Annotated in this window: 99 protein-coding genes (1 of these 99 cut by a window edge); 38 read left to right on the top strand and 61 right to left on the bottom strand. The window is 71.4% G+C overall.

The features are described 5' to 3' along the window. Positions 1–820 carry the 5' portion of a LacI family DNA-binding transcriptional regulator gene (locus ACZ6WN_RS17770; RefSeq protein WP_465866376.1) on the bottom strand. The gene continues 197 nt to the left of window position 1, outside the view, so the window shows 820 of its 1017 coding nt (coding positions 1–820); it begins with the start codon at positions 818–820; its stop codon lies off the left edge, out of view. Positions 821–909: 89 nt separating this feature from the next. Between ACZ6WN_RS17770 and ACZ6WN_RS17765 the strand changes: the two genes are divergently transcribed. From ACZ6WN_RS17765 to ACZ6WN_RS17750, 4 genes are all read left to right on the top strand, one after another. Then, complete coding sequence (locus tag ACZ6WN_RS17765) at positions 910–1605, top strand: FadR/GntR family transcriptional regulator (RefSeq protein WP_465866374.1); 696 nt, start codon at positions 910–912, stop codon at positions 1603–1605. Then, complete coding sequence (locus ACZ6WN_RS17760) at positions 1602–2363, top strand: creatininase family protein (RefSeq protein ID WP_465866372.1); 762 nt, start codon at positions 1602–1604, stop codon at positions 2361–2363. Before ACZ6WN_RS17765 ends, ACZ6WN_RS17760 begins: the two co-directional genes overlap by 4 nt. 100 nt (positions 2364–2463) lie before the next feature. Then, positions 2464–3444, top strand: coding sequence for a CE1 family esterase (locus tag ACZ6WN_RS17755; protein ID WP_465866370.1), 981 nt, complete (start codon positions 2464–2466; stop codon positions 3442–3444). A gap of 5 nt (positions 3445–3449) precedes the next feature. After that, positions 3450–4991 carry an AbgT family transporter gene (locus tag ACZ6WN_RS17750; protein ID WP_465866368.1) on the top strand — a complete coding sequence of 514 codons (1542 nt, stop codon included), beginning with the start codon at positions 3450–3452 and terminating at the stop codon, positions 4989–4991. A gap of 56 nt (positions 4992–5047) precedes the next feature. On the opposite strand, the gene ACZ6WN_RS17745 is transcribed toward ACZ6WN_RS17750, so the two are convergent. From ACZ6WN_RS17745 to ACZ6WN_RS17725, 5 genes are all read right to left on the bottom strand, one after another. Then, on the bottom strand, positions 5048–5701 hold the full coding sequence (locus tag ACZ6WN_RS17745) for a GntR family transcriptional regulator (protein ID WP_465866367.1): 654 nt from the start codon (positions 5699–5701) through the stop codon (positions 5048–5050). 38 nt (positions 5702–5739) lie between these two features. Continuing rightward, positions 5740–6750 carry an isopenicillin N synthase family dioxygenase gene (locus tag ACZ6WN_RS17740; RefSeq protein WP_465866365.1) on the bottom strand — a complete coding sequence of 337 codons (1011 nt, stop codon included), beginning with the start codon at positions 6748–6750 and terminating at the stop codon, positions 5740–5742. Between the two features lie 87 nt (positions 6751–6837). Further along, a complete protein-coding gene (locus tag ACZ6WN_RS17735) occupies positions 6838–7917 on the bottom strand; it encodes an isopenicillin N synthase family dioxygenase (protein WP_465866363.1) in 1080 nt (359 codons plus the stop codon). A gap of 80 nt (positions 7918–7997) precedes the next feature. Further along, positions 7998–8858, bottom strand: coding sequence for an ABC transporter permease (locus ACZ6WN_RS17730; protein WP_465866361.1), 861 nt, complete (start codon positions 8856–8858; stop codon positions 7998–8000). Further along, on the bottom strand, positions 8855–9643 hold the full coding sequence (locus tag ACZ6WN_RS17725; protein WP_465866360.1) for an ABC transporter ATP-binding protein: 789 nt from the start codon (positions 9641–9643) through the stop codon (positions 8855–8857). The genes ACZ6WN_RS17730 and ACZ6WN_RS17725 overlap by 4 nt, the downstream gene beginning before the upstream one ends. 195 nt (positions 9644–9838) lie before the next feature. Here ACZ6WN_RS17725 and ACZ6WN_RS17720 point away from each other — a divergent pair, with 195 nt between their 5' ends. Further along, positions 9839–11047, top strand: a complete 1209-nt coding sequence (locus ACZ6WN_RS17720; RefSeq protein WP_465866358.1) for a substrate-binding domain-containing protein — start codon at positions 9839–9841, stop codon at positions 11045–11047. Continuing rightward, the gene (locus ACZ6WN_RS17715; protein ID WP_465866356.1) at positions 11044–12396 is read left to right on the top strand and encodes an amidohydrolase family protein; all 1353 of its coding nucleotides are present in this window, start codon (positions 11044–11046) and stop codon (positions 12394–12396) included. Before ACZ6WN_RS17720 ends, ACZ6WN_RS17715 begins: the two co-directional genes overlap by 4 nt. Here ACZ6WN_RS17715 and ACZ6WN_RS17710 read toward each other — a convergent pair whose 3' ends face one another. The 12 genes from ACZ6WN_RS17710 to ACZ6WN_RS17655 all read right to left on the bottom strand — a co-directional run bounded on the left by ACZ6WN_RS17710 (position 12397) and on the right by ACZ6WN_RS17655 (position 24035). After that, complete coding sequence (locus ACZ6WN_RS17710; RefSeq protein WP_465866355.1) at positions 12397–13434, bottom strand: Rieske 2Fe-2S domain-containing protein; 1038 nt, start codon at positions 13432–13434, stop codon at positions 12397–12399. A 3-nt stretch (positions 13435–13437) separates the two neighbouring features. Continuing rightward, on the bottom strand, positions 13438–13668 hold the full coding sequence (locus ACZ6WN_RS17705) for a recombinase-like helix-turn-helix domain-containing protein (RefSeq protein WP_465866354.1): 231 nt from the start codon (positions 13666–13668) through the stop codon (positions 13438–13440). Positions 13669–13705: 37 nt separating this feature from the next. Then, positions 13706–14668 carry a PDR/VanB family oxidoreductase gene (locus tag ACZ6WN_RS17700; protein WP_465866352.1) on the bottom strand — a complete coding sequence of 321 codons (963 nt, stop codon included), beginning with the start codon at positions 14666–14668 and terminating at the stop codon, positions 13706–13708. Next, positions 14665–16368, bottom strand: a complete 1704-nt coding sequence (locus tag ACZ6WN_RS17695) for a thiamine pyrophosphate-binding protein (protein ID WP_465866350.1) — start codon at positions 16366–16368, stop codon at positions 14665–14667. Before ACZ6WN_RS17695 ends, ACZ6WN_RS17700 begins: the two co-directional genes overlap by 4 nt. Positions 16369–16378: 10 nt before the next feature. After that, entirely contained in the window at positions 16379–17164 is a 786-nt protein-coding gene (locus ACZ6WN_RS17690; RefSeq protein WP_465866349.1) for an SDR family oxidoreductase, read from the bottom strand. Positions 17165–17179: 15 nt separating this feature from the next. Further along, a complete protein-coding gene (locus ACZ6WN_RS17685) occupies positions 17180–17920 on the bottom strand; it encodes a 3-oxoacyl-ACP reductase family protein (RefSeq protein ID WP_465866347.1) in 741 nt (246 codons plus the stop codon). A gap of 3 nt (positions 17921–17923) precedes the next feature. Further along, a complete protein-coding gene (locus ACZ6WN_RS17680; RefSeq protein WP_091047114.1) occupies positions 17924–18448 on the bottom strand; it encodes a cupin domain-containing protein in 525 nt (174 codons plus the stop codon). 51 nt (positions 18449–18499) lie between these two features. Beyond that, the gene (locus ACZ6WN_RS17675; RefSeq protein WP_465866345.1) at positions 18500–19303 is read right to left on the bottom strand and encodes an alpha/beta fold hydrolase; all 804 of its coding nucleotides are present in this window, start codon (positions 19301–19303) and stop codon (positions 18500–18502) included. A gap of 7 nt (positions 19304–19310) precedes the next feature. After that, the gene (locus ACZ6WN_RS17670; protein WP_465866344.1) at positions 19311–20105 is read right to left on the bottom strand and encodes an aspartate dehydrogenase domain-containing protein; all 795 of its coding nucleotides are present in this window, start codon (positions 20103–20105) and stop codon (positions 19311–19313) included. Continuing rightward, a complete protein-coding gene (locus ACZ6WN_RS17665) occupies positions 20102–21064 on the bottom strand; it encodes a VOC family protein (protein ID WP_465866342.1) in 963 nt (320 codons plus the stop codon). The genes ACZ6WN_RS17670 and ACZ6WN_RS17665 overlap by 4 nt, the downstream gene beginning before the upstream one ends. Before the next feature lie 107 nt (positions 21065–21171). Continuing rightward, a complete protein-coding gene (locus ACZ6WN_RS17660; RefSeq protein ID WP_465866341.1) occupies positions 21172–22662 on the bottom strand; it encodes an aldehyde dehydrogenase in 1491 nt (496 codons plus the stop codon). Next, entirely contained in the window at positions 22659–24035 is a 1377-nt protein-coding gene (locus ACZ6WN_RS17655; RefSeq protein ID WP_465866339.1) for an MFS transporter, read from the bottom strand. The genes ACZ6WN_RS17660 and ACZ6WN_RS17655 overlap by 4 nt, the downstream gene beginning before the upstream one ends. A 157-nt stretch (positions 24036–24192) precedes the next feature. On the opposite strand from ACZ6WN_RS17655, the gene ACZ6WN_RS17650 reads away from it, so the two are divergent. Beyond that, positions 24193–24756, top strand: a complete 564-nt coding sequence (locus tag ACZ6WN_RS17650; RefSeq protein ID WP_465866337.1) for a MarR family winged helix-turn-helix transcriptional regulator — start codon at positions 24193–24195, stop codon at positions 24754–24756. Positions 24757–24772: 16 nt separating this feature from the next. On the opposite strand, the gene ACZ6WN_RS17645 is transcribed toward ACZ6WN_RS17650, so the two are convergent. Next, positions 24773–25468 (bottom strand): type 1 glutamine amidotransferase domain-containing protein, encoded by a 696-nt coding sequence (locus ACZ6WN_RS17645; RefSeq protein ID WP_465866335.1) that lies wholly within the window; start codon positions 25466–25468, stop codon positions 24773–24775. A 94-nt stretch (positions 25469–25562) separates the two neighbouring features. Between ACZ6WN_RS17645 and ACZ6WN_RS17640 the strand changes: the two genes are divergently transcribed. Both ACZ6WN_RS17640 and ACZ6WN_RS17635 read left to right on the top strand, forming a co-directional pair. After that, positions 25563–26456 carry a LysR family transcriptional regulator gene (locus tag ACZ6WN_RS17640; protein ID WP_465866333.1) on the top strand — a complete coding sequence of 298 codons (894 nt, stop codon included), beginning with the start codon at positions 25563–25565 and terminating at the stop codon, positions 26454–26456. Positions 26457–26503: 47 nt separating this feature from the next. After that, positions 26504–27958: a SidA/IucD/PvdA family monooxygenase gene (locus ACZ6WN_RS17635; protein WP_465866332.1), complete on the top strand. Its 1455-nt coding sequence runs from the start codon at positions 26504–26506 to the stop codon at positions 27956–27958. Between the two features lie 6 nt (positions 27959–27964). Here ACZ6WN_RS17635 and ACZ6WN_RS17630 read toward each other — a convergent pair whose 3' ends face one another. From ACZ6WN_RS17630 to ACZ6WN_RS17560, 15 genes are read right to left on the bottom strand one after another with little or no spacing between them, the layout of a single operon-like run. Beyond that, on the bottom strand, positions 27965–29626 hold the full coding sequence (locus ACZ6WN_RS17630; RefSeq protein ID WP_465866331.1) for a dipeptide ABC transporter ATP-binding protein: 1662 nt from the start codon (positions 29624–29626) through the stop codon (positions 27965–27967). Beyond that, a complete protein-coding gene (locus tag ACZ6WN_RS17625) occupies positions 29623–30525 on the bottom strand; it encodes an ABC transporter permease (RefSeq protein WP_465866329.1) in 903 nt (300 codons plus the stop codon). Before ACZ6WN_RS17625 ends, ACZ6WN_RS17630 begins: the two co-directional genes overlap by 4 nt. 10 nt (positions 30526–30535) lie before the next feature. Next, the gene (locus tag ACZ6WN_RS17620) at positions 30536–31480 is read right to left on the bottom strand and encodes an ABC transporter permease (RefSeq protein ID WP_465866327.1); all 945 of its coding nucleotides are present in this window, start codon (positions 31478–31480) and stop codon (positions 30536–30538) included. A gap of 4 nt (positions 31481–31484) precedes the next feature. Next, a complete protein-coding gene (locus ACZ6WN_RS17615; RefSeq protein ID WP_465866325.1) occupies positions 31485–33200 on the bottom strand; it encodes an ABC transporter substrate-binding protein in 1716 nt (571 codons plus the stop codon). 38 nt (positions 33201–33238) lie between these two features. Beyond that, positions 33239–34579: an NtaA/DmoA family FMN-dependent monooxygenase gene (locus ACZ6WN_RS17610; RefSeq protein WP_465866324.1), complete on the bottom strand. Its 1341-nt coding sequence runs from the start codon at positions 34577–34579 to the stop codon at positions 33239–33241. Then, positions 34576–35688, bottom strand: coding sequence for an LLM class flavin-dependent oxidoreductase (locus ACZ6WN_RS17605; RefSeq protein WP_465866322.1), 1113 nt, complete (start codon positions 35686–35688; stop codon positions 34576–34578). Before ACZ6WN_RS17605 ends, ACZ6WN_RS17610 begins: the two co-directional genes overlap by 4 nt. A gap of 8 nt (positions 35689–35696) precedes the next feature. After that, the gene (locus ACZ6WN_RS17600) at positions 35697–36734 is read right to left on the bottom strand and encodes an aldo/keto reductase (protein ID WP_465866320.1); all 1038 of its coding nucleotides are present in this window, start codon (positions 36732–36734) and stop codon (positions 35697–35699) included. A gap of 41 nt (positions 36735–36775) precedes the next feature. Next, a complete protein-coding gene (locus ACZ6WN_RS17595; RefSeq protein ID WP_465866318.1) occupies positions 36776–37822 on the bottom strand; it encodes an aldo/keto reductase in 1047 nt (348 codons plus the stop codon). Between the two features lie 35 nt (positions 37823–37857). Beyond that, on the bottom strand, positions 37858–39090 hold the full coding sequence (locus ACZ6WN_RS17590) for an acyl-CoA dehydrogenase family protein (protein ID WP_465866317.1): 1233 nt from the start codon (positions 39088–39090) through the stop codon (positions 37858–37860). Beyond that, on the bottom strand, positions 39087–40121 hold the full coding sequence (locus tag ACZ6WN_RS17585) for an LLM class flavin-dependent oxidoreductase (RefSeq protein ID WP_465866316.1): 1035 nt from the start codon (positions 40119–40121) through the stop codon (positions 39087–39089). The genes ACZ6WN_RS17590 and ACZ6WN_RS17585 overlap by 4 nt, the downstream gene beginning before the upstream one ends. Positions 40122–40158: 37 nt before the next feature. Further along, positions 40159–41403, bottom strand: a complete 1245-nt coding sequence (locus ACZ6WN_RS17580; RefSeq protein ID WP_465866314.1) for an LLM class flavin-dependent oxidoreductase — start codon at positions 41401–41403, stop codon at positions 40159–40161. Then, the gene (locus tag ACZ6WN_RS17575) at positions 41400–43052 is read right to left on the bottom strand and encodes a dipeptide ABC transporter ATP-binding protein (RefSeq protein ID WP_465866312.1); all 1653 of its coding nucleotides are present in this window, start codon (positions 43050–43052) and stop codon (positions 41400–41402) included. Before ACZ6WN_RS17575 ends, ACZ6WN_RS17580 begins: the two co-directional genes overlap by 4 nt. Further along, on the bottom strand, positions 43049–43870 hold the full coding sequence (locus ACZ6WN_RS17570) for an ABC transporter permease (RefSeq protein ID WP_465866310.1): 822 nt from the start codon (positions 43868–43870) through the stop codon (positions 43049–43051). Before ACZ6WN_RS17570 ends, ACZ6WN_RS17575 begins: the two co-directional genes overlap by 4 nt. After that, positions 43867–44895: an ABC transporter permease gene (locus ACZ6WN_RS17565; RefSeq protein WP_465866308.1), complete on the bottom strand. Its 1029-nt coding sequence runs from the start codon at positions 44893–44895 to the stop codon at positions 43867–43869. The genes ACZ6WN_RS17570 and ACZ6WN_RS17565 overlap by 4 nt, the downstream gene beginning before the upstream one ends. Before the next feature lie 3 nt (positions 44896–44898). Beyond that, positions 44899–46533, bottom strand: a complete 1635-nt coding sequence (locus ACZ6WN_RS17560; protein ID WP_465866306.1) for an ABC transporter substrate-binding protein — start codon at positions 46531–46533, stop codon at positions 44899–44901. A gap of 133 nt (positions 46534–46666) precedes the next feature. Between ACZ6WN_RS17560 and ACZ6WN_RS17555 the strand changes: the two genes are divergently transcribed. From ACZ6WN_RS17555 to ACZ6WN_RS17540, 4 genes are read left to right on the top strand one after another with little or no spacing between them, the layout of a single operon-like run. After that, complete coding sequence (locus ACZ6WN_RS17555) at positions 46667–47773, top strand: hypothetical protein (protein WP_465866305.1); 1107 nt, start codon at positions 46667–46669, stop codon at positions 47771–47773. A gap of 28 nt (positions 47774–47801) precedes the next feature. Beyond that, positions 47802–48911: an LLM class flavin-dependent oxidoreductase gene (locus tag ACZ6WN_RS17550; RefSeq protein ID WP_465866303.1), complete on the top strand. Its 1110-nt coding sequence runs from the start codon at positions 47802–47804 to the stop codon at positions 48909–48911. Then, positions 48908–50134 carry an MFS transporter gene (locus ACZ6WN_RS17545; RefSeq protein WP_465866302.1) on the top strand — a complete coding sequence of 409 codons (1227 nt, stop codon included), beginning with the start codon at positions 48908–48910 and terminating at the stop codon, positions 50132–50134. The genes ACZ6WN_RS17550 and ACZ6WN_RS17545 overlap by 4 nt, the downstream gene beginning before the upstream one ends. A 22-nt stretch (positions 50135–50156) precedes the next feature. Beyond that, positions 50157–51434, top strand: a complete 1278-nt coding sequence (locus ACZ6WN_RS17540) for an NtaA/DmoA family FMN-dependent monooxygenase (protein WP_465866300.1) — start codon at positions 50157–50159, stop codon at positions 51432–51434. 7 nt (positions 51435–51441) lie between these two features. Here ACZ6WN_RS17540 and ACZ6WN_RS17535 read toward each other — a convergent pair whose 3' ends face one another. Next, on the bottom strand, positions 51442–52800 hold the full coding sequence (locus ACZ6WN_RS17535) for an FAD-binding oxidoreductase (protein WP_465866299.1): 1359 nt from the start codon (positions 52798–52800) through the stop codon (positions 51442–51444). Then, positions 52797–53528, bottom strand: coding sequence for an alpha/beta hydrolase (locus tag ACZ6WN_RS17530; RefSeq protein WP_465866298.1), 732 nt, complete (start codon positions 53526–53528; stop codon positions 52797–52799). Before ACZ6WN_RS17530 ends, ACZ6WN_RS17535 begins: the two co-directional genes overlap by 4 nt. Positions 53529–53655: 127 nt before the next feature. Here ACZ6WN_RS17530 and ACZ6WN_RS17525 point away from each other — a divergent pair, with 127 nt between their 5' ends. The 9 genes from ACZ6WN_RS17525 (at position 53656) to ACZ6WN_RS17485 (ending at position 65431) form a co-directional block, all read left to right on the top strand. After that, positions 53656–54531, top strand: coding sequence for a LysR family transcriptional regulator (locus tag ACZ6WN_RS17525; protein ID WP_465866296.1), 876 nt, complete (start codon positions 53656–53658; stop codon positions 54529–54531). 121 nt (positions 54532–54652) lie between these two features. Beyond that, complete coding sequence (locus tag ACZ6WN_RS17520; protein WP_465866294.1) at positions 54653–55885, top strand: LLM class flavin-dependent oxidoreductase; 1233 nt, start codon at positions 54653–54655, stop codon at positions 55883–55885. After that, positions 55882–57081, top strand: coding sequence for an acyl-CoA dehydrogenase family protein (locus ACZ6WN_RS17515; RefSeq protein ID WP_465866292.1), 1200 nt, complete (start codon positions 55882–55884; stop codon positions 57079–57081). The genes ACZ6WN_RS17520 and ACZ6WN_RS17515 overlap by 4 nt, the downstream gene beginning before the upstream one ends. Before the next feature lie 35 nt (positions 57082–57116). Further along, positions 57117–58760: an ABC transporter substrate-binding protein gene (locus ACZ6WN_RS17510; protein WP_465866291.1), complete on the top strand. Its 1644-nt coding sequence runs from the start codon at positions 57117–57119 to the stop codon at positions 58758–58760. Between the two features lie 5 nt (positions 58761–58765). Then, positions 58766–59794 carry an ABC transporter permease gene (locus ACZ6WN_RS17505; RefSeq protein ID WP_465866289.1) on the top strand — a complete coding sequence of 343 codons (1029 nt, stop codon included), beginning with the start codon at positions 58766–58768 and terminating at the stop codon, positions 59792–59794. A 2-nt stretch (positions 59795–59796) separates the two neighbouring features. After that, positions 59797–60642 carry an ABC transporter permease gene (locus ACZ6WN_RS17500; RefSeq protein ID WP_465866287.1) on the top strand — a complete coding sequence of 282 codons (846 nt, stop codon included), beginning with the start codon at positions 59797–59799 and terminating at the stop codon, positions 60640–60642. 14 nt (positions 60643–60656) lie between these two features. Continuing rightward, entirely contained in the window at positions 60657–62312 is a 1656-nt protein-coding gene (locus ACZ6WN_RS17495) for a dipeptide ABC transporter ATP-binding protein (RefSeq protein ID WP_465866286.1), read from the top strand. After that, complete coding sequence (locus ACZ6WN_RS17490; RefSeq protein WP_465866284.1) at positions 62309–64600, top strand: molybdopterin-dependent oxidoreductase; 2292 nt, start codon at positions 62309–62311, stop codon at positions 64598–64600. Before ACZ6WN_RS17495 ends, ACZ6WN_RS17490 begins: the two co-directional genes overlap by 4 nt. Before the next feature lie 12 nt (positions 64601–64612). Further along, entirely contained in the window at positions 64613–65431 is an 819-nt protein-coding gene (locus ACZ6WN_RS17485) for a sulfurtransferase (RefSeq protein WP_465866283.1), read from the top strand. A 31-nt stretch (positions 65432–65462) separates the two neighbouring features. Here ACZ6WN_RS17485 and ACZ6WN_RS17480 read toward each other — a convergent pair whose 3' ends face one another. The 4 genes from ACZ6WN_RS17480 to ACZ6WN_RS17465 all read right to left on the bottom strand — a co-directional run bounded on the left by ACZ6WN_RS17480 (position 65463) and on the right by ACZ6WN_RS17465 (position 68704). Further along, the gene (locus ACZ6WN_RS17480) at positions 65463–66677 is read right to left on the bottom strand and encodes a PrsW family intramembrane metalloprotease (RefSeq protein ID WP_465866281.1); all 1215 of its coding nucleotides are present in this window, start codon (positions 66675–66677) and stop codon (positions 65463–65465) included. Then, positions 66674–67270, bottom strand: a complete 597-nt coding sequence (locus ACZ6WN_RS17475; RefSeq protein ID WP_465866280.1) for a hypothetical protein — start codon at positions 67268–67270, stop codon at positions 66674–66676. The genes ACZ6WN_RS17480 and ACZ6WN_RS17475 overlap by 4 nt, the downstream gene beginning before the upstream one ends. A 244-nt stretch (positions 67271–67514) precedes the next feature. Beyond that, positions 67515–67940 carry a VOC family protein gene (locus ACZ6WN_RS17470; protein ID WP_465866278.1) on the bottom strand — a complete coding sequence of 142 codons (426 nt, stop codon included), beginning with the start codon at positions 67938–67940 and terminating at the stop codon, positions 67515–67517. A 50-nt stretch (positions 67941–67990) separates the two neighbouring features. Then, the gene (locus ACZ6WN_RS17465; protein WP_465866277.1) at positions 67991–68704 is read right to left on the bottom strand and encodes a TetR/AcrR family transcriptional regulator; all 714 of its coding nucleotides are present in this window, start codon (positions 68702–68704) and stop codon (positions 67991–67993) included. Positions 68705–69059: 355 nt separating this feature from the next. On the opposite strand from ACZ6WN_RS17465, the gene ACZ6WN_RS17460 reads away from it, so the two are divergent. From ACZ6WN_RS17460 to nhaA, 4 genes are all read left to right on the top strand, one after another. Then, positions 69060–70454 carry a hypothetical protein gene (locus tag ACZ6WN_RS17460; protein WP_465866276.1) on the top strand — a complete coding sequence of 465 codons (1395 nt, stop codon included), beginning with the start codon at positions 69060–69062 and terminating at the stop codon, positions 70452–70454. Positions 70455–70887: 433 nt separating this feature from the next. Beyond that, positions 70888–72945, top strand: a complete 2058-nt coding sequence (locus ACZ6WN_RS17455) for an adenylate/guanylate cyclase domain-containing protein (protein WP_465866274.1) — start codon at positions 70888–70890, stop codon at positions 72943–72945. After that, complete coding sequence (locus ACZ6WN_RS17450) at positions 72942–74363, top strand: mechanosensitive ion channel domain-containing protein (protein ID WP_465866273.1); 1422 nt, start codon at positions 72942–72944, stop codon at positions 74361–74363. Before ACZ6WN_RS17455 ends, ACZ6WN_RS17450 begins: the two co-directional genes overlap by 4 nt. Before the next feature lie 9 nt (positions 74364–74372). Continuing rightward, positions 74373–76259: a Na+/H+ antiporter NhaA gene (nhaA, locus tag ACZ6WN_RS17445; RefSeq protein ID WP_465866272.1), complete on the top strand. Its 1887-nt coding sequence runs from the start codon at positions 74373–74375 to the stop codon at positions 76257–76259. A 305-nt stretch (positions 76260–76564) separates the two neighbouring features. Here the strand turns inward: nhaA and ACZ6WN_RS17440 are convergent, their stop codons facing one another. Then, positions 76565–77083, bottom strand: a complete 519-nt coding sequence (locus ACZ6WN_RS17440) for a DoxX family protein (protein WP_465866270.1) — start codon at positions 77081–77083, stop codon at positions 76565–76567. A gap of 90 nt (positions 77084–77173) precedes the next feature. On the opposite strand from ACZ6WN_RS17440, the gene ACZ6WN_RS17435 reads away from it, so the two are divergent. Further along, positions 77174–78040: a hypothetical protein gene (locus ACZ6WN_RS17435; protein WP_465866268.1), complete on the top strand. Its 867-nt coding sequence runs from the start codon at positions 77174–77176 to the stop codon at positions 78038–78040. Positions 78041–78044: 4 nt separating this feature from the next. Here ACZ6WN_RS17435 and ACZ6WN_RS17430 read toward each other — a convergent pair whose 3' ends face one another. Genes ACZ6WN_RS17430 through ACZ6WN_RS17385 form a run of 10 tightly spaced genes read right to left on the bottom strand, consistent with a single transcriptional unit; the run spans position 78045 to position 90788 of the window. After that, on the bottom strand, positions 78045–79694 hold the full coding sequence (locus ACZ6WN_RS17430; protein ID WP_465866266.1) for a PucR family transcriptional regulator: 1650 nt from the start codon (positions 79692–79694) through the stop codon (positions 78045–78047). Then, complete coding sequence (menC, locus tag ACZ6WN_RS17425) at positions 79691–80818, bottom strand: o-succinylbenzoate synthase (protein ID WP_465866264.1); 1128 nt, start codon at positions 80816–80818, stop codon at positions 79691–79693. The genes ACZ6WN_RS17430 and menC overlap by 4 nt, the downstream gene beginning before the upstream one ends. Next, positions 80815–81624, bottom strand: a complete 810-nt coding sequence (locus tag ACZ6WN_RS17420; RefSeq protein ID WP_465866262.1) for a GNAT family N-acetyltransferase — start codon at positions 81622–81624, stop codon at positions 80815–80817. The genes menC and ACZ6WN_RS17420 overlap by 4 nt, the downstream gene beginning before the upstream one ends. Next, positions 81621–82730 (bottom strand): M20 family metallopeptidase, encoded by a 1110-nt coding sequence (locus tag ACZ6WN_RS17415; protein WP_465866261.1) that lies wholly within the window; start codon positions 82728–82730, stop codon positions 81621–81623. Before ACZ6WN_RS17415 ends, ACZ6WN_RS17420 begins: the two co-directional genes overlap by 4 nt. Beyond that, positions 82731–84116, bottom strand: a complete 1386-nt coding sequence (locus ACZ6WN_RS17410) for a serine hydrolase domain-containing protein (protein WP_465866259.1) — start codon at positions 84114–84116, stop codon at positions 82731–82733. Continuing rightward, the gene (locus tag ACZ6WN_RS17405; RefSeq protein WP_465866257.1) at positions 84113–84868 is read right to left on the bottom strand and encodes an ABC transporter ATP-binding protein; all 756 of its coding nucleotides are present in this window, start codon (positions 84866–84868) and stop codon (positions 84113–84115) included. Before ACZ6WN_RS17405 ends, ACZ6WN_RS17410 begins: the two co-directional genes overlap by 4 nt. Continuing rightward, a complete protein-coding gene (locus tag ACZ6WN_RS17400; RefSeq protein WP_465866256.1) occupies positions 84865–86715 on the bottom strand; it encodes a dipeptide/oligopeptide/nickel ABC transporter permease/ATP-binding protein in 1851 nt (616 codons plus the stop codon). Before ACZ6WN_RS17400 ends, ACZ6WN_RS17405 begins: the two co-directional genes overlap by 4 nt. Beyond that, on the bottom strand, positions 86715–87749 hold the full coding sequence (locus ACZ6WN_RS17395) for an ABC transporter permease (RefSeq protein ID WP_465866255.1): 1035 nt from the start codon (positions 87747–87749) through the stop codon (positions 86715–86717). The genes ACZ6WN_RS17400 and ACZ6WN_RS17395 overlap by 1 nt, the downstream gene beginning before the upstream one ends. Before the next feature lie 11 nt (positions 87750–87760). Beyond that, positions 87761–89371: an ABC transporter substrate-binding protein gene (locus tag ACZ6WN_RS17390; protein ID WP_465866253.1), complete on the bottom strand. Its 1611-nt coding sequence runs from the start codon at positions 89369–89371 to the stop codon at positions 87761–87763. A gap of 31 nt (positions 89372–89402) precedes the next feature. Next, the gene (locus tag ACZ6WN_RS17385; protein ID WP_465866251.1) at positions 89403–90788 is read right to left on the bottom strand and encodes a serine hydrolase domain-containing protein; all 1386 of its coding nucleotides are present in this window, start codon (positions 90786–90788) and stop codon (positions 89403–89405) included. A gap of 117 nt (positions 90789–90905) precedes the next feature. Here ACZ6WN_RS17385 and ACZ6WN_RS17380 point away from each other — a divergent pair, with 117 nt between their 5' ends. Continuing rightward, positions 90906–92366 (top strand): amidohydrolase family protein, encoded by a 1461-nt coding sequence (locus tag ACZ6WN_RS17380; protein ID WP_465866250.1) that lies wholly within the window; start codon positions 90906–90908, stop codon positions 92364–92366. A gap of 16 nt (positions 92367–92382) precedes the next feature. On the opposite strand, the gene ACZ6WN_RS17375 is transcribed toward ACZ6WN_RS17380, so the two are convergent. Beyond that, positions 92383–93015 (bottom strand): TetR/AcrR family transcriptional regulator, encoded by a 633-nt coding sequence (locus tag ACZ6WN_RS17375; RefSeq protein ID WP_465866249.1) that lies wholly within the window; start codon positions 93013–93015, stop codon positions 92383–92385. A gap of 161 nt (positions 93016–93176) precedes the next feature. Between ACZ6WN_RS17375 and ACZ6WN_RS17370 the strand changes: the two genes are divergently transcribed. From ACZ6WN_RS17370 to ACZ6WN_RS17360, 3 genes are read left to right on the top strand one after another with little or no spacing between them, the layout of a single operon-like run. Further along, on the top strand, positions 93177–93959 hold the full coding sequence (locus ACZ6WN_RS17370) for an SDR family NAD(P)-dependent oxidoreductase (RefSeq protein ID WP_465866247.1): 783 nt from the start codon (positions 93177–93179) through the stop codon (positions 93957–93959). A 2-nt stretch (positions 93960–93961) separates the two neighbouring features. Next, positions 93962–95095: a DUF5938 domain-containing protein gene (locus ACZ6WN_RS17365; RefSeq protein ID WP_465866245.1), complete on the top strand. Its 1134-nt coding sequence runs from the start codon at positions 93962–93964 to the stop codon at positions 95093–95095. 10 nt (positions 95096–95105) lie between these two features. Beyond that, complete coding sequence (locus ACZ6WN_RS17360) at positions 95106–96644, top strand: acyl-CoA synthetase (RefSeq protein WP_465866243.1); 1539 nt, start codon at positions 95106–95108, stop codon at positions 96642–96644. Between the two features lie 88 nt (positions 96645–96732). Here ACZ6WN_RS17360 and ACZ6WN_RS17355 read toward each other — a convergent pair whose 3' ends face one another. The 5 genes from ACZ6WN_RS17355 to ACZ6WN_RS17335 form a co-directional block, all read right to left on the bottom strand. Continuing rightward, positions 96733–96984, bottom strand: a complete 252-nt coding sequence (locus ACZ6WN_RS17355) for a hypothetical protein (protein ID WP_465866242.1) — start codon at positions 96982–96984, stop codon at positions 96733–96735. A gap of 101 nt (positions 96985–97085) precedes the next feature. Then, positions 97086–97622 (bottom strand): pyridoxamine 5'-phosphate oxidase family protein, encoded by a 537-nt coding sequence (locus ACZ6WN_RS17350; protein WP_465866241.1) that lies wholly within the window; start codon positions 97620–97622, stop codon positions 97086–97088. 52 nt (positions 97623–97674) lie between these two features. Then, positions 97675–98064, bottom strand: coding sequence for an acyl-CoA thioesterase (locus ACZ6WN_RS17345; protein ID WP_465866239.1), 390 nt, complete (start codon positions 98062–98064; stop codon positions 97675–97677). Beyond that, positions 98061–99248 (bottom strand): fumarylacetoacetase, encoded by a 1188-nt coding sequence (gene fahA, locus ACZ6WN_RS17340; RefSeq protein WP_465866237.1) that lies wholly within the window; start codon positions 99246–99248, stop codon positions 98061–98063. Before fahA ends, ACZ6WN_RS17345 begins: the two co-directional genes overlap by 4 nt. Beyond that, on the bottom strand, positions 99245–100444 hold the full coding sequence (locus ACZ6WN_RS17335) for a cupin domain-containing protein (RefSeq protein WP_465866235.1): 1200 nt from the start codon (positions 100442–100444) through the stop codon (positions 99245–99247). Before ACZ6WN_RS17335 ends, fahA begins: the two co-directional genes overlap by 4 nt. Positions 100445–100550: 106 nt before the next feature. On the opposite strand from ACZ6WN_RS17335, the gene ACZ6WN_RS17330 reads away from it, so the two are divergent. The 6 genes from ACZ6WN_RS17330 (at position 100551) to ACZ6WN_RS17305 (ending at position 107126) form a co-directional block, all read left to right on the top strand. Then, positions 100551–100946: a hypothetical protein gene (locus ACZ6WN_RS17330; RefSeq protein WP_465866234.1), complete on the top strand. Its 396-nt coding sequence runs from the start codon at positions 100551–100553 to the stop codon at positions 100944–100946. Positions 100947–101602: 656 nt separating this feature from the next. Then, positions 101603–102874 carry an HNH endonuclease signature motif containing protein gene (locus ACZ6WN_RS17325; RefSeq protein WP_465866233.1) on the top strand — a complete coding sequence of 424 codons (1272 nt, stop codon included), beginning with the start codon at positions 101603–101605 and terminating at the stop codon, positions 102872–102874. Positions 102875–103339: 465 nt separating this feature from the next. Next, entirely contained in the window at positions 103340–103909 is a 570-nt protein-coding gene (locus ACZ6WN_RS17320; protein ID WP_465866232.1) for a Uma2 family endonuclease, read from the top strand. A 130-nt stretch (positions 103910–104039) separates the two neighbouring features. Continuing rightward, positions 104040–104876, top strand: a complete 837-nt coding sequence (locus ACZ6WN_RS17315) for a phosphatidylinositol-specific phospholipase C/glycerophosphodiester phosphodiesterase family protein (RefSeq protein ID WP_465866231.1) — start codon at positions 104040–104042, stop codon at positions 104874–104876. A 64-nt stretch (positions 104877–104940) separates the two neighbouring features. Continuing rightward, positions 104941–106170, top strand: a complete 1230-nt coding sequence (locus ACZ6WN_RS17310) for an NAD(P)/FAD-dependent oxidoreductase (RefSeq protein ID WP_465866229.1) — start codon at positions 104941–104943, stop codon at positions 106168–106170. Between the two features lie 8 nt (positions 106171–106178). Continuing rightward, positions 106179–107126 (top strand): RNA polymerase sigma-70 factor, encoded by a 948-nt coding sequence (locus ACZ6WN_RS17305; protein ID WP_465866228.1) that lies wholly within the window; start codon positions 106179–106181, stop codon positions 107124–107126. A gap of 44 nt (positions 107127–107170) precedes the next feature. Here ACZ6WN_RS17305 and ACZ6WN_RS17300 read toward each other — a convergent pair whose 3' ends face one another. From ACZ6WN_RS17300 to ACZ6WN_RS17290, 3 genes are all read right to left on the bottom strand, one after another. After that, entirely contained in the window at positions 107171–108502 is a 1332-nt protein-coding gene (locus tag ACZ6WN_RS17300; protein WP_465866227.1) for an MFS transporter, read from the bottom strand. An 86-nt stretch (positions 108503–108588) separates the two neighbouring features. Continuing rightward, positions 108589–109449 (bottom strand): shikimate dehydrogenase, encoded by an 861-nt coding sequence (locus ACZ6WN_RS17295; protein ID WP_465866225.1) that lies wholly within the window; start codon positions 109447–109449, stop codon positions 108589–108591. A 270-nt stretch (positions 109450–109719) separates the two neighbouring features. After that, positions 109720–110340, bottom strand: coding sequence for a TetR/AcrR family transcriptional regulator (locus ACZ6WN_RS17290; RefSeq protein WP_465866223.1), 621 nt, complete (start codon positions 110338–110340; stop codon positions 109720–109722). Between the two features lie 82 nt (positions 110341–110422). Between ACZ6WN_RS17290 and ACZ6WN_RS17285 the strand changes: the two genes are divergently transcribed. Continuing rightward, on the top strand, positions 110423–112225 hold the full coding sequence (locus tag ACZ6WN_RS17285; RefSeq protein ID WP_465866222.1) for a bifunctional sugar phosphate isomerase/epimerase/4-hydroxyphenylpyruvate dioxygenase family protein: 1803 nt from the start codon (positions 110423–110425) through the stop codon (positions 112223–112225). 127 nt (positions 112226–112352) lie between these two features. Here the strand turns inward: ACZ6WN_RS17285 and hppD are convergent, their stop codons facing one another. After that, on the bottom strand, positions 112353–113558 hold the full coding sequence (gene hppD / locus ACZ6WN_RS17280) for a 4-hydroxyphenylpyruvate dioxygenase (RefSeq protein WP_465866221.1): 1206 nt from the start codon (positions 113556–113558) through the stop codon (positions 112353–112355). Between the last annotated feature and the right edge of the window lie 87 nt (positions 113559–113645).

Raw genomic sequence — 113645 nt, 5'->3', positions numbered from 1 at the left:
CGTCGAAGCCGATCACCGACACGTCCGCGGGCGTCGAGAGCCGCGCCCGCCGCACCGCCCGGACCGCACCCAGCGCGAGCGGGTCGCTGGCGCACACGATGCCGGTCGCGCCCTGCTCGATCAGCCGCGCCGCGGAGGCCTGTCCGCTCTGGAGCGAGTAGAGGCTGCGGACGACCAGCTCCTCGTCGAAGCGCACGCCGGTCCGCTCGCAGACCGCACGGAAGGCGGCCAGCTTGCGCTCGGAGGGGACGTGGTCGCGCGGGCCCAGCACCAGCCCGATCCGCTCGTGCCCCAGCGCGATCAGGTGCTCGGCAGCCTGCTCCATCGCATCGGCGTCGTCACAGACCACCCGCGGAAAGGGCAGGTCGATGGCCGCGTTGATGAGCACGACCGGGAGGTTGCGGCCGGCCAGCCGGTCGTAGTGGGCGTGGTCCGCATCCCGCTGGGCATAGGTGCCACCGGCGAAGACGACGCCGGCCACCTGCTGCTCCAGGAGCAGGTCGACGTACTCCGACTCGGTGACGCCGCCGGCGGTCTGCGTGCACAGCACCGGAGTCAGACCCTGCTGGGCGAGATGCGCGCCGAGGACCTCCGCGAGCGCCGGGAAGATCGGGTTCTGCAGCTCGGGCAGGACCAGGCCCACCAGCCTGGCGCGCTCCCCGCGAAGCTTCACCGGCCGCTCGTAGCCGAGCACGTCGAGCGCGGTCAGCACCCGCTCCCGGGTGGCCTCCGAGACCCCCGGCTTGCCGTTGAGCACCCGGCTCACGGTCGCCTCGGAGACCTGGGCACGGGCCGCTGCGTCGGCAAGACGTCTACTCATGGACGCAAGAATATAACTGCTTTACGCAAGCTGTCTGCAAGCGTCGGCGTCCTTGACGCGCAATTCAATAAGTGATTTAGTCACTTTCTGTGACCAGCAACACAACATCGCTCTCTGAACGCATCGCCGACGGGATCGTCGCCATGATCGAGGCCGCGGGCCTGGAGCCGGGCGACGCCCTGGCCTCCTCGCGCGAGCTGGCCAAGCGGTTCGAGGTGACCACACCGACGATCCGGGAGGCGCTGCGCCGCCTGGAGGCCACCGACGTGATCCGCTTCCGGCACGGGTCGGGCACCTACGTGAGCGGCGGGGTGAACCGGCGGCTGCTGGTCAACCCGCATGTCTCGGAGTCACGCAGCGAGTCGGTCCTCGAGCTCCTCGACGCCAGGATCGTGCTCGAGCCCCCGGTCGCGGCGGCCGCGGCCGCCGCGCGCACCGAGGACGACCTGGCCGCACTGACCCTCTCCGCCGACAACTCGCTGAAGCCGCAGTACGCCGACGAGCGGCCTGAGCTGCACTTCCACGTCGCGCTCGCCGGCGCCTCGGGCAACCTGCTGCTGCGCGAGACCGTCGAGGCGCTGCTCCAGGTCAGGGCCCGCGACCAGATCGAGATCCGGCACCGCTACACCGACCGCGACCGGGACCACGCCGACCACGTCCGCATCGTCGAGGCCGTACGCGACGGCGACCCCGACGCCGCAGCCGCCCTGACCCGCGAGCACCTGCTCGCGATCCGCGAGGCGATCGCGGCGACCCTCGGCACCGACCCGGAGCAGGCCCGATGACCGCGCGGCTGGCGGAGATGACGACCCTCGAGGCCGCCCGGGCGGCCGAGGACGGGACGGTGGTGGTGATCCCGGTCGGCGCCTTCGAGCAGCACGGCGCCGGGCTGCCCCTGGCCACCGACCAGATCCGCGCCGAGGCCCTCGCCGACGCCGTCGCCGAGGCGCTTCCGGGCAAGGTCGTCATCGGTCCCGGCGTACCGGTCGGCGTCTCGCCCCACCATCAGGCCTTCGCCGGCACGGTGAGCCTGCGCCCGGCGCTGTTCGCCGCCCTCGTGCGCGAGTACGTCGAGTCCCTGGCCGCCCACGGCTGGCGCCGCTTCCTCGTGGTGACCGGGCACGGCGGCAACAACGCGACCCTCGGCACGCTGGCCCAGGACCTGCTGCGCGACCGCCCCGACCTGGAGCTCGCCTGGACCCCGGTGACCGTGCTGGCCAAGGACAGCGTGGCGGGCATGGAGCTGAGCCAGGTCTCCGGTCACAGCGGCGAGGCCGAGACCGCCCAGATGCTGCACATCGCCCCCGATCTCGTACGCCGCGACCTGCTCGCCCCGGGAACCACCTCGCCCGACCAGCTCGACCCCTTCGCCCGGCTGGCCCGCTCGGTGAGCCACCCCGCGGTGGCCCTCCCCTACGACCGCCTCTCCCCCACCGGCGTGCTCGGCGACCCACGCCGCGCCACCGCCGAGGACGGCCGCGCCATCCTCGCCGAGGCCACCGACCGCATCGTCGCCTTCATCAAGGAGTGGCTCGACACCTAGGCCACCCGCCCCTCTGCTCGGGACCCGACCGGGACGCACACCGCGTCGCCGGGCGATCCAGCACACCCGAAAACGCACCGATCCGCCCCAAGGAGCACCCATGTCCCCACGACAATCCCGCCTCCTGGCTCCGGCCGTCGCGGTCGCGGCCGTGGCCGCGCTGTCCCTGGCACCGACCGCCACCTCCGCCCTGACCCGCGCCTCGGCCCAGGACCGAGCGGTCGCGGAGCGCCCCCCGGCGCCCTGCACCGAGCCCACCGAGCAGGAGCCCGACAGCAGCCAGAAGTACGAGCTGACCAGCGGCGACCTCGAGCGCAGCTACGTGCTCCGCCTGCCCGAGGGCTACGACCGGCGCGCGGACTGGCCGCTGGTCCTCGCCTACCACGGCCGCGGCAGCACCGGCGTCGAGGTCGAGGGCTTCTCCGAGCTCTCCGACCTGCCCGCCGTGGTCGCCTATCCCGACGGCGCGATCGGCACCGGGTCCGGCTACCGCAAGGCCTGGCAGGGCGCGCCCTATGAGGCCCCGGGCGTCGACGACGTCGCCTTCACCCGCGACCTGCTCGCCGCGATCGAGGCCGACCACTGCATCGACACGACCCGCGTCTATGCGACCGGCAAGTCCAACGGCGCCGGCCTGGCCGCCCTGCTCGCCTGCCGGCTCCCGAACACCTTCGCTGCCGTCGCCCCGGTCGCACCTGCGCTCTATCCCGGCGCCCGGACCGGCTGCGCCGAGGCGCCGCCGACGCCGATCCTGGAGATCCACGGCGTCGCCGACGCGACCATCCCCTACGCGGGCGACGCCGACCGCGACCTTCCCGCGATCCCTGAGTGGGTCCAGGGCTGGGCCGAGCACAACGGCTGCACCACCTCCACCACCCGCACCCGCCGCGACATCGCGACCACCCGGTGGACCGGGTGCGACCAGGACGCCGAGGTCCAGCACGTCGCCGTCGACGGCGGCGGCCACGTCTGGCCGGGCGGCGACATCTACTCCGGTGGCGGCCACGTCACCCACACCATCGAGTCCGCGACGGTGATCTGGGACTTCTTCTCCCGCCACCGCCTCACCAGCGAAGGGTGACTCCCATGACCAGCACCACGACTCCCACCAGCAGCGACAGGCTGCCGTGGATCATCCGCGCCATGGGCGTGATCGAGCGCGTCGGCAACGCCCTGCCGCACCCGTTCTGGCTCTTCTGGATCCTCGCCGCGATCCTCGCGGTGATCAGTGCGATCTGCGCCGCCGCCGGCGTCTCGGTCATCTCCCCCGGAGACGGGGAGGAGGTCGTCGTCCAGAGCCTGCTCAGCGGCGAGGGCCTGGCGATGGCGGTCTCCACGATGGTCTCCAACTTCGCCGAGTTCCCGCCGATGGCGACCATCGTCGTGGTCATCATGGGCGTCGCGGTCGCCGAGCGCACCGGGTTCCTCACCGCCGCGATGAAGACTGGCATCTCCCGGGTGCCCGTCGGCTGGGTGGTCTTCGCCGTCGCGTTCACCGGGACGGTCGCCCACGTGGCCTCGGCCGCGGCGTACATCATCCTGGTCCCGCTGGGCGGCCTCGCCTTCCGGGCCGTGGGCCGCTCCCCGATCCTCGGGATCGTGGTCGCCTACACCGCGATCGCCAGCGGGTACGACGCCAGCCCGATCCCGACGCCCAACGACGCGATCTTCGCCGGCATCACCACCGCCGCGGCCCAGATCGTCGACGAGAGCGCGTACGTCTCCCCCGTCAGCAACTGGTTCTTCAACATCGCCTCCTCGCTCCTGCTGGCCGCGGTGATCACCCTGATGACCAAGTTCGTCCTCTCCAAGCGGCCCGACCTGGACGCGGACGAGGACGCCGACGACGGCGACTTCGGCTCCCTCGAGCTCGACGGCCGTGAGCGCCGGGCGCTGCGCTGGTCGCTCCTCGCCCTGCTGGCCGCGATCGTGGTGGTCGCCGCCGTCGTGATCCCGCCGTCGTCTCCCCTGCGCGGCGAGGACGGGTCGCTGACCGAGTCGCCGTTCCTCACCGGCATCGCCGCGATCGTCGCGGTGCTCTTCGGCCTCGCCGGCACCGTGTACGGCACGATGTCCGGCGCGATCACCAAGGCCGGTGACGTGCCGGCGCTGATGGGCCAGGGGATCAAGCAGATGGCGCCGGTGCTGGTGCTGTTCTTCGCGATCGCCCAGTTCCTGGCGTACTTCGAGTGGTCCCACCTCGGCGACGTGCTCGCGGTCAACTCCGCCGAGGCCCTGGAGACCAGCAACATCCCGGTGTGGGTGGTCTTCCTGCTGGTCCTGGCGCTGCTCAGCGTCGTCAACATCATGGTCACCAGCGGCTCGGCGATGTGGTCCATCGCCGCACCGGTCCTGGTGCCGATGCTGATGCTGCTCGCGGTGCCGCCGGAGACCACCCAGGCGCTCTTCCGGATCGCCGACTCCGGATCGACCGCGATCACCCCGATGAGCCCCTACTTCGTGATGGCCCTGGGCTTCCTGCAGCGCTACCGCAAAGACGCCGGCATCGGCACCCTCGCCTCCTACACGCTGCCGCTGGCCATCGCGATGAGCCTGGCCTGGACCGCGCTGTTCTTCCTGTGGTGGGCGCTGGGGATCCCGCTCGGCCCGGGCGCTCCGGTCCGCTGACCGATCTCGGCCGGGCGACCGTTGCCCGGGTCAGCGACAGCTGACCCGGGCAGCAGTCACTGCCGACGGCGGTGGCGCCGCATGCGCACCAGGAGCGAGGCGACATGGGACGACGCCGCCTGCGCGGCGGCCGCGGCGTCGCCCACCTCGATGGCCTCCACGATGCGGCGATGCTCGGCGAAGGCGAGCTCGCGGTTGCGCAGGTCGGCCCAGAGCCCGGAGTTGTAGAGGTGGGCCTTGGTGTCGAGGCGGTGGAGCGCGTCGCTGAGGATCGGGTTCTGGGCGAGATCGCGTACGGCGGTGTGGAACTCCAGGTCGAGCCGGGCATCGGCCAGGTTGTCGCCGGGGTCGGTGAGGTTGGCCGCCTGCTTCTCGAGGAACGCCGTCAGCGCGGTCACGTCCGCCGCGGTGGCTCTCAGGGTCGCCTCCCGGGCGGCCAGGCCGTCGAGCTGCTCCCGCACCGTCATCACCTGCTCGATCGTCCGTTCGTCGACCTCGACGACCCGCGCCCCCGCGTGCGGCACGTTGACGGCGAGTCCCTCGGCGATCAGGCGTTGGACCGACTCCCGCACCGGGCTGCGGCTGACATCGAGCTGGGTGGCGAGGGCAGGCACGCTCAACGGAGCCCGCGGCGGCAGCTGGCCGGTGAAGATGAGGTCCACCAGACGGGCGTAGACCGCGTCGCCGAGCAGGCCGCTTCCTGACGTCATCTCACTCCTCACCGGTGCAGCGAGCACCACGGCATCGGTCACCGCTTCGGGCCAGCGTAGTTGGCCGCGACCCGCTGGCGGAGATACTCAGCCGCGGTGATCGAGGGGTACGTCCCGCCCGGCGGCGTGATCATCACCTCGCCGTTCGCCTGGGCGAAGAAGGGGATCGAATAACGCGACCCGGCGTACTCGCCCGCTCCCGGCACACGCACCCGGTGGAAGTTGGAGAGCAGCTGGTCATCGCTCCAGCGCATCAGCATGTCGCCGATGTTGCAGGTGATCGCGTCGTCGCCGGGAATCACCGGGGTCCACTCCTGGGCGTCGGCCTCACGGCCGGGGCAGACCTGGAGGCCGCCCTGGCCGTCCCGCTGGAAGAGCAGGGTGAGGCAGTCGAAGTCCGTGTGGGCACCGGCTCGCCACGTACCGGGCAGGCCGCGGAGCTCCTCGGCCAGCGGGAAGTAGTGGATGAGCCGGAGGGTCGAGGCGTAGGAGGCGCTGGTCGGGTCGTGCGCCTCGGCGAAGAAGTCGCGGTCGAAGCCGAGCTTGTCCGCGAAGCAGGAGAGCACCTCCATGGCCACGGCCCAGCAGCGCGACTCGAAGTCGAGGGCGAAGGCACGGAAGCCCGGCAGTGCCTCCTCGGCCGGCCACATGCCGTCCATCCGGGACCGGGTGATCTGGTAGGACTCCTTCTGGTCGGGGACTCCGACCGAGGGACGCACCTGGGTGGAGAACTCGTAGCCGACGTTGTCGGCCTTCTTCAACGGCAGCGACTCCTTCTCCTCGCGCGGCAGGTCGAAGAACCGGGCCGACCAGGCGAACGCCTCGTCGACCAGGTCCTGCGGGATGCCGTGGTCGACGAGCTGGAAGAAGCCGATCTCGGTCGCGGCGGTCCACAGCTCCTCGGTGACCTCCGCGCGGCGGGTGGCGAGATCGGCGAGGGAGATCCGCGGGATCGTCCTGTCGGTGCGCTCGACACCGAGGTCGCCCATCCGCGCCTCCTTCTGCAGCTCGGCGAGCTCATAGCTGGGTGAGCCAGGGGTGGTCGTCATCGTTCTCTCCTGTTGGGTTGGCCGCGCAGCTGCGCGGTGTGCCCCGGGACGCTGCTCGTCTGGGCAAGTCGATGGGTGGTGGCGGAGTCAGCTCGCGTCGGCGGCCGCGAGGAACCTCGCCGCCTCACGCTCGGCGCCGGCCGGCGAGGCACCGGTCTGCAGACCGGTCTTGAGCCCCGCGACCTTCGCCGCGATGTTCTCGGCGACGGTGATCGGCGGGTAGCCGCTCTCGCCCTCGGCGAGCATGCCGGGAAGCGGCTCGATGACGGCGTCGAAGTTGCCGTCGAAGAAGAACGCGGCCGAGCGGCGGCGGATGATCCGGCCGTCGACCACCGGCGGGTTCACCCGGTGCAGGGTGGACTTCCAGCGGTCGTTGGTCCACCTGGCCATCGCGTCGCCCAGGTTGATCAGGAAGGCGCCGTCGGCGGGCATCACGTCGTGCCAGGTCTCGCGACCGGTGCCGTCCTCGCCGAGGACCTGCAGCCCCGCGACCTGATCCGCCCAGAGCACCGTGAGGATGCCGAAGTCGGTGTGAGCCCCCATGCCCATCAGCTCGCCCGCGAGCTCGATCTCTCCCTCGGGCAGGATGTAGTTGTTCATCTTCAGCGCGTCGATCGAGTGATCGACCAGGGGGTCGAAGTGGTCGATCGGCAGGCCCAGGCTCTCCGAGCACGCCCGCAGGAGCACCCGGGACAGGTCGGTGATCGCGCCGAGGTAGGTCTCCACCGCGCCTCGGAAGCCTGCCGCGGCGTCCGGCCAGGTGTTGGCCGCATAGCTCTCCTCAGGCAGCTCGATGCCGGCGTACCAGTCACGTTCGGCGCCCACGGTGAAGGCCTCGTAGAAGTCGTTCATCATGTTCGCCGGCGCGACGCCGAGGCTGTTCGAGAGGGACTCCGACTTCGGCGGGGCGTACCCACGGTTGGCGCCCGGGTCGCGCCGGTACTCCTTCTTGGTGGCGAGGTCGAGCGCGAAGAGCTCGTCGAGCGCGCTCTTCAGGCCGGAGACCGCGGCGTCGTCCACCCCGTGACCGACGATCTGGAAGAACCCGACCTCGCGGCAGGCCCGGTCGATCTCCCCGGCCACGCGGGCACACGCGGGGTCGGTGCCGGCGCTCGCGCCGGGGAGGAGGTAGGGCGAGAGGTCGATCGTGGGGACGTGGAAGTTCATCGGTGGCTCCTCGGGACGGGGGCGGTCGGTCGGTCCGGTCGGTCGGTCCGGTCGGTGGGGAGGGGTGCGGAGCGGGCGGCTCAACGGCGCTCGCCCGAGCTGTGCCAGCGACCGACCGCCGCACTGCTCAGTGCGGTGAACACGGTGAACACGGCGATCCCGAAGAGCGAGGCCAGCAGGATCGCGGCGATGAGGTCGTAGCTGCGCAGCTGGGCGCGGAAGGCGTTGATCAAGGTCCCGATCCCCGCCTCGCCCTGGGCGAAGAACATGTCGCCGATGATGGCGCCGATGACGACCTGCCCCGAGGCGATGCGGAGGCCGGTGAGGATCGAGGGCAGCGCGGCGGGAAGCTCGAGCCGGACCAACCGCTGCCAGCCGGAGGACCTACCCAGGTCGAAGAGCTCGTGCAGGCCACGGTCGACCGAACGGAAGCCGAAGTGGGTGTTGGTGATGATCGGGAAGAGCGCGATCAGCACACACACCACGACACGGGACGCGGTGGAGTAGCCGAGCCAGAGCCCGATCAGCGGCACGATGGCGAGGATCGGCACGACCTGGAGCAGGACCGCGTACGGATAGATCCCCCGCTCCAGCCAGCGCGCCTGGTTCATCACCGCACCGACGGCGACCCCGATGACGGCTGCACAGACGAAGCCGAGGCCCGCGACCCTGGCGGTGACCGCCAGGCCCTCCAGCATCGGGTTCAGATGCGCCGGGTCGGCCAGCGACATGCTCCACACCTGGTGTGGCGGTGGCAGCAGGAACCGTCGCTCGGGGCTGAGCAGGAGATAGCTGACTCCGTACCACACCGCGACCCCCGCCAGGGCCGCGGCCGCGGGCACGATGCTCGCCCCGCCCAGCCGGAGCAGGCCACGCCGGAGGTCGCCCGGCATCGCCGAGGAGGCCCGCCGGACGGGGGTGGTCACGGTCGCGGTGGTCATCGGTCCCTCCGAAGGTGCTCGGCGATCGTTCGGACGCGGTCCACGTAGGCGGGCTCGAACCGGAGCTCGGGGCCTCGCGGGCGGGCCAGGTCGACGTCGACGACGGCGGCGATGCGGCCCGGCCGGGGCGACATGACCACGACCCGGTCGGCGAGGAGGACGGCCTCGTCGACCGAGTGCGTGACGAAGAGCGCCGTGAACCGCTCCCGGTCGTAGAGGCTCAGCAGCTGCATCTGCATCTCCTGGCGGGTCAGCTCGTCCAGCGCTCCGAACGGCTCGTCCAGCAGCAGCACCTCCGGTTCCAGGGCCATGGCGCGCGCCAGGGACACCCGCATGCGCATGCCGCCCGAGAGGCTCTTGGGCAGCTGGTCGGCGAACCCGTCCAGACCGACCGCCGCCAGCGCGGCGGCCACCCGCTCCTTGCGGAGCGCTGCGTCCATGCCCGCGAGCTCGGTCAGCAGCGCGGCGTTGCGGCGGACCGAGGCCCAGGGCAGCAGGTTCGGCTCCTGGAAGATGAAGCCGACCGACGGCGAGCCGACCACGACCGCCCCGCTCGTGGGTCGCTCCAGCCCGGCGGCCAGTCGCAGCAGGGTCGACTTGCCACAGCCCGACGGGCCGACGATCGCGACGAACTCGCCCCTCCGCACCGGCAGCGACACGTCCTGCAGGGCGACGGTTCCGGTGGCGTACGCCATCGACACCTGCTCGAACGACACCTGCTCGGCATCGCTCAGGTGGCTCGCACCCACGCCGCCGGTGGTGTCCACGACACGCGTTCTCGCCATTGCTCCTCGATCCGGTCATGGGAAGCCAGCTGGGCGCCCCGGTTGGCATCCATCGTCCGAGTTACATGTAATCCGTCGCAAGAGATCGCCTGTGAAGTTCTTGTTACATGCAGCGACGTGCTCTTGCGGCACCGTCGTCGCTCGGGTCAGCGTTACGCACATCCCGCTGTGCTCCGACGTCCGAAAGAGATCCCGATGACCCCCCATGCCTGGACCCGGCCCAACCCGCCCGACCTCCGCGCCCGACGTACGACCGCACGTCTGGGTCTCGTGGGACTGGCTGCCCTCGCGGCCATCTCGACCCTGACCGCATGCTCCTCCGACGCCGAGAACGTCGCCGGGGACGCTCTCGTGGCAGCCACCGGCGCCCAGCGGCTCGACGACGTCTGCGGCAAGAGCGTCGTGGTGCAGCTGCAGTGGCAGCCGCAGTCCGACATGGGCGCGCTCTTCCAGCTGCTCGGCCCCGACTACCAGGTCGACCCCGAGACCAAGTCGGTGAGCGGCACCCTGGTCGCGGACGGCAAGGACACCGGGGTCGACCTCACGCTGCGCGCCGGCGGGCCGGCGATCGGCTTCCAGTCCGTCACTTCCCAGATGTACGTCGACGACGGCATCGACCTCGGCCTGGTGCACTCCGACCAGCTGATCGCCGCGGCCGGCGAACAGCCGGTGGTGGGGGTGACGCCGCTGCTCACCCACTCCCCCGCCATCCTGATGTGGAACCCGGACACCTACGGCAAGGACTTCTCCCTGACCGAGCTGGCCGAGAGCGACGCCACCGTGGTGGTCTCCCCCGAGCAGGCGTTCCCCGCCTGGCTGGTCGCGAAGGGGTACGCCACGAAGGCCCAGGTCGACACCAGCTACGACGGCAACCCCGCCCGCTTCGTCGCCGAGCCCACGATCGTGCAGCAGGGTTTCGCCAACTCCGAGCCCTACACCTACGAGAACGACACCCCGGCGTGGAACAAGCCGGTCGGGTATCAGCTCCTCAAGGACGTCGGCTACGACCCGTACGCCTCCAACCTGTCGGTCCGGGCCGACCGGCTCGAGGAGAAGGCTCCCTGCCTGGAGCGGCTGGTGCCCCTCGTCCAGCAGGCGAGCGCCGACTACGTCACCGACCCGCAGGCCACCAACAAGGTGATCACCGACGTGGTCGCGGCGGACTCGACGTACTTCCCCTACAGCATCGGCGAGGCCGACTACAGCGCGAAGCTCCTCGCCGAGGAGGGGCTGATCGAGAACGAGAACGGGGTCCTGGGCGGCTACGACGCCGAGCGGACCAGCTCGTTCGTCGAGGAGGTCGCGCCGATCATCCGCGCCCAGGGCAACTCCGTGCCCGAGGACGTGAAGGCCGAGGCCCTCTTCACGGCCCGGTTCGTCGACGACAGCATCAAGCTGCCGTGAACCTCGACCTGCGCTCGGGCGCACCCACGACCCACCCGGCCGCCATCACCGACGTCAGCGTGTGGTCCGGGACGGCATGGGTCGCACATCGCGACGTCGTCCTCCGCGACGGAGCCGTCGATGCCGTACGCCCGCACGACCCGGGACGCAGCTGGACCGGGTCGAGGATCGACGGGTCCGGTGCCTACCTCGTGCCCGGCTTCACCAACACCCACACCCACCTCCAGCAGGCGCTGTGCCGCGGGGTCGGCGAGGGGCAGCCGCTCCTCGCCTGGCTGCTCGCGGTCGGCGAGTCCATGGCGGCGACCACGCCCGAGCGCGCCTACGCGGCCGCGGTCTCCGCCGCGCTCGAGGGTCTGCTCTCCGGGACGACGACGCTCGTCGAGCACGGCTGGCCGCACCGCGACCCGGAGATCCTCGAGGCCGTACGCCGCGGCCTCGAGGACGTCGGGGTCCGGGCCGTTCTCGGCGTCGGCGTCGCCGACCGGGCCGACCCCTCCCGCAGGTGGGGCATGGACCCGCGGTTGCTGAAGCCGCTGGAGGAGACCCTGGCGGACGTCGACGCGTTGCGCGCCCGGCTCGCCGGGTCGCGTCTGGCCCCGGCGCTGGCGGTGCCGAACGTACGGTGCCTGACCACCGAGGGCATGAAGCAGGTCCGCGCCTACGCCGACCAGCACGGCCTGACCACGATGATCCACCTGGCCGAGACGGGCATCGACGACGCCATGTGCCGTGAGCACGTGGGTGAGGAGGCCATCGACGTGCTCGCCGGTGGTGATCTCCTCAGCGAGCGGCTGCTCGCCGTGCACGGCGTCGAGCTGACCGACCGGGCCGTCTCGGCACTCGCCGCCGCCGGCGCCTGCGTGTCCTGGAACCCGGTCTCCAACATGCGGCTCGGGTCGGGGGTCGCGCCGGTCGAGCGGCTCCTCGATGCCGGAGTCGCCGTCGGCCTCGGCGTGGACGGTGCCGGCTCGAACGACCGCCAGGACATGCTCGAGACGATCCGTACGGGCGCCTATGTGCAACGAGCAACCCACCGGCGAGCCGACATGTTCGACTACGCCACCATGATGGGGCTGGCCGTCGACGGTGCCGCCACCGCGCTCGGCGGGACCGCACCGGTGGCGGCCGGCGGCGTGTACGAGGGACGTGCCGCGGACCTGGTGCTGATCCGCTTCGAGCGGGACTTCGCGTGCCTGCCCGTCACGGATCCGGGAGCCTCGCTGCTGACCACCGGCACCCCGCGCATCATCGACACGGTGCTCGTGGCCGGCGAGGTGCTGGTGGCCGGCGGACGCAGCACGCGGATCGACACCGCCGGCCTCACCCGAGCACTCCAGGAGGTCTGATCAGCTGACGCCCGCCGGCGCGAGCGCCGCCGCCTGCTCCTCGGCGAGCTTCTTGTAGAGCCGGCGGAGACGCACGACACCGAGGTCGTGCTGGTAGAGGTTCTCGGCCTGGTCGGCGTCCTCGGCCATCGCCTCCAGCATGACCCGGTCCTGCTCGAGCACGTGCCAGTGCCGGGCCTCGAGCTTGGTCCGGTAGAGGAAGCGCCACACGTCGCGCTCCCAGCCGCTGACCTTGCGGTAGCGCCAGAAGAAGACGGCGGTGGTGCCGGCGTCGATCGGGGTGCCCATGCCGACGATGCCGAAGGAGCCGCCGGGGCCGGCGGTCGGCGGGTACGGGATGGAGAGGTCGACCCAGTCGATGCCGGTGCGGCAGAACTCGACCCAGTCGAAGTTCACGCCGCGCTGGTCGGTCTTCTCGAAGAAGAAGCCGCGGTCGGTCTCGCGGATCCGGAACCTGGCCTCGACATCACCCCCGAACATCGAGTGCGACTCGCGGTGCAGGAAGGCGCCGTGCATCGGGTCGAGCAGGTTCTCCATGGCGTAGCGCCACGGGGTGTCCCACTCGGCGTAACAGAGGAACGAGGAGACCTCCTCGTCCACCAGCGGGTCCGGGAGCGCGACCGGAGCCGGGTCGGGGTGCTGCTCGTCGCCGATGTAGGCGAGGATCGCACCGCCCAGCTCCTGCAGCGGCGGGCTCGGCACCAGGGTCTTGCCCTCCAGGTTGCACCCGGGCAGCCCCGGCACCGAGACGACCTTGCCGGTGCCGTCGACCTGGACGCCGTGGTAGGCGCAGGCGATCTTGCTGCCGAGGTGCTGTCCCTGCGAGAGCGGGGCGCCCCGGTGAGGACAGCGGTCCTCGAGCATCCGCAGGGTGCCGTCGGACTCCCGGAACAGCACCCAGTCGATCCCGAGCCGGCGCACCTTGTGGACGCCGCCCTGCGGCACCATGTCGGAGGGGCAGATCGCGTACCACTGGTTGCGCAGGCCGGTCGCGAGGATCTGGTCCGCGCTCAGCTGTCGTTTGACCATCGGTCCCATGGCTCAGTCCTCCTGCTTCCCCGCCGCGGCGAGCTCGGCGATCGCTGTCGTGAATCCCTCGGCGGTCCACGGACCGCCGCCGGGAGCCGGGATGCCGAGCTCGTTGAGCCCGTCGACGAGACCCGGCAGGTCGTGCCGCCCGCCACCGAAGACCTCTTCGATGGCACCGGCGAGCTTGGTCTCCCACGGGGTCGTCTCGGCGACCGCCGCCTGGACCGGCGCTAGATAGCCCATTGCTGTGTTCTCCCTCGTGTGCAGTCGGTACGGCGCATCAGATGTCGAGCGCCAGCTCGGGGGTCCGCGCCCGGGAGACGCAGATCATCATGGTGGAACCGGTCGCCTGCTCGGTGTCGCTGAGCAGGGAGTCGCGGTGGTCGGGGGTGCCGGCGAGCACCTTGGTCTCGCAGGTGCCGCAGATCCCGTCGCGGCACGAGCTCGAGACCGTGATCCCGGCGCTTTCGAGGGCGTCGATGACCGGTACGTCGGCGGGCACCTGCACCACGCGACCGGAGCGCCGGCAGTCGACGGCGATCGGCTGCTCGCCGTCGGGGTCGACGTCGATCTGCTTGGCCTTGAAACGCTCGACCTGCAGGGTCCCCTCGGGCCAGCCGGCGGCGTGCTCCTCGACGGCGGCCAGCAGCCCCTCGGGTCCGCAGCAGTAGACCAGCGTGCCCGGCTCCGGCGTCGGCAGCGCGGCGGCCAGGTCGAGCCGGCCGTGGGTCTCCTCCGGGATGACCGTCACCCGGTCGCCGTACGCGGCCAGCTCGTCGAGGAACGCCATCGAGTCCTCGCGGCGGCCGCCGTACCACAGCTCCCAGTCGGTGCCCTGCCGCTCGGCCTCGGTGAGCATCGCGAGCAGCGGGGTGATCCCGATGCCGCCGGCGACGAAGACGTAGCGCTCGGCAGGGAGGAAGTCGAAGTTGTTGCGGGGGCCGACCACGCGCAGCCGGTGGCCGGGGCGCAGCCCTTCGTGGACGTACTCCGAGCCGCCGAGGGCGGCCTGCTCGCGCAGCACCGCGACCCGGTAGCTGTCCCGGTCGGCGGGGTCGCCGCACAGCGAGTACTGCCGCACCAGCGACCCCTTCAGGGTCAGGTCGACGTGGGCGCCCGGGCTCCACTCCGGCAGCGGGCCGCCGCCGGGGTGGACGAGCCGCAGCGAGAGCACGCCGTCGGCCTCCAGGGTCATCTGCTTGACCAGGAGCTCCAGCTCCTGCTCCTCGGTGGCGAGACTCATGACGACCTCCTCGTGGTCGGGTCGGGAACCTTGACCGGTGGCGTGAACGGCCGCGGCATCGGGCCGAACGAGGCCAGATCGACCTCGACGAGCACCGGTCCGCGCCGGGCGACGGCCCGCCCGAGCTCGGGCGCGGCCTCGGCGGCGGTGCCGATGCGCTGGTACGGCAGCCCGAGCGCGCCCGCGAGCGCGGCGAAGTCGGGGGTGGTCAGGTCGACGCCGGCGCGGTCGACGCCCCGAGCCTCCTGCATGTTGCGGAGCACGCCGTAGCCACCGTCGTTGAAGACCAGCAACACCAGCCACGGCCTCTCCTGGGCGAGCGTGAGCAGCTCACCCAGATGTACGGCCAGGCCACCGTCACCGGCGATGACCACGGTCGGCTCGTCGTGGCGCCCCATCGCCGCGCCGAGCCCCATGCCGAGGCCCTGGCCGATGCCACCGCCGCGGGGGAAGACGTTGTCGCGGGGGTCGTAGACCTCGAAGAGCCGGTTGCCCCACGACGAGGACGCGATGGTGACGTCCCGGGCGAGCACCGACCGGCGCGGCAGCGCGGAGCGCAGTGCGTCGGCGAGCACGGCGTGGTCGCCGAGCCCCTCGCGCTGGGTGGCACGTACGTCCTGGCGTGCCCGGGTCACCCGGGCCCGCCAGCTCTCCCCCACCCGCCCACGGCCGCGCTCGCGCACGGCGGCGGTGATCGCGGGAAGCACGTCGCGGGCGTCGGCGGCCACGCCGGCGGCGATCGGGAAGACCCGCCCGAGCGCGGCCGGGTCGAGGTCGACCTGGACGTGCACCGCGGGCAGGACGAGGTCGTAGTCGCGGGTCTCGTTGGAGCGGAAGTGGGTGCCGATGCTGAGCAGCAGGTCGGCCTCGGTGAGCAGCTCGCCGCCGCCGGGCGTGGCGCCGTAGTTGCCGACCACGAGCGGGTGGTCCTCGGGGACCGCGCCGCGGCCGGAGTTGGAGGTCAGCAGGCCGGCGCCCCAGGTCTCGACCAGCTCGGTCAGCTCCGCGCCGGCCTCGGCGACACCGCCGCCGGCCCAGATGACCGGCCGCTCCGCGGCGAGGATCAGCTCGGTCAGCGCGTCGAGCTCAATGGGCGATGCGACCGGCTCCTCGGTATCCTCCACGACCTCGACGACCTCGCGCTGCGGCAGGTACTGCAGGTCGATGGGCCACTCGACGCTCACGGGGCCGCCGGCACGCCCGCGCCCACCGAGCGCCCGGTCGACGGCGGCACGCAGGATGCCGGCCGACTCCTCGAGCGAGGGCACCGTGACGGCGTCGAGCGAGACAGCCCGGAGCATGCCGAGCTGGTCCTTGGTCTCGTGGATGAAGCCTCGCCCCGAGCCGAGGTGGGCCGACTCGACCTGGCCGGTGACGTGCAGCACCGAGGTGGCCGAGCTCAGCGACTCGATGAGCGAGCCAGCCGCGTTGCCGGCGCCCGTGCCGGTGCTGGTCAGCGCGCAGCCGAGGCCGCCGGTCGCCCGGGCGTAGCCGTCGGCCGCGTTGACGGCGCTCGCCTCGTGCCGGACCGGCACGAAGCGCAGCTCGCGCGAGACCGCCTCGACGAGCGGCAGGTTGTGGACGGAGATGACACCGAAGACGGTGTCGACGCCCACCTCGCGGAGCACCGCGACGAGCAGGTTGCCGCCGTCGGCGTAGGTCACCACATCGGGTGCGGGGGCGGTGGTCAGGTTGGTCATCTCGGTCTCCTCAGGCCACGTAGCGGGCAACGCCGCCACACACGTCGAGCGCCGCGCCGGTGACGTACGAGGCGCGCGGGGACAGCAGGGTCACGACCATCGCGGCGACCTCCTCGGCCCGGCCGAACCGGCCGAGCGGGATGCCGCGGTCGGCGGCGAGGTCGCGCTCGAAGGCTTCGTACGAGGTCGCGTTCTCGTCGGCCTCGAAGCGCCGGCGCCACTGGCCGGTGTCGATCAGCCCGAGGCAGACGCTGTTGACGCGGATGTCGGGTGCGTACTCGGCGGCCATCGACTTGGTCAGGTTGAGCAGGCCGGCCCGCGCGGCCGAGGTGGTGACCAGCCGCGGCTCCGGCTGGCGGGCGAGCACCGCGTTGATCGTGACGATCGCGGCGGCGTCGGAGGCCCGCAGGTGCGGAAGCGTCGCGCCGGTGACGTTCAGGACACCGCCGAACTTGAGGTCGAGCTCGTCGCGGAAGTCCGCGACGGTCGCCTTGTCCAGCCCGAGCATCCGGGACTGGCCGGCGTTGTTGACCAGCCCGTCGATCCCGCCGAACCGGGCCACCCCGGCCTCGACCAGTGCGGCGACCTGGTCGGCGTCGCGTACGTCGCAGCTCATCGCGAGCACCCGGTCGGCGGGGGCGCCGAGGTCGGCGAGCGCCTTCTCGAGCACGTCGAGACGGCGGGCGCAGGTGATGAGGTTCGCGCCCTCCTCCAGGAGGGCGGCGACGGTCGCGAGACCGACGCCGGAACTGCCGCCCGTGACGAGCACGGTGCGATCGGCGAGATGGAGATCCATGGTCTGTTGGTCCTGTCAGTGGAAGACGAAGCCGCCGTCGACGACGAGCTGCTGGCCGGTGATGTAGGCGGCCTCGGGGCCGAGCAGGAAGGCCGCGGCTCCGACGACGTCGGCGGGTTCCTGGTCCCGGGTCAGCGCCCGGTTGTCGCGGTAGAGCTGGTGGCGGTGCTCGGGGATCTGCTGCGCGGCCTCGGTGGTGGTGAGGCCGGCCGCCAGGGTGTTGACGGTGATCCCGTGCGGGCCGAGGTCGCGCGCCATCGCCCGGGTCAGCGCCGCGAGACCGCCCTTGGAGGCGATGTAGTGGGCGAGGTTCGCCGAGCCGTAGAGCGCCGAGTCCGAACCGATGTTGAGCACCCGGCCGCCGCCCGCCTCGATCATCCCGGGGACGACCTCGCGGCTGACCAGCCACGGGCCGCGCAGGTTGACCGCCATCAGCGAGTCCCACTCGGCGGGGTCGATCTCGTGGACCGGCTTGCCGCCGACCCCGTCGGCGCGGGCGGCGTTGTTGACCAGACCGTAGACCGGCCCGGTCTCCTTCACCATCGCCCGCACCGAGGCGTGGTCGGTGACGTCGACCGGGACGGTCGAGACGTCGTGGCCCTCCTCGCGGAGGGTGGCCCCGGCCGCCTCCAGCCAGTCCTCACGGATGTCGGCGAGCCAGACCCGGGCACCGGCCCGGGCCAGGCGCCGGGAGATCGCCAGCCCGAGGCCGCGACCCGCGCCCGTGACCAGAACCGGTGCACCGTCGAGACTCATCGGTCAGTCCCGGGTGACGCCGTGCATCGCGGAGGTCTCCGGGTAGGTCGGGACCTGCGGCTTCTGGGCGCCGATGATCACGCAGAAGAGCGCGTCGGTGTCGCCGTTGTTCTTCAGGCTCCGCGGCACGCCGGCCGGCACCACGATCATGTCGCGGTAGCCGAGGGTGCGCTTGACGACCTGCCCGTCACGGTGCACGCCGACCTCGACCTCGCCCTCGAGCACGAAGAAGGCCTCCTCGGCGTCGTGGTGGGTGTGCTCGGGGCCCTCGCCGCCCGGGGGCAGCAGCATGTTGGAGAAGGTGAAGCCCTGCGACTTGATGGTGCGGTTGTCGTTCTCGTGGTTGCCGGTCGCGCCGGAGCCGACGTAGCGGACCTGGGCGCGCTTGAACTGGTCGCCGGCCTTGGCCTGGAAGCCGAGGGTGTCCCAGTCCTCGTGGCGGGAGGCGCGGGTCAGGATGATGGAGTCGGTGAACTCCTCCAGGCTCTCGGCCGTCTCGTAGGTGAGGGGCTGCTGGGTGATCGACATGGGTGGTTCCTTTCGTGCGGTGTTTCGTTCTCGGGTGGATTCAGGGGAACGTCAGCCGTAGAGGCGCTCGACGATCCCGACGAAGGAGGAGAGCCAGGCGTTGAACGCCTCGGGCGACTCCTGGTTGGCCAGATGGCCGGCCCCGCGCAGGGTCACCAGGACGGCGTCGGGGATGCCGCCGGCGAGCGCCTGCGACTCGGTGATCCCGGTGATCTGGTCCTGGTCACCGCAGAGCACGAGCGTCGGGGTGTCGATGGCGGCGAGCTCGGGGGTCAGGTCGGTGGCGGCCATCGACTCGGCGGCCAGGCCGTAGCCAGGCAGCCGGATCGAGTCGCGCATCGTGGCGACGACGCGGTCGACGAGCTCGTCCGGGGCCGCCGCGCTCACCAGCCGGGGGCCGCGGCCGCCCCCGAAGGTGGCGCTCCCGGCGGCCTCCAGCTCGGCGGCGCGTCCACGCATCGCCGCAGCCTTCTCCGGGGTCGTGCCGGAGCCGCGGCTCGCGTCGGCGAGCACGAGGCTGCGGACCAGCTCGGGGTGGCGCGACGCCAGCCGGACCGCGATGACCCCGCCCCAGGAGACGCCCAGGACGTGGACCGGGCCGGCCGCGGCGTACTCCTCGATGACGGCGGCCGCCGCGTCGGCGAAGCCGTCGAGGTCGAGCGAGGTGTCGGGGTCGGCGGAGCGGGCATAGCCGGGCGCGTCCCAGGCCAGGAGCCGGAACTCGCCGGCGAGCGCGGCGATCTGGGGCGCGAACGAGGCCGAGCTCGAGCCGATCCCGTGCAGGCACAGGATGGTCGGGCCGCTGCCGGTGTCCTCGACATGGACCCCGGTCGTACGGAGCGTGGTGGTCGTCATCGCGGCCTCAGATGATGCTGACCGCGCCGACCGGGCGGCCGACGAGCATGGACAGGGACCGGACCACGGCGCGCGAGACCACACCGCTCGTACGCGGATTGGCGGCCGAGGGGTGGTTGCGGATCTCGAAGCGGTAGCTGCCCGCGTCCGCGTCCGCCTCGATGACGTGGCTCGTCAGCGAAGCGGCCGGGTCGGCGACCAGACGCACCTCGACCAGCTCCAGGTCGCCCACCGCGAGCCCGACGGTGGCGGCGACGTTGAGCGAGCGCGGGAAGTAGCGCGCCGCCTCCGCGGCGGAGCCCTCGAAGATCGTGGTCGGCTCGGTCGCGGCGCGGACCCGCTCCTGGGTCTCGTCGTCCATCCACGGCTGCAACAGGGTCGCGGGCAGCTTGGTGGTGGTCACCGACGCGCGGTGCACGGCACCGTGGCTGGCCGCACTGACCAGCAGGTCGATGCCGCCGATGGCACCGGAGGTGATGAACATCCGCCCCGGACCGGCAGCCTGGAGCCTGGCGACCAGATCGGGATCGGCCAGGGCGCCCGCCGAGGTGATCAGCAGGTCGCGGCCGGCCTCGAGGATCTCAGCCCCGTGAACGGAGACGACCGCCTGCCCCGCGCACTCGACGATCACGTCGCTGCTCTCGATCGCCTTGGCGAGCCGGATCTGCGGCACCGGGCACTCGCCGACCGGGGTGTCGTTGACGACGCCCACGACCTCGACGTCCTCGACCGCTCCGGCCACCAGCGCCTCGATCACGGGGCGGCCGATGGCTCCGGCGCCGATGATGCTGACCTTCGTCATCGGGCCACCTCCGCGAGCTCGCGAGCCGCCGGAGCGTACGAGGCGGCCAGGTCGGGACGATCGGCGAAGACGCCCGCGTCCTGGATGCCGGCCATGTGGCTGCGTACGTCCTTGGACGGCGGGCCCGCCGTCCCCCACAGGTCGGAGAGCTCGGGGACGCGGCGCCACACCTTGCACAGCCACTGGTCCTCGACGACCTGGGCGACGTCGGAGGTGTACTCGCACACCAGCCCGGCAGGGTCGGCGAAGTAGGAGAAGGTGTTGTTGCCCGGGCCGTGGCGGCCGGGGCCCCACAGCGGGGTGACGCCCTGCTGCTTGAGCGAGCCGATGCCCCGCATGAAGTGGTCCATGCTCGGCATCTCGTAGGCGACGTGGTTGACCGAGGTCCAGGCCGCCTGGTTGAAGGCGATGCTGTGGTGGTCGGTGTTGCAGCGCAGGAACGCCATCTGGTGCTCGGACCAGTCCGAGACCCGCATCCCGAGGACGTCGGTGTAGAAGGCCACCGCGCGGTCGATGTCGACGGTGTTGAGCACCACGTGGGTGACCCCGATCGGCACCGGACGGTCGCGGTCGAGCGGCTTCACGGCGTGGACGTCGGCCACGAGCTCGATCACCCGGCCCTCGGGGTCGGCGAAGCGGATGCCGTAGCCGCCGCCCGCCTGATCCAGGGCACCCGGCTCGGTGAGCATCGGGATGCCGCGGAGGGCGAGCCGGCGAGCGGCCTCGTCGACCTCGGCCGGCGTACGCACCGCGAACGAGATGGCGCCGAGGCCGTTGCGCGCCGCGCGGGTCAGCTGCAGGACGTGGTGGTTCTCCCCCGTGCCGCGCAGCCAGGTGTCGTCATGGTCCTGCTCGACGACGGAGAGGCCCCAGACCTCGGAGTAGAAGTCCGTCGACTCGGTCAGGGTCGGCACCTGCAGCTGGACGCTGCGCAGCGAGTGCAGTGTTGCGATCGACATTCCGACTCCTTTCTCTTAGTGGTTAATATTTAAGTGCTTAGGCTTTTTCATGTCAAGAGGAAGCCGTGGCCCAGATCACCTCGAGGCCCTCTTCGTGACGCGCTGGGTCAGCCGGCCCAGGGGTGCGGGGCCTCGTCGAGCCCCCAGTAGAGGCTCTTCTGGCGCGTGTACTCCGCGATGCCGCGACGGCCCTTCTCGGTGCCGAGGCCGCTCTCCTTCATCCCGCTGAACGGGGTGGAGATGCTGAACTGCTTGTAGGTGTTGATCCACACCGTGCCGGCGTCGATCCGGCGGGCCACCCGCCAGGCCGTCCGGTAGTCACGGGTCCACAGGCCGCACGCCAGCCCGTAGACCGAGTCGTTCGCGCGGGCGACCAGGTCGTCCTCGTCGTCGTAGGTGAGCACCGAGAGGACCGGCCCGAAGATCTCCTCCTGGCAGGTCGGCGAGGAGTTGTCCAGGCCGGCGACGACCGTCGGCAGGTAGTAGGCACCAGCGGCGTACGCGTCGCCCTCGGGCACCCCGCCGCCGACCAGCACCTCCCCGCCGGCCGCGCAGGCACGCTCCACATGACCGGCCACGCTGTCGCGATGCCGATGATGGACCAGCGGCGCCACCTGGGTGGCCGGGTCGAGCCCGTGACCGACGCGCAGCCGCGCCACCGCCTTGACCAGGCGCTCGAGGAACTCCTCGGCACGGCCGGCGGGCAGGAACAGCCGGGAGCCGGCGATGCAGCTCTGCCCGGAGCTGGAGTAGATGCCGAACAGGATCCCGGCGATCGCGGCCTCGATGTCGGCGTCCTCGAAGACGATGGTCGGCGACTTGCCGCCCAGCTCGAGCGTGACCGGCATCAGCTTGTCGGCGGCGGCATGGGCAATGAGGCGGCCGGTCGTCGTCCCGCCGGTGAAGGAGACCTTGCCGACGCCGGGATGGCGCACGATCGCGTCACCGGCGACCGATCCCCTGCCGGGAAGGACGGAGACCAGGCCGGGCGGGAGCCCCGATTCGGTGATGATGCGGCCCAGGGCGAGCGAGACCAGCGGCGTCCACTCGGCCGGCTTGAGCACGACCGCGTTCCCGGCGGCCAGGGCCGGCGCGATCTTCTGGGCGTCGCTGGCGATCGGCGAGTTCCACGGGGTGATCGCGCCGACGACCCCGATCGGCTCGTGGACGCTCATCGTGAGCGAGCTCCCCCGCGGCGCGGTCAGCTCCTCGTCGAAGGTCTCCAGCGCGGCCGCCACGTATCGGAAGGTGCCGGCGGCACTGGCGACCAGCGCCGAGGTCTCGGTCAGCGTCTTGCCGGTGTCCCTGGTCTGTAGCCGGGCGAGACGCTCGGCCGAACCCTCGATCCCGTCGGCGATCCGGTGCAGGTGACGCGCCCGCTCGTGCGGGAGCCGCCTGCCCCACACCGCGGCCGCCTCGGCCCCGCGGGTGACCGCCTCGTCGACGTCGGCCTCGGTGGCGTGGTGCACCGTCGTGATCACGCTGCCGTCGGCGGGGTCGATGCTCTCCGACCCCGGTCCGCCGCCGCGACGCCACTCCCCCGCGACCAGGATCTCGTCGGCCGGGACGACCACGTTCGTCCGGTCCACAGCACTCACTGGGAGATCTCCTCCAACGTACGCTCCCGGGTCTCGACCGCGAACACGACCGTGGTGAGCGCGCCGACGACCGCGACCGCGCCCATCACGACGAACACGTCGGCGATCGAGAACCCGCGGCCGATCAGGCCGCCGACGACCAGCGGGCCGACGATGATCCCGAGCCGGCCGAACGCCCCGCCGACACTGACGCCGAGCGCCCGCATCCTGGTCGGGTAGAGCTCCGCGGTGTAGACGTACAGCGCGAGGTTGACCGCGAAGATGCACATCGCCGAGGCCGCCGACCAGACCAGCACGGTGCCCGCGCTGGTCGCTCCGGTCGAGGCGAGCACGAACAGGGTCGCCGCGCTGCCCAGCATCGCGACCGTGATCGCGACCCGGCGCCCGACGACGTCGATGGTCAGCGCGATGACGATGCAGCCGAGGATGCCGGCGACGCTGGTGGCGACGCTGTAGCGCAGCGCGGTGTCGACGTCGAGGTGGAAGACGCGGCCGTAGATGGTGGGCAGCCAGGCGGCGATGCCGTAGTTGACGAAGTACGCCGTGAGCCAGGCGGTCGCCAGCATCAGCGTGCGCCGCAGGTAGACGCCCTGGAACAGCTCCTCGAGGCGGGCCCGGCCCTGGCGGACCGCCTGTGTCGCACCGGTCTCAGGCTCGGGCAGCTCACCCTTCTGAGCGGCGACCTCCGCCTCGATCCGGCGCGTCGCCCGGTCGGCCTCGTCCAGGCGGCCGCGCGCGGCGAGCCAGCGGGGCGACTCCGGCACGCGACGCATGAACGGCACCAGGATCAGCGGGATGGCGCCGAGCGCGAACAGCCAGCGCCAGCCGAAGGCGGGAACGACCCAGGCCGCCACCAGCGCCGAGGCCACCAGGCCGGCGGGGAAGATCAGCTCGTAGATCAGCACGAAGCGACCGCGGCGGTGGGCGCGGGTGATCTCGCCGATGTACGTCGCCGCGACCGGGACCTCCGCACCGAGCCCGAAGCCCTGGACGAACCGGAGCACCAGGAAGATCCAGAGCGTGGAGGTGCCTGCCATCAGCAGGCTCATGACGGCGTACAGCACCAGCGACCCGACGAGGACCGGGACACGGCCGACCCTGTCGGCCGCCCAGCCGCCGGCGAGCGCGCCGAGCAGCATCCCGATGCCGCCGATGGCGATCGTCCAGGCGATCATCCCCGGGTCGAGGCCGAAGAACGGGATGAGCACCGGCAGCGCGTAGGCGATCATCAGCTGGTCGAAACCGTCGAAGAAGGTGGCCACGCCGACGAGCACGCGGGTCTTGACGTGCCAGCGCGAGAGCGGAAGGCGCTCGAGCCTGGCACTGATCTGCTCCGCCGTGACAGCCGGCGGCACCGGGGTGATGTTGACCATGTGAGGGGAACTTTCGGTTCACGCACTCGGCACGCGTAATTGCTAAGTGCTTAATCGTTAAGTCCTAAGAGTGTGCGGTGCGTCACGATCCGCCGTCAACCCCCTCTGTGTTAACTTCCTGTCTCGCGGAGCCCGAGTCGGCTCGTACACTGCGACCATGAGTCACACCGGATCCGGCGTCAACCAGTCCTCGAGCGGTGATGATGCGGTCGACGCGATCGTCTCCCAGTGGACACACGAGCGTCCCGACCTCGACCCCTCTCCCATCGCGCTGTTCGGGAGGGTGCACCGGATCTACCTGCGCTACCAGTCGGTCCTGACCCAGGTCTTCGGCCGCCACGACCTCAACTCGGCCTCGTTCGACGTCCTCGCCGCGCTGCGTCGCGCGGGCGCGCCCTATCGCAAGGCCGGCCGCGACCTCGCGAGCGGCTCGCTGCTCTCCTCGGCCGGCGTGACCTTCCGGCTCGACCGGCTCGAGGCCGCCGGGCTGATCACCCGCCAGCGCGACGCCGAGGACCGCCGCGTCGTCTACTCCCAGCTCACCGACCAGGGTCTCGAGGTGATCAACCGCGCGATCGAGGACCACCTGCGCGCCGAGAACGCCCTGCTCCACCACCTCACGAGGGAGGAGCGCGACGAGCTCGCCCGGCTGCTCAGCAAGCTCGAGCGCTCCATCATCGAGGCCGACTTCGACACCGACGGTGACGAAGTCGCCTTGTGATGGTGGACCAGTACGTTCAGGCGAGCCGCTCCAGGAGGGCCTTCGCGGTCGAGACGCTGGACTGAGGGTTCTGGCCGGTGATCAGGGTGCCGTCGACGACGACCGTGTCGCTCCAGGGCTCACCGGTCTCGACGATGCCACCGGCGTCGCGCATCCGCTGCTCGACCGAGAACGGGATGCTGTCGCCGTAGCCTCCCTGCTGCTCCTCGGTGTCGGTGAACCCGGTCATCCGGCGCCCACCGAAGAGCCAGCCACCCTCGCCGGTGGCGGCGAGGAGACCGGCGACGCCATGGCAGAGCGCGACGACCGGCCGTCCGGCCGCGTCGGTGGCGGCCAGGAGCGTGGCGAGCGAGGAGTCCTCGACCAGGTCCGCCATCGGGGCGTGGCCGCCGGGGATGTAGACGGCGTCGTAGGCCGAGGGGTCGATGTCGGTGAGCACGAGCGGGTGGGCGAGCTGCTCCTCGAGGGTCGCCAGGTAGGCACCGAAGCGCTCGGCGTCCTCGGGCTGGACCCCGCCCTGCTCGCTGAGCGAGAGCGCATCGACGGTCGGCGCCCTTCCGCCCGGAGTGGCGATGTCGATCTCGACGCCGGCTCCGGCGAGCGTCTCATGGGAGGCGGCGACCTCTTCGGCCCAGTAGCCGGTCGGGTGCTCGGTGCCATCGGCGAGGACGAGGGTGTCGGCCGCCGAGACGACCATCAGTACGCGTGTCACGAGTTGTTCCTCCAGGTTGTGGTTTGTCGATGACCTAACGACGGCCATCTCCTGCTTCACTCCCGGGGCGACGGGTGAGGTCATAATGATTTCTATGACCTCGCTCGATCTCTGGGAAGCGTTCGCGCACGCCTACCGGGAGCGGTCGATCAGCGCCGCGGCCCGTCGGCTCGACCTCTCCCAGCCCGCCGTGACCGCGCGGGTCCGCAAGCTCGAGCACGAGCTCGGCGCCACCCTGTTCGAGCGCTCCCGCACCGGCCTGGTTCCGACAGGACGGGCCGACGCGCTCGCTGCCCGGATCACGCCGCTGGTCGACCAGCTCCGCGGCGCGGTCGGCACCGAGCCGGCGATCGGACCCGCGAGCCTCCGGATCGGCGGCGCCGCCGATGTGATGGCCACCCGGGTCGTACCCGCCCTGGCGCCGCTCGTGCGCGAGGGCCTCGACGTGGCCGTGACGACCGGCTTGGCCCAGGGTCTCCTCGACGACCTCTCCGCCGACCGCCTCGACCTCGTCGTCTCCTCCGTACGCCCCACCGACGAGCACCTTCGGTCGACCGTGCTGGTCGATGAGGAGTTCCTCCTCGTCGCGGCGCCGGCGCTCGCGGCACAGGTCGACCCCACCGACCTCGCCCAGGACCCGGTGCGCGCCCTCGCCGCTGTGCCGCTGGCGGCCTACTCCCCCGACCTCCCGATCATCCGGCGCTACTGGCTCACCGAGTTCGAGGAGCGCCCCACCAACCGCACCGCGCTCGTCCTGCCCGACCTGCGCGGCATCCTCCGCGCCGTCGTCGCCGGCATCGGCGCCTCGGTGCTGCCCCGCTACCTGGTCGACGGAGCCCTCGCCGACGGCACCGTCGTACGCCTCCACGAACCCAGGTTCGGGCCGCTCAACACCCTCTGGCTGGCGACAGGCCCCGAGCCGGCGCCGGCGGTCGACCACGTCCGCCGACACCTGAGCGCCGAGGCCGCCGGCTGGGCGAGCACCTGATTCCGAGACGATCAATATGTTTTAGTCACGTGAGTTACTCTACTTAAATGAGCGACGCCCTCACCGACCACACCGCCCACGTCCGCGACCTCTTCGGGCCGCCCCCGACACCATGGGTTCGCGAGAGCGGGACCGACCACGACGTGCTGGTCGTCGGCGCCGGACAGGCCGGGCTCGGGGTCGGGTTCGCGCTGCGACGGTTCGGGATCAGCCGCGTGTCGGTGATCGACGCCGCCGCTCCCGGCGAGAAGGGCGTGTGGCGCAGCATCGCCCGGATGCGGCGACTCCGGACACCGAAGATCTGGCCGGACCCCGAGTTCGGCTTCCCCGAGCTGAGCTTCCGCAGCTGGTTCACCCGGCTCCATGGGCGAGCGGCGTACGAGGGCCTCGACCGGATCCCGCGCACGACCTGGGCGGACTACGTCGACTGGATCGAGCAGGTCGTGGAGGTGCCGGTGAGGCACCGCACCAGGCTGCTCGACGTCGAACCGGGCCCGAGGTACCTGAGGGTCAGCCTCGAGGTCACCGACGCGGCCGGCGCCCGGCACCGCCGGACCGAGACGACGCGCAAGCTGGTGCTCGCCAACGGCGTCGAGAGCACCGGCGGGCCCGCCTACCCGGCGGCCCTCGCCGAGCTGCCCGCCCATCTGAAGGCGCACACGGCGGACCGGATCGACCTCACCGCGCTCGCCGGGCGCCGGGTCGCGGTGCTGGGCGGGGGCGCCTCGGCGCTCGACATCGCCGGAGCCGCGCTGGAGTCCGGTGCGGCCGAGGTCCACCTCTTCGTACGCCGCGACGAGCTCGTCGTGCAGGGCCCCGGCGTGGTCGGTGGCCTCACGCTCGGCGCACGGGAGAGCTTCCACCGCCTCAGCGACGCGGACCGCTGGCAACGAAAGGTGACCCAGGCACGGGCCGGGCGCAGCTGCACCCTCGAGTCGGTGCAGCGCGCTGCCGCCTTCGACAACTTCCACGTCCACCTCGACGCCGAGTGGCACACCGCCACGGCGATCGGCGACCGGATCATCGCCGAGGCCGCCGACGGCGTCCACGAGGTCGATCTGGTGATCGCCGGCACCGGCTACCAGTACGATCCGAGCACCCGCCCCGAGCTCGCCCGGCTGGCCGCAGACATCGCGACCTGGGGCGACCGCTACCAGCCGCCGGCGGACCTCGCCCACGACGAGCTCGCTCGCTGGCCCTACCTCGGTGACGGCTACGAGCTGACCGAGAGGTCGGCGGGCGACGCGCCCTGGCTCGGCCGCGTCCACGTCTTCTCGGCAGCGGCAGGACTCAGCTTCGGGATCCCGGTCGGTGACGTGATGAGCCTGGCCACCGGCATCCCGCGCCTGGTCGGCGCGATCGGCCACGACCTCTACGTCGAGGACCAGGCGGCCCCCGCCACCGGCACGCCCTCGGCCACGACGACCTCCTACCGGGACTCCTACGCCCACGCGATCTGGGCGCCCGACCTGGAGGAGGACCTCCGCCCGACCGGGACCTGACCGGCCTCAGCGCGCCGGCGCGCGCCGCGTGCCCGGGATCGCCTCGATCAGGGCACGCGTGTAGTCGTCGGACGGGCTCGCGAAGATCTCCGCGACCGGCCCGGACTCGACGACCGCGCCGGCCCTCATCACGGTGACGTCGTCGGCCACGAGCCTGACCACGCCGAGGTCGTGGGTGACGAAGACATACGTCAGCCCGAGCTCGGCCTGCAGGTCGACCAGGAGCTGGAGGATCTGGGCCTGCACCGAGACGTCGAGGGCGCTGACCGCCTCGTCGAGCACGATCACCTTCGGCTCGAGGGCCAGTGCGCGAGCGATGGCGACGCGTTGCCGCTGGCCTCCCGAGAGCTGGCTGGGAAGCCGGTGGGCGTAGCTGTCGTCGAGCGCGACGGCAGCCAGCAGCTCACTGACTCGCTCGGCCCGTTCCGACCTCGTCCGGGACAGGCCGAAGGCCCGCAGCGGCTCGGCGATCAACCTGCTGACGGTGAATCGCGGGTCCAGCGAGGTGAACGGGTTCTGGAAGACGAACTGCAGGTCACGGCGTACGCCACGCCACTCCCGGCGCCCCAGCGCGGTGAGCTCGGTGCCGTCGACGTGCACGGTGCCACCCTCGGGCGTCGTGAACCCGACCAGGATGCCGGCCAGCGTGGACTTGCCGGCGCCGGACTCGCCGACGATGGCGTGGGTCGTGCCGCGGCGTACGAGCAGCCGGGCGTCGTCGAGGGCGCGCAGCTCGCTCCCCCTGCCACGGCCGCGGAGACGGTAGGTCTTGGTCAGACCCTCGGCGACCAGGGCGGGCTCACCGGTCGCGGCGGCCGACCCGGCCACGACGCCGGGACGCAGCCGGCCCTCGTGCCGCGACGGTGCCGCCTCCAGGAGGCGGCGGGTATAGGGGTCCGTGGCCGAGGTGAGGACCCGCGCGACGTCACCCTCCTCGACGAGCCGGCCCTCCTGCATGACCGCGATCCGGTCGGAGCGGTCCAGGGCGACACCGAGGTCGTGGGTGACGAGCAGGACCCCGAGATCGAGCTCCTCGCGCAGACCGGCCAGGTGGTCGAGGATGCGCTTCTGGACGGTGACGTCCAGTGCGCTGGTGGGCTCGTCGGCGACGATGACGCTCGGCTTCCCGGCCAGCGCGATGGCGATCAGGGCCCGCTGCTTCATCCCGCCGCTGAGCTCGTGGGGGTACTGCTCGAAGACCCGCTCGGCGTCGGCCAGACCGGCCGAGCGCAGGCTCTCCAGGGCCGCCTCACGGTGGGCCGCGGCGTCCCGGCGCCCCTCCTGCGCGTTGAACCGGACCGCCTCGATGACCTGGTGACCGATCTGCTTGACCGGGTTCAGCGAGGTGTTGGGGTCCTGCGGGATGAACCCGACGTGGTTGCCGCGCACGAGCCTCATCCGCTTGTCGGGCCAGCCGGTGACGTCGACCCCGGAGTAGGCGATCGTGCCCCGGCTGATCCGGGCCGAGGGCGGCAGCAGACCGAGCGCGCCCTGGACCAGGGTCGTCTTGCCGGAGCCGGACTCTCCCACCAGCGAGACCAGCTCGCCGGGCCGGACCTCCAGGCTGATGCCGCGTACGGCCGGGGCCCAGCCGCGGCCGGCGCGGTAGTCGATCGCCAGGTCGTCGATGCGGAGCAGGGGGTCGGGGTTGTCCGAGCTGAGGCTCATCGGCCGATGTCCTTCCGGAAGGAGGTGCTGATGCGGTGGGTCGCGATCACCACGACCGCGAGGGCCGCGCCGGGCAGCAGGGACGTCCACGGGTAGGCCGCGACGAAGTCACGGCCCTCGGCGACGAGGAGCCCCCACTCGGGCTCGGGCGGTGGCGCGCCGTAGCCGAGGAACCCGAGCCCGGCGACGGCCAGGATGGCGGTGCCGATCTCGAGCGCCGCGAGGGCCAGGACCGAGGCCATCGAGTTGGGCACGATGTGGTGGACCACCACGCCCAAGCGGCCGACCCCGAGGCCGTACGCCGCCTTGACGTAGTCGCGCGAGGCGACGCTGAGCACCTCGGCGCGCATGACCCGGGCGAAGGAGGCGATCGAGGAGATGCCCACCGCGAGCGCGATGTTGTTGGTGGAGTAGCCGAGCACCGAGACGATCACCATCGCCAGCAGCAGGCTCGGGATGGCCAGGAAGACGTCGACCACTCGCATGATCACCGTGTCGACCAGGCCGCCGGCGAAGCCCGCGACCAGCCCGACCAGGGCACCGATCCCGAAGGCGATCGCCACCGCGAGCAGGGTCGCGGTCAGCGTGGTCGCGGCACCGTAGACGCTCCTGGCGTAGAGGTCGCGGCCGAGCCGGTCGGTGCCGAACCAGTGCTCGGCGCTCGGCGGGGCGAAGCTGGCGTCGGGGTTGCCGTCGTAGGGACTGAAGTGGGTGAAGAGCCCTGGGGCGACCGCCCAGCCCACCGCGACCAGCACGATGATCCAGGCGAGCACGAGCACCGGCTGGCGGGCCAGGTCGGCCATCGGGCCGGCGAGCCTGCCCAGTCGTGTCGGCGTCGCGCTCCGCGGATGCGTAGGTTCCTCGGAGGCGAGCGCTGAGCTGAGAACGTCGGCGGTCATGGGTTGCTCCTCAGGCGGTCGCGAGGGTGGCCCGCAGGCGCGGGTCCAGCAGCGGATAGATCAGGTCGACGACGAGGTTGATCAGCGCGAAGCTCGCCGCGACGAGCACGACGATCCCCTGCACGACCGGGATGTCGAGGGTGTTGATCGCGGTCTGGGTCATCCGGCCGATCCCCTGGCGTGCGAAGACGGTCTCGGTGATGACCGAGCCGGCGATCAGGTTGCCGAAGGTGATCCCGGCGATCGTGAGCGCGGGCAGGCTGGCGTTGCGGAAGACGTCGCCGATGATCACCTGCCCGCGGGAGGCGCCCTTGGCCCAGCTGGTCGTGACGTAGCCGGAGTGGAGCTCGGCCGCGAAGGAGCGGACGAGCAGCTGGGCGATCGGTCCCGCGACCGGGATCGCCAGGGTGACCAGCGGCAGCACCAGGCTGCGCCAGCCGTCGTCGCCGAAGGCCGGGAACCAGCCCAGCCGGAACGCGAAGACCTGCAGCAGCAGGATCCCGGAGAGGAACACCGGCACCGAGACCGCGGTCGTCGGCAGCGCCTCGACGAGCCGGCGCAGCCACTCCTGCCGGGTGGCCGTGGCGACCAGGGCGATCACGAAGGCGATCACCAGCGCCAGCACCAGCGCGCCGAGCGCGAGCAGCAGGGTGCTGGGCAGCACCGCGGCGATCGCGGCGCTGACCGAGCGGCCGGACTGGACCGAGCTGCCGAAGTCACCGGTGAGCGCGTGCCAGAGCCGTTCCAGGTATTGCACGAGGACCGGGTCGTTGAAGCCGTACGTGTCGGCGACCTGCTCCTTGACCTCCGGTGTCACCGTGTTGAGCTCGGCGGGATCGAACATCAGGTCCACCGGGTTCGCGGGCAGCACGTAGAGCAGGACGAAGGTCAGCGTGAACGCCGCCCAGACCACGAAGGCGGCCCGTCCCACCTTGAGCGCGACATAGCGCAGCACGGGATCAGTCGTTCTTCCAGGTGTCGACGAAGTGGTTGCGGGACTGGGCGTCGAAGACGATCCCGTGCACGTAGTCGGCGTGGGCGATGACCTGGGAGGGGTTGTAGACCGGGTTGACCAGGGCGTACTCGTCCAGCACGAGGTCCTGGGCGGCCGCGGCGTACTCCTTGCGCTTGGCGTCGTCGAGGGTGGTCTCCTGGCGGCCGAGCGTGGCGGTGACCTGGGCGACGTCGATGCCGGGGGTCGTGTCACCGAGGTAGGCCTGGTTGCCGATCTCGGGGTTGTACTGCAGGTTGAGCACCGTCGGGTCGTTGCGCGAACGGTTGGCGGCGGCGGCGTTCCAGTCGGTGGCGACCTTGGTCTGCTCGGCGGCGTAGTCGGCCAGCGGGAGCACGTTGAGCTGGACGTCGATGCCGATCTTCTTCAGGTCGGCCTGGATCGACTCGTAGGCCGGCTTGTTGGCCACCAGGTTGCTGATCCCGACGACCTTGATGGTCAGCTTCTTGCCGTTCTTGACCCGGATCCCGTCGGGACCGGGCTTCCAGCCGGCGTCGTCGAGGAGCTTCGCGGCCTCCTCGGGGTCGTAGCGGAGCACGTCCTTGCTGTGGTCGACGTAGCCGGTCACCGAGGGCGCCAGGATCGAGGTGGCGATCGAGTAGGAGTCGGTCAGCACGGTCTTCTCGACCGCCTCGCGGTCCCAGCCGAGCTGGATCGCCCGGCGCACCGCGAGCTCGTTCGTGGGGAACAGCGAGGCGTTGAGGTTCCACACGATCGCGGTGCCGGAGACGCCCCGGCTGATGATCGAGAACCCGGCGTCCTTCAGCGGCTTCTCGTCGGTGGTGCCGACATCGAGGGTCGCGTCGAGGGCACCCGACCGGAGCGACCCGGTGCGCACGCTTGCCTCCGGGATGGTGTTGAAGACGATCTTGTCGAGGTACGCCTCCCCGTCGTGCTTCAGCGACGGCGGCGACCAGTCGTAGCCCGTGCGCCGCGCGAGCACCGTCTTGTCCTGCTCTTTCCACGACTCGTAGACGAACGGGCCGGTCCCGACGATCTTGGTCGCGTCCGCGGAGCGCTCCTCGGCGCTCAGCCTCAAGGTGTTGGGCGAGAGGAAGCCGGGGCCGGCGTTGGCGGTGAACGAGACCGCCTGCAGGGCGCTGCCCAGAGGCTTCTCGAAGCGGAGCCGGACGGTGTGCTCGTCGATGACGTCGGTGCCGGCGTAGCCGGGGAAGAGGGTGGCGCCGTTGGGGAGGATGCCGAGCTTCGGGTCGCCCTTGATGTACTGGTCGAAGTTGGCCTTGACGGCCGCGGCGTCGAAGGGCTCGCCGTCGCTGAAGGTGACGTCGTCACGCAGGTGGAAGGTGAACTGCGTGAGCACGTCGTTCACCTCCCACTTCGTGGCCAGCCACGGGGTGATCTTCCCGGTGTCGGGGTCCTGCCAGGTCAGCTTGTCGGTGATGTTGTCGGCGATGATCGACTCGGCGTAGTTGGTGCCCCACTGAGGGTCGGGGCTGCGCTGGTAGTCGATCAGGCCGAACTCGAGGGTGCCGCCGCGCACGGGCTCGTCACTCCCGCCGGCACTCTCCTCACCGCCTCGTGCGGCGACGATGCCGCCGCCCACGGCGAGCACGAGCACGGCGGCTGCCGCGCCGGCGATCCAGGGCCATCTGCGGCGGTCGCGCGCGGTGGCGTTCTCGATGGAGCTGCGTAGGTCACTCATGGGGTCTCTCTCCGGTCCGTGCGAAGTGGGGGTGTTGGTCAGGCGGAGGCGTCGACCGCGGCCCGGCCGCGGTGTCGCTCCCAGCGGGGCAGGCCGAGGCGCTCGCGCAGCGTCGTGCCGGGCGTGGCCGCCCGGAACAGGCCGCGCTCGACGAGGATCGGCACGACCTGGTGGGCGAAGCGGTCGAAGTCGACGGCCGTGTCGGCGTACATGACCGTGAAGCCGTCCGCGGCGCCTGCTCGCCACCAGGCCTCGAGGTCGTCGGCGATCTGCTCGGCCGAGCCGACGACCAGACGGTGGCCGCCTCCGGGGACGCCGGCGGTGGCGCGCACCAGCTCGCGCGCCGAGAGCGGCCGCTCGGCGAGCAGTGCGCGGGTGCTGACCTGGAAGCCTGCCGAGCCGCCCTCGGCGACGGGTACGTCGCGGAGCTCCTCGGCATGGATCGGCTCGTCCAGGTCGCGTTCGCCCAGCCCGAGGGCGGCGAGGTTCGCCCGGGCGATGTCGTCGAGGGGCAGGGTGGCGTAGAGCTCCTCGGCCCGGGCGTGGGCGTCGGCCTCGTCCTCCCCCACCAGCACGATGACGCCGAGCGAGACCTTCACCGCGTCGGCGCTGCGGCCGGCCGCTACCGCCCGTGCCCGGATGTCGTCGCGGAAGTCGACCGCCTTCGCTCGGGTCTGGGCGACGGTGAAGATGACGTCGGCGAGCGCGGAGCCGAGTCTGAGCCCGCCCTCGGAGCCGCCCGCCTGCACCACCACCGGGTGGCCCTGCGGACCGGCAGGTGTCGGCAGCGGCCCGGCGACCTCGAAGAACTCGCCGCGGTGACCGGTCTCGTGGATGAGGTCCGCGTCGGCGTAGCGGCCGGCCTCCTTGTCGGCCAGGATCGCTCCGGCCTCCCACCCGTCCCACAGGTCGCGTACGACCTGCAGGAACTCATGGGCCCGGCGGTAGCGCGTCGGCTTGTCCGGGGTCTCGGCGAGCCCGAAGTTGGCAGCCGCCTTCGGCGCGTAGGTGGTCACCAGGTTCACCGCGGCGCGGCCCTTGGTGACGATGTCGAGCGCCTGGAACCGCCGCGCCAGGTTGTAGGGCGAGTTGTACGTCGTGGAGCTGGTGATCAGCACCCCGACCCGCTCGGTGACCGCCGCCAGGTTCCCGAGCAGCACGAGCGGGTCGATGCCGTTGGCCGGGTTGCGGGCGATGTCCGGCCCGATCGCGGGGCTGTCGCCGAGGAAGATCGCATCGATCCCCGCCTCGTCCGCGGTCCGGGCGAGCCGCTGGTAGTGGTCGATGTCGAGGTGGGCCGCCGGGTCGGCGGCGGGCAGCCGCCAGGCGGAGCGGAAGTGTCCGGGCGTCATCAGCGACGCCACCAGGTGGAAGCTCATCTGTCCTCCTCCCCTTCCGGGCCGTGGCCCGTCGGGCCGGGCTGCCAGCCGAGCCGGCCGGCGACCTCGGCCGAGGCGGCCAGCAGCCGCAGATGCTCCTCCAGCGGTGGTACGCCGGGGACGAAGCTGACCAGCAGGTCGGTGACCTCCCGGAGCGCCGGGTCGGCGGCCAGCCCGTCGGCGACCGCGTCGACCGGCCCCAGCAGCGCGTTGTCGCGCTCCAGGAACTCCTCGACGCTCAGCTCGGGCTGCCCCTGCCGAGAAGCCATCCACGACTGCCACCGGCGGGCCCCCGGCGCGACGGCCTCGACCGCGACCTCCCGCTCGGGATGCGGGTAGATCGCCCGGGAGACCTGCACCCGCGGCACCCGGTCCGGGTGGGCGGCCAGATGGCCGGCCCGGAACGCCTCGATGATCTCGGCCTGCCGGGCAGGTGTCTGGTTGCGGTTGAAGGCGGTGGCGCGGGAGAGCTGGAGACCGTCGCCCACCTTCCCGGCGGCCGCCGCCGAGTCGAGCGCGACGGCCGGGTCGGACGTGGTCGCCTGCCACAGCCGGCCCCGGAGTCCCGGGGCCGGCGGGTGCAGCACCTCACCGGCGCTGTTGAGCGGCTTGCCGTCGAGGACCTGCTGGAGCCGGGCGACGCTGCGGGCGTAGAGCTGGTGGCGGGTCTCGAGGTCCCGTCCGAAGGCCTCCCAGGCGGTGACGAACGGCCCCGACCCGACACCGAGCTCGACCCGTCCCCCGCTGAGCTCGTCCAGGGTCGCGGCCTGCTCGGCCACGACCAGCGGGTCCTCCAGCGGCAGCACGTAGACGCCGGTGCCGAGCCCGATCGTGGTGGTGTGCTCGGCGATCGCCGCCAGCAGCACCAGGGGTGCGGAGACGTGCTCGTTGCCCTGGCGGAAGTGACGGTGGATGACCCAGCCGGAGTCGTAGCCCAGCCGCTCGGCCTCCTGGAAGAGGGTGATCGCCTGCCGGTAGGCCAGCGCGGGCGGCAGGTCGTCGTCCAGGTGCAGCAGGAAGCCGAGGCGGAACGGGCGTCCGTCCTCGACTCCGGCGCCGATCCGCGCCCTGGTCTCGGTGGTCGGTCCGGTGGTGGTCGTCGCTGTCATGGCGTACGTCAGATCTTCAGACCGGTGCCGTGGACACCGAACTCGTCGATGACAGCCAGCTCCTCGTCGGTGAGCTCGGGTGCCTCCAGCGCCACGACGTTGTGGTCGAGCTGCTCGATCGAGCTGGCCCCGATCAGCGCCGAGGTCACCGCGGGGTTGCGCAGCACCCACTGCAGGGCGAGCTGGGCCAGGGACTGGCCGCGCGCCTCGGCGAGCTTGTTCAGCTCGGCGGTGCGGGTGCGGTAGGTCTCGTCGATCACGTCGGGCGAGAGGAAGGTGCTGTTCTGCGCCCGTGCGCCGTCCGGGATGGTCTCCAGGTACTTGTCGGTGAGCAGGCCCTGGGCCAGCGGCGAGTAGACGATCAGCCCGAAGCCCTTGTCCAGGGCGAGGTCGGCGAGGCCGTTCTGGTCGATGCTGCGGTCATAGATCGAGTAGCGGGGCTGATGGATCAGCAGCGGCACGCCCTCGGCGTCGAGGAGGTCGGCGATCGCGGCGGCCCGGTCGGGCTTGTAGTTGGAGATGCCGACGTAGAGCGCCTTGCCCGAGCGCACCGCGGTCGCCAGCGCGCTCGCGGTCTCCTCCACCGGCGTGGTCAGGTCCGGCGTGTGGTGGTAGAAGATGTCGACGTAGTCGGTGCCCAGGTCGCGCAGGCTGTGCTCCAGCGAGGAGAGCAGGTTCTTGCGGGAGCCGCCCTTGAGGTACGGGCTGGGGCCGGTGACGCCGCCGGCCTTCGTGGAGAGCACCAGCTCGTCGCGGTAGCCGGCCAGCTCGCGGCGCAGCACCTGCCCGAACGTCTTCTCGGCCGCCCGGTGCGGCGGTCCGTAGCGGTTGGCGTTGTCGAAGTGGCTGATCCCGAGGTCGAAGGCGTGCAGGATGATCTCCCGCTGCGTCTCGAACGGGTAGTCGGCGCCGAACTTCTGCCACAGGCCGAAGGAGATCGCGGGCAGGTCCAGACCGGAACGGCCCGTACGCCGGTAGGGGACCTTCTCGTAGCGGTCCTCGGCCGCGGTGTGGACTCGCTGGTAGTTGGGGAACTGGTCGGTCATCGTGACCCTCTCGTCGTGGTGGTGGGTTGTCGGTGTGGAGGTCAGGCGAGCCGGCGACGGCGACGCAGCGCATCCGGCTGCAGGGACGGGGTGTCCCGCCCGGTGTCGCGCTCGAGGAACTGGGTGCCGGGGTCGACGATCTCGTCGATCCGGTCGAGCACGTCGTCGCTCAGCTCGACGGTGGCCGCCTTGAGGTAGCTCTCGAAGTGGTCGGCGGTGCGCGGGCCGATGATGACGCTGCTGACGGCCGGGTGGTTGAGCGCGAATGCGACGGCGAGCTCGATCAGGGTGAGCCCGTTCTCCTCGGCGAGGCGGGCGAGCGCGTCGGCCGCGACGAGCTTGCGCTGGTTGCGCTCGGCGGCGACGTCGAAGCGGCCCGGGATCAGGTCGGCCCGTGCGGAGGTGGGCTGCTCGGCGCCGATGCGGTAGCCGCCGCTGAGCCAGCCCGCGGCCAGCGGTCCGTAGCTGAGCACCCCGACGCCGTACTTCTCCACGACCGGGAAGACCTCGCGCTCGGCGCCGCGGACCAGCAGGGAGTACGGCAGCTGCTCGGTGTGCGGGGCGATCAGGCCGTGCTTCTCGGCGAGCCAGTGCGCCTCGACCTGCTGGTGGGCCGGGAAGACGGAGGTGCCGTAGTAGCGGATCTTCCCCTGCCTGATCAGGTCGTCGAGGGTGTGCAGGGTCTCCAGCAGATCGGTGTCCGGGTCGGGACGGTGGGCCTGGTAGAGGTCGAGGTAGTCGGTGCCGAGGCGGCGCAGGCTGTCCTCGACGGCCTGGGTGATCCAGCGACGGCTGTTGCCCGCGTGCTGAGGGTTCTCGCCGATCTGACCGTGGAACTTGGTGGCCAGGAAGAGGTCTTCACGGGCCACCGAGACCTTCCGCAGGGCCTTGCCGACGATCTTCTCCGAGCCTCCGGCGCCGTACGCGTCGGCCGTGTCGATCACGTTGACACCGGCCTCGATCGCGGCGTGGATGATCGGGATGCTGTCGGCCTCCTCGGCCCAGCGGCCGAAGTTCATGGTGCCGAGCGTCAGCGGGCTGACCCGGACGCCGGTGCGGCCGAGCCGCCGGGTGAGTTCGAGGGACATGGGTTCCTTTCGGGTGGGACAGGTCTGGGTGGCGCTCAGAACAGGCCGGTGGTCGGGGGGTCCTCCTCGGCGAGGAGGTAGCCGCCGACCACCGCGGTCTTCCAGTTGCGCGGGTTGTGGTTCGCGACCGTGCGCGCGTTGCGCCAGTGCCGGTCGAGGCGATGGGCGCGGTCGGTGGCCGAGCCGCTGCCGACGTCGAAGACGAGCTCGGCCGCGCGCAGGGCGGACTCGACGGCGACGTACTGCGCCTGGGCGACGGCCACCGACGCCTCCGCGCCGCGCTCGCGCACCTCCTCGTCGCCGGCCCCGCCGACCGCGCCGAGGGTCTCCGCGGCGAGCAGGACGACGGCCCGGGCAGCGTTGGCCCGGGCAGCGATCTCGCCGACGACCTGGCGCACGTAGGGGTCGTCGACCGTACGCTCGGCCGGGCTGTGCTTGATCGGGCGGGCGACGTCGCGGGCGAACCAGCGCGCGTCGTCATAGGCGGCTGCGGCGATCCCGGCCTCGACCGCGGCGAGGTAGAGCTGGGCGAAGGAGCCCTGCCACGGGTTGCGCGGCTGGCGGTCCTCGGCGCGGGCGAACTCGTCGGGCTCGATACGTACGTCCCGGAGCCGGGTGGTGCCGCTGGCGGTCAGCCGCTGCCCGATCGCGTCGAAGTCGTCGAGCCGTTCGACCCCGTCGCGGTCGGCCGGCACCGTGAACCGGACCAGCTTGCCCTCCTCGTCCAGCGCGGTGCCGCCGAACCACTGGGCGTAGAGGCCTCCGGTGGAGTAGTACTTCTCGCCGGTGAGCCGGAACCCGCCGTCGGTGGCGCGGATCGTGGTCGCGACCGCACCCGAGGCTCCGCCGCGCTCGTTGGCGGTGCCGGCGAAGAGGTGCCCGGCACGCAGCCGGTCCAGGGTGCGCTCGCGGTCGGGCAGGTCCGGTCTGGTCGCGACCGACTGGGCGGTGAGGAAGCTGGAGCGGAGTGCCTGGGCGACGTTGGAATCGGCCCGGGCGATATCGATGACCAGGTCGACGACGTCGCGGAGCGTGCCGCCGGCGCCGCCATCGGCGGCCGCGATGCCGGTGAGCGTGATCCGGTGCGCCGCGAGGGAACCGACCTCCGTGTAGGGGTGGTCACGGGTGCCCTCACGGCTGCGGGCTCCCGCGGCCAGGCGTGCCAGGACCGGAGCGACGCCGGCCCGGATGCCGGCGACGGTCGGCGGTGCCTCTCCCCCGCCCGGTGCGGCGAGGTCGCCAGGGGTCTCGGTCAGCTCGGCGGTCACGAGGCGACCTCCACCGGAGCGGTTCCCGCGACGGCCGCCCCGGCCGGGGCGGCCGGGGCGGCCGGGGCCGGCGTGGATCCGGTGGCCTCGCGCAGGGTCACCCCGGAGCGTGCCCCGATCAGCGGGACGAGCGTCTCCAGGATCGCGAGCGCGGTGGCGCCGGCGGACCTGGCTCCCTCGGCGAGCGGGACGAGGTCGAAGCCGTCGAGGCCGTCGCGGACCGCCCAGCTGCGCAGATCGGTGGCCAGGGCCCGTGGGAACCGGAGCACCGCCGGATCCACGGCGGTCCTCCCGACCAGGGCGACGTCGGCCCGTTCCCGGCCGGCCCGCCGCAGCGCAGCGCCCAGCTCCTGGTCGGCGCCCGCGGCCCGGTCACGGTCGACGACGACAAGGTCCGCGGTGGCGGCGATCTGGTCCCAGGAGAGCAGATCGGTGTCGGCGACGACATGGAGCGGGCGCCCCTGGACCGAGGAGGGTCCGTCGAGGGCTCCGTCGACCCGGTAGAAGCCTCCCTCATGGGCGATCGGCGCGATCAGCTCGTCGCGGACGAAGACCCCGGACTCCTGATCACCCACGAGGGCCTCGGCGGGGAAGCTCTCCCACAGCCGGAGCAGGATGGCGGCGTACTCCTGCCAGCGCAGCGCCGGGTCGGAGGCTGCCGGGTCGGGTGCGACCGCGGCGCTGACCTCGTCGCCCCCGCCGGGTCGCAGCACCAGTCCGGTCCGGCCGCCGGTGGCCCGGTCCAGCGAGAGGAGTCTGCGGGCCAGGTTGTACGGGGCCTGGTGGCTGGTGCGTACGTCGACGAGATAGGCCAGGGCGCTGGTGCGGCCGGCCAGGTGGCCGGCGAGGACGGTGGCGTCCAGGGCGGTCGCATCGGGTGTCTCGTCGAGGATCCGGAGCGCGGTGATGCCCGCGCGCTCGGCTGCCTCGGCGACCTCGGCGGCCGTGGCCGCGTCGGGCAGCCACGGGGAGCCGGTGCCAGCGGTGGCGACGGCCAGGTCCAGCAGGACCACGGGTGGGGCGAGAGTCATGATGAGCTCCTCGGGGGTTGATGGAAGGCCGGGCAGGTCAGCGGGCGACGGCGAGCGGGGCGCGCTCCCACACGCCCTGGGGCACGGGCGGCAGACCGAGGCCGAGATGGTCGCGCAGGGTCGTGCCGGCGTACTCGCGCCGGAAGAGGCCGCGGCGCTGCAGCTCGGGCACGACCTGCTCGACGAAGTGGTCGAACCCGGAGGGGAGCACATCGGGCATGACGTTGAAGCCGTCGGCCGCCCCGGCGAGGAACCAGCGCTCGACGTCGTCGGCGATCTGCTCCGGCGTGCCGACGACGATCCGGTGGCCGCCGCCTCCGCTGAGGTGCTTGAGCAGCCGGCGCAGGGTGGGGTTCTCCTTGTCGATGTAGTCCTTCACCACCCGGTAGAAGGTCTGCGAGCCGCCCGCGGCGTCGGGCTCGACGAGCAGCTCGGCCGGGATGGGCTCGTCGTCGTCGAGACCGTCGAGGGAGAACCCGAGCTGGCCGGCGAGCCGGGCCCGTGCGTACGCGTCGGGGAGGATCTCGTCGAGCAGCTCGCGGCGCTGCTTCGCCTCGGCCTCGGTGCTCCCGACCACCGTCGAGAGGCCGGGCAGCACCACGACCTCCTCGGGGCTGCGTCCGAACTCGGCTGCGCCGCGGCGGATCTCGTCACGGAAGGCCCGGGCGTGGTCGAGGTCCTGGTCGGCGGAGAAGATCACCTCTCCGACGCGGGAGGCGAGCCTGCGGCCGTCGCTGGAGCCGCCGGCCTGGACGACGACCGGACGGCCCTGCGCCGAGGGGAAGGAGTCCCGGGCCGCCCAGGTCGCGACCACCTGCTCGACGAACTCCGCGGCCCGCCGGTAGCGCAGCGCGTGGTCGGGCTCGCCCCCGCGGCCGAAGTTGCGGGCGGCGACCGGGCCGGCGGTGGTCACCACGTTCCAGCCGACGCGGCCACCGGCGAGGTGGTCGAGGTCGGCGACCCGGCGGGCGAGGTCGGCCGGGTCGTTGTAGGAGGAGGACAGGGTGCCGATCAGGCCGACCCGTTCGGTCTGCGCGGCGATCCGGGCCAGCACCGTGGTGGGCTCCAGGTTGTTGCCGGGACGGTGCCGGATGTTCGTGTCGAGCACGGGCCCGTCGGCCAGGAAGACCGCGTCGAGCTTCGCGGCCTCGGCCTTCCGGGCGATCTCGGTGTAGTGCTCGACGGTGTAGCTGGCGGTCGCGTCGGTGCCGGGGAAGCGCCAGGACCCGCCGAAGACGCCGGCATTGAGGATGTTGACGTTGAGGTGCAGCTGACGAGTCATCGGAGAGCTCCTTCGGTGGCCGCTGGTCGGCCGAGTAGGTCCTTGCCCGCGATCGCGTCGAGCAGCTGACGGGTGTAGGGGTGGGCCGGATCGGTGAAGACGCGGGCGACCTCGCCCTGCTCGACGATCCGCCCCTGCCGCATCACCGCGACCTCGTCGCTGATCGCGCGCACCACGGCGAGGTCGTGGGAGATGAAGAGGTACGTCAGACCGAGCCGATCCTGCAGGTCGCGCAGGAGCTCCAGGATCTGGGCCTGCACCGAGACGTCGAGGGCCGAGATCGGCTCGTCGAGCACGACGATCCTCGGCTCCAGGACGAGGGCCCGGGCGATCGCCACCCGCTGCCGCTGACCCCCGGAGAGCTCGCGGGGATGGCGGCGTACGAAGTCGGCGGGCAGCGCGGCCGACTCGAGGGCGGCGACGACCTTCTCCTCGTGCTCACGCCGGGCGCTCCTGCCGCGACGGGCGCCGGAGGCGAACGCGCGCAGGGGCTCGGCGACCACGTCGTGCACGTCGAAGCGAGGGTCGAAGGAGGCGTACGGGTTCTGGTAGACGATCTGGACGTCGCGGCGCAGCGGTCGGAACTGCTTGCGGGACAGGCCGGTGATCTCGGTGCCGAGCAGCGAGACCGAGCCCGAGGTCGCCTCGGTGAGGCCGGTGAGCACCCGCGCGGTGGTCGACTTGCCGCTGCCGGACTCGCCGACGATCGCCAGCGTCCGCCCCGGTCGCACCGAGAAGGAGATGCCGTCGACGGCGGCGAAGCCGGCGTACTCCTTGCGCAGGTCGGCGACCTCGATGACCGGGTCCTTCTCGCCGGCAGCCTTCTCCCCCGCGCGCTCGCGGACGAGCTCGAGCCGCGCGGGCACGCTGGCCAGGAGCTGTCGGGTGTAGGGGTCTCGCGGGTCGTCGAGGACCTCGCGGGTCGGCCCGACCTCGACCAGGCGCCCCTCGCGCATCACGCCGATGAGGTCGGAGCGGTCGGCGGCGACACCGAGGTCGTGGGTGATCAGCACGACCGCGGTCCCGGTGCGCCGGCGCAGGTCGTCGATCAGGTCGAGCACCTGCGCCTGCACGGTGGCGTCCAGCCCGGAGGTGGGCTCGTCGGCGATGATCAGGTCCGGCTCGCCGGCCAGGGCGGCGGCGATCAGGACGCGCTGGCGCATCCCGCCGGAGAGCTCGTGCGGATACTGGCCGAAGCGCTGCTCGACGTCGCCGAAGCCGACCAGCTCGAGCAGCTCCAGCACCCGGCTGCGGCGGGCGGTGGCGTCCAGGCTCGTGTGCAGGACGAGCACGTCCTCGATCTGGTGCCCGATACGGCGCACCGGATCCAGCGAGACCGTCGGGTCCTGCGGGATCAGGCTGATCGCGGTGCCGCGCAGCGCCCTGATCCGCTTGGGCGGGAGACTCTGGATCTCCTCGCCGCGGTAGCGGACGACGCCGCCGGTGATGACTCCGTTCTCGGGGAGCAGCCCCAGGATCGCGTGCCCCGTCGTGGTCTTGCCCGAGCCGGACTCGCCGACGAGCGCCAGCACCTGGCCGGGGAGGATCTCGAGGCTCACCCCGTCGACGACCTGCCTCAGCTCCTTCCCGGTCCGGTAGGCGACGGTGAGCTCGTCGAGGGAGAGCAGCGGGGCGGTGTCGGCGGTCATGCCTGCCGTCCTCTCGTCAGGTGCTGGGAGATGTGGTTGATCGCGAGCACGACCGCGACGATGACCAGGCCCGGCCAGAGCGTGAGGTAGCCGCGGGTGGCGATATAGCTGCGCCCGTCCGAGACGAGGCGGCCCCATTCCGGGTCGGGCGGCTGGGCGCCCAGGCCCAGGAAGCTCAGCGAGGCGATCCAGATGATCGCGATCCCGAACTGCACGGTGATCAGCGAGAGCGTCGGGGCCAGCGAGTTGGGCACGACGTGGCGGCGCAGGATGTCGAAGGTGGAGGTGCCGCTGGTGACGGCCGCCTCGACGTAGTTGCTGGTGCGCGCCTTGAGCACCTCCGAGCGGATCAGCCGGGCGAAGGTGGCGGCCGAGGTGAGCCCGACCGCGATCGCCGCCTGGACGATCCCGAAGCCGAGCACCACCACGATCGTGATCGCCAGCAGGAAGCCGGGGATGGAGAGCAGCACGTCGATCGCGCGGCCGACGAGCGTGTCGACGAACCCGCCGAACCATCCGGCCAGCGCGCCCACCAGCGAGCCGAGCACGACCGCCACGGCGACCGCGATCGCCGAGCCGGTCAGCGAGGCCCGGGTGCCGTGCACGACCCGGGAGAACTGGTCCCGGCCGAGCTGGTCGGTTCCGAACAGGTGCTCGGCCGAGGGCGGCAGGAGCTTGGCGCGCGGGTCGACAGCGAGCGGGCCGTGGTCGGTGAAGAGCCCCGGCACGGCCGCCCAGAGCAGGATCACGGCGACCACGCCGATCGCCAGCGCCAGGGTGACCCTGGCGGAGACGGTCCTGAAGGAGCTGGTCGTCATGGCATCGCCACCTCGGCCGGGAGGCGCGGCGTACGCACCTCGGTCCTGCTCCCGGCCGCGGCCGGCTCCTTCTGCCAGCTCGCCCGGACGGCCCTGCCCTCGACCAGGATCCGGGGGTCGACCAGCGGGTAGGCCAGGTCGACGACGAGGTTGATCGCGACGTACGCCACCGCGGAGAGCAGCACCACGCCTTGCACGACCGGCAGATCCTGGGTGTTGACCGACCCGACGACGAGCTGACCGATGCCCTTGCGGGCGTAGACCGTCTCGGTCACCACCGATCCGGCGATCAGCTCACCGACGGTGAGCCCCAGCAGCGTCAGCACCGGCAGCGTCGAGTTCCGCAGCACGTTCTTGCGGAAGATGTAGGCCTCCCCGGCGCCCTTCGCATGCTGGACGTGCACGAACGGCTGCCGCCGCGTACCTCGGATGGAGGCGGCCAGGACCGGGGCGAGCGAGGCGGAGATGACCAGGCCCAGCGTCGCGGCGGGTGCCAGCAGGGCGAGGAAGGAGCCGTCGTCGACCGAGGGGATCAGCGAGAACCGGAAGGCGAGGTACTGCAGGACCACGATGCCGACGACGAAGGTCGGCACCGAGGCGAACAGCGCCGGCACCGAGCCGGCCAGGCTCCGCACCCAGGCCACCGGGGCGTAGGTGGCCAGGACCGCGACCAGCGCGGCGAAGCCGACCCCGAAGACCAGGCCGAGCCCGGTGAGCTGGGCGGTCGCCGGAAGCGCGTCGGCCAGGAGGTCGGCGACCGGGCGCGCGTTGGTCAGCGAGTAGCCGAGGTCACCGCGCAGGACCGCGCCGATCCCGTGCAGGTACTGCTCCCACAGCGGACGGTCCAGGCCGTAGTACTCCAGCAGCACCTTGGCCGCCTCGGGAGAGAGCTGGTTCTCCGGGTCCTGGATGCGGTTGTTGACCGCGTCGCCCGGCAGCGCGCTGAGCAGGATGAACGAGAGCGTGTAGGCGGCCCACAGCACCAGCACCGCCTGGGCCACCCGCTTCGCGACATAGGTGCGCATCGGCTACTCCGCCAGCCAGGTGTCGTAGAGCCAGGACCGGGCCGTCGACTCGGTGGCGAACCCCTGGACCTTGTCGGAGAGCCCGAAGACCTGGGTCTCGTCGTAGAGCGGGATCGAGTACGCCTGAGAGAAGATCCGATCCTCGACCTGCTGGATCAGGTCCTTGCGGGTCTTCTCGTCGAAGGCCTGGGACTGCTGCTCGAGCAGCTTCTCCAGGGTCGCGTCCGGCTTGGTGAAGCCGGCCGAGTTCTGCTGGTTGATGCTCCAGGACGTACGCAGCACCCCGGCCTCTGCGGTCGAGGTCTGCCCCTGGGAGAACACCCAGTCCGCGGGCGACGCCGCCTCCTGGGCCTGGTAGTCGGTGAGCGAGGGCTGGGTGATCTTCACCTCGATCCCCGCCTTCTTCCACTGCGACTGCAGCAGCTCGAGCACGGACTTGGAGACCTGGTAGAACGGCGCCACCCGGAGGTGGAAGCTGAGCCGCTCGCCGTCCTTGACCCGGACCCCGTCGCCACCGGCCTTCCAGCCGGCCTGGTCCAGCAGGCTCGTGGCCTTGTCGAGGTCGTAGCCGAGGTAGTCGCTCGCGTCCCCGCGCAGCGGCGTCCCCTTGACCAGCTCGCTGGTCGGGATGCCGTAGCTCGGGGAGAGGACGGTCTCGTTGATCTCCTTGCGGTCGGTCGCCGCCTGGATCGCCTGGCGCACCCGCAGATCCTGGGTCGGGCCCGCGGCGCCGGCCTGGATGGTGAGGTCGTTGGTCTCGCCCTGGACCGGGATGGCGACGAGCTTGCCGCCCCCGGCCTCCACGGTCTCTTCGTCGTAGGGCGCGATGTTGCGCGCGATCTGGGCCTCACCCGACTGCAGCGCACCGACCCGGGTGCCGGCCTCGGGCACGGTCTTGTAGACGATCTTCGACAGGTAGGCCTTGCCCTGGTGCGCGGCGCTCTCGGGCGCCCAGTCGTAGTCGTCGCGGCGCTTCAGGGTCACGCCGGTGGTGCCGTCGACCTGGTCCACGACGAAGGGGCCAGTGCCGACCCAGTTCTCCAGGTCGCCCTGGCCGTTGAGGTCCTGCTCGAGGAACGGCCTGCCCAGGATGGAGCTGGCCCGGTAGTTCGAGAGCACCTGCAGGAACGCCGCGTTCGGCTTGCTCAGCTCGACCTTCACGGTGTGCTCGTCGACCGCGGTCGTGCCGGCGTAGTCGGTCCAGAACGGGTCCTGAGGGATCCCGAGCTTCTCGTCGCCGTTGCCGTGCTGGTCGAAGTTGAGCTTGACGGTCTCGGCATCGAGCGGGTCGCCGTTGCTGAAGGTGACATCGTCGCGCAGCTTGAAGGTGTAGACGAGGTGGTCGACACTGACCTCCCAGCTCGTGGCGAGCCAGGGCTCGAAGTCGCCGGTCTCGGGGTCCTGCCAGATGAGCCGCTCGGCGAGGTTGCCGGTCACGTTGCTGTTGGACCACAGCGAGTTGGTCGGCGCCCACGCGGCGTAGTCGACGGGGTCGAAGAAGGTGAGCGTGCCGCCGTGGACGGGCTCGCCCGCCTCCCCGCCCGCGGCGGAGGTGCCGCCGCAGGCGCTCAGCACGCACGCCGCCGTCGCCGCGACGGTGACGGAGGCGAGCAGCGTACGAAGTCTCTTGGTGTTCATCTCGTGGTGGGTCCTTCGCTTGGTGGGGCCGGCTGACGTGTCACCCGAGTGGTCGTCCGAATTAAGTGCACTGAGTCTATCGACTTTATTTTTCTAGTATTCTTACTGTCTCAAAACCAGCTGAGGAGTCTCGATGCCATCGGTCACCACCCCACCGCTCACCGGCGCAGCAGCCGTCGACGCCGCCGACGACCACCCCCTCGTGATCGCCACGAGGGAGTACGCCGAACGGGTGCTCCGCCCGGGGGCGCTCGAGACCGACGCCACCCAGGTCGGCTCCGGCGTGATCGACGACCTGCGCCGGCTCGGGCTTCTCAACCACCTGGCGCCACGGGTCTACGGGGGCGCCGAGGCGGATCGGCCCGTCGACCGCCGCATCCACGAGATCCTCGCCGGCGCCTGCTTCAACACCTGGCTGGTCTGGGCCCAGCACGCGCCGAGCATCGCCCGGCTCTCCGGGTGGCGCGGCCAGAACCCCGACACCGAGCACACGCTGGTCGACGCCGTCCTGCGCGGCGAGCTCCTGGTCGGGGCGGGCATCAGCGACGTACGCCGCTTCCCCGACCGCTACATCACCGCCCGGCGCGCGCCGGGCGGGTGGGTGTTCAACGGCACGGTCTCCTGGGTCAGCGGCTGGGGTCTCAACTCGGTGCTGCTGATCGCCGCCGTCGACGCGGCCACCCAGAACGTGGTGCTGGCGCTGCTCCCCGTCGAGGAGCGCACCACCGCCAGCCCGCTCCATCTCGGCGCCGTCGCCGGCAGCCGGACCGAGCGGGTCGACCTGGCCTCGGTCACGGTGCGCGACGAGAACGTGCTCGAGGTCGTTCCGCTGGAGCAGTGGCGGGCCAAGGACGTCGCCGCGGCAGCCGACGCCCGCTCCCACCACTTCGGCCTGGCCGCCACGGTGCTCGAGGAGCTGGCCGCGGAGTCGCACCCGCTCGCCCGCGAGGTCGCTACGGTCTGGGCACCCCGGGTGGCGGACATCCGCGAGCGGGCCTACGACCTCATCGACCGTGCCGACGGCGGCGAGAGCATCGCCCTCACCGACCGGCTGGACCTGAAGGTCGCCAGCGGCCACGCCCTCACCAGCCTGACCCAGGCCCTCGTCATCGCCCGCTCCGGGCGCGGCCTGGCCGGCACCAGCACCGCCCAGCTGCACGCCCGCTCGGCCCTCTTCGTGCTCGTCCAGGGCCAGACCGACGCCGTCCGCGAGGCGCAGCTGCGCGCCTTCGCCGCCTGACCCCGCCCCACCTTCCGAGGAGAACCTCATGACCCAGTCCCCCACCTCCACCACGTCGTCCGGGCCCGAGCAGACCCGGTTGTGGTACATCCCCAACCAGTCCGAGCCGGGCCACCGTGGCGACGACCAGGTCACCGACCACAACACCCTCGAGACCCTCACCGGCCACGCCCGCGCGCTCGAGGAGCACGGCTGGGACGGCGCTCTCCTCGGCACCGGCTGGGGGCGCCCGGACACCTTCACCGTGGCCACCGCCCTGGCGGCGCGCACGACCACCTTCCAGCCGCTCGTCGCGGTCCGCCCCGGCTACTGGAACCCCGCCAACTTCGCCTCGGCCGCGGCCACCCTCGACCACCTCACCGGCGGCCGGGTCCGGGTCAACATCGTCTCCGGGCAGGACCACCTCGACGCCTACGGCGACAACGCGGCGTACGCCTCTGACCAGGCCGCCCGCTACGGGCGGACCAAGGAGTTCCTCCAGCTGGTGCGGCGGCTGTGGACCGAGGAGGACGTCACCTTCCGGGGCGAGCACTACTCGGTCACCGGCTCCACGATCACCCCACGTATCCAGGTGCGCGAGGGACGGCCGCACCCCAAGCTCTACTTCGGCGGCGCCTCACCCGCCGCCGAGCGGGTGGCGGCGACCGAGGCCGACGTGCAGCTCTTCTGGGGCGAGCCGCTGGCCGGGGTCGAGGAGCGGATCGGGCGGCTCCGGACGCTGAGCGATGAGCTCGGCCGGGAGCACCCGCCGCTGGAGTTCGGCCTGCGGATCACGACCTTCGTCCGGGACACCACCGAGGAGGCGTGGGCCGACGCGGAGGCCAAGGTGGCCCGGCTCGCCGAGAGCGCCTCCCAGCGACAGTGGACCGGCAACCGCCGCACCGCGGTGGGCCAGCAGCGGCTCTTCGATCTCGCCGAGCGGGGCGAAGTGCTCGACGACAACCTCTACACGACACCCGGCAAGGTCGGCGGCGGAGGCGCCGGCACCACCTGGCTGGTGGGCTCGGCCGAGGACGTCGCCAAGTCGCTGCGCAAGTACGCCGACCTCGGCATCACCCACTTCGTGCTCTCCGACACCCCGTACCTCCCCGAGATCGAGCGACAGGGCCGGCAGCTGCTTCCGCTGCTGCGCGGATGACGGCGAACGCCACCGGCCTCACCCGCTCACCCCTCGCGCACGACGGCTCCGGCCCGATCGCTCGACGCCTGATCTGGGTCTTCGTCATCACCAACACCGTCGGCTACGGCGCCCTGATCCAGACCGTCCCGGTCCTGCTCCTGCCGATGGCTCGCGACCTCGAGGCCTCGCGCACCGCGGTCGCCGGCGCGACGACGCTCGCCATCGTGGTCAGCGCCGTCGCCGCCATCCCGGTCGGCTCGCTGCTGGACAGGTACGGCGGGCGGGCCCTGATGTCGGCAGGCTCGGCGATCGGCGTGCTCGGTGTGCTCGTCTGCGCCCGGGCGGAGGACCTGCCGACGCTCTACGCCGCGTTCGTGCTCGTCGGTCTGGCGCTGGCGATGTCGACCTACGAGGCGGCCTTCGCGGTGCTGGTGGTCGCGACCGAGGCCGACGGGCGCGACCGGGCCTTCGTCGTCGTCACCATGCTCACCGGCCTGGGCACCAGCCTCTACTACCCGCTCACCGGGTGGCTGGAGAGCCAGCTCGGCTGGCGTACGACACTGCTGGTGCTCGCCGCCTCGCTGGCGCTCATCGCACTCCCGGCCCACCTGTGGGCGCTGCCCGGGCGGGCGGCGCACGCGCGCCGGATCGTGGCACGCACCGGCCTACGGGTCGGGCATGCGGTGGGCAGCGTACGTTTCTGGCTGCTGCTGCTCGCATTCGTCGCCCAGGCGGGCGCGACCTCGGCGTTCCTGGTCGCGATGGTGACCTACTTCCGCGACATCGGCTTCTCGGCCGGCGTCGCGTCCTCGCTCCCGCTGGCGGTCGGGCTCCTGCAGATCAGCTCCCGGCTCGCGCTGGCGCCGCTGGCCGCTCGGTTCGGGATGGGGAGGGTGACCGCGGCGTCCTTCGCGATCCAGGGCGTGGGCCTGCTCGCTCTTCCGCTGGCCGGGACGTCGGTGCCGTTGACCCTGGCCTGTGTCGCCTGCTTCGGGCTGGGTTACGGGGTCAGCGTCGTGGCGAGGCCCTCGATCATCGCCGACGTCTTCGGGGTCGCTCACTTCGCCAGCATCCTCGCCGTGATGACCGCTCCGATGGCGCTCGCCCGCGCCGGCGCCCCGCTGGGCGCGGTCTGGCTGGGCGACTGGAGGTTCCTGGTGGCCGCCGGCACGATGACCCTCCTCTCGGCGGTCGCCCTGATCCCGGTGGCGAGGCGTGGACACTCGAGGTATAACGAGTAATTCAAGTGCTTTACTTGTCTATGTGACCGAGCGACGCACACTCAAGACCGTGGCCGGCTCCGGCGGCCAGCACTGGGGCATCTACGACCTGGCTCTCGACCCGACCCGCTCCACGATGGCCGACGCCGCGAGGATCGCACCGCGCGCGGAGGCGGCGAAGGTCGACGCGCTGTTCCTGGCCGACCTGCTGCAGTTCGGCAACCAGGGCGCGATCGGAGCGCAGGAGCCGCTGATCTTCATGGCCGCGCTCAGCCAGCTGACGAGCCACACCGGGCTGATCACCACGGTCTCCTCGACCTTCAACGACCCCTTCACGCTGGCGCGCCAGTTCGGCACCCTCGACCACGTCAGCAACGGACGGGCCGCGTGGAACGTCGTCACCTCCGCCTTCGGCGAGGAGAACTACGGGTACGCCGAGATCCCCTCCCCCGAGCAGCGCTACTCCCGCGCCGAGGAGGTCCTCGAGGTCACCCACGCGCTGTGGGACAGCTGGGAGCCGGGCGCGCTGCAGGCGACCGAGGGCGCGGCCAGGCTCGACGCCGGCAAGGTGCACCGCATCGACCACCACGGCGAGCACTTCGACGTCGCCGGGCCGCTCAACATCCCGCCGCTGCCGCAGGGGCGGCCGGTGATCTTCCAGGCCGGGCAGTCCGAGGGCGGCGTACGTCTCGGGGCACGCTTCGCCGAGGTCGTCTTCACCTCGCTGCCGACCATCGAGGTCGCCCAGGAGTTCACCGGCCGGATCCGCTCGCTGGCCGCGTCCTTCGGACGACGCGAGCGGCCGCTGATCTTCAGCTCCCTGCACGCCACCTATGGAGCCACCGAGGAGGAGGCCCTCCGGCTCACCCGGGAGCGCACCGAGTCGATCGACCTCGACGCCGGCCGGGCCCGCCTGGAGAGCATGCTCGGTGACGTCGACCTCTCCGGGGTCGGGCTCGACGAGACCCTCCCGGAGTCGCTGCTGCCCGAGATCACCGGCATCAACCGCCGTCGCGGCCGCGTCGAGATCTTCGCCGCCTGGGCGCGTCAGGGCCGCACCCTGCGCGACCTCGTCATCGCCGCCCAGGACACCGGCCACTGGGCCGAGACCGGCACCCCCGAGCAGATCGCCGACGCGATCGAGGAGCGCTACCGGCTCGGAGTGCTCGACGTGGTCAGCGTCGGCGACCTCGGCGAGGACCGCACCCACGACTTCGTCGCCAACGGACTGCTGCCCGAGCTCCGCCGCCGCGGGATCGTCGGGAGCGACTACCTCGGCGCGACGCTCCGCGACAACCTGGAGCTGCCGTTCGTGCGGTGAGCCCGGGTCAGTAGGCCTTCCCTGGGTTCAGGATCCCGCGCGGGTCGAGAGCCGCCTTGATGGCGCGGTGCACGCCGAGCGCGTCCGGGCCGATCTCGCGGGCCAGCCAGGAGCGCTTCAGCAGGCCGATGCCGTGCTCGGCGGTGACGGTGCCGCCGAGGTCGAGCGCGATGCCGAAGATGTCGTCGCCGGCGGCGAGGACCTCCGGGGGCACCGGGCCGGCCGGGTAGCCGATCAGCGGGTGCAGGTTGCCGTCTCCGGCATGGGCGAAGGAGTAGATGCGTACGCCGCGACGCCGGGCGACCTCCTCGACGCGGGCGAACGCCTCGGCCAGGCGGGAGCGAGGCACGCAGATGTCCTCGATGAGCACGGAGCCCTGGGTCTCGATGGAGGGCAGGGCGAGGCGGCGGGCTTCCACGAGCCGCGCCGAGGCCTCCTCGTCGACGCCCTGCTCGATCCAGGTCGCCTCCTTGCCGAGCACGGCCGCGATGGCCTCGATCTCGGGCTCCGCGGCCGGGCCGTCGGCCTGGGCGATGACCAGCGCTCCACCCCGCGCGGCATAGGCCGTCCGCTGGGCCTCGTCGACGACCTGGAGGGTGGCCTGGTCGAGCAGCTCGAGCATCGCCGGCTCGCGTCGGTCCTGGGCCAGCGCGGCGCAGGCCCGCGCGGCGGCCTCCACGCCGGCGTACGCCGCGGCCACGGTCAGGGTCCGCTCGGGACGAGGTCGCAGTCGCACCGTCGCGCCGACGACCACGCCGAGGGTGCCCTCGGAGCCGACGAAGAGGCCGGTGAGGTCGAGGCCGGCGACACCCTTCAGCGTCGCCCGGCCGGTGCTGATCAGGGTGCCGTCGGCGAGCACGACCTCGAGGCCGAGCACCGAGTCACGGGTGACTCCGTACTTCACGCACCGCAGCCCGCCGGCATTGGTGGCGATGTTGCCGCCGATCGTGGAGATCGCGGCCGAAGCCGGGTCCGGGGCATACCGCAGGCCGTGCTCGCCCGCGACCCGGTCGAGGTGGGCGGTGATCACACCGGGCTCGACACGGGCGGTCTGGTCGACCGGGTCGAGCGAGACGATCCGGTCCAGGCCGCTCACGTCGAGCACGACCGCGCCGGGTGCGGCGACCGCCCCTCCGGCCAGGCCCGTGCCGGCGCCACGGGGCACGACGGGTACGCCGTGCTCGAAGGCCAGCCGGAGCGTGGTGCGGACATCAGCGACCGAGGTCGCCCGGACCACGACGTCGGGCGCTCCCTCGGCCACGATCCCGGAGCGGTCGACGGCGACGGCGGCACGGTCGGCGGTCGCGGTCGAGGCCGCCGGAACCGCGGCGGTCAGCTCACCCAGAAACCTCTCGGGCAGGGTCACCGGCCGACCTGCCGCACGATGACCGGGAGGTCGGCGCCGAGCTTGAGGCGCTCGAGGAAGAGGATCACCGTGGCCGCGACGGAGCGGTGGGTGACGTCGTTGAGGATGTCGTGCCGGCCGCCCTCGACGACATGCTGCTCGACGCTCGAGGCGCCGACCCACGGCTTCAGCGCCTCCCCGACCGGGGTGACCTGGTCGTCGCGGCCGTGGACGACCAGCAACGGGACCGGCGGCACGCTCAGCGAGACCTCCTGCCACGGCAGCGGGGTCGCCAGGGCGCCGCGTGCGAAGCCGGCATCGGCGGAGATCGTCCCGCGGTAGGTCGGGCAGGCGCTGCGCGCCTCGAGCTCGTCCTCCCACACCTCGTCCGGCTCGCCTCCCGACCCGGGCAGCGCGAGGCCGGCGATCACGGCGCCGTCGGCCGGCAGCTCACCGACCAGCAGCGCGGCGAGGGTGGCGCCGGCGTCGGAGCCGACCAGCACCTTGGGCGCGGGCAGCTCCTCATCGGACAGCAGCGCCGAGACCGAGGTCCGGGCGGCGTCGAGGTCGGCCAGGTCGACCTCGACGACCCGCACCTTGTAGGCGTCGACGGAGATCCGGCGGCCGAACCGGGCGTACGTCGCCGCGGTCTCGCCCCTTCCGGTGAGCAGGATCAGGGTGCCGCGCGGAGCGATCCCGTCGGGCTCGTCCCACGCGTGGGGCACGTCGGTCACGGCGATGGCAGTCATGCCCACCATGCTCGGGGCGGCCGGCCGGTGGCGTCCAAGTCCAATCTGCTCACCTGATCCATCGGCGATCGTGATCGGTATCTGAGAGGGCCCACCACGAACCCCGCGCAGGCCTCACACTGGATATATGAGTATTTCGCTGGACATTGAGCACCTGCGTACGCTCGTAGCCATCGCCGAGAGCGGCGGGTTCACCAAGGCAGCGGCGGCGAGACACATCAGCCAGCCCGCACTGAGCCAGCACGTACGCCTGCTCGAGCGCACCCTGAAGCGCCGCCTCTTCGAGAAGGACGGCCGCACCATGCGGTTCACGCCCGACGGCGAGCGGGTGCTGGTCGAGGCGCGCAAGATCCTGGCCACCCACGACGCCTCGCTCGCGCTCCTCGAGGTCGCCAACCCGACCACGATCACCGTCGGCTGCGTCGAGCACGCCGTCGAGCAGATGCTCCCCGAGCTCCTGCGCACCCTGACCCAGGCGTTCCCCGAGACGGGCACCCGTTTCGAGATCGGCCGCTCGACCCAGCTCTACGACTCGGTCGCCAAGGGCTCGGTCGACCTCGCCTTCGTCCTCGACCCCAGCGGCCAGGCCGCCGGCCACGAGGTCGGCCTCCTCCCCCTCCACTGGTACGCCGCACCCCACCGCGAACCGGCACCGGACAAGACCTTCAGCCTGGTCGCGTTCGAGGAGCCCTGCGGCCTGCGCGAGCGGGCGCTGGCACTGCTCGCCGAGGCCGGCCACCAGGTCGAGGTCACCGCGACCTCGACGACCCTCGAAGGAGTCCTGGCAGGCGTACGCGCGGGTCTCGGGACCGCCCTGCTCCCCGGCATCGGCGGCAGCCCGCGCGGCATCCAGGAGCGCACCGGCCTCCCGGCGGCAGGCGCCGCCCATCTCCGGATGATCGCCCGCCGGGGGCTCGACCCCGAGATCGAGGAGACCGCGCTGGTCGCCGGGCGCGACTTCCTGGCCGGAACCCCGAACCTGCGCCTGATCAGCAACGCATAAGCCAGCGCGAAGGATTCACATCCCACATTCCTGTTGGACGCCGTGACCTCGACACACCAGCATTAATGACTAAGTCAGTGGACTTTCTCGACTGAACCGTGCGCCCCGGAAGGAACCCCTCGTGACCACCCCAGTCTTCGACGCCCAGATCCCGGCGACAGCTTCACCCAAGGTCGAGTTCATCAGCCTCTCGCACCTCAACCCGTCCACCGAGCTGAACCCGGTCAAGGTCCCCCACGGCATCGACCTGGACTACTTCAAGCGCTACGTGGCCACGCTGGAGGAGCAGGAGTTCGACTACACGCTGCTCCCCTACGGCTCGGGCTCGGCCGACTCCTTCATCACCGCGGCCGCCGTCGGCACGCTCACCGAGCGGATCCGGCCGATCGTCGCACTGCGCCCCAACACGACATTCCCGCTGGTGGCGGCCCAGAAGCTGGCCACCCTCGACCAGCTCACCCAGGGCCGCGCGGTCGTCCACCTCATCTCCGGCGGCTCCGACGACGAGCAGCACCGCCAGGGCGACTACGAGCCCAAGCCGCGGCGCTATGCCCGCACCGGGGAGTACATCGACCTGCTCCGCCGCGCCTGGACCGAGAAGGAGCCGTTCAGCCACGACGGCGAGTTCTACCGGTTCGAGGACTTCGGCCCCGGCTTCGCCACCTACTCCGGCGCACCGGTCCCGATCTCCATCGGCGGCCAGTCGCAGGAGGCCTTCGACATCGGCGGCACCCAGGCCGACATCTTCTCCTTCTGGGGCGAGCCGCTGCCGGAGCTGCGCACCGAGATCGACCGGGTCAACGCGATCGCGGCCGCTGCCGGGCGGCCGAACCCGCGCATCTGGGTCACCTTCCGGCCGATCGTCGCCGCGACCGACGCGGAGGCCTGGGAGAAGGCCTACGACTACATCGGCAAGATCGGCGCGACCTACGAGAAGGCCGCCTACTTCGCCCGCCGTCACCAGTCGAAGGCCACCAACATCGGCTCGGTGCGTGCCCTCGAGTTCGCCGGCGCCTCCGAGCGCTACGACCGCGCGCTGTGGACCCGCACCGCGGCCGCGACCGGCGGCCAGGGGGCCTCCACCGCCCTGGTCGGCAGCCCGGAGACCGTCGCGGCCGCGATCCTCGACTACGTCGACGCCGGCGCCGACCTGGTCTCCATCCGCGGCTACGACACGCTCGCCGACGCCACCGACTACGGCAGGCACGTCCTCCCGTTGGTGCGCCAGGAGATCGCCCACCGCGAGGCCACCGGGCACCGCGGCAGCCTCCAGTCCGAGCACCTCGGCTACTACAGCGACGACTTCGTCGCCGCCGCGGACAGGGCTGCGGCGCTCGAGGGTGCCGGCGCATGACCGCGCCCGACGACACCGGCAACGGGACGTACGCCCTTCCGGTCCCGGACCTCTCCGAGTCCGCGCTCGCGCAGGTCACAGCGGAGATCGCCGAGCACGCCGCCGACTACGACCGCTCCGGCGCGGTGCCGGTCAAGGGCCTGGAGGCAGCTTGGCGCGCGGGGCTGGTGACCGCGACGGTCGGCAAGCGCTACGGCGGCCCGGGAGTCGGCACCATCGACGCCGTCCGCATCGTCCAGGCCATCGGTGAGGGCGACCCGTCGGTGGCGCTGATCGTGACCAACACCCTGATGGCGCACGCCGCCCAGGCCGAGCTCGGTGGCTGGTACGCCGAGCACTACGACGACCTGCTGCGCCGCTCGACCACGGAGCCGGCGTTCGTGAACGCGATCCGGGCCGAGCCCGAGCTGGGTGCCCCGGCCCGCGGCGGGATCCCGAAGACCATGATCACCCGCACCGAGAACGGCTGGCGCATCGACGGCCACAAGGCGTACGCCACCGGCGGGACCGCCCTGACCTACCACAGCGTCTGGGCCACCGCCGACGAGCCGGACACGCCCGCGCACCGGCCCAGGGTCGGGCACGTCACCGTCCCCGGCGACGCCGAGGGCATCACCTGGGTCGAGACCTGGGACCACCTGGGCCTGCGCGCCTCCAACACCCACGACGTCGTCTACGACGGGGTCGAGGTGCCGTACGAGGCGTTCCGCGAGATCCCGCGGCAGCCCGACGGCTCCTACCGTGACCCGGCGGCCACGGCCGGCCCGGGCGGCTTCGCGCATCCCGCGCTCTACATCGGCGTGGCCCGCGCAGCCCGGTCGGCCTTTGCCGAGTTCGCCCGCACCCGGGTGCCCAGCGCGCTGGGGAAGCCCATCGCCGAGACCGAGCGCATCCAGGCGGTCGCCGGCGAGATCGACCTGCAGATCGCGACCGCCGAGACCCTCGCCTACGGCACCCTGCGCCGGCTCGAGGCCGGCGACGAAGCGGTCCTCCCCCAGCTCTCGGTGATCAAGGTCGCCATCGCCAGGGCCGTCGTCTCGGCGACCCAGACCGCGGTCGCCGCTCTCGGAAACCCGGGCCTGACCCGCAACAACCGTCTCGAACGCCACCTGCGCGACGCCCTCTGCATCCGGGTGCACCCGCCGCAGGAGGACTTCGCCCTCGTCCAGGCCGGCCGACGCGTTCTCGGCGCGTGAGTCACCCACCCCCCGCACATCACCGAAGGAACCCCATGAAGATCGCCCGACCCGTCTCCCGCCTCGGATCCTGGCGCCGCAAGGTCGCCCTCGCCGCGGTCGCGGCCACCGCCGCGGCCTCGCTGACCGCCTGCGGCAGCGCCTCCTCCGGAGCCTCGAGCGACGGTCAGCTGACCTTCCTGCTCGACTCCCTCGGCAACTCCTGGGTGCCCAACACCTCCTCGATCTCCAGCTTCCAGGGCAACGTCTACAGCCAGATCTACGACAAGCTCGTCTACGTCGACGACCAGGGCGAGATCTCGCCCTGGATCGCGGAGAAGTGGGAGAACGACGCGGACTACACCTCCTTCACCCTCCACCTGAAGAAGGGCGTCACCTTCTCCAACGGCGACCCGCTCGACGCCGCCGCCGTGGTCGCCAACCTCGACTACTGGGCCAAGGGCCAGCCCGACCAGGGCATCGCCCCGATCAGCCTGTTCCCCAAGACGTACGCCGGGTCGAAGGCCGTCGACGAGACCACCGTCCAGGTGAGCTTCTCGGCTCCGACGCTCGGCTTCATCCCCACCCTCGGCTACGCCGCCAGCGCGCTGTTCGCCCCCGAGGCGATCGCCGGCACCGCCGAGGAGCAGGCCGAGCTCTCCACCAACTACGGCTCCGGTCCGTACGTCGTGAAGTCGTGGAAGGCCGACGACAACGTCGTCCTGGAGAAGCGCGACGACTACGAGTGGGGTCCCGAGGCGCTCGGCAGCACCGGCCCGGCGAAGATCGAGCAGATCACCTACAAGGTCAGCCCCGACGCCGCCGTCCGCACCGCCGCAGTGCAGTCGGGCCAGGCGCAGGTCGCCTACAACCCGACACCGCAGCAGATCTCGGACCTCAAGGGCCAGGGCTTCAGCGTGCACACGCCGGTCTACCTGGGCTTCGCCTTCGGCTGGGCGCTCAACACCAAGACGGCGGTCTTCAAGGACCTCAAGGTGCGCCAGGCGGTCCAGCACGGCATCGACCGCGACGAGATCATCGACACCGTCTACACCTCCGACTGGAAGCCGGCGACCTCGTTCTTCAACGACACCGTCCCCGGCGTCTCCGACCAGTCCGCGGAGTTCGGCCACGACCCCGACGCGGCGGCGAAGCTGCTCGCCGAGGCCGGCTACACCAAGGGCTCGGACGGCATCTTGGCCAAGGACGGCAAGCGGCTGGAGTTCACGCTCTACTCCAACCCCTACCTGCCCACCTCCAAGCAGGTCGACCAGCTCATCGCCGCGCAGCTGGGCAAGCTCGGCTTCAAGGTGAGCGTGCAGACCTACGACGTGATCACCTACGGCGAGAAGATCACCGTCGGGGCTCCGAACGTGGCCGCCTACGAGGTCACCCGCTCGATCGGTGACGCCTCCACCGCCGCCAACGTCTTCACCGACGCCGACAGCGGCGAGAACTGGTTCGGCATCGGCGAGTCGGACGCCACCATCAACAAGCTGCGCGACGCGATCCGGGTCGCGACCGATCCCGCCCAGCGCGACGCCGACCTGGCCGAGCTGCAGCGCCACGTGCTCGAGCAGGCCTACTACGTGCCGATCACCCAGATCGTGCAGCGGCCGCTGCTCGCCAGCCCGGACCTGAAGGGCGTCCGGACCGACAGCACGGCGTTCGCGAAGTTCGCCGCGGCGACCATCGAGTGAGTGCCGTGAAGAGCTCCTACCCCGTGTTCGTGCTCCGGCGCGTCGGCCAGGCGGTCGTGGTGGTCCTGCTGGCCTACATCGCGACCTTCCTGGTGATCAGCGTGCTGCCGGGCGACCCGGTCTCGGGCATGCTCAACAACCCGGAGAACGGGTTCTCGCCCGAGCAGGTCGACCAGATCGTCTCCTACTACAAGCTCGACCAGCCCGTCCTGGTGCAGCTGTGGGAGTCGCTGTCGCGCTTCCTCACCGGCGATCTCGGGGTCTCGCTGCGCACCAACCTCCCGGTGGCCCCGATGATCGGACAGGTCGCGGCCTCGACGTTCGCGCTGGCCGGCACCGCGCTCGTCATCGCGCTCGTGCTGGCCTTCGCGGTCGGTTACGGCGCGCACGCGCTGCCGCGCTGGGCCGGCCGGGACCTGCTGCGGGCTTTCCCGTCGCTGTTCCTCTCGGTGCCGAACTACGTGGTCGGGCTGCTGGTGCTGATCTTCTTCTCCTTCCAGCTGCACCTGTTCTCGGTGATCGACTCCGAGACGCCGGTCGGCACCTTCTTCGCCGCGCTCACCCTCGCGATCCCGGTCTCGGCGCAGCTGGCCGAGGTGATCATCGCCAACCTGGACCACGAGTCCACCCAGGAGTACGCCACCGTGGCCCGCTCCCGCGGCCTGACCCAGGCGGGCCTCTTCGTGCGGCACCTGCTCAAGCCGGCCTCGCTGCCGGTGGTCACGGTCATCGCGCTCATCGTCGGCGAGCTGCTCGGCGGCGCCGTGCTGACCGAGCAGATCTTCGGGCGCAACGGGCTCGGCAGCCTCGTCCAGCAGTCGGTGACCACCCAGGACACCCCGGTTCTCCAGGCGGTCGTCTCGCTCTCCGCGGTCGTCTTCGTGGTGGTCAACCTGGTGGCCGACCTCGTCTACCCGCTGCTCGACCCACGCGTACGCCTCACCGAGTCGCGCCCGCGGGCGGCCGTTCCCGCCCCTGGCCGGGCCCCGGGCCCGTTCGCCCCCTCGGGGCTCTCCCTCCGGAAGGCAGGCTGAGGATGAGCGTCGCCACCCTCTCCGAGCCGTCGCTCGACGCACCCCGCGCCGCCGCGCTGCGGCGGGTCCCCCCGAGCGTCGCCGTCTCCCTGCTCTGGCTCGCCGTGATCGTCGCCTGGTCGCTGGCCCCGGGGCTGTTCAGCAGCCATGACCCGGCCGCCGGCGTACCCACCGACAAGCTCCTCGGCCCCGGCGCCGGGCACTGGTTCGGCACCGACGACCTCGGCCGCGACCTCTTCGCCCGGGTCGTGCACGGCTCGGCCTCCTCGGTCAGCTCGGCGCTGATCTCGGTGGCCATCGGGGTAGTCGCGGGCAGCCTGATCGGGCTCCTGGCCGGTTTCCTGGAGGGCTGGGTCGACACCGTGCTCGCCCGGTTCGTCGACGTGCTCCTGGCGATCCCCGGCTTCCTCTTCGCCGTCGTCATCGTCTCCGCGCTCGGGTTCAGGACCGTCAACGCAGCGGTCGCGACCGGTGTGGTCGCGGTCGCGGTCTTCGCCCGGGTGATGCGCGCGGAGGTGATCAAGGTGCGCAAGGCCACCTTCGTGGAGGCCTCCTACCTGCAGGGCGGCACCCGATGGCAGATCCTGCTGACCCACATCCTGCCCAACGCCTCGCGCTCGATCGTGCCGCTGGCGGTGCTGCAGTTCGGCGCCGCGATCCTGGTCATCGCCGGGCTCGCGTTCCTCGGCTACGGCGACCCGCCACCGGCCTCCGACTGGGGCCGTCTGGTCGCCGACGGCGAGAAGTTCCCGTTCGCCCCGTGGATGATCTACGCCCCTGCCGCGGTCATCGTCGCCACGGTCCTCGCCCTCAACCGGATCAGCCGCTGGCTGCGCCGGCCCGCCTGACCTCGGAGCACCCCATGACGAACACGCCTCTCCCCACGACCCCGTCCGCCCTGCTGACGGCTGAGTCGCTCTCGGTCTCCTACGGTCGTACGCAGGTGGTCACCGATGTCAGCTTCGCGCTCTCCGAGGGTTCCAGCCTCGCGCTGATCGGCGAGTCCGGGTCCGGCAAGTCGACGATCGCCCGCTCGGTGCTGCGGCTGCTCCCTCGCGACCTGGGCCGGGCCAGCGGCTCGGTGCGCCTGTCCGGCCGGGAGATCCTCGGCCTGCCCGAGCGGCGCTTCCGGCCGCTGCGCGGCCGCGAGCTCGGCTTCATCCCGCAGGACCCGACCAGCTCGCTCAACCAGGTGCGCACCGTCGGCTCGCAGGCCATGGAGGCCACCCGCCTCCTCGACGGCGAGCGCAGCAGGGCGCAGCGACGCGAGCTCGTGCTCGACACGTTCGCCCGGGTCGGCCTCGACGACCCACGACGGGTCTTCGACTCCTACCCCCACCAGCTCTCCGGCGGCATGCTGCAGCGGGTGCTGATCGGCCTGACCATCATCCCCGAGCCGAGGCTGATCATCGCCGACGAGCCCACCTCGGCGCTGGACGTGACCATCCAGAAGCGGATCCTCGACCTCCTCTCCGGGCTGCGCGAGGAGCGCGGCATCAGCCTGCTCCTGATCACTCACGACCTGGCCATCGCCGCCGACCGCACCGAGGAGATCGTGGTCCTCAAGGACGGCGCCGTCCAGGAGGCGGGACCCACCCGCCAGGTCTTCGCCGCACCGGCCTCCCCCTACGCCCGCAAGCTGCACGGCGACGTACCCGCGCTCAACCCCGACCGCTACGCCACCCTGCGCGACCGCGAGCTCCCCACGGCCGGGAGCCCGAAAATCGAGTTCCGCGAGGTCGGCAAGACGTTCACCGTCGAGGGCCAGGAGCTGCCGGCCGTCTCGGAGGCCTCCTTCACCGTCGCCCCGGGCACCACCCACGCGCTCGTCGGCGAGTCCGGCTCGGGCAAGACCACCGCCGTACGTCTCCTGCTCGGGCTCGAGCAGCCCACCACCGGCGAGGTGCTCGTCGACGGCGAGACGGTCAGCCACCGGAGCCACGCGGACCTGCGTGGCGTACGCCGTCATCTCCAGCTCGTCTACCAGAACCCGTTCACCTCGCTCGACGCCACCTGGCGGATCCGGCACATCGTCCGCGAGCCGCTGGACCGCTACCGCGTCGGCACCAAGCAGGAGCGGGACGAGCGGGTCCGGGAGGCGCTGTCCGCGGTCGGGCTCGACGAGGGGCTGCTCGAGCGGCGCCCCGCGAACCTCTCCGGCGGGCAGCGGCAGCGCGTCGCGATCGCCCGCTCCCTGGTGCTGCGGCCCGACGTGATCGTCCTCGACGAGCCGACCTCGGCGCTCGACGTCAGCGTGCAGGCCGACATCCTCGACGTGCTCCTCGGCCTGCAGGCCGAGCTCGGGCTGACCTACGTCTTCGTCTCCCACGACCTGGCCATCGTGCGGCAGATCGCCCACACTGTCACCGTGATGAACCGCGGCCGGATCGTCGAGCAGGGACCCGTCGACCGCGTCCTGTCGCGCCCGTTCACCGACTACACCCGCGAACTGGTCGCGGCGATCCCCGGCCGGGAGCTCACCGACCACACCGACCGGATCGCCGAGCGGACCGCATGACGCTCTCCTCCAGCGCCCACTGGGGCACCTTCGAGGTCGAGCTCGATCCCGACGGCGAGCTCCTCACGGCCCGGCCGCACGCCGACGACCCCGACGCCTCGCCCGCGATCGGCAACGTGGTGAGCGGCCACCGCCACCGCAGCCGAGTCCGGCGCCCGGCGGTCCGCCGCGGCTGGCTCGACGGCGGACCGGGGCCGAGCGAGCGACGCGGCTCCCCCGAGGAGACGTACGTCGAGGTCGGCTGGGACACCGCGCTCGACCTGCTCGCGGGCGAGCTGCGCCGCGTCGTCGACGGGTTCGGGAACAGCGCGATCTTCGGTGGCTCCTACGGCTGGAGCAGCGCCGGACGGCTCCATCACGCCCAGGGGCAGCTGCACCGGTTCCTCAACCGGATCGGCGGCTACACCCGCTCGGTGAGCGACTACAGCCGCGGCGCCAGCCTGGTGCTGCTCCCCCACCTGATCGGGCAGGCCGCGACGGCCGAGCTCCGCTCGCGGCCGGTCTCCTGGCCCCAGATCGCCGAGCACACCGACCTGCTGGTGACCTTCGGCGGGCTGCGGCGCTCCAACACCTGGGTCGTCCCCGGCGGGCACGACCGCCACCTCGGCACCGCGGCGGCGTCCCGGGTCGGCGAGACCACGCGCGTCGTCTCCCTGACCGCGCAGCACGACGACGCCTATGCCGGTCTCGACGCCGAGTGGGTCGGGGTGATGCCGGGCACCGACACCGCGGTGATCCTGGCGCTGATCCATGTGCTCGTCGCCGACGGTCTCGCCGACGACGCGTTCCTCTGCACCTACACCGTGGGCGCCGACCGGGTCCGCGCCTACGTCCTCGGCGAGCCCGACGGCGTCCCGAAGACACCCGAGTGGGCCGCGGCGATCTCCCGGGCGCCCGCGGAGCGGATCCGGCAGCTGGCCCACGAGATGGCCGCGGGCCGGACCCTCGTCAACGTCGCCTACGCCCTGCAGCGCGGCGAGCGCGGCGAGCAGCCGGTCTGGGCGGCTCTGACCCTGGCCGCCTTCCTGGGTCAGATCGGGCTGCCCGGCGGCGGGTTCACGCACGGCTACGGGTCGATGGGCGACTACGGGGTCGGCGTCGCTCCCGTGCCGCTGCCGACGTTCCCGCAGGGGGCCAACCCGGTCGCCGACCTGATCCCGTGCGCCCGGATCGCCGACCTGCTGCTCCACCCCGGTGAGCCGTTCGCCTTCGACGGCCGGGTCCTGACCTACCCCGAGATCCGGCTCGCCTACTGGGCCGGCGGCAACCCGTTCCACCATCACCAGGACCTCGGCCGGCTGCGCACCGCCTTCGCCCGGCTGGACACGTTCGTCGTCCACGAGACCCACTGGACCCCGACCGCCCGGCACGCCGACATCGTCCTCCCGGTCGCCTCCGCGCTGGAGCGGGCCGACCTCGCCGCCGGCGCGGGCGACCGCAGGCTGCGGACGATGCCGAAGGTCACCGAGCCGCCCGGGGAGGCCCGCGAGGAGCTGTGGATCTACGGCGACCTCGGCCGGCGGCTGGGCACGGATGTCGACGAGGGGCTCACCTCGGACCAGTGGCTGCGCCGGCTCTACGAGGAGTGGCGCGAGCTGCCGACGACACCGGCCGACGTGCCAGCCTTCGACGAGTTCTGGGCCGCCGGCGGGGTGGACCTGCCGCAGGACCGCTACCGGGACACCGTGTTCTCGAGCTTCCGCCACCACCCCCGCAAGCACCCGCTCGGCACCCCGAGCGGCAGGATCGAGCTGTGGTCGGAGGCCATCGACGGCTTCGGCCTCGGCGACCTCGCCGGACACGCCCAGTGGCGCGAGCCCGACCAGTGGTGGGGATCGCCGTCGGCGAAGACGTACGACCTGCACCTGCTGGCCAACCAGCCCTCCCACCGGCTGCACAGCCAGCTCGACATGGGCACGGCCAGCCAGGCCACCAAGGTTGCCGGCCGCGAGCCGATCCGGCTCCATCCCGACGACGCCGCCGCCCGAGGTCTCGCCGACGGCGACCTGGCGCTCGTCCGCAGCGCCCAGGGCACCCTGCTGGCCGGCGTACGCATCACCGACGCCCTGCTGCCGGGCGTCGCGCAGATGCACACCGGCGCCTGGTTCGACCCCAGCGCACCGGAGATCGCCGACTGCGTCAACGGCGACGTCAACGTGCTCACCCGCGACGTGCCCACCTCGTCGCTGACCCAGTCCAACACCGGTGCCCACGTCCTGGTCTCGGTCACCCGTCACGACGGCCCGGCACCGCCCGTACGCGCCTACGAGCCGCCCACCTTCTCCTGAAAGACTTCCCCTGTGAACGTACTCATCGACGCCGACGAGCTCGCCACCGCTCTCGCCTCCGACCGCCCCCCGGTCCTCCTGGACGTACGCTGGCAGCTCGGCGGCCCGCCCGGACACGAGTCCTACCTCGAGGGCCACCTCCCCGGCGCCGTCTACGTCGACCTCGACACCGAGCTGGCCCGCCACGGCGAGCCCACCGACGGCCGCCACCCGCTCCCCGAGCTCCCGGACCTGCAGGCGGCCGCCCGCCGCTGGGGAATCTCCGAGGGTGACACCGTCGTCGCCTACGACGCCGTCGGGAACACCTCGGCCGCCCGGGCCTGGTGGCTGCTGCGCTGGGCGGGCATCACCGACGTACGCCTCCTCGACGGTGCCCTCGGCGCCTGGACCTCCGCCGGGCACCCGCTGGCCACCGACGACGTCGTGCCCGCGACCGGCACGGTGACGCTCACCCCCGGCCACCTGCCCGTGCTGCCGTTCGAGCAGGTCGAGGCGTACGAGGGCCTGCTGCTCGACGCCCGCGCCGCCGAGCGCTACCGCGGCGAGGTCGAGCCGGTCGACCCGAAGGCCGGGCACATCCCCGGTGCGGTCTCCGCGCCCACCGTCGACAACCTGGGCCCCGACGGCCGCTTCCTGCCCGCCGAGGAGCTCCGTGCCCGCTTCGCCGCGCTCGGCGTCGAGGCGGACGCCCCCGTGACCGCCTACTGCGGCTCCGGGGTCACCGCGGCCCACGAGGTCGCCGCGCTGGCGATCGCCGGCTACGACGCCGCGCTCTACCCCGGCTCGTGGAGCCAGTGGAGCAACCACGACCTCCCGGTCGCGACGGGGTAGGCCCAGGACACACGGGCGTGCGCGCGCGTGGTCAAGCCGACGGAGCGGGCTCGGGCGCCTCACGCAGCCTGAGGACCTCGGCTCGGGCGAACTCGACCCGGTCGTCGCTCTCGCCTCCCGAACGGCCGAGTTCGTGCGCGAGGTCGAAGACCGCCTCGAGCACGTGGCGGTTGCGGTGGCGGTGGCCCGGCCCCTGGCCGTCCTTGCGATAGCGCCTGCGCGCCTTGCGGTCTCCCGCTGCCGCGTCGACCTCCGCCTGGGTCAGCACGCCCCGGACGACCTCCGGGTCCAGGATCGGGCGGACGCTGGCGCGCTCCTCGGCGACAGCCATGCCGAAGACCCGGACCACGATGGCGACACCGATCAGTGGCAGACAGCACATCAGAAGGATGATCATGGTGATCGCCGCGCCGCCGCTGAACAGGCTGGCCACGATCGCGCTCTGCCCGTCCCAGACACCGTGCAGCACCATCGCCAGCACGATCAGCCCGATGCCGCGACCGAGCCGACGGGGCTGAGAGGGCAGACCGATCGCGTACACCAGACCGGTGCAGAAGATGGCACTGAACAGGATGTGCGAGCCGATGCCGGAGGCCATCCGTACGGCAAAGGTCCCCAGCGACGCGCCGATCTGGTTGGCCCCGAACTGGGTCGGTGCGGACTGGGCGACGTAGAGGACGTCCTCGAGGATCTGGAACCCCAGGCCGATGAAGGCGCCGGCGACGAAGCCGTCGTACGCGGTCCGCATCACCTGAGGGGCCAGCGCGACGAGCAGCAGGATGCCCAGCCCCTTGCCCCACTCCTCGGTGAACGGAGCGGCGAGGGCTGGGCCCCAGTCCATCGCGAAGGGCTGGCCGAAGAGCTTTGCGTAGATGCTCAGCAAGGCGTCGTTCGCCGGCGCCGCGATCGCGAAGGTCGCCGCGAAGCCGCCCCACAGGAAGGCCATCACCCGCAGCAGCGCGGGCTGGGACGAGTACCGGTCGATGTGCTGGGTGAACCACCAGAACACCGCTCCGTAGACAGCGAAGACGACGAACGCCAGGCCGATCGCGGGCGCGTAGTAGCTGGCCGCGACCGTGCTCAGCAGGTTGTGCCAGGTTCCCCAGATCACGAAGACACCCCAGACCCAGAAGGCGAGGTTGCGGGGCTGGAAGAACGCGAAGCGGGCTCCCCAGCCGTTCTCCGTGATGGCCGTCCTGCGCTCCTGGTCCAAGGCAGCGAGATCGGTCGACGACGTGGTGATCATGCGTCCTCCTCCTCTCCGAACTCGACACTGAGGATCATCTCGGCCACCTGCTCGACGACGTCCTCGTCCGTGCCCGCGGGGCCTGTCGACGTCAGCTGAGCACCGGTGCCGTCATGGAGGAATGCCGCCAGAGCCCCGTCGGCGTCGATGCTGCTGTAGCGCGCCAGCAGACCCTCCTCGCCGTCGGAGCTGCGGATGCCGTACGCATCGCTGGTGATGTGGAACCCGTCGCTGCCGTTGGTGGCGTCGGTCGTCTTCTTGAGCTGTTCCATGAGTCCGCGGAGATCCCCGTCGAAGTCCCCGACGGTGACCGTGAACGAGACCTCCCCCGACGTCAGGACCGTGGTGCGCGGCAGCGATCCGCTGATCGGCTCGTCACCCTCGACGATCCCCGACTCGATGTTCCACCCCGGCGCCGCGACGAACGAGACACCCTTCTTCAGCAGCATCCGGTCACCAGCGGAGGTCTCGTCGTCGTTCGGCAGCGCGGCATCGACCGCCGGAACACCGAAGTGCGCGACCAGCGCGAAGGCCACCACGACCAGGGCCGGACGCAGGGTGCGACGGTCGAGGCCCCACCAGCGGCGTTCCACCGGAACCCAGTCAGGTGGGCGGGAGGGCCCGGCCTTCGAATCGGGAGACGCAGATGCCATGTGGAGATCCTGTCGACTCGTTCTCAACCGGTCAGTCGAGGCCTGGACCCAACCCTAGGATGCGCGCGACCCGAACGGGCTTCATCGACAAAGAAACCGACGATTCTGCAGAGCAACGAATCGAACAGGCGGAAAGCAACGAAAAGTGGCCGACGTCGGCCCCACGCGGTTGCTCCTCTAGCTGCTACGCCCCTGACACCTGGGCCCGCTCGGCCTCCCAGGCAGCGACCTCCGCCTCGGAGCGCAGCACGCAGAGCTGGTTGCCCTCGGGGTCGGCGAAGATCACCCAGCCGGTCCCGGGACCGTACTTGCCGCGATGGTCGGCGATCTGGGTCGCGCCGAGCTCGAGGAGCCGCTCGACCTCTTCGTCGCGGGTGCTCGTGCGCGGGCGCAGGTCGAGGTGGATCCGCTTGGCGGGCAGCTCCTCGTCGGGCACCTCGATGAACAGCAGCCGGTGGCCGGTCTCCGGGTCGAGGATCATGCACTCCTCGTGACCGGGGAGGTTCGGGTCGCCCTCCACGTCGACGTAGCCGAGCAGCGCCTTCCACCACTCCGAGAGTGCGTACGCGTCGTGGCAGTCGATGGTGGTGTGCGAGACGAAGAGGGTCATGCGGACATCGAAACCTACGCGTGCACCCGTGTCCACCGGGTTAGCGGGCCTCAGGCCGGCTCGACGACCTTCTCGTCGATGAACTGCGGGAGCAGGTCGATGGCGATGGGCGCGGCGGCGTCGATCTTCTCCTGCGGCACGTCGCAGATCCGCAGGCAGGTGGCGGCGATCGCCCAGGCCTCGCGGCACGGGATCCTCCGATTCGGGTCCTCGGTGCGCATGTTGATCACGCCCTCGACCTGCTGGATGAGCAGGTCACCCAGCTGCTTGCGGCTGACCGTCGACCGCACCGTCTTCGAGGCGATCTCGCCGGCCAGGTGCGCGTAGTGGCCGGCCAGCTCCGCGTGCTCGTTGCGGAACTCGTCGTAGACCTCGCACTTGGCCACGTCGGGGAGCTGGTAGAGCATGCCGACGTTGTGCGGCACGTCGGCGAGGGTGCGTACGTCGACGAGGACCAGCAGGTAGAGCGCGGTCTCGTAGTCGAGCGGCGGCACCTGGTCGAGGATCTTCTCGACCTTGTCCGTGGTCGGACGGACCGACCGCCGGAGCAGCTCGCCGAGGATCTCGTCCTTCCCCGCGAAGTGGTAGTAGAGGGACGCCTGGCGGATGCCGACCATGTCGGCGATCTCGCGGGTGGACGTCGCCGCGAACCCCTGGGAGACGAACAGCCTCGATGCGGCATCGAGGATCTGATCGCGCGGTGAGGTCGTGCTGGAGTCGGGAACATGCCTAGGGCGGCCGGGCCGAGAACGCCTAGTTGTCATGTTGCCCATCTAACTCCCATCCAGACTTTCAAGGAAGACTTGAAAGGACTTTATCCTCTACAAAATATGAGCCGTAGGACCTATTGGACATAGTTCGATCGGGCTAGGTCCACGATGTGCGTGTTTGCGCCCGCACTCTCGCGGACACCTACACCGGAAGCCCCCATGAACGACTCGGCACCGGGTGGCGCCCTGTGCTTCGGCGCTGTCGTCCGGCTGTTACCCGTCGTCACAGTGGCTAACGACGGTGTGGGTGACAGGTCACGCATCTGTTGGACATTCGTGTCACGCCTGTGGCGACCGCCACATGATCATCGACCGATCTGGTCGACTTACTCATGCTTAGATCCTTGCCATGAGTCGCTGGACCGCCCCCGCCACCGTTCTCCTGGCCCTCGGCACCCTCCTGGCAGGCCCGGCGGCCGGCCCGGCTGCCGGTGCGGCCATGCCGCCCAACCCGTACGCCGGACCGGACGGCACCTGGAACATGCACGGCGACGCCGGGGCCTCGGACACGACGCCGTTCGAAGGACCGGGAGCCCACCCCGCGCCCGCACAGCCGGTGCCACTGCCCGCGGTGTGCCCGACGATCCTCAGCGGAGCCGACGGGATGGTGCAGGCGCTGTGCACCGAGTACATCGACCGGGCGCCCAGCCTCTACCTCCTCGATCCCACCACGCTCCTCCCGGTCGCCCGGCGCCACCTCTCGGCCGGCTCGCTCCTCGGCGGCGTCTACGCCTATGTCGACGACGAGTCGCGGCTCGTCACCGTCGACGGCTCCGGGTCGCTGCTCTGGCTGACGCACTCGAAGGCCGGGATCGGCTGGTCGATCGACGTCGAGCGCGAGGTGCCGCTGACGCTGCCGGAGGGCGACGCGGTCACCACCGTCGGACCGGGCTACGACGCCAACGTCTGGTTCGCGACCGCCCAGGGCCGGGCCGGGTACGTCACCCCCGGCGGCCACGTCGTGACCACCAGCCTCGGTGCCGGCGACGAGAAGGTCGCCAACTCCATCTCCAGCGCCCCGAGCGGGGTCGCGGTCACGACCGACCACGCGACGTACCTCCTGCGTGCCGACCGCGACGGCGACGACGTGCGCACCGTGTGGCGACAGGCCTACGACCGCGGGGAGGCCCGCAAGCCGGGGCAGCTCAGCCACGGCAGCGGGTCGACGCCGACGTTCTTCGGAGAACGAACCGGAGCCGAGTTCGTGGTCATCACCGACAACGCGTCCCCGCGCGAGAACCTCCTCGTCTACCGGGCGCGCGACGGGCGCGAGGTCTGCCGGCTCCCGATCCTCACCGAGGAGAGCAGCGGCACCGAGAACTCCCCCGTGGCCTGGGGACGCTCCGTCTACATCGCGAGCACGTACGGCTACCCCTACCCCGCGCAGGCGACCGAGGACGCGGGTGAGTCCGTCCCGGCGACGGCCGACTTCGCCGGTGGCATGGAGCGCATCGACGTCGACGAGCGCTCCGGCACCTGCGAGTCTGTCTGGCGCAACGAGGTGCCCTCGGCCGCGGTCCCCCGGCTCTCCCGCGGCGAGGACGTCCTCTACACCGTCACCCGCCGCGGCAGCGGTCTGACCTGGCGCCTGGCCCGGATCGATCCGGCCGACGGCACGATCCTCTCCGAGACCTTCCTCGGCCTCGGGCCGCTGGCCAACACCCTGCAGATGGTCGGCACCATCCTCCCCGACGGCACCCTCCTCCAGGGCACGCTCGCGGGCCTGGTCGCCGTGCGGCGCTGAGGGCTCCCCATCGGATCAGATGCTTCGTGATGCATCCGGATGAGACGATCTGACGCCGATCGCTGCGCGTTGGCTCCGTTCGCAGGTACGCTCGCACGGGCGGCGCAGCCGGTCGAGCCGCTCACGCAACAACTCCCCCACACCACCGACAAGTGAAATCTCACGGTGCCTGGAGCACTCGTCTCGGGACTCCCGCCACGGGTGCGCACGGCAGGGGGAAGTGCACATGGGGCAGAGTGACGCAGTCGTCCAGCGGGCAGGCGGCAACGCGAGACCTACACAGACGCAGACAGATACACAGACACAGGCAGCAGCCGGCCGAGCCGAGTCCGCGCTCGGCGGAGACGACGGGGCGGGCCCGGGCCAACCCCTGGCGACCCGGCGGCGCGGCAGCCGCGGGGGCTTCGGGAGCATCCAGTCCAAGCTGCTGCTGATGCTGGTGCTGACCAGCGTGCTGTCCTCCATCGTGGTGGGCTACTTCGGCTACCGCAGCGGCACGCAGGCGCTCGAGGAGTCGACCCGCGGCCGGCTCCAGGACGTACTCGACGAGCGCGCCTCCCGGGTCTCGGCGATGATCAACAACGTCTCCGGTGGCGTGGTCCTGGACAGCCAGGGTGTGGGCCCCGAGTCGATGGCCGAGTTCGGCGCGGCCTACGACGAGCTGGCGCGGGGCACGGTGAACCCGGCCGACACCGCGGCGCTGACCCGCTACTACGACGACTACTACGCGCCTCGTCTGCAGAAGAACGTCGGCGGCGAGATCAACGCCGAGGCCTTCATCCCGACCTCACCGGCGCGGACCTACCTGCAGGCGCGCTACACGGTGAATGCGACCACCGAGACCGACACCTCGCGCCCCGTCTCCGATGTCGACGACGCCGGCGACGGCTCCGCCTGGACGGAGGCCAACAAGAGGTGGAACCCCTACTGGCGGGCCGTACGCGACTCCCTCGGTCTCGACGACGTGATGATGATCGACACCGACGGGCGGATCGTCTACACCACCGACAAGGGTTCCGACCTCGGCAGCGACGTCGACACCGGCGAGCTCCGCGACGGCGCGCTGGAGGCGCTGTGGCGAGAGGCGCTGCGGTCCAACAACCGTGACTACGTGGCGATCTCCGACTACGAGAGCTACCAGCCGGCGTTCGGCCGGCCACGGATGTTCGTGGCGTCCCCGATCGGCACCGGCGGCGACGCCACCGGTGTGCTGGTCTACGAGGTCTCCTCCAACGCGATCACGATGCTCACCACCGGCTCGGGCGCCGCCGACACGGTCACCGGTCTGGGCAGGACCGGCGAGTCCTACATCGTCGGCACCGACGGTCTCCTGCGCACCAACTCGCGCAAGCTGCTCGCGGATCCGAAGGGCTTCGCCGAGCAGATGCGCGCCCACGGGACGAGCGAGGAGACGGTCGACAAGATGCTCCGGATGAAGCTGGCCGTCGGGCTCCTCTCCGCCGGGCCGGACATCGCCGCGGTGGCCAAGGAGGGCAGCACCGGGGTCGCCGAGATGACCGACTACGCGGGCAAGGACGTGGTGGCTGCCTACGCGCCGCTGGAGGTGGAAGGCCTGGACTGGTCGCTGGTCGCGACCATGGAGACCGACGAGGCGCTGGCGCCGGTGCAGGGGTTCGCCCGCAACGTACTCCTGGCCACGGCCGCGGTGATCCTGCTCGTCTGCGCCGTCTCGATCCTGCTGGCCCGGGTCTTCACCCGACCGGTCGGACGGCTGATGAGCGGGGTGCGTGCCGTGGCCGGCGGCGACCTCGGCGCTCAGGTCGACGCAGGATCGCGGGACGAGTTCGGCGACCTGGCCACCGCGTTCAACGACCTGAGCTCGAACCTGGCCGCCAAGCAGGAGCTCGTCGACGCCCAGCAGGCGGAGAACTCCCGCATCCTGCGCTCGCTGATGCCCGAGGCCGTCGCCGACCGCTACCAGCACGGGGAGACCACGATCTCGGCCGAGCACCAGAACGCCTCGGTCGTCTACACCGAGATCGACGGCTTCGACGCGTTCGCCGGCAAGCGCCCGGCCGAGGAGTCCCTGGCGATGCTCAAGGAGCTGTCCGCGGGCTTCGACTCGGCCGCCCACCGCGCCGGCATCGAGAAGGTACGCAGCGTCGGCACCGGCTACATCGGCAGCAGCGGTCTCATCGTCCAGCGCGTCGACCACGTCCGCAGGGTCGCGGACTTCGCGGTCGACGTGGCCCGGATGGTCGAGCGGTTCAACGTCACCAACGGCGCCCAGCTGGTGCTGCGCGCCGGCGTCCACACCGGTGACGTACGCGGCGGCCTGGTCGGGCAGGGCGACATGGTCTACAACCTGTGGGGCGAGGCGGTCGACCTGGCGTACCGGGTGCGGACGGTCGCCGGCGACGCCGGTATCTATGTGACCGACGAGGTCAAGGACCAGCTCGCCTCGGCGTACGACTTCGAGCAGGTCGGCACCATCGAGGACAGCCCGGTCTGGCGGGTGGTGCTGTCATGACGCACATCGCCGACATCGGCGGCACCGGGTGGTTCGGGTGGGCGATGGTGCTCATCGTGGGGCTGCCGATCCTCCTGCTCGTCCTCTCCGAGATCCACCTGCGCCTGGCGCGCCGCGGCAGCAGTCTCGCCGCCCCGGTCAACCGGCTGCGGCTGTGGCTGCTGCCCGGTGCCGCGCTGCTCGTGCTCCTCACCCAGGTCGGCAACCTCCCGGCCGAGAACAACGGCGTACGCATCGTGGCGACCGTGGTCGGCGTGCTGGCGGTCAGCATCGCCCTGGGGGCGCTCAACGCGCTGCTCTTCGGCAACGCCGTGCGCGGGAGCTGGCGCGAGCGGCTGCCGGGGATCTTCATCGACCTGGCCCGGCTCGTGCTGGTGGTGGCCGGGGCCGCGTTCGTCGCCTCGATGGTGTGGGGCTTCGACGTCGGCGGGCTGTGGGCGACGCTCGGCGTCGGGTCGATCGTCATCGGCCTGGCGCTGCAGAACGCCATCGGCAGCGTCGTGTCCGGGCTGCTGCTGCTCTTCGAGCAGCCCTTCCGGCTCGGCGACACCCTCGACGTCGGCGGCGTCAGCGGACGGGTCGTGGAGATGAACTGGCGATCCACTCACCTCGACACCGGCAGCGGGGTCCAGATCATCCCCAACTCGTCGCTGGCCGCGGCCTCCTTCACCAACGACAGCCGCCCCACCCGCGCCCATGACCACATCCTCGCCCTGGCCTTCGGACCGGCCGACCCGCCCCACGAGGTCGTCGAGACGGTCACCGCGACCGCCGCGGCCCTGCCCTCGCTGCGGCCGGGATCGGTCGCGACCGTGCGCGCCACCGGTGGCGGCGCCTACGACGTGACCCTTCCGCTGGCCACCGCCTCCGAGGCCGGCGTCGCGAGCTCGACCCTGCGCACCCGGCTCTGGTACGCCGCCCGGCGGGCCGGCCTCACCCTCGACGGCGTCACCGCCGAGCCTCGCCCCAGGGCCGATGTCGAGGCTGCGCTCCGGTCCGTCTCGACCACCCTCGAGCTGAGCGACGAGGAGATCGAGACGCTGGCGCCGCAGTGCCGCCTGAACACGTTCGGCGCGGGCGAGCACATCATCCGCCCGGGGCGGGTCCCGACGGCGTACGGCTTCGTCGCGAGTGGCGTGGTCGAGGTCACCGCCCCCGCCGGCTCCTCGAACGGCTCCCCGAACGGCTCCGGCGGCGCGGTCGTGGTGGCCCGCCTCGACCGCGGCCAGGTGGTCACCGCCGAGGCGCTCCTGCGCGAGAGCGGCACCCTGACCGCGACGGCAGTCACCCTGACCGAGGTCCTCGAGCTGCCGCTCGCGGTGATCGACCAGCTCGTCGTCGCCAAGCACGGCGTCGCCCGACGGCTCAGCGAGGTCGCCGAGACACAGCGCGCCGCCATCGCGGAGGGTCACCACTAGGATCTTCCCGTGGGGAACCAACAGCAGACGAAGTGCCGGCGTGACGACGATCTGACCGGACAGCTCGGCACGACGTTGCGACACTTCATGCATCTGGAGTCGACGAGCGCCGCGCTGCTGGTGGTCGCCTCGTTGCTGGCGCTGGCCTGGGCCAACTCGCCGTGGTCGCACGGCTACGAGCACCTGTGGGAGACGGTGGTCTCGGTACGGTTCGGCGACGTCGGGCTCTCGATGAACCTGCACCACTGGGTCAACGACGGCCTGATGGTGGTCTTCTTCTTCGTCGTCGGCCTGGAGGTACGCCGCGAGCTCGCCGTCGGCGAGCTCACCGACCGCCGCCGCATGGTGGTGCCGCTGATCGCCGGCGCGGGCGGCCTGATCCTGCCGGCGCTGATCTACCTCCTGCTCAACCCCGCGGGCGAGGCGGCGCGCGGCTGGGGCATCGTGATCGGCACCGACACCGCGTTCCTGCTCGGCATGCTCGCCCTGGTCGGGCCGGCGGTCTCGACGCAGCTGCGCATCTTCCTGCTCACCCTGACCGTGATCGACGACATCGTCGCGGTGAGCGTCATCGGGGTGGCCTACACCGAGCACCTCTCGGTCGGCCCGCTGGTCGTGGCCGGGCTCGCCCTGGTCGGGATCTTCGTGCTCGACCGGGTGAAGGTGTGGCGGGCCGGGCCCTACGTACTCCTCGTCCTGATCGCCTGGGTGGCCACGCTCGGAGCCGGCCTGCACGCCTCGATCGCCGGGATGCTGGCCGGGCTGCTGGTGCCGGCCGCGGAGCCGACCCGGGCCCAGATGGAGGTCGCGACCTCGCGGTTCCGGGCGTTCCGGCAGTCGCCGCTGCCGACGCTGCAGCGCGAGACCCGCGACGAGCTGACCCGCACGATCTCGGTCAACGAGCGGCTCCAGGAGTCGCTGCACGTGCCGACGAGCTATCTCATCGTGCCGATCTTCGCGCTCGCCAACGCCGGTGTCGACCTGCGTGACGGCGTGCTCGGCGAGGCTCTGAGGTCGCCCGTGACCTGGGGTGTCGTGGCCGGCCTGGTCCTGGGCAAGACGCTCGGCATCGGCGGCGGCGCGCTCGTGGCCACCCGGCTGCGGCTCGGGCGGCTGCCCCAGGGCGTCGGCGGCGGCCACGTCCTCGGCGGCGCGGCGCTGTCGGGGATCGGCTTCACCGTCGCGCTGCTGATCACCAGCCTCGCCTTCGACTCCGAGACCCTGCAGCGCGACGCGATCGTCGGCGTGCTCATCTCCGTGGTGATCGCCTCCGCGCTCGGCTGGCTGATCTTCCTGTTCGCCGCCCGTTTCCTCGGGCAGCGGGACGCGGCACTGCCGAAGGTGCTCGCGGTCCCGGTCGACCCGGACCGCGACCACATCCACGGTGCGGTGGACGCCGAGATCACCCTGCTCGAGTACCTCGACTACGAGTGCCCCTTCTGCGCCCGCGCCACCGGCACCGCCAACGAGGTCCGCGACTACTTCGGCCCCCGGCTCCGCTACGTCGTACGCCACCTCCCCCTCCCCCAGCACCCGCACGCCGAGCTGGCCGCTCTCGCCGCCGAGGCCGCCGGGCGACAGGGCCGGTTCTGGGAGATGCACAAGCACCTCTTCGACCATCAGAGCGAGCTCGAGCACAAGGACCTGGCCGGCTACGCCGGTGTCCTCGGCCTCGACGTGGAGCAGTTCCTCCGTGACCTGGAGGACCCGGCGCTGGCCGAGCACGTCCGCGAGGACATCGCCACGGCCAACGACAGCGGCGCCCGCGGAACGCCGACGTTCTTCGTCGGCGAGCACCGCCACGAGGGCCGCTACGACGCGCGCACCCTCATCGCCGAGCTGGAGCGCTCCGCCACCGGGGAGACCGCGCGGCTGGGGATGCGCTCGCGCCGCTGACCCCGCCGCCGGGGTGCTGGTGACTCGGCGCGTCTGTCCCGGCGGAGCACCTCGAGTCGGCGCATCCTGACCGAGATCGGCGCGGGGGGGGGGGGGGGGGGTGGTGGGGGGGGGGGGGGGGGGTGTCGAAGAAAAAGACCCGCTCGCGCGGGGTGGCCGGTCGGCGAGCGGCGCCGAGTCGGCTCGTCATGACGAGCCGACTCGGCGCGGGTTCACGTCAGAACGAGCCGACTCGACGAGGGTTCACGTCAGAACGAGCCGACTCGACGAGGGTTCACGTCAGAACGAGCCGACTCGGCGAGGGGTCAGGCGTTGTCCGCCTCCGGGGCGGGCTCGCGCTGCGGGCGCCAGAAGGCGGCGAGGAGGAGGGCGGTGCCGAGGAGACCGGCGCCGAGCGCGACCGCGCCGCCGACCCAGCCGTCGTAGACGATGTCGAGGGTCGCGTCGAGGGAGATGGTGCCGGGGCCGGTCACGCCGAGGACGACCGAGACGACGGCCAGGATCATGACGTACTCCCAGCCGTCCTTGAAGATGAAGAACCCGTTGGGCCGGTGCGCGAGCAGCGCGGCGACGAGCATCACCGCGACGACGCCGGCCGCGGCCAGCGGTGTGATGAGGCCCAGGATCAGCAGCACGCCGGCACCGATCTCGGTCACCACACTGGCCCACGCCTGGAGGGTGCCGTGGCGCAGGCCGAGGCTCTCGAACCAGCCGGCGGTGCCGGCGATCTTGCCACCTCCACGCCAGTGGTTGACGCCGTGGGCGATCATCGTGCCACCCACCGCCAGACGGAGAAGCATCAGAGCCAGGTCGACGGGGTCCATCACAGAAGTCCTCGGTGTTGTGGGTTGGGGTGGCCCAGCCTAGGAGCAGTCCGGTCACCGGGTGTGCAACGACGCCGTAGGCTCACCCGAATGCTGCTGCTCGGAGTCGTTCTCGCCCTGGGCTCGGCGATCGCCCATGCCGCCTGGAACACGGCGTCGAAGACCATCGCCCCCGCGGGAAGACCGGCGCTGTGGGCCGTGGCGATCGTGGAGAGCTGCCTGGTCGTCACGGTGACCGCGGTGGTGATGATCGTGCGTGGCCACGGCGTCGCGGTCTCCGGTGAGCTCCTCCTGCTCTCCCTCGGCAGCACCGCGATGCACGCGCTGACCATGGGGCTGGTCCAGGTCGCCTACCAGGACTTCGACGTCAGCCAGATCTACCCGCTCTCCCGCGGTCTCGCACCCGTGGTCGTGGCGCTCACCGGCATGGTCGTGCTCGGGCAGTGGCTGAGCTGGGCGCAGTGGGGTGGCGTGCTCCTGATGGCGGCGGCGGTCGGGGCGCTGCTGTTCGAGACGGTCCGCACCCGGGGCTCGCTGCAGGCCAAGCCGCTGCTGTGGTCGGGCTGCATCGCCGTCTCGATCGCCGGCTACACGACCTACGACGGCTGGGTGGTCGTCGAGCGCGGCCTCGACCCGATCGCCTACTACGCCGTGGGCACCGTGATCCAGGTGGCGCTGTGGAGCGTGATCGTGCGCGGGAGGTATGCCGAGGGGCTGCGGCAGCTCCGCAGCCACGCCCGGACCGTGGCCGTGCTCGCGGTGCTGATCCCCACCTCGTACGTCCTCAGCCTCTACGCCACCCTGCACGCCCCGGTCTCGCTGGTGGCCGCGGTGCGCAGCTCGAGCCTGATCTGGGTCGCGCTCTCGGCGGCCCTGGTGCTGCGCGAGCCGATCGGGAGGGTACGCGTGGCCGCGACGGTCCTCGCCGCGGCCGCCGTGGTCGCGATGGTGGTCTGAGCCCTCAGCGCGGTGCCAGGATCCGCAGCTGCAGCATCGCCGCGAAGCGCTGCTCGGGATCGGAGAGGTCCAGGCCGCTGACCTGCTCGAGGCGGCGCAGCCGATAGCGCAGCGTGTTGGGGTGGATGAAGAGGGCGGCGGCAGCGCTGCGCACCTCGCCGTTGGCGTCCAGCCACGCGTCCAGGGTCTCGGCGAGGCCGGACTCGTTGCGCTCGTCGTACTCGATCAGCCGCGCGATCGGCCCGACCGGGCGCTCGCCACGGGCGGCGGCGAGGTCGCGGAGCTCGAGGAGAAGCGACTGGGTGTAGACCTCGGAGAGCCGCGCCACCGAGCGCGAGGCCGTGCCCGGCGCGACTCCGTCACGGAGCACGCGCAGCGCCCGGTTGGCAGCCTCGCGCGAGGCGACGATGCCGCTGATGTCGACGCCGACACCGCCGATGCCGACGACGACCGGCAGCCGGGCGCCGAGGCGCTCGCAGAAGTCCCGGGCGAGCCGGGCGGCGCGCTCCTCGGGCTCGACTCCCTCGCCGGGCAGCGGGACCAGGGCGTACGCGATCCCACCGACGGCCGCCACGGCCGAGGCCGGCACGGCGGCCGAGAGGTGCACCGCGAGCGCATCGGCAGCGCGCACGAGGCTGCTGGCGCCGTCGGGACCGGGTTCGTGCTCGTGCTCCGTCGACGGCTCGTGCCGCAGCGCCAGCGCGAGCACCACGACCGCGCGACCGGCGAGCCCGAGCCGGCCCAGCGCGTCCCGCGCCCCCGCACCGCCCTCGAGCACCGAGCTCACCAGGTCCGTACGCAGCCGGCGCTGCACGTCGGCACCGGCCCGCACGCGCAGCATGTGGAGCGCGACCAGGCTGGCGGCGTCGCGCATCGCGGCGCTGCGCTCGGGGGTCACCTCGCCGTCCATGGCGGCCCAGATCGAGCCGAGGATCTCGTCGCCGGCACGCACCGCGATCGCGACCCGTTGCTTGCTGATCCGGTCCTCGTCGAGCCGGGCGGGGTCGACCACGACGGGCCGCTGCTCGCGGTAGAGCTCGCGGAAGACGCCGAGGTCGGTGAGCATCCGGGCGTAGCGCTCGGGCACCTGACGGCCGATGACGGTCTCGACCCGCGACGGGTCGGCCTCGTCCTGGCGGCCGGAGAAGGCGAGCACGCGAGAGCTGCGGTCCTCGATCGTCACCGGCGCGTCCAGCAGCGCACCGATCGCGTTGGCGACCGCGAACAGGTCGCCCGAGGGCAGCCCGCCGAGCGTCTCGGCCTCGGCCGGACCGATGTCACCCTCGGCCAGCAGCGAGCGCAGCAGCGCGGTCAGCTGCGCCCACGTCGCCCCGCGACGCAGCCCGAGCAGGGCGATCCCGGCCTCCTCGATCGCGGCGTCCAGGGCCGTGGTCGGCACGACGGGCGCGCGTACGATCAGACCGACGGCCCCGCGCCGGCCCACCTCGCGGACGAGACCGGGCAGCTCACCCGCCGGCACGCCGACCGCCAGGACCAGCGCCCCGGCGGGATGGACCGGCTCGTCGTCGGGGTCGTGGATGACCACTCCCCCGATCTCGCCCTCGTGGGCCGGGTCGCCGGCCAGCAGCTCCAGCAGCGAGTCGCCGAGGTCGTCGAGGACGCGGCCCAGACTCGCGCGCGGACGCTGGCTCATGCCCGGGAGCCTAGTGGCACCCACTCACTCGTTGTCGTGAACGCGTCCAGGACGTCCGGGACCGGAGCCACGCCGAGGCCCGGCCCGGCCGGGACGCTCATGTAGCCGTCCTCGATGGTGAGCGGCTCGGTGATGTCGGTGCGGTAGAACCGGTCGGAGGCGGAGATGTCGCCGGGCAGCGTGAACCCGGGCAGCGCACCGAGCGCGGCGTTGGCGGCGCGGCCCAGACCGGTCTCGACCATGCCGCCGCACCAGACCGCGAGGCCGTGCGCGGCGGCGAGGTCGTGGATGCGTACGGCCTCCAGGTAGCCGCCGACCCGGCCGGGCTTGATGTTGATGATGGAGCAGGCGCCGAGGCTGATCGCCGCGGCCGCCGTCTGGGCGGAGACGATCGACTCGTCGAGGCAGACCGGGGTGCGGATCTGCCGGGCGAGCGCGGCGTGGCCGAGCACGTCCTCCTCCTCCAGCGGCTGCTCGATGAGCAGCAGGTCGAACGGGTCGAGCCCGGCCAGGTGGCGGGCGTCGCGCAGCGTGTAGGCCGTGTTGGCGTCCACCTGGAGCGGGATGTCGCCGAACCGCTCCCGGACCGCGGCCACCGGCTCGAGGTCCCAGCCCGGCTCGATCTTGAGCTTGATCCGGACATAGCCCGCGTCCAGGTAGCCGCCGACCACCTCGAGCAGCTGCGGGACCGAGTCGAAGATGCCGACCGAGACACCGCTCGGCACCCGGTCGTGCACCGCACCCAGCTCTCGCGCCCAGGATCGTCCGGCCGCGCGCAGCTCCGCGTCGAGCACGGCCATCTCCAGCGCGGCCTTCGCCATCCGATGTCCCTTGAACGGGTGCAGCAGCTTCCCGATCGCGTACGCCCCGTGCCGCTCCAGCTCCTCCGGTGCTGCCGCCAGGGCGGGGAGCAGGAAGCGGCGGAGCACGTCGGCGGTCGCCTCGACGTACTCCGAGGAGTAGAGCGGGTCGGCCATCGCGACGCACTCACCCCACCCCTCGCTCTGCGAGGTCACCGCGCGCAGCAGCAGGATGTCGCGCTCGGTCTGGGTGCCGAAGGACGTCCGGAACGGCGACACCAGCGGCATCGACACCCGGCGCAGCTCCATGCCTTCGAGCCTCATCTGGTTCCTTCCCTCTCGGTCGTGTCTGCCAGCAGGTAGCCCCGCTCCCGGTCGAAGCCGACCACGCGGCCCGACTCCAGACCGTGCAGCAGCTGCTCGCGGACCTTCGTACGCCACTCCCGGGCCGAGGAGGCGTCCGAGATCCGCAGCGCCTCGATGTCTCGTGGCACCTCGACCCAGGAACCGCCGGCCACGTCTCCGACCTCGACCGTCTCGGCCACCCGGACCGGCCGGCCGGCGCACGCGGCGGCGACCTGTGGTGAGGCCAGGTCCCAGTGCACCAGGATGCGGTCGCTGGCGTCCTCGGCGTCGTTGATGCCGTCGCCCATCGCGCCGTAGAAGTCGGGGAGGTACTCCGCGACCCGGGCTCCGAGCTTGGCCAGGTTGAAGTAGGCGTTGCGGGCCACGAGCGGGTCGTAGGTCCACTCCATCAGCGTGATCCCGTGCGCCAGGCACCACGCCCGCTGGTGCAGCTTGAGCGCGAAGCCGGCATGGCGGCCGGCCATCGAGGAGACGACACCGGCGATGTGGCTGTGCATCGTCCGCGCCGCGGGCACGGAGTGGAACCCGACGCAGACACCGACCATCTCGCCGCCGTCCGGCCCGTCGAACGCCCCCACGACATACCCCTCGGCCTTGCGCATCGCGCGCATCACCTCGGAGCCGAGCGGGGGGTCGTCGGGCACGCCCCAGATCCCGCCCAGCACCTGCTCGGCGCGCTGCAGCTCGGCCATCCCGTCCAGCTCACGCACCGTGATCCGGGCGGCCGCGGCGGCCCGTTCGTACGCCCCCCATGCCTCGTTCACCGACGGCCCCTCAGGTCCTCGAGCAGCCCGTGCAGCAGCACGGTCCGGTCCAGCAGGCGGTCGACCAGGACGTGCTCGTCCTCGGCGTGGGCACCGCCACCGACCGCGCCGAGCCCGTCGAGGGTCGGGGTGCCGACGCCGGCGGTGAAGTTGCCGTCGGAGGCGCCGCCGACCGCGGCGCGCTCCGGCACCGGCAGGCCCAGCCGTGAGGCGACCGAGGCGGCCCGCGCGAACAGCGTCTCCGAGAGCGCCGGCTCCAGCGGAGGCCGGTTGATCCCACCGTGCACGACCAGCTTGGCACCGTCGAGCACCGGCTCCAGGGCCAGGATCGCGGCGTCGACCCGCTCCTGCTCGGCACTGCTCCAGGCGCGTACGTCGACCGCGAACCGGGCCGTCGCCGGCACCGTGTTGACCGTCGCGCCCGAGGATGCCGCCGTCGGCGTCACCGTGGTCCCGGCCGCCGCGTCGCCGAGCGCGGCCACCGCCGGCACCTGATGAGCCAGCTCGAGGGTCGCGTTGACCCCCTTCTCCGGCTCCAGCCCGGCGTGGGCGGCGCGACCGGTGATCTCGATCTCGTACAACGAGGTGCCCTTGCGGGCCGTCTTGAGGGCGCCGCCGTCCGCGGAGGCCTCGAGCACGAGCACGGCCGACGCCGCGCGGGCCTCGGTCTCGATCAGCGCGCGCGAGGACGGCGAGCCGAGCTCCTCGTCACCGGTGACCAGGAGACAGACGCCGTCGGCCGACGGCAGCGCGGCGACCGCGTGGAGGGCCATGACCAGCCCGGCGAGCATGTCGAAGCAGCCCGGGCCGCGCAGGACGCCGTCCGTGACGGCGTACGGGATCCGCTCCAGGGTGCCGTGCGGCCAGACCGTGTCGTGGTGACCGAGCAGCAGGACGTACGGACCCTGCCCGAGGCGCCAGCGCAGGTGGGTGACCCCGTCGACGACCAGCCGCTCCGGGGCGACACCGAGGTGGGCGGTGCCGAGGCGCGCCACCACCTCCGCGGAGCGCGCGACGGCGTCCAGGTCGGCGGATGGTGACTCGGTCTCGACCAGCTCCCGGATGTCGGCCAGGAGCCGGTGGAGATCGAGCTGAGGTCGACTCATTCAGGCCTTCTTCGGGGTCGCACGGGCACCGAAGTGGAGGTACTCCTCACCCGTCGGCAACGTGTAGAAGCGCACGGGGAAGTACGCCTCGGACTTGTCGGGCTTGACCGCGAAGAGCGCCTCGGCGACCGGCACCAGGTCGTGGACCTCCGGCTCGGATGCCCCCTCGAGCTCGGCCACGGGCCCGGAGACGGTGGTACGCAGCACCGGCCGGCCGTCGAGGACGAGGACCTCCTCCAGCACCGACTCGCGCGAGTACTCGCCGAGGTACGGCGTGATGTCGACCGCGGGCGCGTCGGCGGGCACCTCGAAACGGTCCGGGAGGCGGATGTCGGCGAGCTCGGCGAAGATCTCCTCGAACAGGTCCTGGTAGAGCGGGATCGCGCTGGCGACGTTGGTGTTGAGCGAGACCGCGAGGCCGGCCTCCGGCACGAGGCGGAGGAAGGCGGCCTGACCGATGGTGTTGCCGTCGTGGCCGATCGCACGGGTGCCGTGCCAGTCGCAGCGGAACCAGCCCAGGCCCCAGGAGTCGCCGAGCAGGTCCTTCTCCGGGCACTCGACCTGGAAGTCGGCCATCGCCGCCACCGAGTCGGCGGAGAGGACGCGGGTGCCGTCGGCGGCCAGCCCGCCGCTCAGGTGCATCCGGGCGAAGGAGAGCACATCGGTGGCGGTCGCGGTGATCAGACCGGCCGGTCCGCACGAGCGCGGCAGTCCCCAGACCGGCGCGACGGTGAGGTCGTCACCGCCGCCGAGGTGGCCCATGGCGTGCGCGAACACCATCGCCTCCTCCGGCAGCGTGCCGGTGTGGGTGAGGCCGAGCGGGGTGAAGAGCCGCTCCTTCATCGCCTGGTCCCAGGTCTGACCGGTGACCGCCTCGATGACGCGGCCGAGCAGCACGTAGCCGGAGTTGCAGTAGGACCAGGTGGCGCCCAACGGGTGGTTCTGGGCGGCCTCGCCGAGGCGGGAGACGTACTTCTCCAGCACGTCGTCACCGCGCCCGGTGTCGGTGAAGACATCGCCGTCGATGCCGCTGGTGTGGGTGAGCAGGTGACGGATCGTGACCTTCTCGGTGACCCCAGGATCGCGCAGGTCGAGATCCTCGAGGATCTCCTTGACCGGGGTGTCGAGGCCGAAGCTGCCCTCGTCGACCAGCTGCATCACCACGGTCGCGGTCCAGACCTTGGAGATCGAGCCGATCTGCCAGACCGAGTCGGTGGTGGCGGGCTGGCCGGTGCCGAGGTGGAGGACCCCCGTGGCCGTGGTGAACAGCTCGTCCTCGGCTCCGTCGCGGCCGAGGCGGAGGATGCCGAGCTGCGCGCCGGGGACGCCGTGCTTCGCGGTCAGCTCGGCGAGCCTGGTCTCCCAGTGGGCGGTGTCGATGGTCATCGGGACTCCTTCGTGAGGGTGTGCGGGGTGCCACCAGGAATGGCGGCGAGAAGTGTGCGGGTGTAGTCGTGGGCCGGGTTCTGCAGGACGTCGGCGGCCGGTCCGTGCTCGACGACACGGCCCTCGCTCATGACCGCGACCGTGTCGGCCACGTAGCGCACGACCGCGAGGTTGTGGGAGATGAAGAGCATCGAGAGGCCGAGCTCGCGCTGCATCTCCCGGACGAGATTGAGTACGGCCCCCTGGACCGAGGCGTCGAGCGCCGAGGTGATCTCGTCGGCGACGAGCACCGTCGGCTCACCGGCGAGCGCCCGGGCCAGGGCGACCCGCTGCCGCTGGCCACCGGAGAGGCCGCCCGGACGCCGACCGGCACAGCCGGGGTCGAGATGGACCATCTCGAGGAGACCGGCGACGCGGCTCGCCCGCTCGGCCCTGGACTGCCGCCCGGGCAGCGTCTCGGCGATGCTCTCGCCGACGCTCATCCGCGGGTCGAGGGAGGAGTAGGGGTCTTGGAAGACCATCTGCACCCCGGAGCCCCGGGTACGCCGTCGGGGCGGGACCCCGTCGACCAGGATGCGCCCGGCGCTGACCGGCACCAGCCCCACGGCCGCCTTGGCCAGGGTCGACTTGCCCGACCCCGACTCCCCCACCAGCCCGACGATCGTGCCGTCGGGAACCTCCAGGCTCACCTCGTGGAGCACCTGCGTGCGCCCGAACCGCACGCTGACCCCGTCGAACAGCAGCCGGCTCATGCGCTCGCCTCCCTCTCCAGCTCGATCGGAAACGGCTCGCCCGCGCGCCAGCACGCGACCCCGTCGAGGAGCTTCGGGTCCTCGCTGCGGCACCGGTCGGTGGCGAGCGGGCACCTGTCGGCGTACGCGCATCCGGGCGGCAGCGCGGCGGGGTCGACCGGCTGGCCGGGGATGGTGGCCAGCGGCTCGTGCAGGGACGTCGTCATCGACGGGACCGCGGCGACCAGGGCCCGGGTGTAGGGGTGCCGGGCACGGTCGTGGAGGTCTGCGGCGGCGATCTCCTCGACGATCCGGCCGGCGTACATGACCAGCACCCGGTCGCAGAGCTCACCGATGACGGAGACGTCGTGGGAGATCAGCAGGACGGCGGTGCCGTGCTCGCGACGTACGTCCTCCAGGAGGCCGAGGACCTGCTTCTGGACGGTGACGTCGAGGGCGGTCGTGGGCTCGTCGGCGATGACCAGCCGCGGGGTGCCCATCAGGCCCATCGCGATCATGGCACGCTGGCGCATGCCGCCGGAGAGCTCGAACGGGTACGCGTGCGCTGCCCGCTCCGGGTCGCGCAGGTGCACCGCGCGGAGCCGGTCGACGGCCCGCAGGAGTGCGTCCCGCCGGCCGAGGCCCTGGTGGAACCGGCTCACCTCGGCGAGCTGTGGGCCGACCCGCATGGTGGGGTTGAGGGAGGTCATCGGGTCCTGGAAGACCACCGCGAGCGAGGTGCCGAGCAGCTCGTCGTGGCGGCCGTGACCGAGGTCGGTGCCGCAGAAGGTGACCTCGCCGGCGACCTGTCCCGGCTCCTCGACGAGCTGTGCGATCGCGAGCGCGGTCAGCGACTTGCCCGACCCCGACTCACCCACGATCCCGACGGCCTCGCCCGCGCGTAGCAGGAAAGAGACGCCGCGTACGGGTGTCACCGGTGCCGACGGAGCGGGGAAGGAGACGGTCAGGTCACGGACGTCGAGCACGGTGTCGTCGGCAGGGGGACGCGGCCTCGCGGACACCGTCCGGGCCGGCACCGACCAGGCCCGCGGGCCCACGACGGGCGTCACCCCGAGAGCCCCGGCGACCGTCTCGCCGGTGAGGTTGAAGGCCAGGCCGGCGATCACGACCGCGATCCCCGGTGCGAGGGCGGCGAACGGGTGGACGTAGATCCCGGCCAGGCCGTCCTGCATGAGCCTGCCCCAGTCGTAGGCGGGCGCCTGCACGCCCAGGCCGAGGAACGAGAGCCCGGCGAAGGCGAGAAGGGCGCCGCCGGCGCCGATGGTCGCATTGACGACGAGCGGCTCGGCGATGTTGGGCAGCACGTGCCGGAGCAGGATCCGGATCCTGCCGATCCCCGCGATCCGCGCCGCGGCGACGTAGTCGCGGGAGGCCACGCCCGCGACCAGCGTGTGGCAGAGCCGGGCGAACGCGGGTGCGCCGGCGAACCCGATCGCCAGCACCGCCCCGCGGGCGCCGACGCCGAAGACGGTGGCCAGGGTGAGGACCAGAAGCAGACCGGGAAAGGCGACCAGGATGTTGACCAGGGCGGTCACCGGCCGCCCGAGCCGCGGCCCGAGCAGCCAGGGCAGCGCGCCGAGCACCAGCCCGGCGAGGACGGCGATCACGGTCGCGACCAGCGCCAGGGCGACCGAGAGCCTGGTGGCGACCAGCACCCGCAGGAACAGGTCGCGGCCCAGGTTGTCGGTGCCGAACCAGTGCTCCGCCGAGGGCCCGGCGAGCAGCTGATCGGTGTCGACGGCGGCCGCGCGGTCGCCGAGCAGGGGCGGCGCCAGGACGGCGAGGACCAGCACGAGCGCGAGCAGGCCCGCCCCGACCGCACCCGTCGGCGTACGCAGTGACCGCATCACGCCTCCCCGATCGTCGAGCGGGGGTCGAGAACGGCGAGCGCGACGTCGACGAGCGTGTTGACCAGGAGCACGATCACCCCGTAGACGAGCACCGTGCCCTGCACGACCGGGTAGTCCTTGGTGACGATGGACTGCACGATCGTGCTGCCCAGCCCGGGCCAGGCGAAGACGTTCTCGACCAGCACCGTGCCGGCGACCATCGAGGCCAGCAGCATCCCGCCGAGGGTCAGCGTCGCGGTGAGGGCGTTCGGGAGCGCGTGCACGAGGTGGATCCGTCGGGCCGGGAGCCGTTTGGCCCGCGCCGTGCGGACGAAGTCGGACTCCAGTACGGAGACCATCTCGATGCGTACGATCCGGGCGAGCATCGCCGCCGGGCCGATCGCGAGAGCGAGCACCGGCAGGACGTAGGACGCCACCCCGTCCTCCCGGCCCGCGACCGGGAGCCAACCGAGCCCGACGGCGAAGACGGCGACCAGCACCACACCGAGCAGGAAGTCGGGGATGGAGCCGATCACGACGCTCGTGGAGGCGAACCCCAGCGACGTACGCTGCCGGCGCCCGCGCCGGGTCGCGACCGCGACGGCGACACCCAGCGGGACGGCGACCAGGAGGGCCAGCGCGAAGGCGAGCAGCCCGAGCGAGACGGTGGCGCCGAGCCGCTGGCCGATGGTCTCCCCGACCGGCAGCTGGGTCTGGATCGACTCACCGAGGTCACCGCGGAGCAGGCCGCCGAGGTAGTGCAGATACTGCGTCAGCAGCGGGTCGTCGAGCCCGAGCTCGTGCCGCCGCGCCTCGACGAGCTCGGTCGGAGCCGTCATCCCGAGTGCGGCCCGCACCGGGTCACCGGGCACCAGATGGATCATCAGGAACGCGGCGGTGACCAGCACGAGCAGCGACACCAGCAGCCGGCCGCCACGGCGCAGCGCGAAGCGGGTCCATCGACCGCCGGCCCCACGGCCGAGGCCACGACCGAGGCCGGCTCCGGTCAGGAGGCCGGGCGGGCGGCGTGAGGCCGCCGGTGCTGTCGTCATCGTGAGTGCCTTCAGCCCAGCATCCGGATGCTGGTCGGGACCACGTTGCCGACGACCTCGAGCTCGGCGCCTCGGGAGAAGAAGGGCAGCAGGTTGTTGGCGAAGGGCACCACGTCGTTGGCCTGAAACAGGCTCGCCTCCGCGGCGAGCCAGTCCGCGCAGCCCTCCGCACCGTTCTTGCCCATCGCCTTCTCCACCGCCGCCTCGTAGTCGGCGTTGGCGATGCCGGCGAAGTTGTTGCCACCCTCGGCCGGCGCCGGCCCGGAGAGGAACGGGACGATCTGGTCGGGGGTGTTGATGTTGACCGGCTCCCAGGCGACGTCCCAGTCACCGGTGCCGAACATGGCGGTCTGGATCGCGGTCTGGTCCAGCGACTTAGCGGTGGCGTCGATGCCCACCTCCTTCCAGGCGGCGACGGCCAGCTCGGCCGCGGCGGTCCCGGCCGCGCCGAGCGAGGAGTCGTAGACGAAGCTGACCGCGAGCGGCTTGCCGTCCTTGGCGCGGACCCCGTCGCCGCTGGCGGTCCAGCCCGCCTCCTCGAGCGCCTTCTCGGCGGCGGCCGCGTCGTCGTCGGCCAGGTTGCCCTCGACCGAGGAGCCGGTGCAGCCCGCCGGGGCGACGACCGCGAGCTGCGTTGCCGGCCCGCCCTTCCCGGCGGTGATCACCTTCTGCAGCTCGGCCAGGTCGAGCGCCTGGGTCAGCGCCGCCCGCACCGCGGGATCGGCGGTGGGATGACCCTCGGCGTGGTTGTACCACTGCTCGCCGACCACCGCCTGCGCGTCGACCCGGGTCACCTTCGCCGCGTCCAGCCGGGTCGCGTCCTGGCCGCTGATCGCGGCGGCGTTGAGCACCCCGGAGAGCACCTGGTTGGCGGCGGTGGTCTGGTTCGCGACGACCTTGGCCACGACCTCGTCCGGCGTGCCCTTCGCCGTGGTGGCGGCGCCGTCGGGACCCCAGGTGTAGTCCGTGCGGACCTCGTAGGTGTAGTGGTCGCCGGGAACGGCCTCGGTGAGCACGTACGGTCCGGTGCCCGCGGTCCCCGCCTTCAGGCTCGCCCGGTCCTTCAGTCCGCTGTCGCACACCATCGGGAGGTTGGCGAAGGAGGCGAGCACGAACGGTGAAGGCGCGGCGAGGGTGACCGTGACGGTCTGTCCGGACGCCTCGGCGGTGGCGCCGGCGGGGATGAACACACCGAGGAACGGGCTCTTGTTCTTCGGGTCCTCGACATAGCTGATGTTGTCGACGACGGTCTGGGCGGTGAACGCCGAGCCGTCGGCACAGGTCACGCCCTCCTTGATGTCGAAGGTGACGGTCGTTCCCTCCACGCTCCACTTCTCGGCGAGCTGCGGGCCGATCTCACCCTTCGCGTCCACGTCGACCAGCGAGTCGTAGGCGAACCGGCTCAGCTGGAACAGCGTGCTGGTCACGCCGGCCTGCGGGTCGAGGGCACCGGGGTCGGAGGACAGGGCCATCGTGAACGTCTTGCCCTCGGCGTACGCCTCGGTCTCGCCCGATCCGGAGTCGGAACTGGAGCCGGAGCCGGAGCCGCAGGCGGCGAGGCCGGCCGCGGCCAGGGACAGGGTCAGTGCCAGCAGGGCTGGCCGGGAGCGGGGCGGGTTCATGGGGCGACCTCTTCTGTTCTCGGGGGGATGGTCAGTCGGCGCGCGCGACGACGCGGCCGTAGTGCACGTACTTCGCCTTGCCCTCCACCTCACCGATGAAGGCGAAGACGACATGGATGCCACGGACCGGCTCGGCGGCGATGAACGAGTCGCCCTCCAGGTGGACGAGCGAGAACCGCATCGGCTGCTCACCGATCTCGGCGATGACGTCCTTGGGGGTGCGGTCCAGGACGAGCCCACCGGCGCCGTCGTCGGTGACCTCGATGTCGTAGATCGTGTCCGCGTAGCGGCCGACGAACCGGCCGACCTCGACCGCGGCCGGTTCGGCCGGCGGTGTAGGGCGCTCGGGAAGGCGTACGCCGCCGAGCTCCTCGAGCAGGCGCGCCACGACCGCGTTGAAGAGCCCGAAGACCTCGCCTCCGTTGGTGAGCAGCGCGACGGCCAGCCCCTGCTCCGGGACGACCCGGAGGAACGCGGCCTGCCCGATGGTGCCGCCGTCGTGGGCGACGAGCGTGCCCTGGTCGGTGTCGACCAGCTCCCAGCCCAGGCCCCAGGCGTCGCCCATGCCGGCCAGCACCGGCAGCTCGACCTGACGCTCCCGCATCGCCTCGACGGCCGCGGCGGAGAGCAGCCGGGTGCCGTCCGGGGCGGTGCCGGCGTCCAGGTGCATCCGCGCGAACCCGATCAGGTCCGTCGCGGTCATCGCGAGCATCGATCCGGCCGGGGCGTTCGAACGGGCCAGCGCCCACTCCGAGGCCGGCTCGGGGGTGCCGTCCGCCCCGGGGACGTGGCCGGTGGCGGCCCGGCGCAGGATCGCCTCGTAGGGGCTCGGTGAGACGCTGGTGAGGCCGAGCGGTCGGGCGATCCGGTCGAGGAGGACCTGGTCGAACGGGGCGCCGCGCAGCACCTCGACCAGGCGGCCGAGCACGACGAAGCCGGTGTTGTTGTAGGAGAAGGTCTCGCCGGGCGCGAACAGCTGTGGCAGGTCGGTCAGGGTCGCGACGTAGCGCTCGATGGCGTCCTCACCCCGTCCGGTGTCGGTGAAGATGTCTCCCTCGAAGCCGGAGGTGTGGCACAGCAGCTGGCGGGTGGTGATCACCTCGCCCGCCGCCTGGTCGCCGATGACGAGCTCGGGCAGGTAGTCGCGGACCGGCCGGTCGAGGTCGAGGAGCTCCTCGTCGACCAGCTGCATCACCAGCGTCGTCGTCCAGATCTTGGTGATCGAGCCGATCTGGAAGACCGTCTCGGTGTCGACCTCGACCCCGGTCGCCAGGCTGGTCACTCCCGCCGCCGCGGTGATCACCCGGCCGCCGGTGAGCACGGCGACCGAGGCGCCGGGCACACCGTGCTCGGCGACGAGGTCGGCGAAGCCCTGCTGCAGGAATTGGGCGGCATCGGGGCTGGTGTCGAGGGACATGCTGACAACGTAGGGAGTGGGCACGGCGCCCGTGCTCGTCCCATCGGACAGTCAACGGCCCCTGCTGTTGTCCGATCGCACCATGGCTCGCACCGCCGGCGGCGGTTGGATGGCGGGGTGCTGATTCTCCGTGGTGGCCTCGTCGTCGACCCCCGTTCCGGGACCGAGCAGCTGGCCGACGTGGCCGTCTCCGGCGGGTCCGTGGTGGCTGTCGGGAGCGTGCCCGAGGATCCTGCGGCCGAGGTGGTCGACGTGACCGGGCTCGTCATCGGTCCGGGGTTCGTCGACCTGCACAGCCACGTCCACTCGATCGCCGGGCAGCGGCTGCAGGCGATGGACGGGGTCACCACCACCCTCGACCTGGAGTCCGGGCTGCTCCCTCTCGACCTCGCCTACGAGCGGGCCGCGGCCGAGGGCCGGGTGCTCCACTACGGCTTCTCGGCCTCGTGGGGCGACGCGCGAGCCGTCGCGCACCTGGGGATCACGCCGAAGGCCGACCTGGAGGCCTCCTTGGCGATGCTCGGCGACCCTGCCTGGCAGCGTACGTCCTCGGCCGCGGAGCGGCACGCGTGGCTCGAGCTGCTCGAGTCCGAGCTGGCCGCCGGCGCGCTGGGGATCGGCGTGCTGATGGGGTACGCCCCGCGCTCCGACCCCGCCGAGTTCCTCGACGTCGCCCGGCTCGCCGCCCGCACCGGCACCGCGACCTTCACCCATGTGCGCGAGATCGTCGAGGCCGACCCCACCACGCCGGTCGACGGCTCGGAGGAGATCACCCGGGCGGCCGCGGAGACGGGTGCGCGGATGCACCACTGCCACGTCAACAGCACCTCCCGCCGGCACGTCGACCGTGTCCTCGGCCTTCTGGGCGACTCCCGGTCGGCCGGGTCCGAGGTGAGCGTCGAGGCCTATCCCTACGGCGCGGGCTCCACCGCGATCGGCGCCTTCTTCCTCGACCCCGAGCGGCTCGGCGCCTGGGGGCTGGTGCCGTCCTCGATCACGATGGTGACCACCGGCGAGCGGATCGGCTCGCTCGCGCGCCTGGCCGAGCTGCGGGCCACCGACCCCGGCGCTGTCTGCGTGGTCCACTTCCTCGACGAGGACTCCCCCACCGACAACGCGATGCTGCAGCGTGCGCTGGCCTTCCCGGACGCGATCGTGGCCAGCGACGCCATGCGGGTGGAATGGCCCGGCGGCGTCGGCGACACGCGCGAGTGGCCGCTGCCACCGGGCGGCCACACCCATCCACGCACCGCCGGCACCTACGCCCGTTCGCTGCGCCGCATGGTGCGCGAGAGCGGCGCCTGGACCTGGCCGGAGGCCTTCCGGCGCTGCGCCTATCTGCCGGCCCAGGTCCTGGCCCCGTTCACGCCGGCCATGCGCACCAAGGGCTACCTCGCCCCGGGCGCCGACGCCGACCTCGTCGTGCTCTCGGCCGACGAGGTCACCGACCGGGCGACGTACCTCGACCCGACGCGACCCTCCGCCGGCGTCGTCCATCTCCTCGTCGAGGGCACGTTCGTCGTGCGCGACGGTGCCCTGGACCCCACCGTCTATCCCGGCCGCGCGGTGCGCCGCTGACCGTCGGGGGTGACCGCTACGCCTTCGGCGCGAGCAGCATCGGCATCAGCCCGACCACCTGGTCGCGCAGATCCTCCAGGGCGCTCTCGCGCCCGTTGAGGTGACCCAGCAGGGCCTGCTGGAAGATGCCGTCGAACATCCCGTACGCCACCGGCGCGGCGATCGCCGCCTCGGCGCCGGAGAGGGTGGCGTAGCGGTCCACGACCCGGGCGATCATGTCCTCCAGGCTCTGGTCGATCTGGGTGACCGCCTCGCGCAGGCTCTCCTCGAACATGGACTGCGAGCGCAGGTCGTACCAGAGCCGGTGCATCGGCGCCTCCTCGATGATCGTCTCGACGAGCTTGGCGCCGAAGCGGGCGACGAGGTCGTCCGGAGAGGTCGCCTCGGCGACGACACCGTCGTAGCGGTGGACGCAGGTCTGCTTGTAGTAGCGCACGCAGTAGACGATCAGCTCGAGCTTGTCGTGGAAGTAGTAGTGCACGACGCCGTGGCTGAACTCGGAGTTGTTGGCGATCTCACGCAGGCTGGCGCGCGCGTAGCCGAGCTCCCCCAACGTACGCAGCGCCGACTCGGCGAGGGCCTTGCGGCGTTCGTCGTGCTTGTCGGCGGGGGTGCGGCGAGACGCCTTCGGGGCGGCGACCTGGGTCATGGGCGGCAACGATACCCCCTCCCGGGCCTCGTCCGATGCCCTCCGGACCATTTTCTGGTCAATCGTCAAGAGAAATCTTGACAGTCGTCAAGATTCGCGATTGTCTGTGAGCCGGATCACAGCGACATCACAGCGACATCAGAGCGACGAAGGAGTCACAGATGACCGATCTGAGTGGACGTAGAGCACTCGTCACCGGCGGTGCCCAGGGATTGGGCGAGGGCATGGCCCGGGCGCTCGCGGCGGCCGGCGCCACGGTGGCCGTCGCCGACGTGAAGGACGACCAGGGCGCCAAGGTCGCCGAGTCCGTGGGCGGCGCCTTCGTGCACCTCGACGTCACCGACGACGCCTCCTGGGAGGCGGCCACCGCCGCCGCGGTCGACGCTCTGGGCGGGCTCGACATCCTGGTCAACAACGCCGGGGTCGAGATCACCAGCCTGGTCACCGAGCTCGACCCGGACGACGTACGGAAGATGCTCGAGGTCAACGTGCTCGGCACCGCCCTCGGCCTCAAGCACGGGCTGCGCACGATGCGGCCCGACGGCGCCGCCGGCAACGGCGGCGTCATCGTCAACGTCGCCTCGGTCGCGGCCACCATCGCCTTCCCCGGCATCTCGGTCTACTCGGCCACCAAGAGCGCCGTCGACCGGCTCACCCGGGTGGCGGCGATGGAGAGCGGCAAGCTCGGCTACGGCGTACGCGTCAACTGCGTCTATCCCGGACTGGTCCCGACCGAGATGGGCGCCGGCCTGGCCAACGACGTCGCCCAGCTCGGCCTGTTCGAGTCTCCGGAGGCCGCCGTCGGCGGGGTCGTCGAGCTGACCCCGTCGGGACGCCTCGGCACGGTCGAGGACATGGCCGACGCGGTCGTCTTCCTCGCCTCCGACCAGGCGAGGTTCATCAACGGCGTCGGCCTCCCGGTCGACGGTGGAATGGGGATGTGAGCATGAGCGAGAACAAGCCTGTCGTCGTCTACGGCGCCTCCGGCTACACCGGCCGGCTGGTCTGCGAATACCTGCGCGAGCTCGGGGTGCCGTTCGTGGCCGCCGGCCGCTCCAAGGACAAGCTGGTCGCCTCGATGGCCGCCAACGTCCCCGGCATCGAGACCGCCGACTACGAGATCGCCGAGGTCGAGCACTCCGTCGAGGCGCTCACCGAGCTGCTCACCGGCGCCCGGGTCGTGCTCAACACCGTCGGCCCGTTCTCCTCGTTCGGTCCCGAGGTCGTCGAGGCCGCGCTGGCCGCCGGGGTCCACTACACCGACACCACCGGTGAGCAGGACTGGCTGATCACCTGCGACGAGAAGTACGGCGCCGACTACGCGGCACAAGGGCTGCTGCTCGCGCCGGGGATCGCGCAGATGTACACCACCGGCGAGATCGCGGCCGAGATCTGCCTCGAGCAGCCCGGCCTCGACACCCTCGACATCGCGGTCTTCTGGGGTGGCTCCCCCACGATCGCCTCGACCCGCACGATCCTGGTCAACGCGGCGACCTCGAAGGCGCACTACCTCGAGCAGAACGCGTACGTCGAGTTCGACCCCAACGCCGGGCTGGTCCCGCTCGTGGTCCCCGGCCAGCACGAGCTGGCGCTCTCGCTGCCGTGGGGCGGCACCTCGCACCCGGTCTGGTACCGCCGCGACCCGAAGGTGGCCACCTGCAAGGCGCAGGGCGGTGTCTTCAACGCCGCGCTGATGAACGGTGTGCCGCAGATCGTCGCGGGTGCGCTGGAGGCGACCAAGGACATGGACGCCGAGCAGCGCGACGAGGCGCTGACGGCCACGGCTGCCCAGGTGATGAACCAGATGCCGCCGCGCGAGAACCCGCGACTGAACAAGTCGCTCGACTCGGTGCACGCCTCCGGCCCGCTGGGGCGCGCGCACTGCGTGATCCACGGCAACCAGAACTACAAGCAGACCGGGCTGCTGCAGGCGTACGTCGCCTACTCGCTGCTGCAGCAGCCGCCTCGCCGGGTGGGCTTCGCCTCGGGCTGCCAGGCGTTCGGCCACCGCGAGCTCCTCGGCCAGCTCCAGGCCTTCGGGCTGGTCTCGGAGCCGGTCGTGACCCGGCAGCGCGGCTGAGGACGGCCGGATGCGACTCGTCGACTATCTGGACAAGGGTGCCTCGCTCGGAGGCGACGCGCCCTGTCTCGTCTGCGGCGAGGAGACCTGGTCGTACGCCGAGGTCGTCGATCTCTCGGTGCGCGTCGCCGCGGGCCTGCGGGCCCGCGGCGTCGCCCCCGGGGCGAAGGTCGCCATCCTCTCGGCCAACGACCCGGTCGCCTTCGCCTCCGTCTTCGGGATCAGCCGCGCCGCGGGCGTCTGGTGCCCGATCAACCCGCGCAGCGAGGCGGCGGAGAACCGGGAGCTCCTCGAGCTCTTCGGCTGCTCGGCGCTGATCTTCCAGTCGGCCTTCGCCGGCCTGGTCGACCAGATCCGTGGCGACCTGCCGGAGCTGACGACCCTGGTCTGCCTGGACGGCTCGTTCGAGTGGGCGATCGGCTGGGAGGACTTCCTCGGCTCTCCCGACGGGTTCGAGCCGGTCGAGGTCGAGGACGATCTCGCGATGGTCGTCGGCACCGGCGGGACGACGGGGCGGCCCAAGGGCGTCATGCTCACCGGCACCAACCTGGAGACGATGTCGGCGATCACGCTGATGGCCTACCCCTGGCCCGGTGCTCCGGCCCGGCCGACCTACCTCGCGCTCGCACCCCTCACGCATGCGGCCGGGGTGCTCTGCTTCCCGGTGCTGTGCCTGGGCGGCACGATCGTGGTGATGCGTACGCCGGACGTGGGTGCGTTCCTCGAGCACATCGAGCGGCACCAGGTCACCCACACGTTCCTGCCGCCGACGCTGATCTACCTGGTGCTGGACCACCCGGCGCTCCGGTCGACCGACCTGAGGTCGCTGCGCTGCTTCTGGTACGGCGCGGCGCCGATGTCGGCGACGCGGCTCGAGGAGGCGCTGACCCGGATCGGACCGGTGATGGCGCAGCTGTTCGGGCAGACCGAGGCGCCGATGATGATCGCGACCATGTCGCCCACCGACCACTTCCACGGGGACGGCACCGTCGCCACCGAGCGGCTCTCCTCGGCCGGCCGTCCGGCACCGCTGGTGACCGTGTCGATCATGGGCGAGCGCGGCGAGCTGCTCGGCTCCGGGGAGCGCGGCGAGATCGTCGTCCGCAGCTCCCTGGTCATGCGCGGCTACCTCGACAACCCCGAGGCCACCGCTGAGGCGAGCGCCCACGGCTGGCACCACACCGGCGACATCGGCTTCCTCGACGAGGAGGGTTTCCTGCACATCGTCGACCGCGCCAAGGACATGGTGATCACCGGCGGCTTCAACGTCTACTCCACCGAGGTCGAGCAGGCGCTGATGACCCACCCGGCCGTCGCCGACTGCGCCGTGGTCGGTCTCCCCGACGAGAAGTGGGGCGAGCGCGTCACCGCCGTCGTCCTCCCCCGGCCCGGCGCCGAGGTCGACGTCGCCGAGCTCAAGGCGTACGTCAAGGAGCGGATCGGCGCGGTCAAGACCCCCAAGCAGATCGAGGTCTGGCCGGACCTGCCGCGCTCGAAGGTCGGCAAGGTGCTCAAGACCGAGATCAAGAGGGAGCTGACAGCAAATTAGTGGTGCCGAGTCGGCGGATCTGCCCCCGTCCCTCGCGAAGCGAAGCGAGCGAGAGGGGGCAGATGCGCCGACTCGGCCGTAAAAGCACTCAGGCCCAGACGACGAACAGCGAGTAGTCGTCGAACGGCGACTCGGAGCCGTCGCAGCGCCACTTCTCGATCTGCCCGGCGTACCACATCTGCTGGCCGGCGGCCGCACAGTCGTCCTGCCAGTAGAAGTCGCGGCCGGTGTACTCCCAGCCGCCCTCGGCGGTCGCGGCCGAGGCCGAGCTCGCCAGGGCACCCCCGGCGATCAGAGCGGCGGCGAGCGGAGCGGCGGCGGCGATTCGAGTGAGCTTCATGATGGTCTCCTTGGTGGGTGTCGTGGATCGGACACCCACCACGCTCCGCCTCGCCGCTGTCAGAAAAGTCCCCACCCACTCACCCTTTTCTGTCACTAGCCTCAGTCTGCGTCCGTTCGGCTGCTTCCTTCGTGATCGGGAAACGATGCCGCGTCGGCCGCGTAGGCGACCATCCAGCTCGGCTCGATGGTGGCGTAGACGACGCCCGGCCCGTCCCAGGTCTGCGGGTCGGAGCCGTAGAACTCGGTGAAGTAGGCGTTGTGGTCCTCGAACTCCGGTCCCTCGGAGACCACGTGCGCGGTGCCGTGGGTGAAGACCCCGATGCGCTCGCCGTCGACGAAGGTCGCGCTGACCGCCGGCCGGGCGAGCATGTGCTTGGCCTTGATGGCGGTGGGAGCGGTCCCGAACAGCCAGCGACCGTGGCGGAAGTGGCCGTCGACGCAGCTCGTCCGCGGCTCACCGCGGGCGGTCACGGTGGCCAGCACCAGCACCTTCATGCCGGTCAGCTCGGCGACGAGCTGACGGGCGTTCAGGCGCTGTTCGCCGTCGACGATGCTGGTCAGGTGGCCGCTCGCGCGGCCGATCGAGGCGTCCAGGAGGCGTTGCAGGTCGGTGATCTCTTCGTCTGTCTCGAGCACACGACGAGTCTCACACCCGCTGCCCCGGGTCTGCTTGACCGTTCTTGCGGCACTATTCGATCGCGGCAGCGATCTCCGGCGGGATGCCGGTCGACCCCGAGCCGTCGGCGGCGACGACCACGTAGACGACCGACACCGCGCAGGCGACCTCCTCGCCGCGGCGGAACTCGAACTCGAGCGTGAAGCTCTTGGTGCCGATCCGGGTGGTGCGCACCGGCACCTGGACGTGGTCGCCGAAGCCGATGCCGGCCTTCCAGTCCAGGTCGGCGTGGGCGAGCTGGACGTCGACGCCCAGCTCCTGCCACCGGGTGTACGGCACGCCACGGGTGTCGATGAAGTGGGTCATCGCCTCGTCGACGTAGGTGAGGTACCAGCCGTTGAACATGACCCCCTGCATGTCGACCTCGAGGTAGCGGGGCGTGAACTCGTAGACCGTCGTCACGCTCGCTCCTTCGCGGGCAGGATCCGGCCGGTGACCTCGCCGAGAGCGATCCGGCCGCCGCCCGGCGCGGGTGCGGTGGCGCTGATGGTGACCTCGTCGCCGTCCTCCAGGAACGTACGCACCGACCCGTCGTCCAGCTTGAAGGGCTCGGCCCCGGACCAGCTGAGCTCGAGCAGCGATCCGCGCTGGCCCGGCTCGGGGCCGCTGATGGTGCCGCTGGCGAACAGGTCGCCGACGCGCAGCGAGGCGCCGTTGGCGGTCATGTGCGCGAGCATCTGCGGGGCGGTCCAGTACATCGTGGCGTACGGCGGCTCGGCGACCAGCGTCCCGTTGAGCCGCACCTCGAGGGCGAGGTCGAGGGCCCAGGGCTCCAGCGTGGAGTCGTCCAGGTAGCCGGTCAGCGGGACGTCTCGTTCCGGTGGCGCCACCCGGGCCGCCTCGAGCGCCGCGAGCGGGAGGACCCACGGCGAGATCGAGGTGGCGAACGACTTGCCGAGGAACGGGCCCAGCGGGACGTACTCCCAGGCCTGGATGTCGCGCGCGGACCAGTCGTTGAGGAGCGTGATCCCGAAGATGTGGTCGGCGGCCTCGGCGAGCGGGACCGGGGTGCCCTGGTCGGAGCCGACACCGACGACGAACCCCATCTCGGCCTCGATGTCGAGGCGGATCGAGGGGCCGTCGAGGATCCCGTCGGGGGTCTTGCGCAGCCCGGTCGGCCGGACGACCTCGGTGCCGGAGACGACCACCGTGCCGGAGCGGCCGTGGTAGCCGATCGGCAGGTGCTTCCAGTTGGGCGTCAGCGGCTCGGAGTCGGGGCGGAACATCCTCCCGACGTTGGACGCGTGGTGCTCGGAGGCGTAGAAGTCGACGTAGTCGGCCACCGTGAACGGCAGCAGCAGCTCGGCCTCCTCGATGGGCACCAGGTGCGGACGTACCTGCTGCTCGCTCGCGGGGTCGCTGAGCAGCCGGGTGATCTCGGCGCGTACGTCCCGCCAGACCGCCGGCCCGGCGGCGAGCAGGGCATCGAGCCCGCCGGCACCGACGCGCGTGACCGCGGCGACGTCGAGCACGAGGTCACCGATCCGCGCGCCGAGCCGCGGCGCCGGGTCCGCGGCGGTGCGGAAGGTGGCGTACGGGAGCGCCTCGAGGCCGAACTGACTGTCCTTGATGTCCAGCCAGGTCACTGGCGGCCTCCGGCCCAGGTCCAGGCGTACTTGCCGTCGTCGACCGCGGCCCCGGCCTCGCCGACCTCGAGCGGGCGGAAGGTGTCGACCATGACCGCGAGCTCGTCGAAGTACTCCACGCCCAGGCTGCGCTCCATCGCGCCGGGCTGGGGTCCGTGGGCGTGGCCGCCGGGGTGGAGGGTGATCGAGCCGATGCCGATCCCGGAGCCCTTGCGGGCCTCGTAGTCGCCACCGACGTAGAACATGACCTCGTCGGAGTCGACGTTGGAGTGGTAGTAGGGCACCGGCACCGCGAGCTCGTGGTAGTCCACCTTGCGGGGCACGAAGTTGCAGATCACGAAGTTGTTGCCCTCGAAGACCTGGTGGACGGGCGGCGGCTGGTGGACCTTGCCGGTGATCGGCATGTAGTCGGCGACGTTGAAGACGTAGGGGTAGAGACAGCCGTCCCAGCCGACGACGTCGAAGGGGTGGTGCGGGACGACGTGGACCGAGCCGGCGATGCCGCCGGCACCCGGGCCGCGATGCTTGATGTAGACCTCGGCATCCTCCCCGGCGATCACCTGCGGGTCGGTCGGGAGCCGCAGATCCCGCTCGCAGTAGGGGGCATGCTCGAGGAACTGACCGAACCGGGAGAGGTAGCGCTTCGGCGGGGCGATGTGGGAGTTGGCCTCGATCGCGTAGACCCGCAGCGGCTCGTCGCCGTTCGGCGCCCAGCGGTGGGTGGTGGCGCGCGGGATCACCACGTAGTCGCCCTCCCCGACCTCCAGGTCGCCGAAGACGGTCTCGACGACGCCGGTCCCCGACTCGACGTAGACGCACTCGTCGCCGATCGCGTTGCGATAGAGCGGCGAGACCTCCCCCGCCACCGCATAGTGGAGACGTACGTCGCCGTTGCCGAGCACCAGGCGGCGACCGGTCACCGCGTCGGTGCTCTTCCACTCCTCACCGGGGAAGAGGTCGTGCAGCCCGAGGTGCATCGGGCGCAGGGGGTGGTTGGGGGTCGTGCCGTGGTCGGGCAGCTCCCAGATGCGTGCGTCCTTCACCGCCGAGGGGATGTGGCGGTGGTAGAGCAGGGAGGAGTCCGAGGAGAACCCCTCCTCGCCCATGAGCTCCTCGTAGTAGAGATTCCCGTCGCCGTCGCGGTGCTGGGTGTGCCGCTTGGGTGGAATCTGCCCGCGCTGTTGGTAATGCGCCATACCTCGGATCGTACGTGACCTGGACCACACCGATCACGGGGGCCGAACGTCCTGACTTCGTCTGGGTACCTCCCGGGGCATAGCCCCTCTCCCCTAGTCTCCGTGGATGCCCTCCGAGACCCCCGAGACCCTTTTCGTGGCGCACGCGACGGGTCGTCTCCTGCACGTCCGGGCCTGCCCCCAGCTCCTCGGCCTCGACGCCCCGATCAGGGCCACCCCCGCGCAGATCGAGTCGCTGGGCACGTGCGCATGGTGCGCCAAGGAGCTCTCCGAAGCCGGCCGAAGATACTTCGACTCCGTCGAGCAGGCCGTACGCACTCTCGACCCCTCCGACGACGTCGTCCGCGCCACCGAGCAAGCCCTCGGCGATGTCGACTACGACCTCGTCTGGGTCCCGCCGAGCTACTCCCACATCGCCGTCGGGGACAAGGAGCACGCGGTCGCTTGGATCGGGCGAGGATGCGTCATGCACGAGGACGGGCGGCTCATCGACTTCGGCTGAGTGGTCGAGCCGCAGCGACGCGCAACCCTGTCGAGTCGGCGCATCTTGACCGGTGTCTCGCGAAGCGAAGCGAGCGGGCCGGTCAAGACGTAACCCTGCCGAGTCGGCGGATCTTGACCGGTGTCTCGCGAAGCGAAGCGAGCGAGCCGGTCAAGACGTAACCCTGCCGAGTCGGCGGATCTTGACCGGTGTCTCGCGAAGCGAAGCCAGCGAGCCGGTCAAGATGCGCCGACTCGGCATTCTCGGTGGTCGAGCTTGTCGAGACCATCTGTTTCGTGACCGTTTCTTCGGGGCTGGTGTGGGCCGCCGACCCGTTCTTTGAGGGTCTTCTCGATCTGGACCGGCGTCAAGGACGCCCTGCGGGCGCCGGCTTCGCCGGCCGCCTGCGGCGGTCCTGGACTCCGGACCAGATCGAGAAAAGATTTGGCTGGCTATCGGGGCGGCGGCCCCGGGTGTGGCGCAGCGGATTCACTCCTGCGATTGATGGTGTTGCTGGGGCGTGAAGGGTGGCCCTTCGGGCCACTTACCATCCACAAGAACGACGCCGTTCGCTCACCGCGAAAACCCGGCTTGATCAGGGAAAATAGGTAGCCGAGAGGCTGCTTGAGGCGTAGAATCAGAGCCATCACAACACACCTCTGAAGGAAGCGACGGCGATGAGTCTCGGGCCCGACATCGACCACTGGGGAACCAACCCCGGTGCGATCGACACCGAACTTGCCGCCATCGAAACCGCCCTCGACAGACTGCTGACCAGGAACCCCGCCTACTGGCGCACCGGGCAGAAGAAAGACGCGTTGAAGCGGCTGGAGAAGCTCCAGGCCAAGCTGGGCGCGGTCAGTGTTCAGGTGCTCGCCAGCGCCGGGGACATCGCGGAGGAGACCGGCGCGAAGGATGCCTCGGGGTGGATGCGGGCAGAGTTGCTCATCGACAAGGGCGAGGCGCGCTCGCAGATCAAACTGGCGACCAGGGTGGCCAGGTACGACTTGGTGGCTGCCGGGCTGGCTGAGGGGGTGGTGTCGTTGGACAAGGCGCGGGTGATCACGAGGGCGTTGGACAAGATCAAGACCGACCCGGTCACCAGTCCCGAGCACCTGATCCTCGCGGAGAAGCTGCTGGTCGACTACGCCGGTGAGTTGACCGTGAACCAACTGCGGATCGTGGGCAAACGGATCCTGGTCGAGATCGACCCGGTCCGGTTCGAGGACGCCGAAGCCAAAGCCCTCCTCGCTGAGGAGGAACGGGCCCAGCAGAAGACCGCGCTGCGGGTGTGGGACAACCACGACGGGACCATCGGGTTCGAGGGTGTCCTCCCGACCTCGATCGGGATGCGGTTCAAGCGGATGGTCGAGGCCTACGCCCAGCCCCGCAAACAGCACCTGGTCGCCAAGGGCAGCCCGTTGCCGCCGTGGGAACGGCTGATGGGGCAGGGGTTCTCCCGGTTGCTGGAGACCATCGACCCGGCTGCGCTGCCCCGCCATGGGGGTGACGCCACCGTGGTCAACGTGGTCATCTCGCTGGAGGAGCTGCGTAAGGACCTCGGGGTCGCCACGTTGGGCTATGACGAGACCAACGGGGCCACGATCAGCGCGGCCGAGGCCCGGCGGATGGCGTGCAACGCCACCATCATCCCCTGGGTCCTCGGTGGAGACGGTGAGGTCCTCGACGCCGGTCGAGCAAGTCGGTTCTTCCAGCCGATCCAGCGCAAGGCACTCCGGTTGCGGCAGAAGTGCTGCCAGGCCGAAGGGTGTGACATGCCGCCGGAGTGGTGCGATGCCCACCATCTCGACCCGTGGGCCGCCGGCGGGAAGACCGACCTGAAGGACGGGGCACTGTTGTGTCCCCATCATCACCGGCTCGCGCACAACCCGGCCTATGTTCATGAGCGACTACCGGATGGCACCATCCGGTTCACCCGCCGCCCCTGAACCGGCCCGAGTCCTGCGTCGTCCCGGCCGGGCCACCGTTGTGCCGGCCCGTATCCGCACGTGTTCACCACCCGTGCGGACACTTCCCCCACCCGCACGGCGGTTCCCCTGCTCCGGAGCATGGGGAGCCTCCCGATGCAGGGGGAAGAGTTCGGATAGGTGGGGCTTCAGCTGGTGTGCACACGATGAGACCTCGAGCTCTCGTGGACGCCAGCCACAGCCTCAGGCCCGTGCCCAACTGAATCCGCTGCGCCACACCCTCGCCGCCGACCCGATACAGGCGAAATCTTTCTCGATCGGGTACCGGGTCAAGGATGGCCGCAGGCCACCGCGAAGCGGCGGGCGCACCCTGTCCTTGACGCGGTGCGTGATCGAGAAACACTCGAAGCAAGGGTCGGCGGCGAACCCACGAGGGAACAGATGCTTACGCGATCCTCGAGAAGAATCAGGCGGTATCCTCGAAACATGACCGCGTTGCCCGAGTGGATGCACCCTCCCCGTGAGGAGGGGTGGTACTCCGAAGACCTCGACATGCTCGTCGAGGCGCCGCGTCATACCGAACTCATCGACGGAGCCCTGGTCTTCAATATGTCACCGCAGCGCCGCTGGCACAGTCGGCTCGTCACGGCCCTGACCAACGCGCTGACGGCGCAGGCTCCCGACGGGTTCGAGGTGGATCGGGAGCTGACGGTGGTGCTCGACAGGCGCAACCGGCCGGAGCCGGACGTGCTGGTGAGCACGGCACGGATCTCCGACCAGGCTTCGTTCTACGATGCCGACTCCGTGGTGCTGGTGGTCGAGGTGGTCTCGCCGGAGTCCGAGCATCGCGACCGGGCGGTGAAGCCGCAGAAGTACGCCGAGGCGGGCATCTCCCATTATTGGCGCATCGAGAACGAGGACGGTGCGCCGGCGATCCATGTCTACGAGCGCGACGACCTCACCCACACCTACGTCCCGATCGGGATCTTCCGCGACCGGCTCGACGTCCCGGTGCCGTTCCCGGTCAAGATCGACCTCACCGATCTGCTCCGCTGACCTCCGCTGAGCTCCGGCCGCCACCGCTGGTGCTGCGTCGGGAGGAGTTCAAGCAGCCGTCGTACGCCGGTTGCCACCGCATCACGTGACCAGGACAGGTTGAGGGCCACCCTCACCGATGGAGATCCTGATGCGTACCTTCGTCCGTTCCCTGGCCGCGATCCTCGCCGCCGCGGCGTTCCTCTCCCCCACCGCCGCGACCGCGAGCGGGACCGAGCTCGGCACGCCGCACCCGCAGGCTCATGCGCACAACGACTACGAGCACGAGCGTCCCCTCCACGACGCGCTGGCCAGCGGGTTCACCAGCGTCGAGGCCGACGTGTGGCTGGTCGACGGTGAGCTCCTGGTCGCGCACGATGCCGTGGACCTCGACCCCACACGGACCCTGGAGAGTCTCTACCTCGAGCCGCTCAAGCAGCTCGTCAAGGGCCGGGGACGCGACGTCTACCCGGGGTACGACGGCACCTTCCAGCTCCTGATCGACGTCAAGAACACCGGCGAAGCGACGTGCGCGGCGATCGAGGACGAGCTCGCCGGCTACGAGGAGCTCTTCACCCGCTACGAGGACGGGACCGTCAAGGACGGGCCGGTCAAGGCCGTGATCAGCGGTGACCGGCCGCTGGAGACGATGCGGAACAGGACCGAGCGGTTCGGCTTCTACGACGGCCGGATGAGCGACCTCTACTCCGGCAGCCCTGCGTCCCTCATGCCCCTGGTCAGCGACAACTGGACCAAGGTGTTCACCTGGCAGGGCATCGGCCCCATGCCCGAGACCGAGCGCCGGCGGCTCCACGAGATCGTCGACCACGCCCACTCGCAGGGCTACCGGGTGCGGTTCTGGGCGACACCTGACACGGCCGCGGCCGCCCGCGAGGCGGTCTGGCGCGAGCTGCTGGCCGCCGGCGTCGACCACATCAACACCGACGACCTCGAGGGGCTCGACGCCTTCTTGACCGACCGAGCCTGAGCAACGACCGCTGACGAGGCGCGGCACGCTGTCACAGCCGGCAGGCTCCCGGTGTCCTAGGGGTATGAACCTCGAGAAGCAGAACGAATCCCTGAGCAAGCCCCACGTGGTGGTCGTCGGCGGCGGGTACGCCGGTGTGATGGCCGCCAACCGGCTCACCAAGCGCGACGACGTCGCGATCACCCTGGTCAACCCGCGCGACCACTTCGTCGAGCGGATCCGGCTGCACCAGCTGGCCGCCGGGTCCTCGGAGGCCGTGGTGGCCTACGCCGACGTGCTCGGCGAGCGGGTGCGCCTGGTGGTCGACACCGTGGGATCCATCGACGCGGGGGCGCGGACGGTCGCGCTCGGAAGCGGGCAGGAGCTGGCGTACGACTATCTGGTCTACGCCGTCGGAAGCTCGGGAACGACCCGGGTGGAGGGCGCCGTGGAGCACGCCTTCGGCGTCTCGACCTACGAGGAGGCGACCCGCCTGAAGGTGGCGCTGGGCGCGGCTCCGGCCGACGCCCCGGTGGTCGTCGTCGGCGGTGGCCCGACTGGCATCGAGGTCTCCTCCGAGCTCGCCGAGGCGGGCCGGAACGTGACTCTGATCTGCGGAGACAGGCTCGGTCCGTGGCTGCACGAGAAAGGCCGAGCAGTCGCCGAGCGCGCCCTGCGGCGGCTGGGCGTCGGCATCGTCGAGGGAGCCCGGGTGGCCGAGGTGACGAAGGGCCACGTACGGCTCGACAACGGCCGCGAGCTGCCCAGCGAGGTCACGATCTGGACTGCTGGCTTCGCCGCGCCGGACCTGGCCCGCGCCAGCGGGCTGACCACCGACGAGCTCGGCCGGCTGGTCACCGACGAGACCCTGACCAGCGTCGACGACGACCGGATCATCGCGACCGGGGACGCCGCGGCGCCGTCGGGGATGGCGTACCGGATGAGCTGCCAGGCCGCCAACCAGCTCGGGCCGCTGGCCGCGGAGACGGTGCTCACCCGGCTCGCCGGCGCGAACCCGGAGCCGGTCAGCATCGGGTTCGTGGGTCAGTGCATCAGCATCGGCCGCGGGCTGGGACTGGTGAACTTCGCCCGCCGCGACGACTCCGCCGTGGGTGCGCACCTCCGTGGTCTGCCCGCGGCCAAGGTCAAGGAGCTGGTCTGCCGCAGCACGGTCTGGGCGCTCGGGATGGAAGCACGCCGGCCGGGATCCGCCTTCGGGTTCAAGGACCGTTCGCGCGCCGGGCGCGTCCGGATGTCACAGTCCCAGGCGCTGTCTCGTCCCAGGGTGGAAGATGTCGACCGAGCCTGGAGATGAGGACCATCGTGACACCACAGACAGAGATCGAGTTCGAGGAGCTCCGCCCGCTGCTGTTCTCGATCGCCTACCGGATCCTCGGCAGCGTGAGCGAGGCCGAGGACGCGGTGCAGGAGACCTGGATCAGGCTGGAGAACGCCTCGACCGAGCCCGAGTCGCTCAAGGCGTACCTCTCGACCGTGGTCACCCGGATCTCCCTCGACGTGCTGCGCTCGGCGCGGGTGCGGCGGGAGACGTACGTCGGGCCGTGGTTCCCCGAGCCGCTGCCGACCGACACCGGGGTCGATGATCATGCGGACCTCTACGCCAGTCCCGAGCGTGCGACGGAGCTGGCCGACTCGGTCTCGATGGCCGCGCTCCTGCTGCTCGAGCGGCTCAGCCCGCTGGAGCGCGCGGTCTTCGTGCTGCGCGAGGTCTTCCACTTCGGCTTCGCCGACATCGCCGCGGCGGTCGACCGTTCCGAGGCCGCCTGCCGTCAGCTCGCCTCCCGGGCCCGGCGGCACATGGACGAGGGCAAGCCGCGGTTCGAGGCCGACCGGCGCAAGCGGGCCGAGCTGTCCAGCCGGTTCTTCGACGCGCTGCGCGACGGCGACCTGGGCCAGCTCCAGGCGCTGCTGGCGGCCGACGTCGAGACCGTCAACGACGGTGGTGGTGTGGCCGGTGGCGTGGGTGGCCGATTCGGTGCCGAGAAGGCCGCGCGCATCCTGATCGCGGCGGTCCCGCCGCTGCTGGCCATCGGCGCCCGCCTGGAGCAGCGCGAGCTCAACGGCGAGCCGGGTGCCATCCTCCGCGACGCCGACGGCGCCATCCTCGGCACCTGGACCCTCGACATCCTCGACGGCCAGATCCAGCGGATCCGCTCGGTCACCAACCCCGAGAAGCTGGGTCACCTGGGCCCGGTCGCGGACTTCGAGGACGTCGTACGCCGCCGCAACCGACACCGCCGCGGGCAGTGATGCCGCTGGTCGAGCCGCGAGCGGCTCGACCAGCGGAGGGGTCGTCAGGCGGCGGCACCCTGCGGAGCCGGCGCCGACCGCAGACCGAGGTCGGCGGTGCGTACGTCCTTGGTCTCGCGGGCGGTCAGGGCGGCGATCGACGCGACGAGGCAGACGACCGCGGTGTAGCCCGCGGTGACGACCCAGCCGCCCTCCTGCACGCCACCGAGAGCGGTGACGATCGACGGCGTGAAACCGGCCAGCAGGAAGCCGATCTGGGTGCCGATCGCGACGCCGGAGAAGCGCACCGGGGTCGAGAACATCTCGCCGTAGAACGAGGGCCAGGTCGCGTTCGCGGCCGCGTAGCCGAACGAGAAGGTCACGATCGCGAGCGCGAAGACGAGCAGCTCGCTGCCCTGGCTCATCGAGAGCAGGTAGAACGGCATCATCACCGCGCTGGCCACGGCACCGTAGATGAAGACGGGCTTGCGGCCGATCCGGTCGGCCAGCAGGCCGAACATCGGCTGGGTGAACAGCGCGACGACGTTGGCCGCAACGACCAGCCACAGCGTGATCGAGTCGACCATGCCGACCGCGACACCGTAGGCGATGGCCAGGTTGCCGAAGACCGTGGAGACGGCCGCGATGAAGGCGCAGCAGATGACCCGCAGCACGTCGGCCCAGTGGTCACGCAGCAGCACGGCGAGGGGCAGCTTGGCGACCTCGTTGTTGGCCTTGGCCTCCTCGAACTCCGGGGTCTCGTTGAGGCGGCTACGGATGAAGAAGGCCACCACGACCACGATCGCGGAGAGCCAGAACGGGATCCGCCAGCCGATGCTGTACTTGATGTCGTCGGGCAGCGCGACGACCGGGATGAAGACGAGAGCGGCCAGGATCTGGCCACCCTGGGTGCCGGTGAGCGTCCAGGACGTGTAGAAGGAGCGCCTGTCGTCGGGGGCGTGCTCGAGTGTGAGCGAGCTGGCGCCGGCCTGCTCGCCCGCGGCCGAGAGCCCCTGGAGCAGACGGCAGAAGACCAGCAGCGCGGGCGCGATCCAGCCGGCCTGGTCATAGGTCGGCAGACAGCCGATCAGGAACGTGCCGCCACCCATCAGCAGCAGGGTGAACAGCAGCACCTTGCGGCGGCCGATCCGGTCACCGAAGTGACCGACGAAGACCGCGCCGACAGGACGGGCGACGTACGCGAAGGCGAACGTCGCGAACGACATCACCAGCGCGGCGTCGCCGGCGCTGGGGAAGAAGACGTGCGGAAAGATCAGCGCCGCGGCAGAGCCGAAGACGAAGAAGTCGTAGTACTCGACAGCACTGCCCATGAAGCTGGCCAGCGCGGCCCGGACCGGGGTCTTGCCTTCTTGGTTCTCGGTGACAGGTCCCGCCATCGGGTCCTCCTCGGGGTCTGTCCCGCGGTCCTGACCGCGGGCTGTGGGGGTGGTTTGGGTGTGGCTCTTCGAGTTCTCGGACGAGGTCAGCCGGCCGCGGCCAGCTCGCGCAGGTGGGCGAGCATCCGCTCGGCATCGGGGTCGATGCCGGTGATCAGCCGGAAGGCGTCGACGGCCTGGTAGACCGCCATGTGGCCTCCGTGGAGCGTCCGGCAGCCGACCTCACGCGCCGCCTGCAGCAGCGCGGTGTCCAGAGGCCGGTAGACGATGTCCGCCACCCACAGGTCGGGGCGGAGGAGGCTCGTGTCCAGGGGCGTACCGGGGTGGTCGGCCATGCCGACCGGGGTGCAGTTGACCAGTCCGTCGGCGTCGGGGACGAGCGCCGGCAGCTTGTCGACGTGGCTCGCCTCGACGGTGCTCTCGGGGTGATGGCGCCGGATCTCCTCGACCCGCGCCTGGGCGCGGTCGAGGTCCATGTCGGCGATGACCAGCCGCTCGACACCCTGGCCCACGAGCGCGTGAGCGACGGCCGAGCCCGCCCCTCCCGCACCCAGTTGCACGACGGTGCCGAGCGGGGCGTCCGGCATCCCGGTACGCAGCGCGTGGCCGAAGCCGGTGGTGTCGGTGTTGTAGCCGACCGCACCCTGCTCGGTGAAGACCACGGTGTTGACCGCACCGAGCCGGGCCGCGGTCTCATCGAGCCGGTCGAGGTGCTCGATCACGAGCTCCTTGCACGGGTGGGTGATGTTGAGCGCGTCGAAGCCGAGTCGCCGGGCCTCCCGCATCAGGTCACCCACACCCTCGGCCGGGATCCCCAGATCGGTGATGTCGAGCGTCTTGTAGACGTACGACAGCCGGTGCTCGAACCCTTCGCGCATGTGCAGCGCCGGACTCAGCGAGGGTCCGACGCCCGCGCCGATCAGGCCGACAAGAAACGAAGACTTCATCTGGGCGATCCTTAATGTACGAACTAGTACGTTACGAGAGTGAAGGGGATCACATCACGCCCCGGGTCGTCAACCCCTCCCCAGGCTCACCCCGCCCCGCGAGACGTCGAAATCTGACGCCGAGAGGTCGACTCTTGAACGCGAGAGGTCAGTTTTCGACGTCGAGAAGTCAGTGTTCGCCGGCGTACGAACACTGACTTCTCGACGTCGAGAACTGACTTCTCGGCGTCAGGAACTGACCTCTCGGCGTCGAGAACTGACTCTTCGGCGTTAGGCGGTGAGCCAGCCAACGACGATGTCGCCGAGGATGCGGCGGTGACGCTCGCGAACGTCGGGGGCGAGCATGTCGCGACCGAACAGGAAGCCGAAGGTGGCGCTGTTGGCGACCTGGAAGACGCAGTAGGCGCTGATCATCATGTGCACGTCGACCGCGTCGACGTCGGCGCGGAGCTCACCGGACGCGCGGCCGCGGGCGAGGACCTCGTCGAGGACGCTGGCAGCCGGGGCGCCGAGCTCGCGCAGCGACTCGACCTTTTCCATGTGCCGGCCACGGTGGATGTTCTCGACCGAGACGAGGCGGATGAAGTCGGGGTGGTTGACGTGGTGGTCGAAGGTCAGCTCGGCGATACGACGGATCGCATCGACGGGCTCGAGATCACCAGCGTGCAGGCTCTGCTCGAGCTCGCGGATCCGGCGGTAGGCAGCCTCGAGCACGGCCAGGAACAGCCCCTCCTTGCCGCCGAAGTAGTAATAGATCATCCGCTTCGTGGTGCGGGTGCGCTCGGCGATCTCGTCGACCCGGGCGCCCGAGTAGCCCTGCTCCGAGAACACCTCGGTGGCAACCTCGAGCAGCTCGGACCGGGTGCGTTCGGCATCACGCGACTGAACCATGCCCCGAGCCTAGAGCACGATCCACTTCCCATCGCGCGACAATGTATGTACCGTTTCGTACATTAGCCACGAACGGAGACCCATGCGCACCTCGATCGCCACCGTCTGCCTCAGCGGCGGCCTGGTCCAGAAGATGTACGCCGCGGCCGAGGCCGGCTTCGACGCGATCGAGATCTTCGAGCCCGACCTCATCGCCGCGCCCCAGTCCCCCGAGGAGATCCGGGCGCTGGCCGACCGGCTCGGGCTCACCCTCGACCTCTACCAGCCCTTCCGCGACGCCGAGGGCGTCGACGAGGCGGCGTTCGGCGACGTGCTGCACCGGGCCGAGGCGAAGTTCCGACTGATGCGGCGGCTCGGCATCGACCTGATGCTGGTCTGCAGCAACGTCGGCACCGCGACCGTCGATGACGACGAGGTCTCCGCGGGACAGCTGCGACGGCTGGGCGAGCTCGCGGCGACGTACGGCATCCGGCTCGCCTACGAGGCGCTGGCCTGGGGACGGTTCGTCGACGACTACCGGCGCTCGTGGCGCATCGTCGAGCTCGCCGACCACCCCAACGTCGGGGTCTGCCTGGACAGCTTCCACATCCTCTCCCGCGGCCACGACCCCAAGCAGATCGAGGACATCGCGGCCGAGAAGATCTTCTTCCTCCAGCTCGCCGACGCTCCCGCGCTGAGCATGGACGTGCTCTCCTGGAGCCGCCACCACCGGCTCTTCCCCGGCGAGGGCAGCTTCGACCTGCCGGCCTTCCTCGGCCACGTCCTGCGCGCGGGCTACGACGGTCCGCTCTCGCTGGAGGTCTTCAACGACACCTTCCGTCAGACCGACCCGGTGCGCACCGCTCGTCAGGCCCAGCGCTCGCTGCGCTGGCTCGCCGACCGCACCGCCGACCTGCTGGGCGAGGAGGCCGGCCTCTCCGCCGGACCGCTCCCCCGGCTGCCCGAGGTGGCCGCGCCGGAAGCCTTCGACTTCGTCGAGATCAAGGCGCCGGACACCTCCGGGGTCGAGGTGCTGCTCGAGCAGCTCGGCTTCGACTTCGGCGGCCGCCACCGCAGCAAACAGGTCCGCCTGTGGACCTGGGGCGAGGCCCGCATCGTGTGCAACGACGTCCCCAGCGCCTCCCCCGAGCCACACATCGCCGCCGTCGGCTTCGACCTTGCCGACTCGGACCCGGCCGCAGAGCGCGCCGCGCGGCTGATGGCGCCGCCGGTCCACCGCCGGACGTACGCCGGCGAGAAGGCCCTGCGCGCCTTCACCTCTCCGGACGGCACCGAGGTGTTCCTCTCCCATGCGGAGGACTGGATCGGCGAGTTCGACGGCGGCGCGGCGAGCTCCGACCGCCAGGCAGCACGGATCGACCACGTCAACCTGGTCCAGCCCTGGCACAGCTTCGACGAGGCGGTCCTCTTCTACACCAGCGTCCTGTCGCTGACCCCGCAGCCGACGCAGGAGGTCGCCGGCCCCTCCGGCCTCGTCCGCAGCCAGGTGATGAGCTCACCGGCCGGCGGCGTACGTCTTCCGCTCAACCTGCTCCCGACCGGGCAGCCCCAGGCAGGACAGCAGGGCCAGGCACAGCACATCGCGCTCGCCTGCCACGACATCATCGGCGTCGTCGCGGCCGCCAGGGAGCGTGGCCTGCGACCGCTCGAGGTGCCGGGCAACTACTACGACGACCTGGTCGCCCGCTTCGCTCTGCCCGAGGACCTCGTCGCCACCCTGCGCGAGCTCGATCTGCTCTACGACCGCGACGCCGACGGTGAATACCTGCACTGCTACACCGAGACCGTCGGCGAGGTCTTCTTCGAGCTCGTCGAGCGCCGCGAGCGCTATGACGGCTACGGCGCCGGCAATGCCCCGGTCCGCCTGGTCACCCAGGCCGGCTGACCGGCGACCCGTCGGTTGAGCCCGGTAGCGCCAGCGAGCCGGTGCCGAGACCAACACAGTTCGTACGCGACCGTGTTGGTCTCGACACGCCTCCGCCTAGCGGCTCCGGCGGCTCGACCAGCGGTGGTCAGAAGTTGCCGCGGCGCTCCTGCTCGCGCTCGATGGCCTCGAAGAGGGCCTTGAAGTTGCCCTTGCCGAAGCCGAGGGAGCCGTGGCGCTCGATCAGCTCGAAGAAGACCGTGGGGCGGTCGCCGATCGGCTTGGTGAAGATCTGCAGCAGGTAGCCGTCCTCGTCGCGGTCGACCAGGATGCCGCGGGACTGCAGCTCCTCGATCGGCACCCGCACCTCACCGATCCGGGCGCGCAGCTCGGGGTCCTCGTAGTAGGAGTCGGGGGTGTTGAGGAACTCGATGCCGGCATCGCGCAGCGCGTCGACGGTGGCCAGGATGTCGCCGGTGGCCAGCGCGAGATGCTGGGCGCCGGGGCCCTGGTAGAACTCCAGGTACTCGTCGATCTGCGACTTCTTCTTGGCGATCGCCGGTTCGTTGAGCGGGAACTTCACCCGGTGGTTGCCGTTGGCCACGACCTTCGACATCAGCGCGGAATAGTCGGTGGCGATGTCGTCGCCGATGAACTCGGCCATGTTGGTGAAGCCCATGACGCGGCCGTAGAAGTCGACCCACTCGTCCATCTTGCCGAGCTCGACGTTGCCGACGACGTGGTCGAGCGCCTGGAAGAGGCGCTTCGGGGCGCCCTCGGGCTTCTTCAGCGTCGAGGAGCGGGTGACATAGCCGGGCAGGTAGGGGCCGTCGTAGCCGGAGCGGTCGACCAGGGTGTGGCGGGTCTCGCCGTAGGTGGCGATGGCGGCGATGCGTACGGTGCCGTGCTCGTCGCTGACGTCGTGCGGCTCCTCCAGGACGCGGGCGCCCTGCTTGCGGGCGTGCTCGATGCAGCGGTCGACGTCGGGCACCTCGAGGGCGATGTCGATGACCCCGTCACCGTGGCGGGCGTGGTGGGCGATGATCTCGCTCTCCGGCGCGACGCCGCCCTTGATCACGAACCGCACTCCCCCGCTGCGCAGCACGTAGGAGTGGTGGTCGCGGTTGCCGGTCTCGGGACCGGAGTAGGCGACCAGCTCCATGCCGAAGGCGCTCTGGAAGAAGTGGGCGGTCTGGGTGGCGTTGCCGACAGCCCACACGACCGCGTCCCAGCCGGTGACCGGGAACGGGTCGGAGGTGTCGTCGTAGGCCACCAGGCCGACGAGCTGCTCCAGCTCGGCCAGCCCGAGTCCGGCGAGCTTCTCTTGGTTGGTCAGGGTGTCTGCAAGCGTCATGCGGGCAAGTCAAGTGGGCCGAGTCACACCAAACAAGTTGACCACTGCGCACTAAGCAATCTGTCGAATCCGACCAGCGCGGATCGC

The organism is Nocardioides sp. NPDC054178, assembly GCF_055585005.1.
The sequence above is the reverse complement of the archived record's forward strand: the minus strand, read 5'-3'. Positions and strand labels throughout refer to the sequence as shown.

Excerpts from the sequence above, each read along its gene's own strand:
- ACZ6WN_RS17555 (WP_465866305.1), top strand. The coding sequence starts at position 46,667 with ATGCCATCGGTCACCACCCCACCGCTCACCGGCGCAGCAGCCGTCGAC.
- ACZ6WN_RS17400 (WP_465866256.1), bottom strand. The coding sequence starts at position 86,715 with ATGCGGTCACTGCGTACGCCGACGGGTGCGGTCGGGGCGGGCCTGCTC.
- ACZ6WN_RS17720 (WP_465866358.1), top strand. The coding sequence starts at position 9,839 with ATGACCCCCCATGCCTGGACCCGGCCCAACCCGCCCGACCTCCGCGCC.
- ACZ6WN_RS17460 (WP_465866276.1), top strand. The coding sequence starts at position 69,060 with ATGAGTCGCTGGACCGCCCCCGCCACCGTTCTCCTGGCCCTCGGCACC.
- ACZ6WN_RS17690 (WP_465866349.1), bottom strand. The coding sequence starts at position 17,164 with ATGGATCTCCATCTCGCCGATCGCACCGTGCTCGTCACGGGCGGCAGT.
- ACZ6WN_RS17285 (WP_465866222.1), top strand. The coding sequence starts at position 110,423 with ATGCGCACCTCGATCGCCACCGTCTGCCTCAGCGGCGGCCTGGTCCAG.
- hppD (WP_465866221.1), bottom strand. The coding sequence starts at position 113,558 with ATGACGCTTGCAGACACCCTGACCAACCAAGAGAAGCTCGCCGGACTC.
- ACZ6WN_RS17760 (WP_465866372.1), top strand. The coding sequence starts at position 1,602 with ATGACCGCGCGGCTGGCGGAGATGACGACCCTCGAGGCCGCCCGGGCG.
- ACZ6WN_RS17360 (WP_465866243.1), top strand. The coding sequence starts at position 95,106 with ATGCGACTCGTCGACTATCTGGACAAGGGTGCCTCGCTCGGAGGCGAC.
- ACZ6WN_RS17480 (WP_465866281.1), bottom strand. The coding sequence starts at position 66,677 with ATGATCACCACGTCGTCGACCGATCTCGCTGCCTTGGACCAGGAGCGC.
- ACZ6WN_RS17705 (WP_465866354.1), bottom strand. The coding sequence starts at position 13,668 with ATGGGCTATCTAGCGCCGGTCCAGGCGGCGGTCGCCGAGACGACCCCG.
- ACZ6WN_RS17525 (WP_465866296.1), top strand. The coding sequence starts at position 53,656 with ATGAGTATTTCGCTGGACATTGAGCACCTGCGTACGCTCGTAGCCATC.
- ACZ6WN_RS17330 (WP_465866234.1), top strand. The coding sequence starts at position 100,551 with ATGCCCTCCGAGACCCCCGAGACCCTTTTCGTGGCGCACGCGACGGGT.
- ACZ6WN_RS17595 (WP_465866318.1), bottom strand. The coding sequence starts at position 37,822 with ATGTCCCTCGAACTCACCCGGCGGCTCGGCCGCACCGGCGTCCGGGTC.
- ACZ6WN_RS17665 (WP_465866342.1), bottom strand. The coding sequence starts at position 21,064 with ATGTCGATCGCAACACTGCACTCGCTGCGCAGCGTCCAGCTGCAGGTG.
- ACZ6WN_RS17655 (WP_465866339.1), bottom strand. The coding sequence starts at position 24,035 with ATGGTCAACATCACCCCGGTGCCGCCGGCTGTCACGGCGGAGCAGATC.
- ACZ6WN_RS17580 (WP_465866314.1), bottom strand. The coding sequence starts at position 41,403 with ATGACTCGTCAGCTGCACCTCAACGTCAACATCCTCAATGCCGGCGTC.
- ACZ6WN_RS17490 (WP_465866284.1), top strand. The coding sequence starts at position 62,309 with ATGACGCTCTCCTCCAGCGCCCACTGGGGCACCTTCGAGGTCGAGCTC.
- ACZ6WN_RS17605 (WP_465866322.1), bottom strand. The coding sequence starts at position 35,688 with ATGACAGCGACGACCACCACCGGACCGACCACCGAGACCAGGGCGCGG.
- ACZ6WN_RS17450 (WP_465866273.1), top strand. The coding sequence starts at position 72,942 with ATGACGCACATCGCCGACATCGGCGGCACCGGGTGGTTCGGGTGGGCG.
- ACZ6WN_RS17710 (WP_465866355.1), bottom strand. The coding sequence starts at position 13,434 with ATGGGACCGATGGTCAAACGACAGCTGAGCGCGGACCAGATCCTCGCG.
- ACZ6WN_RS17410 (WP_465866259.1), bottom strand. The coding sequence starts at position 84,116 with ATGACCATCGACACCGCCCACTGGGAGACCAGGCTCGCCGAGCTGACC.
- ACZ6WN_RS17545 (WP_465866302.1), top strand. The coding sequence starts at position 48,908 with ATGACGGCGAACGCCACCGGCCTCACCCGCTCACCCCTCGCGCACGAC.
- ACZ6WN_RS17685 (WP_465866347.1), bottom strand. The coding sequence starts at position 17,920 with ATGAGTCTCGACGGTGCACCGGTTCTGGTCACGGGCGCGGGTCGCGGC.
- ACZ6WN_RS17610 (WP_465866324.1), bottom strand. The coding sequence starts at position 34,579 with ATGAGCTTCCACCTGGTGGCGTCGCTGATGACGCCCGGACACTTCCGC.
- ACZ6WN_RS17740 (WP_465866365.1), bottom strand. The coding sequence starts at position 6,750 with ATGACGACCACCCCTGGCTCACCCAGCTATGAGCTCGCCGAGCTGCAG.
- ACZ6WN_RS17565 (WP_465866308.1), bottom strand. The coding sequence starts at position 44,895 with ATGCGCACCTATGTCGCGAAGCGGGTGGCCCAGGCGGTGCTGGTGCTG.
- ACZ6WN_RS17300 (WP_465866227.1), bottom strand. The coding sequence starts at position 108,502 with ATGGCGGGACCTGTCACCGAGAACCAAGAAGGCAAGACCCCGGTCCGG.
- ACZ6WN_RS17355 (WP_465866242.1), bottom strand. The coding sequence starts at position 96,984 with ATGAAGCTCACTCGAATCGCCGCCGCCGCTCCGCTCGCCGCCGCTCTG.
- ACZ6WN_RS17510 (WP_465866291.1), top strand. The coding sequence starts at position 57,117 with ATGAAGATCGCCCGACCCGTCTCCCGCCTCGGATCCTGGCGCCGCAAG.
- menC (WP_465866264.1), bottom strand. The coding sequence starts at position 80,818 with ATGAGGCTCGAAGGCATGGAGCTGCGCCGGGTGTCGATGCCGCTGGTG.
- ACZ6WN_RS17750 (WP_465866368.1), top strand. The coding sequence starts at position 3,450 with ATGACCAGCACCACGACTCCCACCAGCAGCGACAGGCTGCCGTGGATC.
- ACZ6WN_RS17315 (WP_465866231.1), top strand. The coding sequence starts at position 104,040 with ATGCGTACCTTCGTCCGTTCCCTGGCCGCGATCCTCGCCGCCGCGGCG.
- ACZ6WN_RS17385 (WP_465866251.1), bottom strand. The coding sequence starts at position 90,788 with ATGTCCCTCGACACCAGCCCCGATGCCGCCCAATTCCTGCAGCAGGGC.
- ACZ6WN_RS17725 (WP_465866360.1), bottom strand. The coding sequence starts at position 9,643 with ATGGCGAGAACGCGTGTCGTGGACACCACCGGCGGCGTGGGTGCGAGC.
- ACZ6WN_RS17570 (WP_465866310.1), bottom strand. The coding sequence starts at position 43,870 with ATGACGACCAGCTCCTTCAGGACCGTCTCCGCCAGGGTCACCCTGGCG.
- ACZ6WN_RS17615 (WP_465866325.1), bottom strand. The coding sequence starts at position 33,200 with ATGAGTGACCTACGCAGCTCCATCGAGAACGCCACCGCGCGCGACCGC.
- ACZ6WN_RS17560 (WP_465866306.1), bottom strand. The coding sequence starts at position 46,533 with ATGAACACCAAGAGACTTCGTACGCTGCTCGCCTCCGTCACCGTCGCG.
- ACZ6WN_RS17585 (WP_465866316.1), bottom strand. The coding sequence starts at position 40,121 with ATGACTCTCGCCCCACCCGTGGTCCTGCTGGACCTGGCCGTCGCCACC.
- ACZ6WN_RS17295 (WP_465866225.1), bottom strand. The coding sequence starts at position 109,449 with ATGAAGTCTTCGTTTCTTGTCGGCCTGATCGGCGCGGGCGTCGGACCC.
- ACZ6WN_RS17700 (WP_465866352.1), bottom strand. The coding sequence starts at position 14,668 with ATGAGTCTCGCCACCGAGGAGCAGGAGCTGGAGCTCCTGGTCAAGCAG.
- ACZ6WN_RS17755 (WP_465866370.1), top strand. The coding sequence starts at position 2,464 with ATGTCCCCACGACAATCCCGCCTCCTGGCTCCGGCCGTCGCGGTCGCG.
- ACZ6WN_RS17470 (WP_465866278.1), bottom strand. The coding sequence starts at position 67,940 with ATGACCCTCTTCGTCTCGCACACCACCATCGACTGCCACGACGCGTAC.
- ACZ6WN_RS17675 (WP_465866345.1), bottom strand. The coding sequence starts at position 19,303 with ATGACGACCACCACGCTCCGTACGACCGGGGTCCATGTCGAGGACACC.
- ACZ6WN_RS17440 (WP_465866270.1), bottom strand. The coding sequence starts at position 77,083 with ATGGACCCCGTCGACCTGGCTCTGATGCTTCTCCGTCTGGCGGTGGGT.
- ACZ6WN_RS17335 (WP_465866235.1), bottom strand. The coding sequence starts at position 100,444 with ATGGCGCATTACCAACAGCGCGGGCAGATTCCACCCAAGCGGCACACC.
- ACZ6WN_RS17630 (WP_465866331.1), bottom strand. The coding sequence starts at position 29,626 with ATGAGCCTCAGCTCGGACAACCCCGACCCCCTGCTCCGCATCGACGAC.
- ACZ6WN_RS17650 (WP_465866337.1), top strand. The coding sequence starts at position 24,193 with ATGAGTCACACCGGATCCGGCGTCAACCAGTCCTCGAGCGGTGATGAT.
- ACZ6WN_RS17515 (WP_465866292.1), top strand. The coding sequence starts at position 55,882 with ATGACCGCGCCCGACGACACCGGCAACGGGACGTACGCCCTTCCGGTC.
- ACZ6WN_RS17695 (WP_465866350.1), bottom strand. The coding sequence starts at position 16,368 with ATGACCAACCTGACCACCGCCCCCGCACCCGATGTGGTGACCTACGCC.
- ACZ6WN_RS17290 (WP_465866223.1), bottom strand. The coding sequence starts at position 110,340 with ATGGTTCAGTCGCGTGATGCCGAACGCACCCGGTCCGAGCTGCTCGAG.
- ACZ6WN_RS17730 (WP_465866361.1), bottom strand. The coding sequence starts at position 8,858 with ATGACCACCGCGACCGTGACCACCCCCGTCCGGCGGGCCTCCTCGGCG.
- ACZ6WN_RS17670 (WP_465866344.1), bottom strand. The coding sequence starts at position 20,105 with ATGACGAAGGTCAGCATCATCGGCGCCGGAGCCATCGGCCGCCCCGTG.
- ACZ6WN_RS17625 (WP_465866329.1), bottom strand. The coding sequence starts at position 30,525 with ATGACCGCCGACGTTCTCAGCTCAGCGCTCGCCTCCGAGGAACCTACG.
- ACZ6WN_RS17600 (WP_465866320.1), bottom strand. The coding sequence starts at position 36,734 with ATGACCGACCAGTTCCCCAACTACCAGCGAGTCCACACCGCGGCCGAG.
- ACZ6WN_RS17310 (WP_465866229.1), top strand. The coding sequence starts at position 104,941 with ATGAACCTCGAGAAGCAGAACGAATCCCTGAGCAAGCCCCACGTGGTG.
- ACZ6WN_RS17430 (WP_465866266.1), bottom strand. The coding sequence starts at position 79,694 with ATGAGCCAGCGTCCGCGCGCGAGTCTGGGCCGCGTCCTCGACGACCTC.
- ACZ6WN_RS17550 (WP_465866303.1), top strand. The coding sequence starts at position 47,802 with ATGACCCAGTCCCCCACCTCCACCACGTCGTCCGGGCCCGAGCAGACC.
- ACZ6WN_RS17635 (WP_465866332.1), top strand. The coding sequence starts at position 26,504 with ATGAGCGACGCCCTCACCGACCACACCGCCCACGTCCGCGACCTCTTC.
- ACZ6WN_RS17680 (WP_091047114.1), bottom strand. The coding sequence starts at position 18,448 with ATGTCGATCACCCAGCAGCCCCTCACCTACGAGACGGCCGAGAGCCTG.
- ACZ6WN_RS17365 (WP_465866245.1), top strand. The coding sequence starts at position 93,962 with ATGAGCGAGAACAAGCCTGTCGTCGTCTACGGCGCCTCCGGCTACACC.
- ACZ6WN_RS17745 (WP_465866367.1), bottom strand. The coding sequence starts at position 5,701 with ATGACGTCAGGAAGCGGCCTGCTCGGCGACGCGGTCTACGCCCGTCTG.
- ACZ6WN_RS17390 (WP_465866253.1), bottom strand. The coding sequence starts at position 89,371 with ATGAACCCGCCCCGCTCCCGGCCAGCCCTGCTGGCACTGACCCTGTCC.
- ACZ6WN_RS17455 (WP_465866274.1), top strand. The coding sequence starts at position 70,888 with ATGCTGGTGCTGACCAGCGTGCTGTCCTCCATCGTGGTGGGCTACTTC.
- ACZ6WN_RS17405 (WP_465866257.1), bottom strand. The coding sequence starts at position 84,868 with ATGAGCCGGCTGCTGTTCGACGGGGTCAGCGTGCGGTTCGGGCGCACG.
- ACZ6WN_RS17640 (WP_465866333.1), top strand. The coding sequence starts at position 25,563 with ATGACCTCGCTCGATCTCTGGGAAGCGTTCGCGCACGCCTACCGGGAG.
- ACZ6WN_RS17500 (WP_465866287.1), top strand. The coding sequence starts at position 59,797 with ATGAGCGTCGCCACCCTCTCCGAGCCGTCGCTCGACGCACCCCGCGCC.
- ACZ6WN_RS17435 (WP_465866268.1), top strand. The coding sequence starts at position 77,174 with ATGCTGCTGCTCGGAGTCGTTCTCGCCCTGGGCTCGGCGATCGCCCAT.
- ACZ6WN_RS17370 (WP_465866247.1), top strand. The coding sequence starts at position 93,177 with ATGACCGATCTGAGTGGACGTAGAGCACTCGTCACCGGCGGTGCCCAG.
- ACZ6WN_RS17530 (WP_465866298.1), bottom strand. The coding sequence starts at position 53,528 with ATGACTGCCATCGCCGTGACCGACGTGCCCCACGCGTGGGACGAGCCC.
- ACZ6WN_RS17575 (WP_465866312.1), bottom strand. The coding sequence starts at position 43,052 with ATGACCGCCGACACCGCCCCGCTGCTCTCCCTCGACGAGCTCACCGTC.
- ACZ6WN_RS17465 (WP_465866277.1), bottom strand. The coding sequence starts at position 68,704 with ATGACAACTAGGCGTTCTCGGCCCGGCCGCCCTAGGCATGTTCCCGAC.
- ACZ6WN_RS17415 (WP_465866261.1), bottom strand. The coding sequence starts at position 82,730 with ATGAGTCGACCTCAGCTCGATCTCCACCGGCTCCTGGCCGACATCCGG.
- ACZ6WN_RS17495 (WP_465866286.1), top strand. The coding sequence starts at position 60,657 with ATGACGAACACGCCTCTCCCCACGACCCCGTCCGCCCTGCTGACGGCT.
- ACZ6WN_RS17320 (WP_465866232.1), top strand. The coding sequence starts at position 103,340 with ATGACCGCGTTGCCCGAGTGGATGCACCCTCCCCGTGAGGAGGGGTGG.
- ACZ6WN_RS17395 (WP_465866255.1), bottom strand. The coding sequence starts at position 87,749 with ATGACGACAGCACCGGCGGCCTCACGCCGCCCGCCCGGCCTCCTGACC.
- ACZ6WN_RS17735 (WP_465866363.1), bottom strand. The coding sequence starts at position 7,917 with ATGAACTTCCACGTCCCCACGATCGACCTCTCGCCCTACCTCCTCCCC.
- ACZ6WN_RS17375 (WP_465866249.1), bottom strand. The coding sequence starts at position 93,015 with ATGACCCAGGTCGCCGCCCCGAAGGCGTCTCGCCGCACCCCCGCCGAC.
- ACZ6WN_RS17325 (WP_465866233.1), top strand. The coding sequence starts at position 101,603 with ATGAGTCTCGGGCCCGACATCGACCACTGGGGAACCAACCCCGGTGCG.